Here is a 113,417-nt window from a genome sequence, read left to right on the forward strand (position 1 = left end):
GCGTCAACGTTCTGTGGGCCCTGATCCGTGACCGACGGTGCTATCAAGTCGCACCTCCAGCGACTGCAGCTGCTTGACAACGGCATTAGGAAGCGCTGTCCTCGAACCGGAACTCGGGGCTGGTACGCGGATCGATGTGCGCGCCGGCGTCCATGGCGGTCGCCAGCCGTTCGATCAGCTCGAGGGTCGGATCGACACCGCTCTCCTCGATGGACTCGATGTCCGCTTCGGACAAGCCAGCCCGACGGGCCAGCTCGGCGGTAGTCCAGCCGAGAACGGACCGCCGTTCGTAGACAGCCTGCGCGAAGTCCATACGGCGCCCGGCGGCGCGGTACGCGGGGTCCTCGCGGTGCTCGGCCGGGACCTTCCAGCCGGTGTGGTATCCGCTGCTCATCGGGCCTCCTCGTCCCTACTGTAAACGTCGTGCTCACTGGCCGGAGGGTGTTCGGCCTCGCACAGCTTCCGCGCCCGCTGCGCCCTCAGCACTTCGTCCGTCTCTCACATACGAGTCTTGCGGAAGACCGTGAGCAGAACCGCTCGCCGCCCTGGAGCGAGCCAGTAGGTGACGCGGAAGGCCCCGATACGCAGCTCCCGCAGCCCGTCGCCGAGGTGACTCGCCAAGGGAAAGGGCAAAGCAGGCCCGTCGGTGGCGAGCCGGTCGGCGAAGCGCTCGACAGCTCTGTACTCGGGCAACGGAAGCGTTTCGAGCCAGGCGCGCACCTCGGGTTCGAGTTCGATCGTGTACAGGCCGGGTGGTTCGGGCACGGGTGATCCATTCGTGTGAGGTTGTCGGTCCCCACTCAAGTGAGCTGGTCGGCGCGCTCTGGATCGGTTCCTGGAATTTCATCCGATCGGGGATCGCGCCCGACAAGTGATCTACGAGATCAGGCAGCGCTGCCCTGATCGGCTGGCTCTAGTACCACTGGCATCAGTCGGTTGTCGAGGCGCGGCAGGCGCGGGAGCGTGAGCGGCTGCGGAAGCTGCGTAAGAAGGGGAAGGACAAGAGCCGGGCGGCGACGCGACAGCGGTAGCGCCCGCCCGACCCGAGACGGGCGTGTCAGCGGGCGGTGAGCATGGCCTCCCGCACCCTTCGGACGAGCTGCGGCACCCCGTCCCGTACGGCGGCCAGTGGGCCCCCGGCCTCGTAGTACGGCACGCGTCCGTTGTCCCCGCCGGACGGGGCCGGGAGCGTCAGCAGCAGGGCCGGGACGGAACTCGGCTCGGCGATGGCCGCGTTCAGGCACCGCGTGCAGACGGGCAGCCAGCGTCGGCGGTTGCGTTCGGTGGCTGACACTCGGACGTCGCGGCGCGTCTCGGCGGGGCCGTGCAGGGGGTTTACGCCGCAGACCCGGTCCTCCACGTCACCGGCGAGCGCGGCCCGGCCCGCGCGGGCGAGGACGATCAGGGCGACCAGGGTCGCGGGGTCCGTCGTGGCTGTTGCCGTGTCTGCGAAGCGGTCCGTATCGCCGTTCACGCCCGCCAGCAGCATCGCCGCTTCCCGGCAGTCCGCCGCGCGCGTGTGGGCGGCGGAGGCGGAATCGGGCGGGTGCATCGTGAAGGACCGTTCCAGAGCGCGGAGTTCGGTGCGGGCCGTGCGTCGCAGGAACCGTGTGGACGGGGCGGACGGCTGGCTGAGGGGCAGGGACTGCGCCGGTTCCGGACTGCGCCGACGCAGTGTCCTGGCGATCATCCCCAGGGCACCGGACATGACCACGAACAGCATCATCGCCACCACGGCGCCCATGAACAGGCCGGGCCAGACCTCGCCGGAGTACAGCCGGGGCAGGGTCGTGGCCGTGCGAGGGTTCGGCGCGGGCGCCGGGTCGGAGAGGGCCTCCGGCTCCTCTGTGCGCGGGGACTTGTCGAGGTGGGTCATGAGCCGGTCGAGGCGTTCGGCCATGAGGTGGTCGTCGGCCTCTGCCGCCGCCTCGTTCCCGTACGCGATGGACTCCGGCAGGTCGAAGTAGAGGTCGATGCTGTCCAGACGTAGCCCGTGGTTGAAGACGTCGATCGTGCCGTTGAACGGGTCGGCGACGACGTACACGCCGTCCTTGCCCACACGGTGGTGCACTGCCGCCGCGAACAGTTCGGAATCGCCGGCGGATTCGTCCTCGGGCAGCTGCGGTACGAGGGCGGCGTAGACCGGGCCGCCGCCGTCCGAACGGGCGAAGGCGCGGATGCGGTCGTGCAGGCGCGCCCGCTGTCGGGCGTCCAGCAGTTGAGGGCTCTCCGGGTCGGCGTACACCGGGTCCTGCTTCAGTCCCGCCGCGACGCGGTCGGCGCGGGCGGTCAGGTCGTCCGGGGTGGGCGTCGGGGCGGCGCTCGACCTCTTCTGGTCGAAGACGGTGGGAGCGGTGGCGGCTATTGCGGCGGCCGAGACGAGGGCCACGGCAGGGACGATCCAGGCGCGTGCGCGGCGGACGGGCCGTTGCCGCGACTGCGCGCCGGGCAGGCGGCGGCGCCAACGCCGTACGTATGGGACCAGGATCAGGATCGACAGAGGTACGGCGGTCAGCGCGATACCGGTCAGGAACGACTGGTTCTCGCGGTCGCTCGGGCCGATGTACATGTCCGCCGGTTCGTTCCCGGCGTCGTACTTCTCACGTGCCGCCTCCGCCCGATCGGCGGCCCTCTCGGGGCCCTGCGCGACGACTTCCGCAAAGCGTTGGAAGCTGCGCAAAGGGCCTGCGTCGTAAGGCAGTTCATAGAGAGAGACGGTCACCGCGTCGTCGGTCGGCGCGCGCACGCCGTAGGCGGCGGCATCCGTGACGCCCGACTCGTCGATCAGTACGTACAGTCCGTCCCGCCCGAGGCGGTCGTGCACCGCGTCCAGCAGTGTTCGGCCGCCTGTGCTCCAGAGGGGGAGTACGAGGACGTACGTGGGAACTCCGGTGCGCTCGGCGAGTCCGGCGAACGCGGGAGCCGTGGATCGGGGTATCTCGCGCGGCAGTTGGTCGGTGACGTAGACCGGATCTTCGCGCAGATGTGATGCCAGATGGGTGGCCTGCGTATTGACGGAAGGGTCTGCGGCGTGGGCTGGGGCGGCCGCGGCGACCAGGAGGGTGAGGACAGCGACGGCGAGAGTGGCTCGTACGGCTGCCTGGAGTCTTCGCATCGTGGCCCAGCCGGGGGTCGGGTCCTTGTCCAGGTCGAGTATGTGCCAGTCCGTCGGCCTGTGGGACACGCGTTAACCCCGTACGTGCGTTCCTATAGTTGGTCGGCCTTGAGGGTATCGAGGAACGCCGTGAAGGTTGCGGCAGGGAAGGTGAGGGTGCCGTGGGTGGGGTGCTTGGAGTCGCGTATGGCTACTTGGGTGTGCAGGTTCGCGACTTCCACGCAGGTGTTGCCATCGCCTCCCTCGGAGTAGGAGGACTTCTTCCAGTGGCGGGGGTCTGTCACGCCTGGTGCCTCACAGTTCCTTCGTCAAACGGTGGATGAAGTCCCGCGACTGGGCGGGACTAAGTGCTGCCTTCTCCACCTTACGGAAGAGCGTTCGGAAGCGGTCCAGTTGGGATTCGGCATCCAGGAATGCGGTTCCGCTAGGTGAGTCGCGAAGCACCGTGTCCAGTCGAGGCAGTGGGCCGCCCACATGCAACATGGCTGCGCTTGCGCCGGCGAATCCGTCTGTGTCGAAGGGGATGACGCGCACCGTGACGTGCCCCCGCTCCATCTCACGCAGGATCTCGTGGAGTTGGGCCAAGGTCACCTTGCGACCAGCCACGCGGATACGCAGGGCGGCTTCGTGGACGATGGTTTCGTACGGGGCAGGGGAGTCCCCTTCGACCACAGCCCTCCGTTTCATCCGGTGCTCGATCCGCGGAGTCAGCTCGCTCTCGGGCAGCTCCGGGACCATGTAGCCGAAGACCGCGCGGGCGTAGTCCGGCGTTTGCAACAGCCCCGGTACGTGCGTGATCACGACCTCGCGCAGGAACGTCGCGTGATGCTCCAACTCGGCGACATCCAGGAACACCGGAGGCAGGATGCCCCGGAACTCCTCCCACCACCCCGCCGTACGGTCGGTGGCCATCGCCACCAGGGCGTCGATCAGGGGTTCGTCGGCGCAGGCGTAGTGGGCGGCCAAGCGGCGCACCCGCTCCTCGCTGACTCCGGCGAAGCCCGCTTCTACTTGGCTCATTTGGGCCGACGTCGAGCTGAGCAGCCCCGCCACTTCGCGGGCCTTCAGTCCGGCGGCCTCCCGAAGTCTGCGCAGTTCGGTGCCCAGGCGTACCTGTCGTGCGGTTGGTTGGCTCCTTGGTGCCATGCGCCCTCCGGACTGAACTCGCCTGTTTCTGCGCCACTTTCGAGTGTCAGGTTACGACAACGGCTTGCGTGAGGAAAAATTTTTGCTCTACGGTCGGTGATGTAACGCACACGCAGCGGAAGTGCACCGCTCCGCCCTGCCATGACGGGTGCGGCAATGACACCGCCTGCGTCGCAACTTCCCTGCGCCGAACGGAGCTCACCCATGCCCGACAACGAAACCGCCGCCCCTTGGGAGTACACCCTGTACATCCCTCACGATCCCCGCGCCGTCACCGTCTGTCGCCGTACCCTCCGGCTGATCCTCACCATGCACGGCCTCATCCGCCTCACCGACACGGCCGAGTTGCTCGCGACGGAGCTGGTCGCCAACGCCGTACTGCGCACCAAGGGGCCCGCCGCTCTGCGTGTGCGGTGGGCGGCGGGGGTGTTGCGGATCGGGGCGTGGGACGCGGATCCTGCGCCGCCCGATCCGCCGGCGCCGGTGGAATCCCTCGCCGAAGCGGAGCGCGGCCGCGGGCTGGCTCTCGTCCGCGCCTGCGCCGACCTGTGGGGGTGGCAGCCGCTGGCCAGGGAGGGCAGTCGCGGCAAGTACGTGTGGTGCGACCTCGTCGCGGCGTAGTTCGTTGATCGTCCCCGGCGATGACGCATGGTTAGGGACCAGGCGCCGCTGCCATACTTCGGCTGTGGAACGAGTTGCTGCGCGCCACCCACGCCACCGACGACCTCGCACGGCTCCAGGCCCTCGCCGCCGACCTGGTCGGCCGCAGCGGGGCGCGCGGACTGCCGGCGCGCACCGAGGCGCTCCTCGACGAGCTGCTCCCGACCTGGCGCAACGGCGTCGCCGCGGCGGGATGAGCGGGGCGTGAGCGGGTCCGTGCTGGTCGCCTGCGCGGCCGTGTGGGGAGCGGCGGCCGGCGTGCTGCTGCCGCGGGCCGCGTATCGGTTCTCCGTGCCGTCCGAGGAGGACTGGCGGGAGCGGTGCCCGGGCGGGCATGCCATCCGGGGGTGGATCGGGTGGGCGCGGTGCGCGGAATGTACGGCGGACCCGTCCTCCACCGGTCCCAGCGCTCACCTCATGGAGTCGTACAGCTCCAGTGCCCCTCTCCCGGCGACCCCACCACCTTCGTACGGCCCCAACACCCCCCTCCTCGCCACAGTCACCGCCCTCCTCTGCGCCGCCCTCGCCGCCGTCACCGGCTCCCGGCCCGAACTCGGCGTCTGGCTGCTGATCGTGCCCGTCGGTGTGCTGCTCGCGGTCGTCGACCTGCGGGTGCAGCGGCTGCCCGATGTGCTCACCCTGCCCCTCGCGGCCACCGCCCTCGTCCTGCTCGGCCTGGTCGCGCTGCTGCCCGGGCACGCCGGCGACTGGACGACCGCCCTGCTCGGTGCCCTCGCGCTCGGCGCCGGATACTTCGTCCTCTTCCTGATCAACCCCAGCGGCATGGGCTTCGGCGATGTGAAGCTGGCGCTCGGGGCGGGGGCGGTGCTCGGGTGGTACGGGTGGCAGGCCGTGCTGCTCGGGACCTTCGCGGGGTTCGTGTTCGGGGCGCTGTACGGGGGTGCCCTCGTCGTCGTACGGAAGGCGGGGCGCAAGACGGCGATTCCGTTCGGGCCGTTTCTGCTCGCCGGGGCGTATACCGGCCTGCTCGTGGGCGCGGCCTGACGGCAACGCGGGAAAACGGCTGGCGTAGGCTGGTTCAGTCCGTCCACAACCCTTGACGAAAGGGACGCTTCGGTGACCGAGAAGGCCGACCTCCAGTCTGTGCTCGACCGTGCCGCGGCCGGCGGACGGATCACCCCCGAAGAAGCCCTCGACCTCTACCGCGACGCGCCCCTGCACGCACTGGGTTCCGCCGCCGACGCCGTACGCCGCCGCCGTTACGCCGGCGTCGAGCACATCGCGACGTACATCATCGAGCGGAACATCAACTACACGAACGTCTGCGTCACGGCGTGCAAGTTCTGCGCCTTCTACGCGCCGCCGAAGGACACGGCGAAGGGCTGGACGCGCGACCTGGACGACATCCTGCGCCGGTGCGCGGAGACCGTCGAGCTCGGCGGTACGCAGATCATGTTCCAGGGCGGTCACCACCCGGACTACGGCGTGGAGTACTACGAGAAGCATTTCTCGGCCATCAAGAAGGAGTTCCCGCAGCTCGTCATCCACAGCCTGGGGGCGAGCGAGGTCGAGCACATGGCGAAGATCTCGGGCGTGTCCGTGGAGGAGGCCATCCGGCGGATCAACGCCGCCGGCCTCGACTCCTTCGCCGGCGCCGGTGCCGAGCTGCTCCCCGAGCGGCCGCGCAAGGCCATCGCCCCGCTGAAGGAGAGCGGCGAGCGCTGGCTGGAGATCATGGAGACGGCGCACAACCTCGGTGTCGAGTCCACGTCGACGATGCTCATGGGCACCGGCGAGACCAACGCCGAGCGGATCGAGCACCTGCGGATGATCCGTGACGTACAGGACCGCACGGGCGGCTTCCGCGCCTTCATCCCGTACCTCTACCAGCCGCAGAACAACCACCTGAAGGGCCGCACGCAGGCCACCATCTTCGAGTACCTGCGGATGATCGCGATCGCCCGTCTCTTCCTCGACAACGTCGCCCACATCCAGGGCTCCTGGCTGACCACCGGCAAGGACGCCGGCCAGCTGACGCTGCACTACGGCGCGGACGACCTCGGCTCGATCATGCTGGAGGAGAACGTCGTCTCGGCGGCCGGTGCCAAGCACCGCTCCAACCTGCTGGAAATGATCGAGATGATCCGTACGGCGGACCGCGTCCCGGCCCAGCGCTCCACGACGTACGAGCACCTCGTCGTCCACGACGACCCGGCGAACGACCCCGTCGACGACCGCGTCATGTCCCACATCTCGTCCACGGCGATCGAGGGCGGCACGGCTCATCCCGAGTTGAAGCTGCTCGCTTCCAACTGAGTTGCTGACACTGCACGCCGACTCCAGGGGCCAATGCCTGGCCGTGCGCGGTGAGTGGATCGCCGCCGTCGGCACCCTGGAGGAACTCCTCGCCGCGCATCCGCAGGCGCGGGTGCGGCAGTGGCCCGGCATTCTCACCCCGGGGCTGGTCAACCTGCACGGGCCCGAGCTGCTGGAGCAGGCCTACCACCCGGACCCGCGCGAGGCCGACACCCTCGGCACCGAACCGCTGACCGGGGACGCGCTCGCCGCGCTCCCCATGGACGAGGCCCGCTGGGGGGCCAGCGCCCGGCGCGGGGTGCAGCGGATGCTGGCGAACGGGACGGTCGCGGTGGCGGGGGAGCTGCGCAACCGGGTCGTGGTGGCTGCCGTACGGCGGTCCGGGATCGGGGTGGTGGGGCGGCTCGGGGTGCCTGGGGGAGTGCCCGCGCTCGATCCGTTCGCCTCCGGGGTGCCGGTGGAGTTTCCGCCGGAGCGGGAGAGCGGGTCCGCCGCACGGTTCGCCGTGTTCGACGTACGGGACGAGGACGAGCTGGCCGAGCGCGGGGGCGGGAGCTGTGTGGCCACGGTGGTGGCGGGGCGGATCGTCTACCGCCGCCGATAGCGGTCAGCCGGCGAATGCCTCCCCGAAGGCCCCCGAACTCTGTTCCACCCCGCTGCAGTTGGTCGACGCGTCGTCCTGCGCCGCGTCCTCGTCCGCACACTGCCGGTCGCGGAACGTCGACCACATCGACACCCAGGCGATCCCCTTCTCCTCCGCGAACTCCCGTACCTGGACGGCGTCTTGGAGCGTGAACGTCTCATTGTCGACGTCGTTCACGCCGATCATCGAGGTGAGCGCCATGCCCTGCCAGGCGGCGGAGTCGGACAGGCCGAAGATGTCGGCCAGTTGGTCGTGGGCGGCCGTGGCGGACTGTTCGGCGTAGCCGCCCATGTCGCCGGTGTAGGAGCTGCCGTAGTTCATGGTCATGAGGTTGACCGTGGAGACCTGGACTTGGTGGTCGTTGGCCGATTCGAGCAGGGCGACGCTGTCGTCGTCCAGGCCGGACGGCATCACCGGGAGCGTGAACGACACCTCCAGGTCCGGCCGTTCCTCCTGCAGCGCCGCGATCGCCTCCGACCGCAGGGCGACCGAGTCGGAGTCGGTCAGCTCGTCGCCCTCGATGTCGAAGTCGGCCCGGGTGGCACCGGCCGCGTCCAGTGCATCGGCGTATGCCTGCGCCAGCTCCTGCGCGCTGTCACAACTCGCCGCCAGTTCCTTGCCGGAGGCGCCGCCGAAGGAGACGCGTACGTCGGCGCCGGACTCCGTCAGCCGGGAGATGCGGGACGTCACCGTCGAGTCGTCGATGGCGTGGGTGCCGTTCCACTCGGGTGTGCAGTCGCTGCCGTCCGAGATCACGAAGGCCAGGTTGTACGTCGCCGGGGAGCCGGCCGCGTCGTTGTCGGAGGCGGTCGTGGCACTGACGTACGGGGCGTACGAGGTGGTGGAGGCGGCCGACTGCGACGGCGACGTGGGTGCCGCCGGGGCCGCGTCGGAGGAGCTGCTGGAGCCCGCCGAGCATCCTGCCGTTGCCAGGGCAAACAGACAGGTGAGCCCGGCGACCGGCTTCAGGAAACTCCTCATGGCGCATGTACCCGCTCTCGTGGTGTCCGATTTCCGAATCCGAAATCTCTCACACGGGATTGGCGTTTTGTGGTGGTATATCCGGGCGTCCGGGAATTCTCTCAGGGAACGGACAGGCTGGGGCCTTTCTCATGGCTGTCTCACATGCAGACCAGAGAGAAGCGCACATAAAGGCTCCCTACTCTCCGGGGAATGCATTCCGAGCCTGCCATCGAAAACCGCGCCGCTCCGCGCGGTCGCCGTCGCAAACGCGGCAACGGGTCCGCCTCCGCCCCCGGCTCCGCAGCGGGACCCGTGTTCGTTGACAACTCCGGGCGCCGGGCCAGGCTGCTGCGCCGGATCGGACTCCTTCTCGGCGTCGCCTGCCTCGGCTACGCGGTCGTGCTCGGCGCGGCCTTCATGGGCTGGGGCACCTCGCTGAACCCGTCCTCGCTGCTGCCCTTCGCGGGCGGGGCGAACGGCCAGGGTGATCCCGCCCCGCAGGGCGGTCCCGGCAACGGAGCGGTCCCGCCCGGCGGCACTCCGTCCGCGCCGCCCTCGGGCGCCGCAGTCCCGTCCCCGCCCCCGACCTCGTCCGCGTCGGCCGTCGCCGCCGCCAACTGACCGGAACGCACCCACCCTCATGACGACGACTTCCCCACGCGGGCGCCGGCGCGCCCCCACCCGTATCGAGCGGGCGGCCGGCCGGGCCGCGGCCCTGCAGAAACCGCGTGTCATCCTCGCCCTGCTGCTCCTGCTCGCGCTGACCAGCATCATGCTGCTCGACGGCTATCTGCGCGCCGAGGTCGGCGGCGACCAGCGCGTGCGCACCGGGGCCAGCTCGAGCGAGGTCCCCGACGACGTCCTGAACGGCGGGCCGATCCTCACCTTCCGGGGCGGTCAGGCGACCACCGTCTCCGTCCCGGACAAGACGATCGCGCTGACCTTCGACGACGGCCCGAACCCGACCTGGACGCCCCAGGTCCTGGAAATCCTTCAGGAGTACGACGTCCCGGCCACGTTCTTCGTGGTCGGCTCGATGGTGTCGCGCTACCCGGGCATCGTCGAGGACATGGTCGAGCAGGGCAACGAGGTGGGCATCCACACCTTCACCCACGTCGACCTCTCCTACCAGAGCGACGCCCGAGTCGAGCGCGAGATGCAGCAGACGCAGCTCGCCCTGGCGGGTGCGGCCGGCATCACGACCACGCTGTTCCGTGCCCCGTACTCCTCGGAGACGGACGCCGTCGACAACTACAGCTGGCCCGTCTACCGGAAGCTCGGCGAGGACGGTTACACCAGCGTCTTCATCGACACCGACAGCGACGACTGGAAGCGGCCGGGCGTCTCGCAGATCATCAAGGGCGCCACGCCGGAGAGCGGTGAGGGTGCGTCGGTGCTGTTCCACGACGCGGGCGGTGAGCGCTCGCAGACGATCAAGGCGCTGCCGGCGTACATCAAGAAGATGAAGGCGAAGGGGTACACCTTCACCACGATCAGCGGCGTCATGCAGGAGCAGGACGCCGCTGGTCAGGCGGCGAACCAGCCGGCCGGCGGACAGCCTTCGGGTGCCCCGGGCGTGGCCGGTGCCCAGGCCGGTGCCGCACCCGGCGGTCTCCAGGCCGCCCACCGCACCGCCACCGGCGCCACCCTCTACGAGGGCAAGGCCCTCGTCGCGGCCGTCGCCGTCGCCGAGTGGACGGTCCCGGGCCTTGCGGTCGGGCTGGCCGTGGTCGGCTGCGCGGTCATGGGCCGGTTCGGCATGATGCTGCTGCTCGCCCGGCGCCACTACCGGCAGCGCAACAGACGCCGGTTCAGCTGGGGACCGCCGGTCACCGAACCGGTGAGCGTGATCGTCCCGGCGTACAACGAGAAGGAGTGCATCGCCAACACCCTCAGGTCGCTGGCGCAGAGCACGCATCCCATCGAGATCATCGTCGTCGACGACGGTTCGACGGACGGTACGTCCGAGATCGCGCGCAGTGCGGCCCACGAGCTCGGCATGACGAACGTCCGGGTCATCCGGCAGGAGAACGCGGGCAAGCCGGCGGCGTTGAACAACGGTGTCCGCAGCGCCAGTCACGACATCGTCGTGATGATGGACGGCGACACCGTCTTCGAAGCCGACACCGTACGGCAGCTGGTGCAGCCCTTCGCCGACCCCGGCGTCGGCGCCGTCGCGGGCAACGCCAAGGTCGGCAACCGCAACACCGTCATCGGCGCCTGGCAGCACATCGAGTACGTGATGGGCTTCAACCTCGACCGGCGGATGTACGACCTGCTGCGCTGCATGCCGACCATCCCCGGCGCGATCGGCGCGTTCCGCCGGGGCGCGGTGCTCGAGGTCGGGGGGATGAGCGAGGACACCCTCGCCGAGGACACCGACATCACCATCGCCATGCACCGCGCGGGCTGGCGGGTCGTCTACCAGGAGCACGCCAAGGCCTGGACGGAGGCGCCGGGTTCGCTGAAGCAGCTGTGGTCGCAGCGGTACCGGTGGTCGTACGGCACGATGCAAGCCCTCTGGAAGCACCGCAGGTCCCTCACGGACACGGGCCCTTCGGGCCGCTTCGGCCGCGTGGGCATGCCGCTCGTGGTCGTCTTCCAGATCATCACGCCCGTCTTCGCCCCACTGATCGACGTCTTCACCGTCTACTCGATGATCTTCATCGACTTCAGGGCGGCACTGCTCGCATGGCTGGCAGTGCTGGGCATCCAGCTGCTCTGTGCGGCGTACGCCTTCCGCCTGGACCGTGAGAAGTACCGCTACCTGCTGATGATGCCGCTGCAACAACTGGCCTACCGCCAGATGATGTACCTCGTCCTCATCCACTCCTGCATCACCGCCCTCACCGGCGGCCGCCTGCGCTGGCAGAAGCTGAAGCGGACGGGCGAGGTGGGGACACCGGCGGGGGCGGGCTGAGGTGGGCTCGCATCGCAAGGGCCGTCCGATTGCTGCGGCTGCCGCTGTGGGCAGCGGTGCCAGGGACCGCTACTTCGACACCCTCCGTGCCGCCGCCCTCATCCGCGTCGTCACCTACCACGCCTTCGGCTGGCCCTGGGCGGGCATGGTCTTCCCCTCGATGGGGGTCATGTTCGCCCTGGCCGGCACCCTGATGGCGAAGTCCCTGGAACGCCCCGCCCTGACGGTCATCAGGAGCCGCGTCCGAAGACTGCTCCCGCCCTTCTGGTTCTGGGGCTTCTTCGTGGTCGTCGCGATGCTGATCCACGACTGGATGCCGGGATGGCAGATCGTCTACTGGATCGTTCCGCTCGGAGACCCGCCGGGCAACACGTGGGGCATGCAGGCGTACGAGATCCTCTGGTACCTGCGGACGTACCTCTGGTTCGTCCTCCTCTCCCCGTTTCTGCTGCGGGTGTTCCGGCTCGCGCCGGTGCCCGTGCTGCTGCTGTCCCTCGTCCCCGTCGCGGTGTTCGAGTTCGCTTGGCAGCCGCCCGACGACCGGCTGGGCAGCGCGCTCACCGACCTGGCGACGTACCTCTTCTGCTGGCTCCTCGGTTTCGCGCACCGCGACGGCGTCCTGCAGCGGATGAAACCGGCCGTGGTGGTCGTCCTGTCGCTCGCCGCGCTCGGCTACGGCGGCTGGTACGCCGTCACGCACCAGGCCGACTACGGCACCTACGACCTGGACGAGATCCCGCTCGCGCAGGCCTTCTGGTCGGCGGGATTCGTGACGCTGCTGATGTGGGCGAAAGCCCGCTTCCGGATCGACTTCGCCGGGCTCCCCCGGTTCCGCCGGCTCGACCGGATCGTGACGGTCTTCAACGCGCGCGCGGTGACCGTCTACCTGTGGCACGAGATCGCCCTGATCCTCGCCGTCCCGCTGATCGACCAGTTCTGGAAGGTGCCCGCGTTCGAGGCGTACCTGCCGCTGGAGAGCCAGTGGTTCCTGTTCGGCGTGGGATGGGTGCTGATCGCCGGCTTCGTGCTGCTGTGCGGGTGGGTGGAGGACGTGGCGGCGCGGAAGAAGCCCAGACTCCTCCCGTGAACGCGGGCTGCAAGAATGGGGCCCGTGACCCGCGCATCCCTGAACAAGCAGCCGCACGAAGTCGCCTCGATGTTCGACGACGTCGCGGAACGGTACGACCTGACGAACGACGTGCTGTCGCTCGGCCAGGACCGGGTGTGGCGCAGGGAGGTCGCGAAGGCGGTCGACGCCCGGCCCGCACAGAAGGTCCTGGACCTGGCCGCTGGTACGGCGACCTCCTCGCTGCCCTTCACGCGGGCGGGCGCGTATGTCGTCCCCTGCGACTTCTCCCTCGGCATGCTCCAGGTCGGCAAGCAGAAACACCCCTGGCTGCCGCTGACGGCGGGCGACGCGACGCGGCTGCCCTTCAGGGACGACGTGTTCGACGCCGTCACCATCTCCTTCGGGCTGCGCAACGTACAGGACACGGACGCCGCGCTGCGCGAGATGTACCGGGTGACCCGGCCGGGCGGGCGTGTCGTGATCTGCGAGTTCTCGCATCCGACCTGGGAGCCGTTCCGCAAGGTGTACACCGAGTACCTGATGCGGGCGTTGCCGCCGGTCGCCCGGGCGGTGTCGTCGAACCCGGAGGCGTACGTCTACCTCGCCGAGTCCATCCGCGCCTGGCCCGACCAGCCCGCGCTGGCCGAACGGCTGCGCAAGGCCGGCTGGTCGAGGGTGGCGTGGCGGAACCTCACGGGTGGAGTCGTGGCGCTGCACCGGGGGTTCAAGGCCTGAAACCACCTTCGGGGCGGGCGCTCACCGGATCACCTCGAACGCATGCCCCGGTGCGTCCAGCTCGCGTTGCAGCCCGCCCCCGGGCGGCTTCGGCAGGCGCGGTTCGCGGACGCCCGCGCCACCGCCGCCCCCGCCCTCGCCGAAGTCGAACCACACGGTGACGACGGCACCGCGGGGCACCTCGACGCCGGGCAGCGGGTACTGCCGTACGACGTAGTCGACGACGGTGAGATGGAAGTCGGGCCGGTCGGGCGCGGCGAGCAGCACTCCGTGTGTCTCGGCCGTCTCGCGGGCGTCCACGGCCATCAGTCCGACGAACTTGGGCACGCGCACTTCGGGCGTCTTGGGTGTGATGCGCACAGATGTCACCCCCCAGCGGTACTGGAAGGGTAACCGCCCGGGGTGCGGTCCGGAAGCGTCAAGTGGCTTTCTGTAGCTGGCCGTTACAGTCTGTCACATCTGCCGCAGCTCAAGTCGGTAGCAGTGCCCCAGCAGATCCGACTCGGGGCTGGTGAAGGTCTCGGCGAGGTGCATGCCCAGCCGCTGGGTGACCGCGATCGACCGGGTGTTGCGCGCGTTGACCATCGCCACCACGCTGCCCACGCCCGTCGCGCGCACCCGCTCCAGCGTCATCTGCGCGGCTGCGGTGACGTACCCCCGGCCCCAGTGCTCCCGCCCCAGCCGCCAGCCGATCTCGATCTCACCCTTCGGGCCCCACTCCCGCGGCCACGGCTGCGCGCCGGTGAAGCCGATGACCCGGTCCTCCGCGTCGAGCATCGTCCACAGACAGAAGCCCAGCTCGGCATCGTGCTTGCGCTGACGGGCGGTGAGCTCCTCGTAGACGGACAGGTCGGCGGACTTGCCGCCGTGGAACTCCATGACGTCCGGGTGGTCGAAAACCCGGTGCCACGCCACGGCGTCCTCGTCGGTGGGGACACGCAGCCGTACCACGGGGAGAGCTCGGTTCACTGGGTATCCCTTCAGCCGGTTGATCAATTCTGCTGCATAGACTGCCCATGTCCAGTGCCGGTCGGCACACAGTTTCCGAACTTGGGGAGATCCAGCCGTGACCGCCGTGACCGAGCCCCACTCCCAGCCCGTCTCCGAGCCCTTCTCCGAGAACACCGCCGATGTGATCGTCGTGGGCGCGGGACCGGCCGGCTCCACGACGGCGTACTACCTCGCCAAGGCCGGACTCGACGTACTGCTCCTGGAGAAGACCGAGTTCCCGCGGGAGAAGGTCTGCGGCGACGGCCTCACCCCACGCGCCACCAAGCAGCTCGTGGCGATGGGCATCGACATCTCCGAGGAGGCCGGCTGGCTGCGCAACAAGGGGCTCAGGATCATCGGCGGCGGTGTGCGGCTGCAGCTGGACTGGCCGGATCTCGCCTCCTTCCCCGACTACGGCCTCGTCCGCAAGCGCGACGACTTCGACGAGCAGCTCGCCCGGCAGGCCCAGAAGGCGGGGGCGCGCCTGTACGAGCGCTGCAACGTCGGCGCTCCGGTCATCGACGACCGCACCGGCCGCATCACCGGCGTGCACGCCAAGCTCGGTGAGGAGAAGCGCGAGGTCACCTTCCATGCGCCGCTCGTGGTGGCCGCCGACGGCAACTCCACCCGCCTCTCCCTCGCGATGGGCCTGCACCGCCGCGAGGACCGGCCGATGGGCGTCGCGGTCCGTACGTACTTCACCTCCCCGCGCCACGAGGACGACTACCTGGAGTCCTGGCTGGAGCTGTGGGACCGCCGCGGTCCCGGCGAGGACCGGCTGCTCCCCGGCTACGGCTGGATCTTCGGCATGGGCGACGGCACGTCCAATGTGGGCCTCGGCGTGTTGAACACCTCCGACTCCTTCAAGGAGCTGGACTGGCGGGAGGTGCTGAAGGCGTGGTGCGCGTCCATGCCCGAGGAATGGGGCTACACGCCCGACAACATGACCGGGCCCATTCGCGGGGCGGCGTTGCCGATGGCTTTCAACCGCCAGCCCCACTACACGAAGGGGCTGCTGCTGGTCGGCGACGCCGGCGGCCTGGTGAACCCCTTCAACGGTGAGGGCATCGCCTACGCCATGGAGTCCGGTCAGATCGCCGCCGACGTCATCGTCCAGGCGCACGCGCGGGCCACGCCGGCCCAGCGGGAGGCCGCGCTCCAGCGCTACCCGCGCGTGCTCAAGGACACCTACGGCGGCTACTACACCCTCGGCCGCGCCTTCGTGAAGCTCATCGGCAACCCGAAGGTCATGAAGATCGCGGCCCAGCGCGGCCTCACGCACCCCATGCTCATGAGGTTCACCCTGAAGCTGCTCGCCAACCTCACCGACCCGACGGGCGGCGACGCGATGGACCGGATCATCAACGGGCTGAGCAAGGTCGCCCCGAAGGCCTGATCAGCCGCTCAACGCGGCCGCCTTGGCGACCCGGCGGGCAAACACCTCCTCCCGCCGGTCCGCCACCTGCCGCAGCGCCGCTTTCCGCTCCCGGCTGGAGAGCCGGTCCAGGTACACGTGCCCGTTGACGTGATCGGTCTCGTGCGCGAGGCAGCGGGCGAAGTACCCGGTCCCCTCGATCACCAGCGGCCGGCCCTCCTGGTCGTACCCGCGGACGACGGCCCGGTCCGGACGCGCTACGTCCATCACCGCGCCCGGCACCGACAGACATCCCTCGCTCTCGTCGAGCAGCCGTCGCCCGGCCGGGTCGAGCGGTTCCAGCACCGGGTTGACGATGTGTCCGACATGTCGGACACCTTCGTCGTCCGGGCAGTCGTACACGAACAGGCGCAAATCGACACCGGCTTGGTTCGCGGCGAGCCCCGCCCCGTCGGCGATGTACATGGTGAGGAACATGTCGTCGATGAGGGCGGCGAGGTCGGGTCCGAACTCGGTGACGTCCCGGCACGGCTTGTGCAGGACCTCCTCACCGACCTCGGTGATCCGCCGCACCTTGCCGCGCCGGGCCTCGGGCGCGAGCGGGGGATACGAGTCGACGGGCCGTCCCTGCACGAAGACGCTCGGCATCGCTGTCTCTCCTTCTGTTGACCGGTGTGTGAGGTGCTGCAGGTGGCCGGCAATCGGCCTTCCGGCCGTTGCCGCCCGTCCCTGCCCTCCCGCACCCATGACAACAGAACAGGCAGACGGAAGGGCCGCTGCCCCCGAGCGGCTGCGGCCCTTCCGTACGTCGATGTGCCCTGCGTCAGAGCACGCGCACCGCGCCCGACGCCGGGTAGCCGGAGAGGTCCTGGATGACGACGCCCTTGGAGGGGTTGGCCGCGTCCAGGTACTGGCCGTTCCCGATGTACACACCCGTGTGGTACGCCGAACCCTTGCCGCCCCAGTACAGGATGTCGCCGACCTGGATGTCGGACAGGGGGATGTCGGTGCCCACCATCGACTGGTCCTGCGACACGCGGGGGAGGTCCACGCCGACCTGCTTGAAGGCGGCCTGGACGAGGCTGGAGCAGTCCCAGGCGTTGGGGCCGGTGGCGCCCATGACGTAGGCGTCGCCCACCTGTGCCTGGAGGAAGGAGATGACCGTCGCGACGCTGCCGCTGGCCGGCGCGGACGCCGTCGTGGACGTGGAGGCCTCGGCGGTCGTGGAGAGGGTGGCCCGCTCGGCGTCGCGCGCGGCACGCTCGGCGGCGGCCTGCCGTGCTTCCTCCGCGGCCTTCTTGCGGGCCTCGGCCTTCTTCTTGGCCTCCGCGAGGTCGGCCTTGGCCTCCTTGGCGGCCTGGGCGGCGGCCGCGTCACGCTCGGCCTGCAGCTCATAGTTCGCGGCCGCCTGCTGGGTGACGTCCGCGGACTGGGCGACCTGGACGGACAGGTCGGCCGTCAGAGTGGGCAGTTCGAGCGTCTGCGTCACCGGCTCGGCGGCATTCGCCGAAGCCGACGCACCCGCCACTGCCACGGTGCTGAGGATGCCACCGGCAACTCCGGCCCGCATCGCGAGCGTCGAGGCGCTGCGCGGGCGGGGTTTTCGGTGGCTTCGTATGTGAGCGGTGTGGGACATGGGAACAACCGGTATCAGGGGCTCCTCCATACCTTCAAGGAACGTGTGGTGCGCCACAGTTGTTCAACCGGCACCCGAAACCCTGGCGTTACTTTCCTTATTGACGCCGTAACGGACATTGCGGACGCGGCCCATCAAGCCTGTGATCATGGGCTTTCTTCGTTTGGTCCGAATTGCCCCCCGCTTACCACTCGTTGGGGTGGTTGGCCAAGCCTCCTTCTTGGGCGCCTCTCATGGATGTGACGGAGGTCACGGAACGGTCACCGCGGCCGCGGCGTCTGCCGCGCGCATCCGCCCGTGGCGCTCGTGAACGCGTGCACGCGTCCACACCGCGGCGCCCTCCTCCCTCTGATGTGTGAACGCCGCCCACTATCAGGACGCAACGTCCATCGCCAATTTGCATGCAGCGGAAGTCTCTTGATATTGAGACGACCCCTCCGAGCTGCGCAGACGAGCAGAAATGTCACGTCTGGTGATCACTTGAACGCTTCATGTACGAAGATCGCCGCTCATCCGACTTCATGATCCTTCATCAGGTGGTGGAGATCACAAAGCTTGTGGAATACCCCGTGTCGCAGATCACAGAGCGGCGGGCATAAGATGCGAGGCAGTTGGGCTTGTGACCTGCTTCACATGTTCTCGATCTTCGCCGGGACGAGCGGGGTTCGTGGGGCCGGTGAGGCAGGCGTGAAGCCCGATGCAAACCGCCAGCAGTCAGTGCCGACTGAGAGGAGCGAGGAGCGGTGAACGCGTATGCGCCCATCCTCGTACTGGGAGCCCTCGGGGCAGGCTTTGCGATCTTCTCCGTGGTCATGGCCACGCTGATCGGTCCGAAGCGGTACAACCGGGCCAAGCTCGAGGCTTATGAGTGCGGTATCGAGCCGACCCCCACGCCGGCCGGTGGCGGGCGCTTCCCCATCAAGTACTACCTGACGGCGATGCTCTTCATCGTCTTCGACATCGAGATCGTCTTCCTCTACCCCTGGGCCGTCACGTTCGACGCCCTGGGGGTGTTCGGGCTCGTGGAGATGCTGCTCTTCGTGCTCACCGTCTTCGTCGCGTACGCGTACGTGTGGCGGCGCGGCGGCCTGGAATGGGACTGAGGGGCCTTTAAGTCATGGGACTCGAAGAAAAGCTGCCGAGCGGTTTCCTGCTGACCACCGTCGAGCAGGCCGCGGGCTGGGTGCGCAAGGCGTCGGTCTTCCCCGCCACGTTCGGCCTCGCCTGCTGTGCCATCGAGATGATGACCACCGGCGCAGGCCGCTACGACCTGGCGCGCTTCGGCATGGAGGTCTTCCGCGGTTCACCCCGGCAGGCGGACCTGATGATCGTCGCCGGCCGGGTCAGCCAGAAGATGGCGCCCGTGCTGCGGCAGGTCTACGACCAGATGCCGAACCCCAAGTGGGTGATCTCCATGGGCGTGTGCGCGTCCTCGGGCGGCATGTTCAACAACTACGCCATCGTCCAGGGCGTCGACCACATCGTCCCGGTCGACATCTATCTCCCCGGCTGCCCGCCCCGGCCGGAGATGCTGATGGACGCGATCCTCAAGCTCCACCACAAGATCCAGACCTCCAAGCTCGGCGTGAACGCCGAGGAGGCGGCCCGGGAGGCGGAGGAAGCGGCGCTCAAGGCCCTGCCGACGATCGAGATGAAGGGGCTGCTGCGATGAGCGACGCGAACGGCACCAACGGGGCGTCGAACGGGGTCAACCCCGAGAAGGACCTCGGCGCCTCCAACCTCCCCGGACAGCGCGGCGAGCACGGCGAGGAGATCCGCGTCCAGCGCGGCATGTTCGGCGCCAACAACGGCGGCGACACCTCCGGCTACGGCGGCCTGGTCCGCTCGGTCCGGCTCCCGGGACCGGCGGCCCGCCCCTACGGCGGCTGGTTCGACGAGGTCGCCGACGAGCTCGAGGGCGCCCTGGAGGAGCAGGGCCTGCTCCCCGAGAACGCCATCGAGAAGACGGTCGTCGACCGCGGCGAACTCACCTTCCACATCGAACGCGAGCACCTGGTCCGCGTCGCCCGCACCCTGCGCGACGACCCGGCCCTGCGCTTCGAACTGTGCACCGGCGTCAGCGGCGTCCACTACCCGAACGACAAGGGCCGCGAGCTGCACGCCGTCTACCACCTGCGCTCGATCACCCACAACCGGCTGATCCGCCTCGAAGTCAGCGCCCCCGACAGCGACCGGCACATCCCGTCGCTGGTCTCCGTGTATCCGACCAACGACTGGCACGAGCGCGAGACCTATGACTTCTTCGGCATCGTCTTCGACGGTCACCCGGCCCTGACGCGGATCATGATGCCGGACGACTGGCAGGGCCATCCGCAGCGCAAGGACTACCCCCTCGGCGGCATCCCCGTCGAGTACAAGGGCGCCCAGATCCCGGCTCCGGACCAGCGGAGGTCGTACTCGTGAGCACGCACTCAACAGCCGCCGCGTCGGCACGCGAGACCACCGAGGGCACCGTATATACGGTCACCGGTGGCGACTGGGACGAGGTCGTCCAGTCCGCGGCCCGCGCCGACGACGAACGCATCGTCGTCAACATGGGCCCCCAGCACCCGTCCACCCACGGTGTGCTCCGCCTCATCCTGGAGATCGAGGGCGAGACGGTCACCGAGGCCCGCTGCGGCATCGGCTACCTCCACACCGGCATCGAGAAGAACCTCGAGTTCCGCACGTGGACGCAGGGCACCACGTTCGTGACGCGCATGGACTACCTGACGTCCTTCTTCAACGAGACCGGCTACTGCCTCGCCGTCGAGAAACTCCTCGGCATCGAGGACCAGATCCCCGACCGGGCCACGATCATCCGGGTGCTCCTGATGGAGCTGAACCGGCTCTCCTCGCACCTGGTGTGCATCGCCACCGGCGGCATGGAGCTGGGCGCCACCACGATCATGATCTACGGATTCCGTGATCGTGAAATGATTCTCGACATCTACGAGCTCATCACGGGCCTCAGGATGAACCACGCGTACATCCGGCCCGGCGGACTCGCCCAGGACCTGCCGCCCGGTGCGGTGGACCAGATCCGCGAGTTCGTGAAGAAGATGAAGAAGAACCTCCCGGAGTACGACAAGCTCGCCACCGGGAACCCCATCTTCAAGGCCCGCATGCAGGACATCGGCTATCTCGACCTGGCCGGCTGCATGGCCCTCGGCGCCACCGGACCGATCCTGCGCGCCACCGGCCTGCCGCACGACCTGCGCAAGGCCCAGCCGTACTGCGGCTACGAGACGTACGACTTCGACATCCCGACCGCAGACACCTGCGACGCATACGGCCGCTTCCTGATCCGCCTCGAGGAGATGCGCCAGTCGCTCAGGATCGTCGAGCAGTGCCTGGACCGGCTGCAGCCGGGACCGGTCATGGTCGCCGACAAGAAGATCGCCTGGCCGGCCCAGCTCGCCCTCGGACCGGACGGACTGGGCAACTCCCTCGACCACATCAAGAAGATCATGGGCACCTCCATGGAGGCCCTGATCCACCACTTCAAGCTGGTGACCGAGGGCTTCCGCGTCCCGCCGGGACAGGCGTACACGGCGGTCGAGTCGCCCAAGGGCGAGCTCGGGGTGCACGCCGTGTCCGACGGCGGCACCCGCCCCTACCGGGTCCACTTCCGCGACCCGTCCTTCACCAATCTGCAGGCCATGGCGGCGATGTGCGAGGGCGGCCAGGTCGCCGACGTCATCGTCGCCGTCGCGTCCATCGACCCCGTGATGGGAGGCGTCGACCGGTGACCACCAGTTCCTCGGAGCGGGGCGTCAGCCTGGGCATGCCCGAACTGCCCGCGCCCGACTACCCGGACGACGTTCGAGCCCGGCTCGAGCGGGACGCGCGCGAGATCATCGCCCGCTACCCCGACTCCCGGTCCGCCCTCCTGCCGTTGCTGCACCTGGTGCAGTCGGAGGAGGGCCATGTCACGCGCACCGGAATGCGGTTCTGCGCGGACATGCTGCACCTGACCACGGCGGAGGTCACCGCGGTCGCCACCTTCTACACCATGTACCGGCGCAGGCCCTCCGGTGACTACCAGGTCGGGGTGTGCACCAACACGCTGTGCGCGGTGATGGGCGGTGACGCGATCTTCGAGGCGCTCCAGGAGCACCTGGGCGTCGGCAACGGCGAGACCACCGACGACGGCAAGGTGACCCTGGAGCACATCGAGTGCAACGCGGCCTGCGACTTCGCGCCGGTCGTGATGGTCAACTGGGAGTTCTTCGACAACCAGACCGTGGACAGTGCGAAGCGCCTGGTGGACGACTTGCGCGCGGGAGCACAGGTCGCGCCGACCCGCGGGGCCCCGCTGTGCACGTTCAAGGAGACCGCCCGGATCCTGGCGGGCTTCCCCGACGAGCGGGCCGGGGCCGTCGAGGCGACCGGCAGCGCGGGACCCGCTTCGCTGGTGGGCCTCCGCCTGGCCAGGGGAGAGGCCGCACCCGCGCGCGTGGTCCACCCGCGGGAGGGGGGACCGCACGACGCGCCGCAGGACAGGGCCGTTCACGAGCCGTCGCCCGCCGAACACCTCAGCTCGCACGACGCGCCGCAGGACACATCGGCATCCGACCCCGCGCACCCCGCCGGGCCTGTCGCAGAGGAGGGGGAGTGATGACGTTGGCACCCGAGCTCAAGGACCCGAGCCCCGAGAAGCTGCTCGCACCCGTGCTGTCGGCCTTCTGGGACGAGGACAGGTCCTGGACGCTGGACGTGTACCGAAGGCACGAGGGATACGAGGGGCTCCGCAAGGCGCTCGCGATGTCGCCGGACGACCTCATCGCGTACGTCAAGGACTCCGGGCTGCGCGGCCGCGGCGGCGCGGGATTCCCGACGGGAATGAAATGGCAGTTCATTCCCCAAGGTGATGGAAAACCGCACTATCTAGTTGTCAACGCCGACGAATCGGAGCCCGGAACCTGCAAGGACATTCCGCTCCTCTTCGCGAACCCGCACAGCCTCATCGAGGGCATGATCATGGCGTGTTATGCCATCAGGTCGTCGCATGCCTTCATCTATCTGCGTGGTGAGGTCGTCCCCGTATTGCGGCGGCTGCACTCAGCTGTCGCTGAGGCCTACGCGGCCGGCTACCTCGGCAAGAACATCCTGGGCAGCGGACTCGACCTCGACATCACCGTGCACGCGGGCGCGGGCGCGTACATCTGCGGTGAGGAGACCGCACTGCTGGACTCGCTCGAGGGCCGCCGTGGTCAACCGCGGCTCCGTCCCCCCTTCCCTGCTGTCGCGGGCCTCTATGCGTGCCCGACTGTGGTGAACAACGTCGAGTCGATCGCGTCGGTTCCCGCCATCCTGAAAAACGGCAAGGAATGGTTCAGGTCGATGGGCAGCGAGAAGTCCCCGGGCTTCACGCTCTACTCGCTCAGCGGCCATGTCGCGAGCCCCGGCCAGTACGAGGCCCCGCTCGGTATCACGCTGCGCCAACTCCTCGACATGAGCGGCGGGATGCGACCCGGCCACCGACTGAAGTTCTGGACGCCGGGCGGCTCCTCGACACCGATGTTCACCGACGAGCATCTCGATGTCCCTCTTGACTACGAAGGAGTGGGCGCCGCGGGTTCCATGCTCGGCACGAAAGCCCTGCAGTGCTTCGACGAGACGACCTGCGTCGTCCGCGCCGTCACCCGCTGGACCGAGTTCTACGCCCATGAGTCCTGCGGCAAGTGCACACCCTGCCGCGAAGGCACGTACTGGCTCGTGCAGTTGCTGCGTGACATCGAGGCCGGCAAGGGCGTGATGAGTGACCTCGACAAGCTGAACGACATCGCCGACAACATCAACGGCAAGTCCTTCTGTGCCCTCGGCGACGGTGCCGCCTCGCCGATCTTCTCCTCGCTGAAGTACTTCCGCGAGGAGTACGAGCAGCACATCACGGGCCGCGGCTGCCCCTTCGACCCGGCCAAGTCGACGGCCTGGGCCGACCACCGCACGGAGGTGAACGCATGACTGTGACCACGAGCGCTCCCTCCGGAGGGGGAGAGGCGGCGGTCCCGCCGGAAGATCTGGTGACGCTGACGATCGACGGCATCGAGATCAGCGTGCCCAAGGGCACTCTGGTCATCCGGGCTGCCGAGCAACTCGGCATCGAGATCCCCCGGTTCTGCGACCATCCCCTCCTCGACCCGGCCGGCGCCTGCCGCCAGTGCATCGTCGAGGTCGAGGGTCAGCGCAAGCCCATGGCGTCCTGCACCATCACCTGCACCGACGGGATGGTGGTGAAGACCCACCTCACCTCGCCGGTCGCCGAGAAGGCCCAGAAGGGTGTGATGGAGCTGCTGCTCATCAACCACCCGCTGGACTGCCCGGTCTGCGACAAGGGCGGCGAGTGCCCGCTGCAGAACCAGGCCATGTCGCACGGCAACGCCGAGTCCCGCTTCGAGGGCAGGAAGCGGACCTTCGAGAAGCCGGTCCCGATCTCCTCGCAGGTGCTGCTCGACCGCGAGCGGTGCGTGCTGTGCGCGCGCTGCACCCGGTTCTCCAACCAGGTCGCCGGTGACCCGATGATCGAGCTGCTCGAGCGCGGCGCGCTCCAGCAGGTCGGGACCGGTGAGGGCGACCCCTTCGAGTCGTACTTCTCCGGGAACACCATCCAGATCTGCCCGGTCGGCGCACTCACCTCGGCGGCGTACCGCTTCCGCTCCCGCCCCTTCGACCTCGTCTCCTCACCCTCCGTGTGCGAGCACTGCTCCGGCGGCTGCGCCACGCGCACCGACCACCGGCGCGGCAAGGTCATGCGGCGGCTCGCCGCCAACGACCCCGAGGTCAACGAGGAGTGGATCTGCGACAAGGGGCGCTTCGCGTTCCGGTACGCGCAGCTGCGGGACCGGCTGGAGACGCCTCTGGTACGCAACCCCGAGGGCGATCTGGTGCCCGCCTCCTGGCCGGAAGCGCTGCAGATCGCCGCTCAGGGACTCCTCGCCTCGCGCGGGCGCACCGGTGTCCTCACGGGCGGCCGTCTCACCATCGAGGACGCCTACGCCTACAGCAAGTTCGCGCGCGTGGCGCTCGACACCAACGACATCGACTTCCGCGCGCGTCCGCACAGCAGCGAGGAGGCCGACTTCCTCGCCGCGCGGATCGCCGGACGCGGGCGCGACCTCGACGGTGAGGGTGTCACGTACACCTCCCTGGAGAAGGCGCCCGCCGTCCTGCTGGCCGGGTTCGAGTCGGAGGAGGAGGCCCCCGGCGTCTTCCTGCGGCTGCGCAAGGCCTGGCGGGGGCACGGACAGAAGGTGTTCTCGCTGGCCACGCACACCACGCGTGGTCTGGAGAAGGCCGGCGGCACGCTGCTGCCGGCGGCTCCGGGTACCGAGACCGAGTGGCTGGACGCGCTCGCGAGCGGGGTCGGCCTGGAGGAGGACGGCGCCAGGGCCGCTCAGGCGCTGCGCGCCGAGGGCGCGGTGATCGTCGTCGGCGAGCGGCTGGCCGGGGTCGCCGGTGGCCTCACCGCCGCCGTACGGGCCGCCTCCGCGACCGGCGCGCAGCTGGTGTGGATCCCGCGTCGCGCAGGGGAGCGGGGCGCCATCGAAGCGGGCGCGTTGCCGTCGCTGCTGCCGGGCGGACGTCCGGCCACCGACCCACGCGCGCGTGAGGAGGTCGCCGCCGCCTGGGGTGTCGCCGACCTCCCGCACCGCTACGGCCGTGACACCGGCCGGATCATCCAGGCCGCCGCAAACGGCGACCTCCAGGCACTGCTGGTCGCGGGCGTGGAGATCACCGACCTGCCCGACCCGGCACGCGCGCGTGAAGCACTCGCCGAAGTCGGCTTCGTGGTGTCGCTCGAACTGCGGCCCAGCGAGGTCACGGAACTCGCGGACGTGGTCCTCCCGGTCGCCGCGGTCGCCGAGAAGGCGGGCGCCTTCCTCAACTGGGAGGGCCGGGTCCGCTTCTTCGAGGCCGCGCTCAAGCCCGACCAGATGAGCCGCCGACTGGCACCCACCGACGCACGCGTGCTGCAGATGCTGGCCGACGCCATGGACGTACACCTGGGTCTGCCGGATCTGCGGACCGCGCGCGCGGAGCTGGACCGACTCGGGGTCTGGGACGGACCGCGGGCCACCGACCCCCTCGAGACGGCGAGCGTGCTGCCGCGTCCGGCGGCCGGGGAAGCCGTCCTGGCCGGGCACCGGCTGCTGCTCGACCGGGGTGTGTTCCAGGAGGGCGACGAGGCGCTCGCCGGGACCCGGCACGCCGCACGCGCGCGCGTGTCGCCCGCCACGGCCGCCGAGGCGGGCGTCAAGGACGGCGACGCGCTTGCCGTGACCGGCCCCGCCGGCACCGTCGAGCTCCCGTTGCAGATCACCGAGATGCCCGACCGTGTGGTCTGGCTCCCGCTGAACTCGGTCGGCGGGGGCGTCGCCTCCGGCACCGGGGCTCTGCCCGGCTCCCTCGTCCGCATCGGCCCGGCGACCCTCGCCAGCGAGGCCCCCAAGGAGGTGGAGGCATGAGCCCGTACCTCGCCGTTGAAGACCTCTCGATGTTCGGCCGCGACCCGTGGTGGCTGGTCGCCGTCAAGGCGGTCTTCTGCTTCGCCTTCCTGATGGTGACCGTGCTGTTCTCCATCGTCTGGGAGCGCAAGGTCGTCGCCTGGATGCAACTGCGCATCGGCCCCAACCGGCACGGCCCCTGGGGCATGCTCCAGTCGCTCGCCGACGGCATCAAGCTGATGCTCAAGGAAGACGTCATCGTCAAACGCGCGGACAAGGTGGTCTACGTCCTCGCGCCGATCGTCGCGGCCATCCCGGCGTTCATGGCGATCGCGGTGATCCCCTTCGGCCCGGCCGGCAACGAGATCTCGATCTTCGGCCAGCGCACCACGATGCAGCTCACCGACCTGCCGATCGCGATGCTCTACATCCTCGCGGTCGCCTCGGTGGGCATCTACGGCATCGTGCTGGCGGGTTGGAGCTCCGGATCCACCTATCCGCTGCTCGGCGGTCTGCGCGCCTGCGCGCAGATGATCTCCTACGAGATCGCCATGGGCGCCGCGTTCGCCTCCGTCTTCCTCTACTCGGGGTCGATGTCGACATCGGCGATCGTCGAGGCGCAGGCGGACCGCTGGTACATCATCCTGCTGCCGGTCTCGTTCCTGATCTACATCGTGACCATGGTCGGCGAGACCAACCGCGCCCCGTTCGACATGCCGGAGTCCGAGGGCGACCTGGTCGGCGGTTTCAACACCGAGTACTCGTCGATCAAGTTCGCGATGTTCATGCTCGCCGAGTACGTGAACATGGTGACGGTCTCGGCCGTGTCCGTGACGCTCTTCCTGGGCGGCTGGCGGGCACCCTGGCCGGTCTCCACCTTCTGGGAGGGCGCGAACCACGGCTGGTGGCCGATGCTCTGGTTCGTCCTCAAGGTGCAGCTGCTGCTGTTCTTCTTCATCTGGCTGCGCGGCACGCTCCCGCGGATCCGCTACGACATGCTGATGAAGCTCGGCTGGAAGGTCCTCATCCCGGTCTCCGTGGTCTGGCTGATGCTCGTCGCGACCGTGCGGACCCTGCGCAACGAGAACTACGACTTCGCCGACATCGCCCTCTACGTCGGCGGCGGAGTCCTCGCCCTGCTCCTGCTCTCCTTCGTCGCGGACTTCTTCCGCGAGCGCGGCAAACCCGCGCCCGAACCGCCCGCCCAGGCCGCCGGCTTCGACCCGATGGCGGGCGGATTCCCCGTACCGCCGCTGCCCGGACAGGAGTTGCCGCCGGTGCCGCGACGCAGGTCGCGGCGTGAGCGGGAGCTGATTGTCAGTGGTGGGCCTGATACTCAGAGTGACGAATCTCTGGATGGAAAGGAGGCGTCCGATGGCTGAGGAGCCCAAGGAGACCAAGCCCGGTTTCCTGAACCCCGTGGCCGGCTTCGGCGTGACCTTCAAGGCCATGTTCAAGAAGCGGCTGACCGAGCAGTACCCGGAGCAGCAGAAGACCACCGCCCCCCGGTTCCACGGACGGCACCAGCTCAACCGCCATCCGGACGGCCTGGAGAAGTGCGTCGGCTGCGAGCTGTGCGCCTGGGCCTGCCCCGCCGACGCCATCTATGTGGAGGGCGCGGACAACACCGACGAGGAGCGCTACTCGCCCGGCGAGCGGTACGGGCGCGTGTACCAGATCAACTACGCCCGCTGCATCCTGTGCGGCCTGTGCATCGAGGCGTGCCCCACGCGCGCGCTCACGATGACGAACGATTTCGAGCTGGCCGACTCCACCCGCGCCAACCTCATCTACACCAAGGAGCAGCTGCTCGCCGGCCTCGAAGAGGGCATGGTCGACTCGCCCCACGCGATCTACCCGGGGATGGACGAGCAGGACTACTACCGGGGGCTGGTCACCGAGGCCGCGCCCGGCACGGTCCAGCAAGTCGCCGTCTCCAAGGGAGAGAAGCCTTCCGAAGAGGAGGTGGACGCATGAGCATGCAGCTCGCCGCCTACACCACCTCCACCGGAGAGGCCGTCCAGTTCTGGATCCTCGGCACCGTCGCGGTGATCGGCGCCCTGTGCACCGTCTTCATGAAGAAGGCCGTGCACAGTGCGCTCTGCCTGGCCGGCACCATGATCGTCCTGGCGGTGTTCTACCTCGCCAACGGCGCCTACTTCCTGGGCATCGTGCAGATCGTCGTCTACACCGGCGCGATCATGATGCTGTTCCTGTTCGTGGTGATGCTCGTCGGCGTCACCGCGGCGGACTCCCTGAAGGAGGCCATCAAGGGCCAGCGCTGGCTGGCCCTGCTGTGCGGGCTCGGCTTCGGCATCCTGCTGGTCGGCGGCATCGGCAACGCCTCCCTGAAGGAGTTCAACGGCCTCGGCCAGGCGAACGCGGGCGGCAACGTGGAGGGCCTGGCGGCCCTCATCTTCACCAAGTACGTCTTCGCCTTCGAACTCACCGGCGTCCTGCTGATCACGGCCGCCGTCGGTGCCATGGTGCTCACCCACCGCGAGCGCACCGAGCGCGCCAAGACCCAGCGCGAACTGTCCGAGCAGCGCGTGCGCGAGGGCAAGTACGTACCGCCGCTGCCGGCGCCCGGTGTGTACGCCCGGCACAACGCCGTGGACATCGCGGGGCTGCTGCCCGACGGCACCCCGTCCGATCTGACCGTCAGCAAGACGCTGCGCGAACGGGGCCAGATCAGGGACGTGTCGACCGAGGCGATCAACGACCTGCGGGCGCTGGAACAGCGCGCGGAGGAACGCCTGGAGCGGAACGCGATCGAGCCGCCGCCGTTCAAGCGGACCGAGGAGGCGTCGAAGTGAACCCCGTCTACTACCTCTATCTCGCCGCCCTGCTGTTCACGATCGGCGCGACCGGCGTGCTGATCCGGCGGAACGCGATCGTGCTGTTCATGTGCATCGAGCTGATGCTCAACGCCTGCAACCTCGCGTTCGTCGCCTTCTCCCGGATGCACGGCAATCTCGACGGCCAGATCATCGCCTTCTTCACGATGGTCGTCGCCGCCGCCGAGGTCGTGGTCGGGCTCGCGATCATCGTGTCGCTGTTCCGTGCCCGTCACTCGGCCTCGGTCGACGACGCCAGCCTGATGAAGCTGTAAGGGGTCGGAAGAATCGTGGAGAACCTGATTGCGCTGCTGATCGCGGCGCCCCTGCTCGGAGCGGCCGTCCTGCTGTGCGGCGGCCGGCGGCTCGATGCCGTCGGCCACTGGATCGGCACGGTGCTCGCGGCCGTCTCCTTCATCCTCGGCGTCGTCCTCTTCGCCGACCTGCTGGGCAAGGACGCCGAGCACCGGACGCTCACGCAGCACCTGTTCAGCTGGATCCCGGTCGAGGGCTTCCAGGCCGACGTGGCCTTCCAGCTCGACCAGCTGTCCATGACGTTCGTACTGCTGATCACCGGCGTCGGCTCGCTGATCCACCTCTACTCGGTCGGGTACATGGAGCACGACGAGCGGCGCCGCCGCTTCTTCGGCTACCTGAACCTGTTCCTGGCGGCGATGCTGCTGCTCGTCCTCGCCGACAACTACCTGCTGCTGTACGTCGGCTGGGAGGGCGTCGGCCTCGCCTCCTACCTGCTGATCGGCTTCTGGCAGCACAAGCCCAGCGCCGCGACCGCCGCGAAGAAGGCCTTCCTGGTCAACCGTGTCGGCGACATGGGCCTGTCGATCGCGATCATGATCATGTTCGCGACCTTCGGGACCTTCGCCTTCGGCCCGGTGCTCGGCAGCCACGAGGAGCCGGGTCTCGTCGGCGACACCTCCGAGGGCACGCTCACCGCCATCGGCCTGATGCTGCTGCTCGCCGCCTGCGGCAAGTCCGCCCAGGTACCGCTCCAGTCCTGGCTCGGGGACGCGATGGAGGGCCCGACCCCGGTCTCGGCCCTCATCCACGCCGCGACGATGGTGACGGCGGGCGTGTACCTGATCGTCCGTTCCGGAGCGATCTTCAACGCCGCGCCCGACGCCCAGCTCGTGGTCACCATCGTGGGTGCGGTCACGCTCCTGTTCGGTGCGATCGTCGGTTGCGCGAAGGACGACATCAAGAAGGCGCTGGCCGGCTCGACCATGTCGCAGATCGGCTACATGATCCTCGCCGCGGGCCTCGGCCCCATCGGCTACATCTTCGCGATCATGCACCTGGTGACGCACGGCTTCTTCAAGGCCGGGCTGTTCCTCGGCGCCGGTTCGGTGATGCACGGCATGAACGACGAGGTCGACATGCGCAAGTACGGCGGCCTGCGCAAGTACATGCCGATCACCTTCGTCACCTTCGGCCTCGGCTACCTCGCGATCATCGGCTTCCCCGGTCTGTCCGGCTTCTTCTCCAAGGACAAGATCATCGAGGCGGCGTTCGCCAAGGGCGGTACCGAAGGCTGGATCCTCGGCGGTGCGGCCCTCCTCGGCGCGGCCATCACGGCGTACTACATGACGCGCGTGATGCTGCTGACGTTCTTCGGCGAGGAGCGCTGGCGGCACGCCCCGACACCGTCCCCGGCCGAGCCAAGCGTGGAGCCCGCCGCCGAAACGCGCGGCGAGCACGCGGAGCCGCACCCGCACGAGTCGCCCAAGGTCATGACGATCCCCATGATCCTGCTGGCCGTCGGGTCGGTCTTCGGCGGCGCGTTCTTCAGCATCGGTGACCGCTTCGTGCACTGGCTGGAGCCGGTCACCGGCCATGAGCACGGGCACCCGCCGGTCAGCGCCCTCACGGTCACGCTGGCCACCGTGGCCGTGATGGTGATCGGCGTCGGCATCGCGTACGCGCAGTACGGCCGCCGCCCGGTCCCGGTCGTCGCCCCGCGCGGGTCGCTGCTCACCCGGGCCGCCCGGCGCGACCTGCTCCAGGACGACTTCAACCACGTCGTCCTGGTCCGCGGCGGCGAGCACCTCACGCGCTCCCTGGTGTACGTCGACCACACCCTGGTCGACGGAGTCGTCAACGGCACGGCCGCCTCGGTCGGCGGCCTGTCCGGACGGATGCGCCGACTGCAGAACGGCTACGCGCGCAGTTACGCGGTCTCGATGTTCGGCGGCGCGGCGCTCATCGTCGCCGCGACCCTGCTGATGAGGGCGGTCTGATACCGATGTCCTTTCCTCTGCTGACAGCGACGGCGGCGCTCCCGGCACTCGGGGCGATCGCCACGGCCGCGGTACCGGCCGCGCGGCGCAACGCCGCCAAGTGGCTGGCGCTGCTCGTCTCGCTCGCCACCCTCGCCCTCGCCATCACGGTCCTGATCCGCTTCGACCCGGACGGCGACCGCTACCAGCTCACCGAATCCCACGCCTGGATCGCGGACTTCGGGGTGAGATACGAGCTGGGCGTGGACGGCATCGCGGTGGCGCTCATCGCGCTCACGGCGCTGCTGATCCCGTTCATCATCCTCGCGGGCTGGCACGACGCCGACCCACTGGAGACCGGAAGCAGGCGGTGGCGGCCGACACAGGGCTTCTTCGCCCTGATCCTGGCCGTCGAGGCGATGGTGATCCTCTCCTTCGAGGCCACCGACGTCTTCCTCTTCTACATCTTCTTCGAAGCCATGCTCATCCCGATGTACTTCCTCATCGGCGGCTTCGGGGACCGTGCCCACGAGCACGGCGAGGAGGCGGCGTCCACGCAACGGTCGTACGCGGCCGTGAAGTTCCTCCTCTACAACCTGGCCGGCGGTCTGATCATGCTGGCCGCGGTGATCGGCCTCTATGTGGTCGCCGGGAACTTCTCGCTCCAGGAGATCGCCGAGGCACGGGCCAACGGCTCGCTGGACATGGCGACCAGCACCGAACGCTGGCTGTTCCTGGGCTTCTTCTTCGCCTTCGCGGTGAAGGCCCCACTGTGGCCGCTGCACACCTGGCTGCCGAACGCGATGGGGGAGGCCACCGCCCCGGTCGCGGTGCTGATCACCGCGGTCGTCGACAAGGTGGGCACCTTCGCGATGCTCCGCTTCTGCCTCCAGCTGTTCCCGGAGGCGTCGAAGTGGGCGACGCCGGTCATCCTCGTCCTCGCCCTGATCAGCATCATCTACGGGGCGCTGCTCGCGGTCGGCCAGCGGGACATCAAGCGACTGGTGGCGTACGCGTCGATCTCCCACTTCGGCTTCATCATCATGGGCATCTTCGCGATGACCAGCCAGGGCCAGTCGGGCGCGACGCTGTACATGGTCAACCACGGCATCTCGACGGCCGCGCTGATGCTGGTGGCCGGATTCCTGATCTCGCGGCGCGGCTCGCGGCTCATCGCCGACTACGGAGGAGTGCAGAAGGTCGCCCCGGTGCTCGCCGGCACCTTCCTGATCGGCGCCCTCGCGACGCTGTCGTTGCCCGGACTCGCTCCGTTCGTGAGTGAATTCCTGGTCCTCGTCGGTACGTTCACGCGCTACCCGGCGATCGGCATCATCGCCACCTTCGGCATCGTCCTCGCCGCGCTCTACACCCTCGTCCTCTACCAGCGGACGATGACGGGGCCGGTGAAGCCGGAGGTCTCCGCGATGCCGGACCTCAGAGTGCGTGAGCTCGTGGTGGTCGCCCCGCTGGTCGCACTGTTGATCTTCCTGGGTGTCTACCCGAAGCCCGTCACGGACATCGTCAACCCGGCGGTGCAGCAGACCATGTCCGACGTACAGAAGACAGACCCTCAGCCCGAGGTGGAGGCGGCCAAGTGAGCGCAACAGCCGTCCACAGCCTGTGGACAACCGCGGCCGATCCCATCGGCAAGATCGACGCGCCGAAGATCGAGTACGCACAACTGTCGCCCATGCTGATCGTCATCGGCGCGGCGATCGTCGGGGTGCTGGTCGAGGCGTTCGTACCGCGCAAATCCCGTTATTACGCCCAGATGTTCGTGTCCGTCGTCGGCCTCGCCGCCGCGTTCGCCGCGGCCGTCGCCCTGGCGGCGGACGGATACGGCACCACCAAGGCGCGTATCGCGGCGATGGGCGCCATCGCGGTCGACGGGCCGGCCCTGTTCCTGCAGGGCACGATCCTGCTGGCCGCGCTGGTCGCCCTGTTCACCTTCGCCGAACGGCGACTGGACCCGGCCGCCCACGGCAACCGGGTCGACTCCTTCGCCGCGCAGGCGGCCTCCGTGCCCGGCAGCGACAGCGAGAAGGCCGCGGTGAAGGCCGGTTTCACCACGACCGAGGTCTTCCCGCTGCTGCTCTTCGCGGTCGCCGGCATGCTGCTCTTCCCCGCGGCCAACGACCTGCTGACGCTGTTCGTGGCCCTGGAGGTCTTCTCGCTGCCGCTGTACCTGATGTGCGCGCTGGCCCGTCGCAAACGGCTGATGTCGCAGGAGGCCGCGGTCAAGTACTTCCTGCTCGGTGCGTTCGCCTCCGCGTTCACGCTGTTCGGCATCGCGATGCTGTACGGCTACTCCGGCTCGATGTCGTACGCGACGATCGCCCGGGTCGTCGACGGCACGGTCACCGACGTCACGCCGGCGCTCGCGGACACCATGGGCAACGACGCGCTGCTCCTGCTCGGCGCCGCGCTGATCGTCATGGGGCTGCTGTTCAAGGTGGGCGCTGTCCCGTTCCACATGTGGACGCCGGATGTGTACCAGGGGGCGCCGACGCCGGTGACCGGCTTCATGGCAGCGGCGACCAAGGTGGCCGCGTTCGGCGCGCTGCTGCGCATCCTGTACGTCGTGCTGCCGGGGCTGCGCTGGGACTGGCGGCCGGTGATGTGGGGCGTCGCGATCGTCACCATGCTGGGCGGTGCGATCGTCGCGATCACGCAGACCGACATCAAGCGGCTGCTGGCGTACTCGTCGATCGCGCACGCCGGCTTCATCCTGGCCGGTGTCATCGCGACGAGTCCGGACGGCGTCTCGTCGGTCCTCTTCTACCTGGCGGCGTACTCGTTCGTGACGATCGGCGCGTTCGCGGTGGTGACGCTGGTGCGTGACGCCGGCGGTGAGGCGACGCACCTGTCCAAGTGGGCCGGTCTGGGCCGCCGTTCGCCGCTGGTCGCGGCCGTGTTCGCGGTGTTCCTGCTCGCTTTCGCGGGCATTCCGCTGACCTCCGGGTTCGCCGGGAAGTTCGCCGTGTTCAAGGCGGCGGCGGAGGGCGGGGCGGCGCCGCTGGTGGTGGTCGGCGTGATCTCCTCGGCGATCGCCGCGTTCTTCTACATCCGGGTCATCGTGCTGATGTTCTTCAGCGAGCCGCGCCCCGAGGGGCCGACGGTCGCGGTGCCGTCGCCGCTGACGATGACGGCGATCGGGGTGGGGGTTGCGGTGACGCTGGTGTTGGGTGTGGCGCCGCAGTACTTCCTGGATCTGGCGGGGGATGCGGGGGTGTTTGTGCGCTGAGCCGATCCGGACGTGCGGCCGCCCGGCATCCCTGGTCCTGGGGTGCCGGGCGGCCGTGTGTCGGGGCGCTCAGCGCTTGGCGGGGTGCGTCTTGATCTCTGCGAGATTCAGGTCAACAGGGAAGGACACGTCCACCTTCATACGGTCGCGGAAGATGCCCACGCTGGTGTACGCGCCGGTGGTCGGCTCAAGCTCGAAGGCGTGCACCGCGGCGCGGCCGTTCTCGTCCTCGACCCGCCAGTAGTGGGGGATCTTGGCTCGGGCGTACTTCACAGGCTTGGTCTCGCGGTCCCGTGACACGGAGTCGTCGGAGACGACCTCGACGGCCAAGGCGAGCGCCGCTGCCGGCAGTCGAGTCTGATCGAGGCTGGTCAGGGCCTCTTCTCTTACGACGATCACGTCCGGCTCCGGTCTGTTCTGCCGATCGATGTCGATGGTGAACCGGCAGAGGACTTCGAGCCCCGGTGGGGCGGCATCGTCGAGCTGCCTGCCGAAGAAGCTCATGGCACGCTCGTGGAAGACCGACTGCCGACAGGGGAAAACCAGGCTTGCGTCGATCAACTGCGTATGCATCGGCAGGTCTGGGAGGCGGTCCAGGTCGTCGGCGGTCCAGCCGCCTTCGGGCGGGACCGGCCAGTTGGGCGACGAGATGTCGAGGGGTGCCCCGGTCATAGATGCTCTCCGGCTGGGCGTCACGGTTGCGTCAGGTTATCGGAAGGACACGGAGAGGAGTGAGGGCAAGCCTGTGGATAACTCCGACGGTGTCAGTCCGGGCGCCTATCGTGGACGCAGTGGTCGAGATGCGACGTACGGGGGCACGGCGATGGGTGGGACAGGCGGGATCGGTGGAATGGCGGCGGTAGCCGAGAGCGAGGCGTTGGCAGCGCTCCACAGGGTTTTCGGGTACGAGGCCTTCCGCGGTGAGCAGGAAGCGGTCATCGAGCATGTCGTGGCCGGCGGTGACGCCGTCGTGCTTATGCCGACCGGTGGCGGCAAGTCGCTCTGCTATCAGATCCCGGCCCTGGTCAGACCGGGTACGGGCATCATCGTCTCCCCGTTGATCGCGTTGATGCAGGACCAGGTGGACGCGCTGCGGGCGCTGGGCGTGCGAGCCGGGTTCATGAACTCCACGCAGGACTTCGACGAGCGCCGGGTGGTGGAGGCCGAGTTCCTGGCCGGTGAGCTCGATCTGCTCTACCTGGCGCCGGAGCGACTGCGTCTTGAGTCCACGCTGGATCTGCTCTCGCGCGGCAAGATCTCCGTCTTCGCGATCGACGAGGCGCACTGCGTGTCGCAGTGGGGCCACGACTTCCGCCCCGACTATCTGGCGCTGTCGCTGCTCGGCGAGCGCTGGCCCGACGTGCCGCGCCTCGCGCTCACGGCGACGGCCACGCATGCGACGCATCAGGAGATCACCCAGCGGCTGAACATGCCGACGGCCCGGCACTTCGTGGCGAGCTTCGACCGGCCCAACATCCAGTACCGGATCGTGCCGAAGGCGGACCCCAAGAAGCAGCTGCTGAGCCTCCTGCGTGAGGAGCACGCCGGCGATGCGGGCATCGTCTACTGCCTTTCGCGCAACTCGGTGGAGAAGACGGCCGAGTTCCTCACCCGAAACGGCATCGAGGCGGTGCCGTACCACGCGGGCCTGGACGCGGGCACGCGCGCGGCGCACCAGTCCCGCTTCCTGCGGGAGGAGGGCCTCGTCGTGGTGGCGACCATTGCCTTCGGGATGGGCATCGACAAGCCGGACGTGCGGTTCGTCGCCCACCTGGATCTGCCCAAGTCGGTCGAGGGGTACTACCAGGAGACCGGCCGCGCGGGGCGTGACGGTCTGCCGTCGACGGCATGGATGGCGTACGGACTCAACGACGTCATACAGCAGCGCAAGCTGATCCAGTCGGGCGAGGGCGACGAGGCGTTCCGGCGCCGGGCCGCCGCGCACCTGGACGCGATGCTCGCGCTGTGCGAGACCGCCCAGTGCCGCCGCGGCCAGCTGCTCGCCTACTTCGGCCAGGACCCGGATCCGGCGGGCTGCGGCAACTGCGACACCTGCCTCACTCCGCCCGAGACCTGGGACGGCACCATCGCGGCGCAGAAGGTGCTGTCGACGGTGGTGCGGCTGCAGCGGGAGCGGGGGCAGAAGTTCGGCGCGGTGCAGATTGTCGACATCCTGCTGGGGAAGCGCACCGGCAAGGTCATCCAGTTCGACCACGATCAGCTCTCCGTGTTCGGCATCGGCGAGGAGCTGACCGAGGGCGAGTGGCGGGGCGTCATCCGGCAGTTGCTGGCGCAGGGGCTGCTCGCGGTCGAGGGGGAGTACGGCACGCTGGTGCTGACCGAGGCCAGCGGTTCGGTGCTGCGGCGGGAGCGGGAGGTGCCGCTGCGCAAGGAGCCGAAGAAGCCGGTGACCTCGCGGTCGGCGTCGGCGTCTTCGGCGGGGCGCGGCGCGGGCAAGCCCAAGGTTGCGGCCGCCGAGCTGCCCGAGGCACTGCTGCCGGCCTTCGAGGCCCTGCGCGCCTGGCGCGCAGAACAGGCCCGGGAGCAGGGCGTCCCGGCGTACGTCATCTTCCACGACGCCACGCTTCGGGAGATCACCACGGCGTGGCCGACGTCGATCGCGGAGCTCGGAGGCATCAGCGGGGTCGGTGAGAAGAAGCTGGCGACGTACGGGGAGGGCGTTCTCGGGGTGCTCGCGTCCCTGGAGGGGCCGCCCGGTGCCCCGGCCGGGCAGGCCGACGCAGGTGCACTGCCGGTTCCGGGAACCGCGGCCGATCAGGGCGGGCCGGACGACTGGCCGGAGCCGCCCGAGGGGCCGGAGCCGGACGACTGGATATAGGCGGACCGCTGGACAGGGCTTGGGGTGCCGTCCACCATCCCTCTGCGCCTTTACCCCAACGCCGTCAGGCCCGGGGCGAACGTGATCAGGAGCGGCACCAGGGGGACCAGGGCGGCCACCGTGGTCGTCAGGGCACGGTGGCGGCGGCCAAGGCGGGGCGGGGGTTGCAAGAGGCGGTCCACGCGTTCGCCGAGGAGGCGGTGGCTGGAGGCGCAGGACAGGACTCCGCGGTGCTGGTTCAGCTCGATCAGCGCCAGGGCGGTGGTGAGGTGGCCGCAGCGGCGGGAGGCGGTGTCGTCGGCGGCGAGTTCGACCAGACGGCGGGTCTGGTCGCAGAAGTGGGCGAACAGTGGAACGCGGGGGAAGCCGGTGGCAAGGGCGGTCGACAGGTGCAGCAGCCAGTCGTGGTGAGCGCGGGCGTGTCCGCGTTCGTGGGTGAGGACGGCGTCCAGCTGGTGGTCGGTGAGGCGGTGCAGGGCGCCGGTGGTGACGACCAGCTGGGGCGGGTGGCCCGGCAGCCACCAGGCATCGGGGTACTCGTCCTCCAGGACGAGCAGCGGGCCGCGGGCGGCTGGGAGGCCGGCGGGCAGGTCGGGGGCGCGTTCGCGCAGGTGGGTGCGGGCCTGGGTGCGGCGCCGCCGGGCCTCGACCAGCTCCCGGGCGAGCATCGCGGTGGTCCAGGCGGCACCGCAGGCCAGCAGCAGGGTGAGCGCAGCGGCCCAGGGAGGCGCGGCGGAGAGGTCGTACGCCGCGGTGACATGGGGCGGTGCGGGGGCGAAGACCTGGTCGCGGACGGTCTGGAAGACGGCGGCCGTGCCCAGCAGAAGGGCGGCCAGACAGCACAGCAGGACGGTGGCGACCAGGCACTGCCATACCCACAGCCCGACCACGGGCTCCCGTTCGGGCCACGCGGCCCGGGTCAGCGCACGGGGGGCCGGTACGGCGGCCGTCAGGGCGACGACGCTCAGCAGGAGCAGGCAGACGGTCATGCCACGGGCTCCGGATCCTGGTCGGGAGTGAGGGCGGCTCGGGTCGTGCGGTGGGGGCAGCGGCCGCGCCTGCCGACCGCGTCCCGCGTCCCGCCTCGCGCACACCACCCACCGCCAGTATGACGGCGCCGGGCATCCCGCGTCAGCGCCCGACCGGCGCTTGCCCGAAAAGCTCGCCTCGCACCACCCGGCAGCTCAGCCCGCGACGACCCTCCCGCTCACCTCCCCCAACCCCACCCGGACCCTGCCCGCGCCCGGTGCCCAGGCCGACAGTGTCACGACATCCCCGTCCTCCAGGAACGTCCGCTTGCCGTCGGGGAGTTCGAGCGGGTTCCGGCCGTTCCAGGTCAGTTCGAGGAGGGAGCCGCGTTCGCGTTCGGTCGGGCCGCTCACCGTGCCCGAGCCGTACAGGTCGCCGGTGCGCAGGGATGCGCCGTTGACGGTCATGTGGGCGAGTTGCTGGGCGGCCGTCCAGTACATGGTGGAGAAAGGGGGTTCCGAGATGACGTGACCGTTGAGAGCGACGGAGATGCGCAGGTCGTAGCCGCCGGGTTCGTCGTCCGTGTCGTCCAGGTACGGAAGGAGGGGATGGGTGCGCTGCGGTGGGGCCACCCGTGCCTCGTCCAGCGCGTCCAGCGGGGTGATCCAGGCCGACACCGACGTGGCGAAGGACTTGCCGAGGAAGGGGCCGAGGGGGACGTACTCCCAGGCCTGGATGTCGCGCGCGGACCAGTCGTTGAGGAGGCACAGACCGAAGACGTGGTCGCGGAAGCCGGCCAGCGGAACGGGTCGGCCCAGCGGGGACGGGGTGCCGACGACGAAGCCGACTTCCGCCTCGATGTCCAGGCGGGCGGACGGCCCGAAGACGGGCGTGGGGTCGGTCGGGGCCTTGCGCTGGCCGGAGGGGCGGATGACATCCGTGCCGGAGACGACGACCGTGCCGGAGCGGCCGTGGTAACCGATCGGCAGATGCTTCCAGTTGGGGGTGAGTGAGTCGGCCGCGTCGGGGCGGAAGATCTGGCCGACGTTCCGGGCGTGGTTCTCGGAGGCGTAGAAGTCGACGTAGTCCGCGACCTCGAAGGGCAGGTGCAGGGTCACCGAGGAGAGGGGGTGCATCAGGGGCGCGAGGGTTTCGCGGTGGGACGGCACCGTCACCCAGGCGGTCAGCGCGCGCCGGACGTCCGACCAGGCGGTGCGGCCGGCGGCGAGCAGTGTGTTCAGGGTGGGCCGGGCCAGCAGGGTGGCATACGGGGAGCCGAGTGCCAGTGCTGCCGCGCCGGCGTCCAGGACGTGGTCGCCGAGACGGACGCCGACGGTGCGTTCGGTGGACCCGGCGGGTGAGAAGACGCCGTACGGAAGGTTGTGCGGACCGAAGGGGTCGCCCTCGGGGACATCGAAGGGGGGCATCGGGGTGCTGCCTCACTTTCGTACGTACGGTCCATGCGGTCGCGGCACACGTTACGGCTGCGGCGGCCGTCTTGGGCAGTGACTTAAGCACGCAAAGGGTCCGCAATGTTCGGAATGGGGGAGTCGTGCATACCCGTGACCTCGTCACGCTGTCCGTGACCCGCCATCCGCAACGCGCCTTCGTCCGCCCGACGGCCGGCGCGAGGGGCCGGACCGCTGAAATGTGGGGGCGTGGAAGGGAGTTGGGGATGAACGGCGTGGGCGCGGTGTCCGTATTCTCTGATCATGGCCGCACCCATCGCATATGCCGAGCGCACCTCGTACGCCCTCATCGCCACCGACCTGGACGGAACGCTGCTGCGCGGCGACGACACGGTCTCCGACCGGTCGCTCACCGCGCTCGCGCGGGTCTCGGCGGCCGGTGCCCGGCATCTGGTGGTGACGGGACGGCCGGCGCCCAGGGTGCGGCCGCTGCTGAAGTTCCTGGGTGGCGGGGGACTCGCGGTGTGCGGGCAGGGCGCGCAGCTGTACGACGCCGGCGTGGACCGTCTGCTGTGGTCGGTCACCCTGGACCGGGAACTGGCCGAGACCGCGCTCGGCAAGATCGAGGCGGAGGTCGGCACGGTGTATGCGGCCGTCGACCAGGACGGCGTCGACGGCCTGACGCTCATCGAGCCGGGGTATCGGATGCCGCACCCGACGTTGCCGGCGGTACGGGTCGGCCGGCGTGCCGACCTGTGGTGCGAGCCCATCAGCAAGGTGCTGCTGCGCCATCCCGCCCTGTCCGACGACGAGTTGGCGTCGGTGGCCCGCTCGGTGGTGGGTTCGCTCGCGACGGTCACCATGTCGGGGCCCGGGACGGTCGAGCTTCAGCCGTCCGGCATCACCAAGGCGACGGGGTTGGCGCTGGCGGCCCGGCATCTGGGGCTGCGCCCCGAGGACACCATCGCCTTCGGAGACATGCCCAACGACATCCCGATGTTCGACTGGGCCGCCCACGGCGTCGCCATGGCCAACGCGCACCCCGAACTGAAGGCGGTGGCCGACGAGATCACCCTCTCGAACGAGGACGACGGCATCGCCGTCGTCCTCGAACAGCTCCTCACCGAGGACCGGCGCCCGCAGCGGCTCGGCGGGCGCAGGCCCTCGGTGGGTACGAAGGTTCAGTAGGCGCGAAGGGCTCAGTAGGCGCCGAAGACGTTGTCGATCGAGCCGTAGCGGTCGGCCGCGTAGTTGCAGGCGGCGGTGATGTTGGCGACCGGGTCGAACGGGTCGTAGGCCGTGCCGGGCACGTGGTAAGCGGCGAAGGTCGGGTCGATGACCTGGAGCAGGCCCTTGGACGGGGTGCCCTTGGCCGCGTTGGAGTCCCAGTTGTTGATGGCGGCCGGGTTGCCGGACGACTCGCGCATGACGTTGCGGTAGATGCCGTTGTAGGAGCCCGGGATTCCGTGCTGCGCCATGATGGCGAGCGACTCGCGGATCCAGCCGTCGAGGTTGTCGGAGTACGCCGTGGTGGCGGTCTTCGCGGTCACCGCGGCGGGGGTGGCGGCCGATGCGGTGCTCGCACCGATGAGCGGCAGGGCGAGCACGGCCGCGCCGGTGCCGGCGACCGCGAGCTTGCGGGCTATGCGGGCGGTACGGGTGCGGCAGAGCTGACCGTTTGCAGGCATGGGCTTGTTCCTCTCCTTCGCCTGCGAGGTGAGCTGTCGGGTTCGGGCTGGGAGGTGCCCGGCCGCGCCCTTGCGAGCGCAACTTCACCCCAAGCCGTTCCGGTGCGTCGTACGACGTCCGGCCCGGCGACTTACCTGGGTCCCCCGCTCCTGCCGTGCGTGAGTGGTCTCGTCATCGGTGGTATCGGGCGGCGGCAGGATTCGGCGTCCGCCCGACTGGCCCGGAACGTATGCGAGAGCACATGTCGGAAACAAGTAGCGGGTTCACGCAACATGCTGTTTGATCTTCATCTGGGGTGTTTTGTCAGCTTGATCCTTTGCGTGTGCCAAGGCTCAACTCGCCAGCCTGGAAAGCCGGATGGTCGCTGACTGTGTGAAACCTGTGGACAGGTGAAGGTGAGTCACATCACGCGCGGGTGCAAGAGTGGCAAATCGGGCAATGAGCTCAAGTGCCTATCAATCGGCTGTGCGTGGGATGCGCTTCTCCCGAATGCGATGGAAGAGAACCTCTCCACCTTCTGTGCAAATCACCCCATTGGGGGTCAGGGTCGCCTCGTAGGGGAAGGGTGCGGGGGTGTACGGGTGTGTGTCGAGGTCACCCGAATGGCCGGAGTGAGACGGTGCGGCGAGGGTGATACGGGACAAAGCTCACCTATTCGACTTAAGTCGATAAATAACTGCTCGTATCAACTGATCGAAAACATACCGCTCGTGATCCGATACAGCCCGGCCTGTAACCCCGGGCGCCCTCGGTGATCGAAACGTGACCGGATACGCTGACTTGAGTGAAGGCAGCGACGTATCGACAAACCGCGTAACCGCCGGTAGACACCAGCAGACAGGAGACCCCTCGTGACCGTCGTCGGGCCGTTCGGGCTGAGCGTGCGGGACCAGGCTCTGGAAGCCGATGTCCAGGCCGGATTGGCGGCTGTCGAGGAAGGGTTGCTCGAAGCAACCAAGAGTGAGGTCCCGTTCATCACGGAGGCCGCGCAGCACCTGGTGCGGGCCGGAGGCAAGCGGTTCCGCCCGCTGCTGGTGATGCTCGCCGCGCAGTTCGGTGACCCCTACGCGCCCGGGGTCGTGCCCTCGGCCGTGGTCGTGGAGCTGACCCACCTCGCGACGCTGTACCACGACGACGTGATGGACGAGGCGGAGGTACGGCGCGGGGTAGCGAGCGCGAACGCCCGCTGGGGCAACTCGGTCGCGGTCCTCACCGGCGACTTCCTCTTCGCCCGTGCCTCGCACATCCTGGCCGACCTCGGGCCGGAGGCGGTGCGGGTGCAGGCGGAGGCGTTCGAACGGCTGGTCACCGGTCAGATCCTGGAGACGGCGGGGCCGTCGGACGGGCGCGACCCGGTCGAGCACTACCTGGACGTACTGGCCGGCAAGACGGGGTCGCTGGTGGCGGTCTCGTGCCGCTTCGGCGCGATGATGTCGGGCGCCGACGAGTCGCTCGTGAACGTCCTGACGCAGTACGGCGAACGGCTGGGCGTCGCCTTCCAGCTCGCCGACGACGTGCTGGACATCGCGTCCGACTCCCACGAGTCCGGGAAGACGCCGGGGACGGATCTGCGGGAGGGCATCGCGACCCTGCCCGTGCTGCGGCTGCGCGAGCGCGCGGCCCGGCTGGGGCTGGCCGAGGACATCGCCCTGTGCGAGCTGCTGGACTCCGACCTGACGGACGACGCCCGGCATGCGCAGGCGCTGGCCGCGCTGCGCGCGCACCCCGCGCTGGAGCAGGCGCGACGGGACACCGTGCGGTACGCGGAGGATGCGCGGTCGGCGCTTGCGCCGCTGCGGGAGTGCGATGCCAAGGCGGCGCTCATCGAACTGTGCGACGCGGTGGTGCACCGCGCGGGATAGGACCCGACCGGCGGATCATGCCGGAATCGCGGGGCCTGTTCGGCGGATCGCCGGAACCCGGTATCGAGGTGGCGCCTCCCCTACGACCCCTACGGGTCGGGGGAGGCGCCGCTCGCTTGTGTCATACCGCAGCAGTACACGGAGTTGAGCCCGCGGTCTGACGCTTCTTCGCATCCGGTTTGGTCAGATGGAGACCACGGAACACACCACTCCTCACCGATTCGGGTGAGAATGGCGGCTCAGGGTGGACGAGTGCGAGGACGCGAAGTGACGGACAGCCGCCGCCGACGACGGAGGTAAGGCACACATGGCACCGTACGAATCCGACGACAGCACGACCGCGGCGCAGGCCGAAGAGCTGCGCGCGGCGCGGCGGCGCAAGGCCGCGCGGTACGTCGTCCCGGCGGCGGTCCTGGGGGTGGCTGCGGGGACCATCGGGCTCGTTCCCGCGATCGCCGACTCCGGCAGCCCCGACCTGCCGGAGATCAGCGCACAGCAACTCATCGAGAAGATCGCCGAGTCGGACGTACAGCAGCTGTCCGGCACGGTGAAGATCAGCACCGATCTGGGACTGCCCGACCTGGGCGGCCTGGAGAGCGGGCTGACGTCCGGCGCAACCCCCTCGGACGGTGAGGGCTCCGCGGCCGACCCGTCGGCCAAGCTGACCGAGCTGGCGTCCGGCACGCACACGCTGCGCGTCGCCGCCGACGGCCCGGACAAGCAGAAGCTGTCGCTGCTGGAGAACGCCGCCGAGTACAGCCTGATCCACAACGGCAAGGACGTGTGGGGCTACGACAGCGCGTCCAACGAGGTCTACCACGGCACTGCCACCGAGGCCGCGGACGGCAAGGCGTCGGAGGAGGTGCCGGCCACGCCCAAGGACCTCACCGATCAGGCCCTGAAGGCGGTGGACGACACGACGTCCGTGACCGTCGACGGCACCGCGCAGGTGGCCGGCCGCGACGCGTACAAGCTGCTCATCAAGCCGAAGCAGTCCGGTTCCACGGTGGGCGCGATCAGCGTGGCGGTGGACGCGGAGACCGGGCTGCCGCTGAAGTTCACGCTGACTCCGGCGAGCGGCGGTGCCGCCGTGGTGGACGCGGGCTTCACGCAGGTCAGCTTCGCCAGGCCGGCCGCGTCGACCTTCGACTTCACCCCGCCCAAGGGTGCGAAGGTGACCGAGGGCGACAGCCTGGAGGCGGCGCCGGAGCACGAGCGGAAGTCCGAGGAGGACCTCGGCAAGGGCCTCGACGGGCTGAACGTCATCGGCGAGGGCTGGAACTCCGTCGCCGTCCTCGACACCGGCGCCGAGGGCGGCATGCCCTCCGACGCCGCCGGCGGCGACATGGGCAGCTTCCTGGGCTCGCTCGGCGACGAGGTGAAGGGCAAGTTCGGCTCGGGCACGGTCTTCAAGACCCGTCTGGTCAACGCCCTGATCACGGACGACGGCAAGGTCTACGTCGGTGCGGTCACCAAGGACGCGCTGGTGAAGGCGGCCGACTCCGGGCAGTGAGTACCGTACGGAAGGGGCAGTAAGTACCGTACGCGCACGACGAATCGGGGAGACGATGGGCGAATCGTCCGCCACGGCAGAGCAGGGCGCGGGTGACAGCGTCATCCACACCCGCGCCCTGACCAAGCGCTACCGCGGCGGACAGCTCGCCGTCGACGGGCTCGATCTGACCGTCCCGGCGGGCAGCGTCTTCGGCTTCCTCGGCCCCAACGGCTCCGGCAAGACCACCACCATCCGCATGCTGATGGGCCTGATCGAGCCCACGTCGGGCACGGCGCACGTGCTGGGGCGGCCCATGCCCCGGGCCACGCGCGCCGTGCTCCCGCACGTGGGCGCCCTCATCGAGGGCCCCGCCCTGTACGGCTTCCTCTCCGGCCGCGACAACCTCCTGCGCTACGACTCCGCCGACCCCGCCGCCGATCCGCGCACCCGGCGGACCCGCGTCGCCGCGGCGCTGGACCGGGTCGGGCTCGCGGCGGCCGCCGGCAAGAAGGCGAAGGCGTACTCCCTGGGCATGAAGCAGCGGCTCGGACTCGCAGCCGCGCTGCTCCAGCCCCGCCGCCTGCTCGTCCTCGACGAACCGACCAACGGGCTCGACCCGCAGGGCATGCGCGAGATCCGCGCCCTGATACGGGAGCTGGCCTCCGAGGGCACCACCGTGTTCCTGTCCTCCCATCTCCTCGACGAGATCGAGCAGGTGTGCACGCACGCCGCGGTGATGGCGCAGGGCCGGCTGATCACCCAGGGCGCGGTGACGGACCTGGCGGCGGGCATCCGGGGCCGGCTGGTGGTGACCACGCCGGACACCGGCGACGCGGCGCGGGTGCTGAAGGAACGCGGGGTCGCGGACGTCATCGTCGAGGAGGACCGGGTGACCGGTGAACCTCCGGACGGGGAACTCGCCGACCTGAACGCCGCGTTGGTGGCGGCCGGGGTGCGGGTACGCGGTTTCGGGGTGGAACGGGCCTCCCTGGAGGACGCGTTCGTGGCGCTGACGGGGGAGGGCTTCGATGTCGCAGGTTGAGGCCATCGGCTCCCGCCGCAGCCCGCTGTGGACCTTCGGTCTGCTGCGCAGCGAACTCGTCATCACCTTCCGGCGCTGGCGCACGCTCGCGCTGCTCGGTGTGCTCGCCGCCGTCCCGGTCCTGGTCGGCATCGCCGTGAAGATCGAGACGAGCGACGGCTCGACGCTGGGCGGCTCAGGCGGCCCGGAGGGCGGCGGGGGCCCGGCGTTCATCACGCAGATCACCAACAACGGACTGTTCCTCGTCTTCACCGCCCTCGCCGCGACCCTCCCGTTCTTCCTGCCGATGGCCGTCGGCGTCGTCGCGGGCGACGCGATCGCCGGCGAGGCGAACGCCGGAACCCTGCGCTACCTCCTGGTCGCCCCCGCCGGCCGTACCCGCCTGCTGCTCACCAAGTACGCGACCACGATGGCCTTCTGCCTGGCGGCCACCCTCGTCGTCGCCGTCTCGGCACTGACGGTCGGCGCGCTGCTCTTCCCGCTCGGCGACCTGACGACCATCTCCGGTACGCGGATCAGCTTCGCCGAGGGACTGGGCCGGGCACTGCTGATCGCCCTGGTCGTCGCCGTGTCACTGATCGGGATCGCGGCGCTCGGGCTGTTCGTCTCGACGCTGACCAACAGCGGCATCGCGGCGATGGCGACGACGGTCGGGCTGCTGATCACCGTCCAGATCCTCGACCAGATCCCCCAACTGCATGCGATCCACCCGTATTTCTTCTCCCACTACTGGCTGTCCTTCGCCGACCTGATGCGCGAACCGGTCTACTGGGACGACCTGGTGCGCAACCTCGGCCTCCAGGGCCTGTACGCGGCCGTGTTCGGCTCGGCGGCCTGGGCACGGTTCACGACGAAGGACGTCACCGCGTAGCAACCCACGGGGGATCAGCGAGCCGCCCCCGTCAGCCGGGCCAGCGCCTCGGTCTCACGGGGCGGGCGCCCGCTCAGATCGCCCAGACGCCAGGACTGCACCCAGGGCACGCGGTACACGTCGACGACCGACTCGATGAGCTTGACCTGCTGTGCCAGCGGTCGCGGCAGCCGCCCCGGCGCGTCCGCGACCAGCACGACGGCGTCCAGGTCCAGCCCGGCCGGAGCCTCGCCGCGCCGGAAGATCTCCAGGGTGTGCAGGACGGCCGCCAGCCCCGTCGCGTGCGTCCGGGCGACGAGCAGCACCGAGGGCGGATCACCGGGGCCGGGCCAGTCACGCCCGCAGTCCTGCCCGCCGTAGACCGCGGCCAGCGTGGTGACTCCCGACCCGCCGTGCGTGCCGACCCAGGAGAAACGCCGGACCGTACCGGAGGTGCGGGCGGGTTCCGGTTCGGCCACCGGTCCCCGGATCCAGATCTCCGGCCCCTGCTGCGCGCCCGTCCGCATGCCCGCTCCTCTCCGTCGTCACCTCATCGATCTTCGCCGCTCGGTGGACGGCTGAGTGACGGGGGTACCCGTTCTTGGGACGAGCCTGTGACGCGCCGGTGACGCGAGCGCCGTGGGGGAGCGGCGAGACTCGGAAGTACGGGTTCGCCGACGTGCGGACGCCAGCGAGTGAGGGAACGGATGTCTCGACTCAGCCGCGAGAAGAAGCGGGAACAGCAGCACCAGGCCGCCTCTGCGGTGTCGGCGATCGACGTTCACGTGCCGGGCGCCGGCAACGCCTCGATCGGCGGTGTCCCGGTCGTCGCCGTGCCGGGTGAGGAACTCCAGCACGCCGTCCTGAACCACCTCCACCGCGTCGCCCTCGCCACCGGGCGACCCGTCCTCGCCAGAGTCCACGACGAACGCATCGGCTACGTCGTCCCCCTCCAGGTCCACCCGGACGGCTCCAGCCGGTACACAGGGGAGCCGGTGCGGACGGGGGCGGCGGAGCCGCAGCCCTCGCAGGAGCCCGCACCCGTGCCGCCGCACCCCTCACCGGACCCGGCACCGACGGCCCCACCGCACCCCCCGCAGCCCCCCGCCTCCGACCGCCCCACGCAGGTGTTCCGCACCCCCGCCGAGCCGCAGGCCGGCTCCGCGCCGACGTTCCGGATGCGGGCCGTGCCGGAGTCGTCGCCGTCGGGGGAGGCGGCGCCGACGTTCCCGCAGCGAGCGGTGACGGAGCCTCAGCCCTTGGGTGATGCGGTGCCCACCTTTCCGCTGCGGGCGATGCCCGAGGGCGCCGTCCCCGGTTCGGCGGTCGCCGCGCCGACGGGCGAGTTCGGTCCGCCGCCGGTGATGGATGCCAAGCCGCACCCGGAGTCGTTTGCATCGTCGGCGTCGGACCCCGACCCGAAGCCGACCCCGCCCCGGGGCTTCGACGCCGTCGCCGAGGCCATCCTCGGTGACGCACCCGGGAACCCTGGGAACGCCGAGAACGCCGAGGAGCACAACGACCCCGCTCCCGCCGTCCTCGTCGAGCCGATCGCCCGGATCGGCGAGGCCGTGAAGGCGGGCCGGATCGACGCCGCGGCGGAGCTGGCCGAGCAGACCCTGGCGGAGGCGTCGGCGACGCTGGCGCCGGACCACCCCGAGCTGCTCCGGCTGCGCGAACTCACCGCGTACGTCGCCTACTTGGCGGCCGAACCGGTCCGGTCCTTCCGCCTCTCCCTCGACGTGGTGCACATCCACCGCCGCCTGCGGGACGCGGAGGCCGCCTACGGCAACATCCAGAGCGCGGACACCGCCTGGCGGGCCGTACGCGACCCCGCGCTCGGGCTGGAGCTGGGGCGGGACCTGATCGGCCTGTGGACCGAGCTGGTCACCGAGGGCGGCCCGGCCGCCGACGACATCGAGGAACTGGAGTCCGCCCGAGCCCGCATGGGCCGCCTGGCGAACCGGGCGGGACGGGCAACCGGAGCGTGATGCAGAGGGACACCAGTTCCTAGTGCACGCAGAACTCGTTCCCCTCCGGGTCCTGCATCACGACCCACTCCCCGCTGGGTTCCTTCACCTCGCGCAGCACACTGGCCCCCAGCCCGCGCAGCCGCTCCACCTCGTCGGCCCGCTGCCCCTGAGCGGGGTGCAGGTCCAGGTGGAGCCGGTTCTTGCCGGACTTGGGCTCGGCGACGCGCTGGAACAGCAGCCGCCGTCCCAGCCCGGTGCCGTTCTCCTCTTCGACCGGGTCCTCCGGATGCCGTACGGCGACCAGGTCCCGGAAGGCGGGGCGGCCGTGGAAGTCGACGGTGGCGGCGACGGGCAGGGCGCCCAGCTGCAGCAGCCGCTCGATCAGGGCGCTGTTGTCCTCGACCTCGTAACCGATCGCGGCGGCCCAGAAGTCGGCCTGGGCGTGCGGGTCGTGGCAGTCGATGACGAGCTTCCAGTGCATGGGTGCCGGCGCTGATGGCGTGTCGGTCATGAAACCCTGAGCTCCTTCTCGGTCTCGGCCCCGGCCTCTCGTGCGTCGTATGCCGCCCGTGCCGCGGCGATCTCCCGCTGGTGGTCCTCGGTCCATCTGACCAGCGACTGGATCGTGGCGTGCAGTGTGCCGCCCAGTGGGGTGAGTTCGTAGTCGACCCGGGGCGGTACGACCGGGTGCACGGTGCGGCGGACCAGGCCGTCGCGTTCCAGCTGGCGCAGGGTGACCGTCAGCATCCGCTGGCTGACACCGTCGATCTCCCGGCGCAGCTCGGTGAAGCGCAGCCGGCGGTTCTCCAGCAGGGCGATCACCAGCAGGGACCACTTGTCGGCGACGCGGTCGAGGATCTGCCGTACCTCGCAGCCCTCCCGGGCGTCCCACTGGAAGGGGTCGGCGTCGCCGTAGTCCACGGTGCTCGCGCAGTTACTCGGTGACTTCGAAGTGCCTACTTCCATGTCTGTCGATGCTGCCGCAGGCTGGCTGTGGTTACAAGAGGGAACCGACCCACAGTTCCGTAACCGACCCTGTCTGCGCCTACCTGAGGAGTCCCCCATGGGCACCCGCGCCTGGGCCCTGCTGCTCGTGCTGTGCGGAACGATCTTCCTGGAGGGCATCGACGTCGCCATGATGGCGGTCGCGATCCCCACCATCCGGTCCGAACTGGGCCTGTCGACGGGAACGGCGGCCTGGGTGATGAGCGCCTACGTCCTCGGCTACGCCGGCTTCACCCTGCTCGGCGGTCGGGCCGCCGACCTGCTCGGCCGCCGCCGGATGTTCCTGACCTGGCTGACCGTCTTCCTCCTCTTCTCCGGGCTCGGCGGATTCGCGACCGACGGCTGGATGCTGGTCGTCGCCCGCTTCGTCACCGGTGTCGCCGCGGCGTTCATGACCCCGGCCGCGCTGTCGCTGATCACCACGTCGTACGAGGAGGGCCCGCAGCGCAACAAGGCCCTGCTGGTCTTCGCGGGCACGGCGGCCGGCGGCTTCTCGCTGGGCCTGGTCATCGGCGGACTGCTCACCCAGCTCGGCTGGCGGTGGGTGTTCTTCGCGCCGGTGCTGCTGGCGGGGGCGCTGCTGGTCGCGGCGGTGCGGCTGGTGCCCGCGGCGGACGGTGCCCCGCGGGTGCGCGGCGGCTTCGATCTGCTCGGCGCGGTCACCGCCGCCGGCGCCATGCTGCTGGCCGCCTACGCCGTCGTACGCCTGGAACACGGTCTGCACGACTGGCCGCTGACCGCCCTCGCTGTGCTCGCCGCGGCGGCGCTGGGCGGCGCCTTCGTCGCCGTCGAGCGGCGGGCCGCCGCCCCGCTGGTCCGGCTGGGCATCCTGCGCAAGGGGTCCGTGGTGCGGGCCGACCTCGGGGCGCTGCTCTTCGTCGGGGCCTTCTTCGGCTTCCAGTTCGTCGTCACGCTGTATCTGCAGGAGCTGCGCGGCTGGTCGTCCCTCCAGACCGCGGTCGCGCTGGTCGTCCTCGGCTGCGACGCCGTGCTCGCCCCGACGCTCACCCCGAAGCTGGTCGCCCGCTACGGCAACGTCCGCGTGATCCTCGGCGGCTTCGTGCTGGCGGTCGTCGCCTACGGGCTGTTCCTGCCGCTCGGCCTGGACTGGTCGTACGCCGCGATGTTCCCGACGCTGATCCTGGCGGGCACGGCGTTCGCCCTGGCGTACGGGCCGCTGACCATCGCGGCGACGGACGGGGTCGCGGAGGAGGAGCAGGGGCTGGCCGGTGGGCTGCTGAACACCGCCACCCAGTTCGGGTCCGCGATCGGGATCTCCGCGGTGACCGCGGTCTACGGCTTGGCGTCCAGCGGTTCTGGCCCGGAGGCGACGCTCTCCGCGTTCCGTACGGCGCTGACAGTGCCCGTCGCGATGGTGGTGCTGGGCACCCTGGTCTCGGCCATGAGCGTCCGGGCCGTCCGGCGCGCGGTGCGCAGCGCGTCCCAGGTGAGCAGCGTGAGCGCCAGCCAGACCAGCGCGAACCCGGCCCAGCGCTCGGGCGGCATGGCCTCGCGGAAGTAGAGGACGCCGAGCAGGAACTGGAACACGGGGGCCAGATACTGCAACAGCCCCAGCGTGGACAGGGGCACGCGGATCGCGGCCGCGCCGAAGCAGACCAGCGGGAGTGCGGTGACGACACCGGTCGCGGCGAGCAGCGCCGCGTGCCCCGCGCCCTCGGCGGCGAACGTGGAGCCGCCGTCGGCCGTCAGCCACAGCAGATAGGCCAGCGCCGGCAGGAACTGGATCGCGGTCTCGGCGGCCAGCGACTCCAGGCCGCCGAGGTTGACCTTCTTCTTCACCAGGCCGTACGTGGCGAAGGAGAAGGCGAGGATGAGGGAGATCCACGGCGGCCGGCCGTAGCCGACGGTGAGGACGAGGACCGCCGCGAAGCCGATCCCGACCGCCGCCCACTGCACGGGCCGCAGCCGCTCCTTCAGGAGCAGCACGCCCATCGCGATGGTGACGAGGGGGTTGATGAAGTACCCGAGGGAGGCCTCGACGACCCGGTCGTTGTTCACGGCCCAGATGTAGACGCCCCAGTTGACGGCGATGACTGCCGCGGCGACCGCGATGAGCCCGAGGCGGCGTGGCTGCTGCAGCAGTTCGCCGGCCCACCTCCACCGTCGTACGACGACAAGCGCCGCGGCGACGACGACGAAGGACCACACCATCCGGTGGGCGAGGACCTCGAACGGCCCGGCGGGCTTCAGCAGGGGGAAGAAGAGGGGGAACAGCCCCCACATCCCGTATGCCGCGAAGCCGTTCAGCAGACCTATGCGCTGCTCGCCCCTGGACTTCCCGGCCACCTGCTCCTCCTTCGTGCGTCAGCCTCGCCTGAACGAAGGTAGCGCCGAGCAACCCCGCCTGTCATGCCCGTATCGCTATACGGTCATGACGGACGGGGTCTGCTGTGCCGGTTCAGCCCTTGAGTGCGGCGGCGACGGCCTCGGAGAGCGGGGTGGTCGGACGGCCGGCCAGGCGGGACAGGTCGCCGGTCGACACGACCAACTCGCCCTTCTCGATGGAGGCGTCCACGCCCGCGAGGATCGCGGCCAGCGGCTCGGGCAGGCCGGCGCCGGTCAGGATGCCGGTGAGCGCCTCGGTCGTGACCGCGTTGTAGACGATCTCCTTGCCGGTCTGCCGGCTCAGCTCGGCCGCGTACTCGGCGAAGCTCCACGCCTCGTCGCCGCCCAGCTCGTACGTCTTGTTCTCGTGCTCCTCGCCGGTCAGCACGGCAACCGCGGCGGCCGCGTAGTCGGCGCGGGAGGCGGAGGAGACCCGGCCCGCACCGGCGGCGGCGACGACCGCGTTGTGCTCCAGTACCGGGGCGAGGTTCTCCGTGTAGTTCTCGTGGTACCAGCCGTTGCGCAGCAGCGCGTACGGCACGCCGGACGCCAGTACCGCCTCCTCCGTGCCGCGGTGGTCGTCGGCAAGGGCGGCGGTGAGGCTGCTGGGGGCGCTGGTGTAGGCGAGCAGCGCGACACCGGCGGCCTTGGCGGCGTCGATGACGACCTTGTGTTGGCCGACGCGGCCCTTGTCGAACTCGTTGCCGGAGATCAGCAGCACCTTGTCGTCGGCGGAGAACAGCCCGTCGAAGGTCTCGGGTGCGTTGTAGTCCGCGACCGCCAGCCGTACGCCACGGGCCGCGAAGTCGGCGGCCTTGGCCTCGTCACGGACGACGGCGACGACCTGGTCGGCCGGAACCTTCTCCAGCAACTGCTCGATGACGTGCCGGCCGAGCTTTCCGGTGGCTCCGGTGACGACGATGCTCATGAGGTAACTCCTGTGTACGGATGAGTACGGGTTGGTATGGCACTCACCCTAGGAACTGCGCTAACTATTGGAAAGTACCCACTTTGAAGTAAGGTACCTGCATGGTGGAGAGTGGAACGGCAAGCGACTGGAAGCCCGACGGCGAGACGATGTGCCCGTATCGCCTGGTCCTGGAGCACGTCACCAGCCGCTGGGGCGTGCTGGTGCTGATACGTCTCCTGGAGCGCCCGCACCGGTTCAGCGAGCTGCGCCGGGCGATCAGCGTGGTTCGCCCGGTCAGCGAGAAGATGCTCACCCAGACGCTGCAGACCCTGGAGCGGGACGGCATGGTGCACCGGGACGCCAAGCCGGTGATCCCGCCGCGCGTCGACTACTCCCTGACCGAGATCGGCCGCGAGGCGGCGGAGCAGGTGCAGGGACTGGCGCTGTGGACACAGAAGCGGATGGACGACGTGGCGAAGGCGCGGCAGGCATACGACGAGGCCCGGGTCTGAGACCCGGGCCCCTGCGCTCATACGGTGCTCAGCCGACGACCGTCCAGGTGTCGCCGCCGGCCAGCAGTGCGGCCAGGTCGCCCTTGCCGTTCTGCTCGATGGCCGTGTCGAGCTGGTCGGCCATCTGCGTGTCGTAGACCGGCCGGTCGACGGCGCGGAAGACGCCGATGGGTGTGTTGTGCAGGGTGTCGGGGTCGGCGAGCCTGCTCAGCGCGAAGGCGGTGGTCGGGGAGTCGGAACGGGCGTCGTGCACGAGCACCTGGTCCTCGTTCTCCGGCGTCACCGTGACGACCTTGAGGTCGCCGGTCTGCTGGTCCCGTACGACACCACGCGCGTTGTCCCGGCCGAAACGGATCGGCTGCCCATGCTCAAGCCGGATCACCGCCTCCTCGGCCTGCTGCTTGTCCTTCAGGGCGTCGAACGCGCCGTCGTTGAAGATGTTGCAGTTCTGGTAGATCTCGATCAGGGCCGTGCCCGGGTGGGCCGCGGCCTGGCGCAGTACCTCGGTGAGGTGCTTGCGGTCGGAGTCGACGGTCCGCGCCACGAACGACGCCTCCGCGCCGAGGGCCAGCGACACCGGGTTGAAGGGCGCGTCCAGCGACCCCATCGGCGTCGACTTGGTGATCTTGCCGACCTCGGAGGTGGGGGAGTACTGGCCCTTGGTCAGGCCGTAGATCCGGTTGTTGAACAGCAGGATCTTGAGGTTGACGTTGCGGCGCAGGGCGTGGATCAGGTGGTTTCCGCCGATCGACAGCGCGTCGCCGTCACCGGTGACGACCCACACGCTCAGATCGCGCCGGGAGGAGGCGAGTCCGGTGGCGATCGCGGGGGCGCGGCCGTGGATGGAGTGCATCCCGTAGGTGTTCATGTAGTACGGGAAGCGGGAGGAGCAGCCGATGCCCGAGACGAAGACGATGTTCTCCTTCGCCAGGCCCAGCTCGGGCATGAAGCCCTGCACGGCGGCGAGGATCGCGTAGTCACCGCAGCCGGGGCACCAGCGCACTTCCTGATCGGACTTGAAGTCCTTCATGGACTGCCTGGCCTCGGCCTTGGGCACGAGCGAAAGCGCCTCGATCGTGCCCGTGCCTTCCGTGGACGTCTCAGCCATCGATGGCCTCCTTGAGCGCCGTGGCGAGCTGTTCTGCCTTGAACGGCATCCCGTTGACCTGGTTGTACGAGTGGGCGTCGACCAGGTACTTCGCCCGGATCAGCGTGGCGAGCTGACCGAGGTTCATCTCGGGGATCACCACCTTGTCGTAACGCTGCAGCACCGCCCCGAGATTCCGGGGGAAGGGGTTGAGGTGGCGCAGATGGGCCTGCGCGACCGACTTGCCGGCGGTGCGCAGACGGCGGACCGCGGCCGTGATCGGCCCGTACGTCGACCCCCAGCCCAGCACCAGCGTGTCCGCCTCGTGCGGGTCGTCGACCTCGAGGTCCGGCACGTCGATGCCGTCGACCTTGGCCTGACGGGTGCGGACCATGAAGTCGTGGTTGGCGGGGTCGTAGGAGATGTTGCCGGTGCCGTCCTGCTTCTCGATGCCGCCGATGCGGTGCTCCAGACCCGGCGTGCCCGGGATCGCCCACGGGCGGGCCAGGGTCTGCGGGTCCCGCTTGTACGGCCAGAAGACCTCGCTGCCGTCGTCCAGGGTGTGGTTCGGGCCCTGCGCGAACTGGACCCCGAGGTCGGGCAGCTCGTCCAGCTCCGGGATGCGCCAGGGTTCGGAGCCGTTGGCGAGGTAGCCGTCGCTCAGCAGGAACACCGGGGTGCGGTACGTCAGGGCGATCCGGGCCGCTTCGAGGGCGGCGTCGAAGCAGTCGGCGGGGGTGCGGGGCGCGATCACCGGCACCGGCGCCTCGCCGTTGCGTCCGAACATCGCCTGCAGCAGGTCGGCCTGCTCGGTCTTCGTCGGCAGTCCGGTCGACGGCCCGCCGCGCTGGATGTCGACGACCAGCAGCGGCAGCTCCAGCGAGACCGCGAGCCCGATGGTCTCGCTCTTGAGTGCCACACCCGGACCCGACGTCGTGGTCACGGCGAGCGAACCGCCGAAGGCCGCGCCCAGCGCCGCGCCGATGCCCGCGATCTCGTCCTCGGCCTGGAAGGTCCGCACCCCGAAGTTCTTGTGCTTGCTGAGCTCGTGCAGGATGTCCGAGGCCGGGGTGATCGGGTACGAGCCGAGGAAGAGCGGCAGATCGGCCTGCTTGCTCGCGGCGATCAGACCGTAGGACAGGGCCAGGTTCCCGGAGATGTTGCGGTACGTGCCGACCGGGAACGCCTTGACGGCCGGTGCGACCTCGTAGGAGACGGCGAAGTCCTCGGTCGTCTCACCGAAGTTCCAGCCCGCGCGGAACGCGGCGATGTTGGCGCTCGCGATGTCGGGCTTCTTCGCGAACTTGGACCGCAGGAACTTCTCGGTGCCCTCGGTGGGCCGGTGGTACATCCAGGACAGCAGGCCGAGGGCGAACATGTTCTTGCTGCGCTCGGCCTCCTTCCGGGTGAGGTCGAACTCCTTCAGCGCCTCGACGGTGAGCGTGGTCAACGGCACCGGATGCAGGTTGTACCCGTCGAGCGAGCCGTCCTCGAGCGGGCTGGTCGCATACCCGACCTTCTGCATCGCCCGTTTGGTGAACTCGTCCGTGTTGACGATGATCTCCGCGCCGCGCGGCAGGTCGTCGACGTTGGCCTTCAGGGCCGCCGGGTTCATCGCCACCAGCACGTTCGGCGCGTCACCGGGGGTGAGGATGTCGTGGTCGGCGAAGTGGAGCTGGAAGGACGACACCCCCGGCAGGGTCCCGGCGGGCGCCCGGATCTCGGCAGGGAAGTTCGGCAGGGTCGACAGGTCGTTGCCGAAGGACGCCGTCTCCGAGGTGAAGCGGTCACCGGTGAGCTGCATACCGTCACCCGAGTCCCCCGCGAACCTGATGATCACCCGGTCGAGACGGCGGACGTCCTTGACGCCGGCCGCTTTGCGCTGCTCTCCCACGACGGCTCCGTCGGCCTGTTCCGCTTGGCTACTGACCTGGCTCGTCACTGAACTGGACCTCCTTCGAGGCGGCTGTCGGGGAGTGGCCCTCCCGTGAGCTCTCCCAGGATCAACCCTACGTCGGCACGGGTCGCCTTCCCTCGGTCATTCGCATGAAGAACACCGCTTAAGACGTGGCTCGAGCCCTATTGGATGCGCGGCTCGAACCGTACTCGTCAGGAATTCAAGTACGTCAGGACAGCCAGAACCCGCCGGTGATCCCCCTCGCTCGGGGACAGGCCCAGTTTCAGGAAGATGTTGCTGACGTGCTTCTCGACGGCGCCGTCGCTCACCACCAGCTGCTTGGCGATGGCCGAGTTGGTCCGCCCCTCGGCCATCAGCCCCAGCACCTCACGCTCCCTCGGGGTGAGCCCGGCGAGCACATCCTGCTTACGACTGCGCCCGAGCAGCTGCGCCACGACCTCCGGGTCGAGGGCGGTGCCCCCCTCGGCGACCCGCACCACCGCGTCCACGAACTCCCGCACCTCGGCCACCCGGTCCTTCAGCAGGTACCCGACCCCCCGGCTGGATCCGGCCAGCAGTTCGGTGGCGTAGCGCTCCTCCACGTACTGCGACAGCACGAGCACACCGAGCCCGGGATGCTCCTTCCGCAGCTGCACCGCGGCCCGGACGCCCTCGTCGGTGTGCGTCGGCGGCATCCGCACATCGGCCACCACGACATCCGGCAGGGTCCCCTCGGCGTTCAGATCCGTGATGGTCTTGATCAACGCCTCCGCGTCCCCGACTCCGGCGACGACCTGGTGCCCACGGTCGGTCAGCAACCGGGTCAGGCCCTCCCTGAGCAGCACCGAGTCCTCGGCGATGACCACCCGCACCCTGTCCTCCACGATCCTCGGCCCCCCATTGCCCGACTCGGCCCGCACGACCAGTCAAGCATTCCAGCTTTTGGACGGGGGCGGGATCGCACCGGGGAGGGAGGTCGGGCGCTCACCCCCGCCAAGGGAGTTCCGCGGTGATCCGGGTGGGCCCGCCGGGCGGCGAGTCCACCACGAGGATCCCGTCCACGGCGTCCAGCCGCTCCGCCAGCCCGGCCAGCCCGGACCCCCCGCCCGCACCGGCATCGGCTCCGCCCATGCCGTTGTCCATGACCTGCAGCATCAGCCGGTCCTCCGACCGCCACACATCCACCGCCGCCCAGGTCGCCCGCGCATGCCTGCTGATGTTCTGCAGCAGTTCCGACACCGTGAAGTACGCGATCCCCTCGATCGCCGGCGCTGGCCGTGACGCCAGGTCCACCTCCACCTGCACCGGTACCGTGCACCGCGAGGCGACCGCGGAGAGCGCCGCGTCCAGGCCGCGGTCGGTGAGGACCGCCGGATGAATCCCGCGCGCCAGGTCCCGCAGCTCCTGCAGCGCCATCTTCACCTCACCGTGCGCCTCGTCCACCATCTGGGCCGCCGCCTGCGGATCCTGGCTCAGCTTCTCCTTCGCCAACCCCAGATCCATCGCCAGCGCCACCAGCCGGGCCTGCGCCCCGTCATGCAGATCGCGCTCGATGCGCCGCAGATCCGCCGCCGCCGTGTCGACGACGACGCCCCGGTCGGACTCCAGCTCCACCACCCGCGTCGCCAGCCGCGACGGCCCGAGCAGCCCGTGCACCAGCAGCCGGTCCACCAGGGTCAACGCCCGCACGATCCACGGCGTGGCCAGCGTGAACAGCAGCCCCACCAACGCCGTCACCGTGATCTCGAACGGGTTGTCGAGATAGACGTGATGCGTCTCGTCGCCGTACAGCTGGAGACCGTCCTGCCCGCCGTACACGGGGAACAGCCAGAACCACAGCGGATACGTCAGCAGCGCCCAGCCGTACGCCCAGAAGTTCACCGCGACGACGAAGGAGAACACCGCCCACGGGAAGTGCAGCACCGCGTACAGCAGATGCCGCCACGACGTGCCGCTCTTCAGGACGGCGCCGATCCACCCCATCAGGCCGTTCTTGCGCACCCGCAGCGGCTCCGGGTCGGCCACCTCCAGCCCGAGCAGTCCGCGCGCCCGCGCCCGCTCCAGCGCCCCGAGCCCCCGGCACCCCGCGAGCCCCGCCGCCAGCACCGGAATGCCGAGGAACGTCACCAGCAGCCCCGCACCGAGCGCGAGCATCGTGACGGCATACGTGAACATCAGCACGCCCATCGGCAGGCTCAGCAGCACATACGCGAACTCACGCCAGCTGCGCGCCTCGAACGGCGCCCGCAACCCGGCCGGCAGCCGATGCCGCCGCTCGACGTCGCCCCCCAAGCCCAGGCCGGACCGCCCGCTGTGGGATCCGTACCCCTGTCCGTACTCCGTGGCCATCGGCCTGCTCCCCGTCTCCTCGTCCTGCTCGTTGTGCCTCTGCGGCGGTCGTGCCGTCGTATCTCCACCCTGCTGGGCGGCGGGCGAGCGGACCATGGAGTCCGTCGGCGTCTCGAAGGGGGGGTTTTCCCTACCTTCCGCGCCCGCGCCTACGCGCGCCGCGGCTGCCGGTCGCGCCAGGGCAGCTCGGCCGTGATCAGCGTCGGCCCGCCCCGCGGCGACTCGATGACGAACAGACCGTCGACGGCGTCCAGCCGCTCGGCGAGCCCCCGCATCCCCGTACCGCCGTCGAGGCGTGCACCCCCGCGGCCGTTGTCCCCCACCTGTATGAGCAGCCGTTCCTCCGTCCGCCACACGTCGACGGAGGCGGACGTGGCCCCGCTGTGCTTGCTGACGTTCTGCAACAGCTCCGAGACGGTGAAGTAGGCGATGCCCTCGATGGCCTCGGCCGGCCGCGCCTCCAGGTCGACGGTCACCTTCACCGGCACCGTGCAGCGCGAGGCGACCGCGGAGAGCGCCGCGTCCAGGCCGCGGTCGGTGAGGACCGCCGGATGGATCCCGCGCGCCAGGTCCCGCAGCTCCTGCAGCGCCAGCTTCACCTCGCCGTGCGCCTCCTCGACCATGGCCGCCACCAGTTCGTCGGCCTGGCCCTCCAGCAGCTTCTCCTTGGCCAGACCGAGCCCCATCGCCAGGTTCACCAGGCGGGCCTGCGCACCGTCGTGCAGGTCACGCTCGATGCGGCGCAGATCGGCGGCGGCCGTGTCGACCACGACCCCCCGGTCCGACTCCAGCTCGGCGATCCGCCGCTCCAGCTCGTCGGAGGGCGACAGCAGCCCGCGCACCATCGCCCGGTCCGCGTTGGCCAGCCCGCGGGCTATGAACGGCAGCACCGGCCACAGCACGAACAGCGAGGTCAGCGTGATGACGAAGGTGAGAATGCCCCAGGGCAGCCGCATGAAGTCGTACAGGACGGTCCGCCAGCCCACCGGGTCCTTCAGCATCATCCACAGCCGGGGGAGGAACCCTCCGCCGCCCCGCAACGACAGCGGACTCGGCTCGTCCACCCGCACCCCGAGCAGCTTCCTGGCCCGTGCCCGCTCCAGCTTGCCCAGCTGCCGCGCGCCCATCAGTGCCGCCGCGAGCAGCGGGAACCCGATCACCGTGACGGTCAGGAAGGCGCTGGTGAACAGCGCCGTCGCCACATAGACGAAGCCCAGCAGCGACATCGGCAGATTGGCCAGGAGATGCGCGATCTCCTTCCAGGTGTGCACGTCGTAGGCGAAGCGGGGCGGCGGCACGCGGTGGTCGTCGCGGTCGGCGGGCGCCGGGCTCGACGCGGGGAAATTCTCGGTCACATGGGCCAGCGTGCCCGGCGGCGCGCGGCCGCGCCATGAGGTGGACCGCCAGGTTCTGCTGAGGAAAACCCCACCCCGGCCGCTCAAGGCGATGATGAGCTGCTTACCGCCGCTTTAACAGGCCCTAGACTCACGTTGCGTACAGATACTGCAAGGTCATCGCAAGATCATCGGGTCGAGGTCAGGGGAGCGAGGGACGGACGTGCGGGAACCGACCGTCGAACGGACCGCAGTCGTCGCGGCCGACTACTTCCAGTCCTATTCGGTCGTCGGACTGCTCGCCGCCATCGGCGTGCTGTTCGTCGCCATCGCGTTCGGCGCCGGCCGACTGCTGCGCCCTGTCGTCCCCACCCCCGAGAAGCTCCTGACGTACGAGTGCGGCGTCGACCCCGTGGGCGAGGGCTGGGCCCACACCCAGGTCCGCTACTACGTCTACGCCTTCCTGTACGTGATCTTCGCGGTCGACTCGATCTTCCTCTTCCCGTGGGCAACGGTCTTCGCCGCCCCCGGCTACGGGGCGACGACCCTCGTGGAGATGTTCCTCTTCCTCGGCTTCCTGGCCGTGGGACTGCTGTACGCCTACAAGAAGGGTGTCCTGGCATGGACGTGACGCCAGAAGCGACCCCCTCGGCGACTCCTCCCGAGCCGGTACTGCTCCCGGAGCCGAAGCGTCTCGGGGCCCTCGCGCGCCTCGCCCCCGAGCCCATGAAGGTCGTCCTGAACTGGGGCCGCCGCTACTCGCTCTGGGTCTTCAACTTCGGACTCGCCTGCTGCGCCATCGAGTTCATCGCCGCGTCGATGGCCCGCCACGACTTCATCCGCCTCGGCGTCATCCCGTTCGCGCCGGGCCCGCGCCAGGCCGACCTGATGGTCGTGTCGGGCACGGTCACCGACAAGATGGCGCCCGCTGTCAAACGCCTGTACGAGCAGATGCCCGAGCCGAAGTACGTCATCTCCTTCGGCGCCTGCTCCAACTGCGGCGGCCCTTACTGGGACTCGTACTCCGTCACCAAGGGCGTCGACCAGATCATCCCCGTCGACGTCTACGTCCCCGGTTGCCCGCCCCGTCCCGAGGCACTGCTCCAGGGCATCCTCAAGCTCCAGGAGAAGATCGCCCGCGAGTCGCTGGGCGAGCGCTACGGTACGGCGCGCCCGTCTGCGGCCGCGCTGCAGAGCGGCCTGGTACAACCGTCGGCCGCGGCCGGCACCGGTGCGGGGGAGGCCTGATGAGCAGCACGGTCGGCTGGCTGCCCGCCCCCGCCGAGGAGCTGTTCGGTGCGGAGGCCACAGCCGAGGAGTCGTACGAGGTCCTGACGGTCGACGTACCCCCGGCCACCTGGACCGCGGCGCTGCGCACCGCCCGCGACGAGCTGGGCTGCACCTACTTCGACTGGCTGAGCGCGGTCGACGAGCCGGGCACGGGCTTCCGCATCTCGGCGCACGTCGTCGCGCTCTCCCCGGTACGCCGCCTTCTGCTGCGCACCACCATCCCGCACGAAACCCCCGTCCTCGCCTCCGCCGTGGACGTCTACGCGGGCGCGGCGTGGCACGAGCGCGAGACCCACGAAATGTTCGGCGTCACCTTCGAGGGCCATCCGTCCCTGGACCACCTCCTCCTTCCGGAGACCTTCGAAGGCCACCCGCTCCGCAAGGACTTCATCCTCGCCTCCCGCGTCGCCAAGGCATGGCCGGGGGCGAAGGAACCGGGAGAGGCCGCGGGCCACGGTGCCCCCAAGCGCCGCCAGATGCTGCCCCCGGGCGTCCCCGACCCGAACGAATGGGGCCCGCTCAAGGGCCAGCTCCCCCCGGCCCCCGCCCGTCCGGCGCGCGGCGCCGCCGGCCCCGCAGGCGAACGCCCCGCACGCCGCACCCGCACGGCCACGGAGGGCTCGACGAGCCAGCGCCCGACGCCCGCCTCCACGCCCGCCGAATCCCCACGCCGCGCGCGGAGCGCGAGCGAGGGGTCGGCTTCGCAGCGGGCGACGGGCGCAGCTGCTGGGCCCCGGCGTGCGCGGAGTGCCAGTGAGGGCTCGGCTTCACAGCGGGCGGAGGGCGCGGACGCCGAGCAGGCCCGGCCCGACACCGCCACCCCGCGCAGCTCCGACGCGCCGTGGCACCACGCACGTCCGGCCTTCGACGAGCACGAGGAGAAGGACACGGAGCAGACCCCCAACCCCGAGGACCCCGCAGGAGGCCGACAGTGAACGACGCGCTCGACGTCGCCCTGCGACTCCTGATCGTCTTCGGTGTGTTCCTCACCTTCCCTCTGATCGTCGGCCAGACCGAGCACAAGGTGATGGCACACATGCAGGGCCGCCTCGGTCCCATGTACGCCGGCGGCTTCCATGGCTGGGCCCAACTCGTCGCCGACGGCGTGAAGTTCGCGCAGAAGGAGGACGTGGTCCCGACCGGCGCGGACCGCCGTATCTTCCAGCTCGCGCCCGCCGTGGCCCTCCTGCCGTACCTCCTGGTCCTGCTCGCCATCCCGATCGGCCCCGGCGAGGGCGCGGTCGGCGAGGTCATCGACGCGGGCATCTTCTTCGTGCTCGCCGTGATGGGCGTCGGTGTCCTCGGCTCGCTCATGGCCGGCTGGGCCTCCGCCAACAAGTTCTCCCTCCTCGGCGGCCTGCGCACCGCCGCTCAGCTCCTCGCCTACGAACTCCCGATGCTCCTCGCCGCCGCCTCCGTCGCCATGGCGGCCGGCACGGTCTCCCTCCCCGGCATCCTGGACGCCTTCGAGTGGTGGTGGCTGCCCTGGCAGATCGTCGGCGCGATCGTCTTCTTCGTGGCAGGGCTGGCCGAGCTGCAGCGCCCCCCGTTCGACATGCCCGTCGCCGACTCGGAGATCATCTTCGGCGCGTACACCGAGTACACCGGACTGCGCTTCGCTCTCTTCCTCCTCGCCGAGTACGCCGGAATCATCGTCCTGTGCGGCCTGACCACCGTCCTCTTCCTGGGCGGCTGGCACGGCCCCTGGGGCGCCGACGGCCTCGGCTGGGTCTGGACCCTGCTGAAGACCGCCGTCCTCGCGTTCCTGGTGATCTGGCTGCGCGTGACCTACCCCCGCCTGCGCGAGGACCAGCTCCAGAAGCTGTCCTGGACCCTCCTCGTCCCCCTCTCCCTTGCCCAGATCGCCCTCACCGGCATCGTGAAGGTGGTGATCCAGTAACCATGGCTCCGATCCCTGGCAGTGGCCTCGCCAAGGGCCTGGCCGTCACCCTCCGCACGATGACGAAGAAGACCGTCACCGAGCAGTACCCGGACGTCCAGCCCGACCTCCCGCCCCGCACCCGCGGTGTGATCGGCCTGTTCGAGGAGAACTGCACGGTCTGCATGCTGTGCGCCCGGGAGTGCCCGGACTGGTGCATCTACATCGACTCCCACAAGGAGACGATCCCGGCGGCGACGCCCGGCGGCCGCGAGCGCAGCCGCAACGTCCTCGACCGGTTCGCCATCGACTTCTCGCTGTGCATGTACTGCGGTATCTGCATCGAGGTTTGTCCTTTCGACGCGCTGTTCTGGTCCCCGGAGTTCGAGTACGCCGAGACCGACATCCGTGACCTCACCCACGAACGCGACAAGCTCCGCGAGTGGATGTGGACGGTCCCGGCCCCGCCTGCTCTCGACCCCGGCGCGGAGGAACCGAAGGAGATCGCCGCCGCCCGCAAGACCGCCGAGAAGCTGGCGGCCGCGCAGGCCGCGCCGGCGACGCCGACCGAGCCGGCCGAACCCGCCGATCCGCAGGGAGGTGAGTCATGACTCTCGCCGCAGCCGCCACGACGGCGCACGCCACGGCCACCACCACGGCCGCGGAAGCGCACGGCTTCCTCTCCCCGACCGGCGTCGAGATCGCCTTCCTCCTCGTCGGCCTGGTCACCTTCGGCGCCGCGATCGTCACCGTCACCACCAGACAGCTGGTGCATGCCGCCCTGTGGCTGGTGGTGACCCTCGGCGGTCTCGCCGTCGAATACCTGCTGCTCACCGCCGAGTTCATCGCCTGGGTGCAGGTCCTCATCTACGTGGGTTCCGTGGTCGTCCTCCTCCTGTTCGGCCTGATGCTCACCAAGGCCCCCATCGGCCGCTCCCCGGACGCCGACTCCGGCAACCGCTGGGCCGCCCTCACCGTGGCCGTCGCCTCGGCCGCCGCCCTGATCTGGGTCGTCGTCGACGCGTTCCGTACGACCTGGATCGACCTGGACGGTGCCCCCGCCGGCTCCACCGAGGTCACCGGAAAGGCCCTCTTCCAGAACTGGGTGCTTCCCTTCGAGGCCCTCTCCGTCCTCCTCCTCGCCGCCCTCGTCGGTGCGATCGTCCTGTCCCGCAAGGCGAAGGCAGCCGAGTCCGGCACCGAGAGCTCCCCGCCCGTCCCGAGCACCCGAAGCGCCCAGGGCAGTGACAAGGGTGGTGTCCGCTGATGCACCTCGCCTATCCCGCCGTTCTCTCCGTCCTCTTGTTCTGCACCGGCCTGTACGGCGTCCTGGCCCGCCGCAACGCGATCCTGGTCCTGATGTCGGTCGAGCTGATGCTGAACGCCGTCAACCTGAACCTGGTCGCCTTCGACGTCTGGCTCAGCAGGACAGCCGAGGAGACCCTGCACTCCGGTCAGGCGCTGACCCTGTTCACCATCGCCATCGCGGCCGCCGAGATCGGCATCGGCCTGGCGATCGTCCTCGCCGTCTACCGCAACCGCGGCACCTCGGACATCGACAAGCTCCGCGACACCGCCGAGGGCCACGAGGCCGACGCATCCGCCGGCGACGCTGCCGCGGCCGAGCCGGCCGCCGAGAAGGCTGAGGCCACCGCGTGACCACGACCACCCTCGCCGTCCTCGTCCCCCTCCTTCCGTTCCTGGGAGCAGCCGCGGGCCTGGTCCTCGGCCGCACGGCTCCCGGCTTCGTCCGTCCGATCGCCGTCCTGCCGACGCTCGCGTCGCTCGTGCTCGCGGTGCTGGTCGCCGTGCGCCAGGGCGGCGACGAGGCGGTCGACGCCGCGACCGAACTCACTCCCACCGGCTCGATCCCGATCGAGCTGGCCCTGCACATCGACGGCTTCGCCGCCCTCGTCGCCGTCCTGGTCGCGTTCGTGGCGACCTGCGTGCAGATCTACTCGACCGGCTACCTGCGCGACGACCCGCGCTACCCCTCGTACGCCGCGCTCGTGTCCCTGTTCACCTCCGCGATGCTGCTCGTCGTCTACTCGGGCGACCTGATGGTGCTGCTGGTCGGCTGGGAAGTCATGGGCATCTGCTCCTACTTCCTGGTCGGCCACTACTGGGAGACCCCGGAGGCCCGCGCCGCCTCCCTCAAGGCCTTCCTGGTGACCAAGCTCGGTGACGTCCCCTTCCTGATCGGTCTGTTCGCGCTGGCCGTCGACGCCGGGTCGTTCCGCATCACGCGGGTGCTCGGCACCGTCGCTGCCGGCGGCATCGACAACCCGACACTGATCGCCCTGCTGCTCCTGGCCGGCGTGGCGGGCAAGTCGGCACAGTTCCCGCTGCACACCTGGCTACCTGACGCGATGGCGGGCCCCACCCCCGTCTCCGCACTGATCCACGCCGCGACGATGGTCGCCGCCGGTGTCTACTTCATCGCCCGTCTCCTCCCGGTGTTCGAGGCCTCCCAGGCCGCGATGGTCGTCCTCGCCGTCATGGCCGCCGTCACCATGGCCGGCTCGGCCCTCGCCGCGCTGGCCCAGGACGACATCAAGCGCGTCCTCGCCTATTCGACGGTCGGCCAGCTCGGCTACATGACCGGCGCCCTGGCCGTCGGCGACCGCGGAGCCGCCGTCTTCCACCTCCTCTCGCACGGCGCCTTCAAGGCGCTGCTGTTCCTCGCGGCGGGCGTGATCATCCACGCCGCCGGCACCAACTCCCTGGCCGCCATGTCCCGCATGCACGGCCTGCGCGACCGCGTTCCCGACGCCTACTGGACGATGACCGTGGCGCTCCTCGCACTCGCCGCGATCCCGCCCTTCAGCGGCTTCTTCTCCAAGGAGTCCGTCCTCGGTGCCGCCGAACACGTCACTACCGGCCACAGCGAGCACGCCCCCGCTGCCGCGGGCTGGATCGTCCTCGTCGTCGGCCTGCTCACGGCCCTGCTCACCGCCGCGTACGCCGTCCGCCTGTGGCTGCTCGCCTTCCGCGGCCACGGCACCGAGGCTCCGGACCACGGCAGGCAGCCCCTGACGATGACCGTGGTCCTGTGGGTGCTCGCCGCCCCGTCCCTCGCCCTCGGCGGACTGGCGTACCAGTCGCTGCCCGGCTGGTTCGACGGCGGTGAGCTGACCCCGACCCTCACCACGTCCGTCCTGGGCACGGGCCTGGCCCTGGTCGGGGGCATCGTCACCTACGCCGCCTGGCGGCACACCACCGAGCTGGCGGCCCGCGTGCCTCTGGGTGCGGTCGCGGCCCACCCCGAGGGCGACGCCGCGCAGGTCGAGGCCGAGGCCATCGCGAGCCACGAACCCGTGTACGGAGGCGTGGCCCACGCGCCCGACCCGGCGGACCCGGCACGCCTGCTGCTCGGCCCGCTGCACCGCCACGCGGCCGTCGGCTTCCACGTGGACGCCGTGTACTCGGCGCTGTTCGTCCGCCCCGTCCGGGCCGGCGCCGGCCTCGTCCGCTTCCTCGACCGCGAGGTCGTCGACACCTACGTACGGGGCGCGGGTGCCCTGCCCCGCTGGCTCGGTGCCGCCGTACGGCGTGCCCAGACCGGCAATGTGCAGACCTATGTGAGCGCGCTGCTCGCCGGCACCGTCGTCCTGGTGGTCGCCGCCGTCCTCGTCGCCACGGGAGCGTGAGCAGGCGTGATCGATATCAGCGAGTCCGTGATGCAGTTCCTTCTGGCATTCATCGTCGTCGGCCCGCTCCTCGGTGCCGCCGCCGCTCTCCTGCCTGCCCCGCCCGGGCTGAAGGGGAAGTCGCCCGAGCAGGCCGTGCTACGGCATGGCGTCACCGTGACCGGCGCGGTCCTCATCGCCGCGATCGTCCTCGCGCTCGGCTTCGACCACGACCAGCCGTCGAAGATGCAGGCCAGCACAGACATCAGCTGGATCCCCGCCCTCGACGTGCGCATCCACCTCGGCGTCGACGGCATTTCCCTCCCCCTTCTCGTGCTGACCGCGCTGCTGACCTTCCTCTGCGCGCTCTACTCGTACTTCAAGATGCCCGCGGGCCCGACCCCGAAGGCGTTCGTCGCTCTCCTGCTCGTCCTCGAGTCCGGCACCCTCGCCACCTTCGCCGTGCTCGACCTGCTGCTGTTCTTCCTCGCCTTCGAGATCGTGCTGATCCCGATGTACTTCCTCATCGCCCGCTGGGGCGGCGAGGGACGGACCCAGGCCGCCTGGAAGTTCATCCTCTTCACACTGCTCGGTTCCGTGGTCATGCTGCTCGGCCTGCTCCTGATCGGAATCACGGCGGGCACATTCGACATGGTGGCACTCGCCACTGACAACGGCCGGTCGCTGACCACATCCGTGCAGGTCATTGCCGTTCTGGCGATCGGAATCGGGCTCGCGGTCAAGACGCCGATGTGGCCGCTGCACAGCTGGCTCCCCGACGCCCACACCGCTGCGCCGACCGTCGGCTCGGTCCTGCTGGCCGGCGTCCTGCTGAAGATGGGCACGTACGGGTTCGTTCGAATTCTGCTGCCGGTCGCGCCGGACGGCTTCCGCACGTTCGCGCCCTACCTCGCCGCCTTCGCCGTCGTCGGCATCATCTACGGGTCCCTGGCCTGCCTGGCCCTCGCCAAGCAGGGCGCGAAGGGCGATCTGAAGCGCCTCATCGCCTACTCCTCCGTCGGCCACATGGGCTTCGTCCTGCTCGGCATCGCGACCATGACGCCGACCGGCGTGAACGGCGCGCTGTTCGCCAACATCGCCCACGGCCTCATCACAGGCCTGCTCTTCTTCCTGGTCGGCGCGCTGAAGGACCGCACCGGAACCACCGACCTCGACGCCCTGGCCGAACAGACCGGCGCCGCGCTGTACGGCAAGGCCCCGCGCTTCGGCGGTCTGCTCGCCTTCGGCGCGGTCGCCTCACTCGGCCTGCCGGGCCTCGCCGGATTCTGGGGCGAGATGCTGGCGCTGTTCGGCGCGTTCCGGCCCGCCGCCGACCTCAGCCGCCCCGCCTTCCTGACCTTCATGGCGATCGCCGCGTTCGGCACGCTGCTGACGGCCGCGTACCTGCTCGTCGTGGTCCGCCGGGTCTGCATGGGCGCCGTACCGCAGGACGCGCCCGAACTCGCCGATGTGCAGACCTACGAGTTCGCGGCCTGGACCCCGCTCGTCGCCCTCACCGTCGTCGCCGGACTCTGGCCGAAGGCCCTCCTCGGCCTGACCGACCCGGCCGTGCAGCAGCTCCTTGCAGGAGGCACCCGATGAGCTCCCTGGCACAGCCGATGGCCCAGTCCATGGTCCAGTCCGTCGACTGGCTCGCCATCGCGCCGCCCACCATCGCGGCCGTGGTCGGACTCGGTGTGCTCGTCGCCGACCTGTTCGTCGACGACGCCAAGAAGGCGCTCCTGGGCTGGATCTCCGTCGCCGGACTCGCCGTGTCCTCACTGATGCTGCTGCCGCTCCTGGACGGCGACCGCTCTACCTTCTGCCTCACCGGTGACGCCGACGTCTGCAGCTACACGGCGGACCGCTTCACGCTCGTCATCCAGTTCCTGGTCCTCGGCGGCGCCCTCCTGGCGGCCCTCCTGTCCGTCACCGCCCTGAAGGACGCGCGCAGAGGACTCCCCGAAGGGGAGTTCTGGTTCCTGCTGCTCTCCTCGGCGGCCGGCGCAGCCCTCCTGCCTGCCTCCCGCGATCTCGCGACCCTGATCGTCGCCCTGGAGGTCGCCTCCCTGCCCGCCTTCGCCCTGGTCGGCATCCGCCACGGCGACAAGAGGTCCTCCGAAGCCGCCCTGAAGTTCTTCCTGTCCTCGGTCACCGCGACCGCGGTCAGCCTCATGGGCATCAGCTTCGTCTACGCCTCCACCGGCACCCTCTACCTCACTCAGATCGCCGACCGCATCCAGGACGTCGACGGACAGCTCGACACCCTCGCGCAGACCGGAGTCGTCCTCACCCTCATCGGCTTCGCGTTCAAGACGGCCGCCGTGCCCTTCCACTTCTGGGTGCCCGACACGTATGTGGGTGCCCCGCTCCCCGTTGCGGCGTATCTGTCGGTCGTCGGCAAGGCGGTCGGCTTCTCCGGCCTGATCCTCGTCACGGTGATCGCCTTCCCGTCGTACGCCGACGCCTGGGGCCCGGCACTCACCGTGCTGGCCGCCCTCACCATGACCGTCGGCAATGTCGGCGCCCTCCGTCAGCAGGGCACGCGCGCGTACAGCGCGGTTCGCCTGCTCGCCTGGTCGTCCGTGGGCCAGGCCGGCTACCTCCTGGTGCCGATCGCCGCCGCCGCGTACTCCGACGACGCCGAGCAGTCGATCGGCTCCACGGTCGCCTACGCGCTCATGTACGCCGCCGTGAACCTCGGCGCCTTCGCGGTGGCCGCACTGGTGGGCCGTACGAATACCCTCAACCGCATCACCGACTACCGGGGCCTGTACGCCTCGAACCCCGTGACCGCGCTGCTCCTGGCCTTCTTCCTGCTGTGCCTGGCGGGACTGCCGCCGGGCATCATCGGCCTCTTCGCGAAGGTCACCGTCTTCTCCGCCGCCGTCGACGCGGGTCTCGGCTGGCTGGCCGTGGTCATGGCCGCCAACGTGGTGATCGCGCTGTTCTACTACCTCCAGTGGACGGCCCTGCTGTTCCGCGCTCCCGAGGGCGAGCCCGCCAAGCACCTCGTCCCGGCCCCCCTCACGGCCGCGATCGCCCTGACCGCCGCCCTGGGCATCGGCCTGTCCGGCGCACCCCAGCTGGTGCTGCGCTTCACGGACACCGGGCTCTTCTAGTACGCCGAACAGGCCGCCGTCACCCGCGCGGCCCACGCGCGGGTGACGGCCGCGCAAGGGAACTCGTGGCTCCCGCCTGGCGTTGTCCGAATCGGGAGGTTCCACTGGTCGTGTCACCACGGACCAGCGGGATCAGAGATCAGCAAGCAAAGGGTTCCCCTGCTGCACCACTTGGAGGGCGTACCGTGCACCGCCGGCACAACGGGCTCAGGACCGCCGTACTCCTCGGGGGACTGTCCGCACTCATCATCGTCATCGGCAGCTTCTTCGGGCGTGCCGGGCTCGTCGTCGCCGTCCTGATCGCGCTGGGCACGAACGCGTACGCGTACTGGAACAGCGACAAGCTCGCGCTCCGCGCGATGCGTGCCCGCCCGGTGAGCGAGTTCGAGGCGCCCGCCCTGTACCGCATGGTCCGCGACCTCTCCACGCAGGCCCGCCAGCCGATGCCCCGCCTGTACATCTCCCCGACGGACGCGCCGAACGCCTTCGCGACCGGCCGCAACCCACGCAACGCCGCCGTGTGCTGCACCGAAGGCATCCTGCGCATCCTGGACGAGCGTGAACTGCGCGGCGTCATCGGCCACGAGCTGAGCCATGTCTACAACCGCGACATCCTCATCTCGTCCGTCGCCGGAGCCCTCGCCTCCGTGATCATGTTCCTGGTCCACTTCGCCTGGCTGATCCCGATCGGCCGCTCCGATGACGACGACGGTCCCGGCATCTTCGGCATGCTGCTGATCATGATCCTGGGCCCCCTCGCGGCCAGCGTGATCCAGCTGGCCATCAGCCGCTCCCGGGAGTACGAGGCCGACGCGTCCGGCGCCCAGCTGACCGGCGACCCGCTCGCCCTGGCCAGTGCCCTGCGCAAGCTCGAGGTCGGCACCAAACAGCTTCCGCTGCCTCCCGAGCCCCGGATCGAGACCGCCAGCCACATGATGATCGCGAACCCGTTCCGTCCGGGCCAGGGACTGTCCAGGATGTTCTCCACGCACCCGCCCATGGCGGAGCGCATCACCCGGCTCGAGCAGATGGCAGGCCGCCGCCCGTGAGGACGGCCCCGACCGCTATGGGCTGACCGGCGGAGGTCAGCGACCGCCGAACCTCTGGTCCGTCGGAACGACCTCACGACCCAACGGCATGAGCGAGACCGGGATCAGCTTCAGATTGGCCCACCCGAACGGGATCCCGATGATCGACAGGAACAGCGGGATGCTGGTGATCAGGTGCCCCAGGGCCAGCCACCAGCCCGCGAAGATCACCCAGATCACGTTCCCGACGAACGACGGCGCCCCCGCATCCCGCCGCTCCACGGTCGTCCTGCCGAACGGCCACAGCACGAAGCCCGCGATACGCAGCGACGCAATGCCGAACGGGATGGTGACGATCAGGATGAAGCACACCAGGGCGGCGACGGTATAGCCGATCGCCATCCAGATCCCGCAGAAGATCAGCCACAGGATGTTCAACAGCAGGTTGAACAACTTCATGATCGGCACCTTCCAGGTCGCTGCCGGAACTGCCTGCCGAGACAAGTATCAGCCGGTCACGCCGTTCAGGCAGGGCCGCAGCTTCCTTGTAGCGCGATCGGGAACGTTTCGGGACGAGCTCGCAGTTCGTCCTGATGGGGAGGGACGATCCGACGCGCCGGCCGATGCACGGTCATGCGACGCCGAGGCGCCCTTACCGCTCAGCCGTCCGGCGCCGTATGCCATACGCGACCACTCCCACCGTCAGCACACCCGCGCCGGCCACCACCGATGTCCCCGGCAGTGAGAACGCCAGCACGACACAGCCGAGCAACCCCACCGCAGGCACCACGCGCCTCGCGGGAGCCGTGTCGAGCGTCCAGGCCGAGGCATTGGCCACCGCGTAGTAGGCCAGCACACCGAAGGAGGAGAAACCGATGGCGCCCCGCACATCCACCGTGGCGGCCAGGGCGGCAACCACCACGCCGACGGCCAGCTCAGCCCGATGCGGCACCTGGAAACGTGGATGCACGGCGGACAGCGCGCCCGGCAGATGCCGGTCCCTCGCCATGGCCAGCGTGGTCCGGGAGACGCCGAGGATCAGGGCGAGCAGCGAGCCCAGCGCGGCCACCGCGGCACCCACCCGCACCACGGGCACCAACTCCGGCACGCCGGCTGACCGCACCGCGTCGGCCAGCGGCGCGCCCGCCTGCCCCAGGCCCTCCGACCCGAGCACGGAAAGGACGGCCACCGCCACACACGCGTAGACCGCCAGTGCGATGCCGAGGGCCAGCGGGATCGCGCGGGGAATCGTGCGCGCGGGATCCCGTACCTCCTCACCGAGGGTCGCGATACGCGCGTATCCGGCGAACGCGAAGAAGAGCAGACCAGCCGCCTGCAGCACGCCCCCCGCGCCACCCGAGGCGCCGATGTCGAGGCGTCCCGCGTCCGACGCCTCGGAGCCCAGACACGTCACCACCACGAGAGCGAGGACGGCCAGGACCACGGCCACGATCGACCGCGTCAGCCAGGCGGACTTCTGGACACCGCCGTAGTTCACCGCGGTCAGCGCCACCACGGCCGCGACCGCCACCGCATGCGCCTGCTCCGGCCAGACGTACGTGCCCACAGTGAGTGCCATCGCCGCGCAGGAAGCCGTCTTCCCGACCACGAACGACCAGCCCGCGAGATACCCCCAGAACTCCCCGAGCCGCTCGCGACCGTACACATACGTTCCACCCGAGGCCGGGTACCGAGCCGCCAGCCGCGCGGACGACATGGCGTTGCAGTACGCGACCACCGCGGCGACAGCGAGCCCGACCAGCAGCCCGGAACCGGCCGCGGCGGCCGCGGGGCCCAGGGCGGCGAAGATCCCGGCCCCGACCATGGAGCCCAAGCCGATGATCACGGCGTCGCCCACGCCGAGGGTGCGCCGCAGTTCCGAATCGGGCTGTGTCATGCGCCGCACCCTACTGACCAGTGCAACCGACCCGTGCACACAGCCCGTCCTGGCCGACAACAGATCACGAACACGCGTGCGCGCAGCGCGCAAGGGCGGGCATCGGATGTCCGCCCTTGCGCGCTGCACACACGGCGCCGCGATGCCGGACGGCGACCGACTAGCGGTAGTTCACGAACTGCAGCGCGAAGTCGAAGTCCTGGCCCTTCAGAAGGGCGATCACAGCCTGCAGGTCGTCCCGGCTCTTGGAGCTGACCCGCAGCTCTTCACCCTGTACCTGGGCCTTGACGCCCTTGGGGCCCTCGTCGCGGATGATCTTCGCCACCTTCTTCGCGTTCTCCTGAGAGATGCCCTCCTGGATCGACGCGAAGATCTTGTACTCCTTGCCGGAGAGCTGGGGCTCGCCCGCGTCCAGGGCCTTCAGCGAGATACCGCGCTTGATCAGCTTGGACTGGAAGACGTCGAGGACGGCCTTCACGCGGTCCTCGGAGTTCGCCTCCATCAGGATCTTGTCGCCGGACCACGAGATCGAGGCACCCACGCCCTTGAAGTCGTAGCGCTGCGAGATCTCCTTGGCGGCCTGGTTGAGGGCGTTGTCGACCTCCTGCCGCTCGACCTTCGAGACGATGTCGAAACTGGAGTCGGCCATGTGCTGTGGCTCCTTGTATCCGGGTGCGTATCGGTGCGGGGCGGCATACGCAGGGCGACAGCCGAGCCCGGCTCGGCCCCGGGCCGCATCCGGACAAGCCTAGCCACCTGTCGTCGCGCGAGCGCCGAATAGTCGGGTGCGAAGCACCCCTGCCTATCGGGTATTGTTTACGTCGTTGCCAGCGAGCTCCGCCGAAAGCGGGTTCGAATGGCGGCAAACCCGGCGGTGTGCCCGAGCGGCCAAAGGGAGCAGACTGTAAATCTGCCGGCTCAGCCTTCCCAGGTTCGAATCCTGGCGCCGCCACGCTGAGGAAGACCCTCTCCCCACCTGCGGAAACGCGGTGCGGAGGGGGTTTTCTCGTTGCGGCAGGTTCCCGGTTCGTCTCCTGCTCCGGGTCCTCAGTTACCGGCCACCGACTTCACCGCCACCGACACCGGAGCGGACCCGCTGATCAGCTCCAGGGTCAGGCCGGCCGTCGCCGGGGTCTCCAGCAGTTCGGCCAGTACCGTGGCCACGTCGTCGCGTGGGACCGTACCGCGGCCCGTGTGCGCCTCCAGGCGTACGAGGCCGGTGCCGGGATCGTCCGTCAGCGAGCCGGGGCGCAGGATCGTCGAGTCCAGGGCGTCCAGACCGCGGATGTACTTGTCCGCCTCGCCCTTGGCGCGCAGGTAGACGTCGAAGACCTCGTTGCCCTCGTGCTTCGCGTCCGCGCCGATGGACGACACGACCAGGAAGCGCCGTACGCCCGCCCGGACCGCGGCGTCCGCGAACAGGATCGCCGCACCCTTGTCCACGGTGTCCTTGCGTGCCGCCCCGCTCCCCGGGCCGGCGCCGGCCGCGAACACGGCTGCGTCCGCACCTTGAAGGTGCGCCGCTACCTCTTCGACCGTGGCCGACTCCAGGTCCAGCAGGACGGGCTCGGCACCCGCCTCCCGCAGATCGTCGCCCTGTTCCGAGCGGCGGATGATGCCCGCCACCTCGTAACCGCGCGCGGTGAGCAGCCGCTCCAGCCGCAACGCGATCTGACCATGACCACCAGCGATGACAATGCGCATGTTTCCGACCGTACGCCCGGACGGCCGTATGCGCCCCACGACCCGAGCTCCACCCGACGGCGCGCCTTCCGGAAGCGCATACAGGGGAGTGCATGTGCGGGCGCGTGCGCCGGGGCGCATACGCCCCCATGCATACGCGCCCCCGAACGCGCTCCTGCACCACCGACGCGCCCCGCGCCTACCCCCTCACACCTCCCCTGACCCCCTCACACCTCCCCTGACTCCCTCACGACAACTCCTTCCGCCCCTGCCGAGGCAACCCCAGCTCCGCCGCAGCCGCCCCGGCCTCCGTGGCCTCCCAGTTGCAGTACTCCCGCACGGAGCTCGTCCGTGCCACCACGCGCCCCCGGTGCACCACGATCCGGCTGTACGCCAGCGACAGCGCACCCGTGAGCTGATCCCCGCGCACCGCCAGCAGTTCGGCCGGGAAGCCCGCCTCCACGCGCACCTCGGGCAGGCCCAGGACGGCCCGTGCCGAGGTGCTCACCGCGTCGTAGGCGTCCTCGGGGCGCAGCCCGTAGCGGGAGGCCAGCAGATAGGCGGCCTCCAGTGGGTCGCCTCGGCCCACCGGGTTGGACACGTCCCGCAGGGCGCCACTGCCGGCGGCGACGCGAACGCCGGCGGCGCGCAGCAGTCGTACGGGAGCCGTGTCGCGTCGGTCGACGGCCCCGCAGCCGCCCTGTGGCAGACACACGACGGTCACTCCGGCCGCCGCCAACTGGTCGGCGGTGCGCGCGGCCACGTCGGCGGACAGTCGGCCGAGGCCGCCGCACGGGCCGATCGTCACGCCCGGGCGCAGCCCGCCGGCCATCGCGGCGAGGCGGGCGAGGCGCGCCGGATCGGTGGCGTCGGTGTGCAGGTCGACAGGGCAGCCGTGTTCGGAGGCGAGCTCCAGAACCGTCTCGACGTAGCCCGTCGGATCGGGATCGAGATCCGGACAACCCCCCACCACAGAGGCCCCCATCTTCACCGCGTCCCGCATCATGGCGAGCCCGTCGGCCCCGGCCACCCCGGTCAGCACCCGCGGCACCGCGACCGCCGCCAGCGCGGTGAGCCCGCACAGTGAGCGACGTGCCTGAAGAACGGCGGTCAGCGCGCCGAGCCCCTGAACGTCGCCCACGCGCACATGCGCCCGCAGCGCGGTCGCCCCGTGCCCGAGTTGCAGCAGGGCGGCCTCCGTGGCCCGGCGCTGGATGTCCTCGGGTTCGTACGAGACCGGGCCGCCGTCGGCGGACAGTGCGGTGTCCGCGTGAGCGTGGGGTTCGGCCGGGGCCGGCAGGAGGAGATAACCGTCGAGGTCCACGCGCGTACAGCGGCCGCGGGCACTGCCCAGGCTGCCGGCCGTACCGACCGCCTCGATCCGCCCGCCGCCCACCCGGACGTCCACGGTCCGGCCGTCGGTGAGCCGCGCCCCGCACAGCAGCAGGGAGGCCGCGGCGTGCTGCCCCGGGGAGTCCGACGGGGACGACGAGGGGTCGGGCGGCTGCGGCTGGCTGTCGGGCATCGCGTTCCAGGGGCTCGGGGGGCTCGGGGGGCTCGGGGGGCTCGGGGGGCTCGGGGGCTCAGGGCTCGTGATGTGCGGCACGGGGTGCGTAGGCGGCCAAGATCACACAGAGTGAGTCGAGCCTAGGACGGCGGTCGGCCCCCGGCGGGGAGGAGCGTAAAAGTCGTACTGGTGTGGCCCGCCGAACCCGAGCAGTGCGGGAGAGGGCTCGCGGGGCTGCTGAGAGATCCGTTTTCGCGGTGGGGCTCGGGCCGGGAAACGGATTTGGGTGAACGGCGGCCGAGCGTGTAATGTCTTCATCGCTCGCCCCAATAGCTCAGTCGGCAGAGCGTCTCCATGGTAAGGAGAAGGTCAACGGTTCGATTCCGTTTTGGGGCTCTGGTGTGGGGGGTTCCCGTCGTAAGACGGGGCCTGATCACACCGCAGCGGTGTAGCTCAGTCGGTAGAGCAAGCGGCTCATAATCGCTGTGTCACCGGTTCAAGTCCGGTCACCGCTACTGACAGTAGCCGATTGCGGGGTCGGTCCTTCGATCGGCTACTCTTTCTTGCGTTGAACTAACCTACCCGTTCGTCAAGGAGCACTCACGTGGCTGCCACCGACGTCCGCCCGAAGATCACGCTGGCCTGCGTGGAGTGCAAGGAGCGGAACTACATCACCAAGAAGAACCGGCGTAACAACCCGGACCGTCTCGAGATGAAGAAGCACTGCCCGCGCTGCAACGCGCACACGGCGCACCGCGAGACGCGCTGACCCAGGCTCGTACATCTCAAAGATTCAGATCTTTCAGATCGCTGCCACGAGGCCACCCCGCAGTTCGAGGGGGTGGCCTCGCGGCATTTCGGTCACCCTTTCGGCCAGCGTGGCGTCGAGCGCAATCGGGCACAGCCCTCTTTTATACGGTTGACCGGGCACGGCGCCCGCAAGCGGACGCCGTACGAAGGCCGTCGTCCACCGGTCAACCACAGCAGACACCAGGAGGTGCCGAGCCATGGCGCTCGACCAGTCCTTCGTGGGGCGGACCTACCCGCCCACCGACCCCTATGAGGTGGGCCGGGAGAAGATCCGTGAGTTCGCGGAGGCGGTGGGTGACGCCAACCCGGCCTACACGGACCCGGAGGCCGCCAAGGCCCTCGGTTACCCCGATGTGATCGCCCCGCCGACCTTTGTGTTCGCGATCAGCTTCAAGGCCGCGGGCCAGGTCGTCGCCGACCCGCAGCTCGGCCTGGACTACAGCCGGGTCGTGCACGGCGACCAGAAGTTCGCCTACAGTCGTCCGGTGCAGGCCGGTGACCGGCTGACGGTCACCTCGACCATCGAATCGATCAAGTCCCTCGCGGGCAACGACGTCCTGGAGATCCGCGGCGAGGTGCACGACGAGGCCGGCGAGCACGTCGTCACCGCCTGGACCAAGCTGGTGGCCCGCGCGGCCGAGGAGGCGTGAGCAGATGACTGCCAAGATCGCGTACGCCGATGTCGAGGTCGGCACCGAGCTGCCCGCGCAGAGCTTCCCCGTGACGCGCGCCACCCTCGTCCAGTACGCGGGAGCCTCCGGGGACTTCAACCCGATCCACTGGAACGAGAAGTTCGCCAAGGAGGTCGGACTGCCGGACGTCATCGCGCACGGCATGTTCACCATGGCCGAGGCGATCCGCGTGGTCACCGACTGGACCGGTGATCCGGGGACGGTCGTGGAGTACGGCGTCCGCTTCACCAAGCCCGTCGTCGTCCCGAACGACGACAAGGGGGCCGTGATCGAGGTCTCCGGCAAGGTCGCGGCCAAGCTCGACGACAGCACCGTACGGGTGGACCTGACGGCCACCAGCGACGGGCAGAAGGTGCTCGGGATGTCGCGGGCGGTCGTACGGCTGGCCTGAGCGGGGCGGCGAGGCGAGAGGCAGGGGCGCCGGGCTGTCAGTGCCGTCTCGTAGTCTTGAGCGCGTGCAGGAACTCCACGACGCCCCTCTCGCCCCGCTGACCACCCTCCGGCTGGGCGGCCCCGCGACCCGGCTGGTCACCGCGACGACGGACGCCGAAGTGATCGACGCCGTCCGCGAGGCCGACTCCGCCGGTACGCCGCTGCTGCTCATCGGCGGCGGTTCGAACCTGGTCATCTCGGACAAGGGGTTCGACGGCACCGCCCTGCGCATCGCCACGCGCGGCTTCGAACTCACCGGCACGCGGCTGGAGCTCGCCGCCGGCGAGGTGTGGACCGACGCCGTCGCCCGCACGGTCGAGGCCGGGCTCGCGGGCATCGAGTGCCTGGCCGGCATCCCCGGCTCGGCGGGCGCGACGCCGATCCAGAACGTCGGGGCGTACGGCCAGGAGGTCTCCTCGACGATCACCGAGGTCATCGCCTACGACCGCCGGGCGGGCGAGACGGTCACCCTGACCAACGCCGAGTGCGCCTTCTCCTACCGGCACAGCCGCTTCAAGGCCGATCCCGAGCGGTACGTCGTCCTGCGCGTCCGCTTCGAGCTGGAGGACGCGGGCGGGCTGTCGGCGCCGCTGAAGTACGCCGAGACCGCACGCGCCCTGGGCGTCGAGCCCGGCGACCGCGTCCCGCTCGGCGACGCCCGCGAGGCCGTGCTGAAGCTGCGCGCCGGAAAGGGCATGGTCCTGGACCCCGAGGACCACGACACCTGGTCGGCCGGCTCCTTCTTCACCAACCCGATCCTGACCGACGCGGGGTTCGCCGCGTTCCACGCGCGCGTGCGGGAGCGGCTCGGCGACGGCATCGAGCCGCCCGCCTACCCGGCGGGGGAGGGGCACACCAAGACCTCCGCGGCCTGGCTGATCGACAAGGCGGGCTTCACCAAGGGCTACGGCACGGGCCCGGCCCGTATCTCCACCAAGCACACCCTCGCCCTCACCAACCGAGGCGACGCGACCACGGAGGATCTGCTGGCGCTGGCCCGCGAGGTCGTCGCCGGAGTCCATGAGGCGTTCGGCATCACGCTGGTCAACGAACCGGTGACGGTCGGCGTCAGCCTCTAGAGGCCGGGCGACTCCCGAGTCCGGGGCGGCTCGGACCCGCGGAACACTCAGGCGGTCAGCCAGTCGTCCACGCCCGCCAGCAGCTTCGCCTGCACGTCCTCCGGTGCCGCCGAAGCCCGTACCGACTGGCGTGCCAGTTCCGCCAGCTCCGCGTCGCTGAAGCCGTGATGCTCCCGGGCGAGCTCGTACTGCGCCGCCAGACGGGAGCCGAAGAGCAGGGGGTCGTCGGCGCCCAGCGCCATGGGCACGCCCGCCTCGAAAAGGGTGCGCAGCGGGACGTCCTCCGGCTTGTCGTACACGCCGAGCGCCACGTTCGACGCCGGACACACCTCACAGGTGACGCCCCGGTCGGCCAGGCGCTTCAGGAGCCGTGGATCCTCGGCCGCCCGCACGCCGTGACCCACCCGGTTGGCGTGCAGGTCGTCCAGGCAGTCGCGGACCGAGGCCGGGCCCGTCAGCTCGCCACCGTGCGGAGCCGAGAGCAGACCGCCGTCCCGGGCGATGGCGAAGGCCCGGTCGAAGTCCCGTGCCATGCCCCGCCGTTCGTCGTTCGAGAGGCCGAAGCCGACCACGCCCCGATCGGCATAGCGGACCGCCAGCCGGGCCAGCGTGCGTGCGTCCAGCGGGTGCTTCATACGGTTCGCGGCCACCAGGACCCGCATGCCGAGCCCGGTCTCCCGCACCGCCGTGTCCACCGCGTCCAGGATGACCTCCAGCGCGGGGATCAGACCACCCAGACGGGGGGCGTACGACGTCGGATCCACCTGGATCTCCAGCCAGCCCGAGCCGTCCTTCAGGTCCTCCTCCGCCGCCTCCCGCACCAGCCGCTGGATGTCCTCCGGCTCCCTGAGGCACGAGCGGGCCGCGTCGTACAACCGCTGGAAGCGGAACCAGCCCCGCTCGTCCGTCGCCCGCAGCTTCGGCGGCTCCCCGCTGACCAGGGCCTCGGTCAGCACGTCGGGCAGTCGCACCCCGTGCTTGTCGGCGAGTTCCAGCAGAGTGGCGGATCGCATCGACCCGGTGAAGTGCAGATGCAGATGGGCCTTCGGGAGGGCGGAGACATCACGTACACGTTCCATCCCAGGATCCTGCCGTACGGCCCTGCCGTCCCGGTAGCGCTTTCCCCTTGAGTGGTCTTGCTCGCACGAAGAAACGGGCCGCCTCCCCACAGGGAAACGGCCCGCCATGCGCGCGTGAAGCCCGGAAACGTCAGTCGTGCGCCTCTGCCAGCAGCTTCTGGATCCGGCTCACGCCCTCGACGAGGTCCTCGTCACCCAGGGCGTACGACAGCCGCAGATAGCCCGGCGTGCCGAAGGCCTCGCCCGGAACCACCGCGACCTCGGCCTCCTCCAGGATCAGCGCGGCCAGCTCGACCGTGTCCTGCGGACGCTTGCCGCGGATCTCCTTGCCGAGCAGCGCCTTCACCGACGGGTAGACGTAGAAGGCGCCCTCGGGCTCCGGGCACACCACGCCGTCGATCTCGTTCAGCATCCGCACGATGGTCCTGCGGCGTCGGTCGAAGGCCTCGCGCATCTTCGCCACGGCGTCCAGATCGCCGGAGACGGCGGCCAGCGCGGCCACCTGCGCCACGTTCGAGACGTTCGACGTGGCGTGCGACTGGAGGTTCGTCGCGGCCTTGACCACGTCCTTCGGGCCGATGATCCAGCCCACGCGCCAGCCCGTCATCGCGTACGTCTTCGCGACGCCGTTGACCACGATGCACTTGTCGCGCAGCTCCGGCAGGACCGCCGGCAGCGACGCGGAGGCCGCGTCGCCGTAGACCAGGTGCTCGTAGATCTCGTCGGTCAGCACCCACAGACCGTGCTCGACGGCCCAGCGGCCGATCGCCTCGGTCTCGGCCTCGCTGTACACGGCGCCCGTCGGGTTCGACGGGGAGACGAACAGCACGACCTTGGTCTTCTCGGTGCGGGCCGCCTCCAGCTGCTCCACGCTGACGCGGTAGCCCGTCGTCTCGTCGGCGACGACCTCGACCGGGACACCGCCGGCCAGCCGGATCGACTCCGGGTACGTCGTCCAGTACGGCGCCGGGACGATGACCTCGTCATCCGGGTCGAGGATCGCGGCGAACGCCTCGTAGATGGCCTGCTTGCCGCCGTTGGTGACGAGGATCTGCGAGGCGTCGACCTCGTAGCCCGAGTCGCGCAGCGTCTTCACGGCGATCGCGGCCTTCAGCTCGGGCAGGCCGCCGGCCGGTGTGTAGCGGTGGTACTTGGGGTTCTTGCAGGCCTCGATCGCGGCCTCGACGATGTAGTCCGGGGTGGGGAAGTCGGGCTCGCCGGCGCCGAAGCCGATCACCGGACGCCCGGCGGCCTTCAGGGCCTTGGCCTTGGCGTCCACGGCGAGGGTGGCGGACTCGGAGATCGCGCCGATGCGGGCGGAGACCCGGCGCTCGGTGGGAGGGGTTGCAGCGCTCATGGACCTCATCGTTCCAGACCGGAAACGAGCCCGGCACACGGGTTTCACGGACTGAACGGCAGGGGGTCAACACCTGAACAACAGTGCGGACGGGTGGGATGGCCTGGGCGATCTTCCGGAGCCCGGCCGGCCCGGGGCGCCTGACCTTGGAGGATCCACCAGCGATCTCCGGCCGATCCCGCCGGAGATCTTCCGGCCGTGCACCACCCTTCTGCCACCCCTCTTCCATCCGCCAAGCCCCCTACGGGCACTTTCTGTTCGACGACCGGCTCAGGAACACGTACACTCTCACCTCGTTGGCCCACAGCAGCCCGCACACACCAGGTGCACACCGAGCACCCGGTCGTATGCGGTAAGTTGGTGGGCAGACAAAGGGTCGTAGCTCAATTGGTAGAGCACTGGTCTCCAAAACCAGCGGTTGGGGGTTCAAGTCCCTCCGGCCCTGCTACACACACCGCCAGGATGTGTGCGCAGGTACGTACAGCAATGCACCGCCGTGCGGCTCAGACCGGGCGCGGCACGGCCACGACCCGGGATCAGGTGAGGACGAATGACGGACGCCGTGGGCTCCCTCGACACGCCTGATGCCCAGGACGAGGCGCCGGAGTCCCAGAAGAAGACCCGCAAGGGCGGCAAGCGCGCCAAGAAGGGTCCGCTGAAGCGCCTTGCGCTCTTCTACCGGCAGATCGTCGCGGAGCTCCGCAAGGTCGTCTGGCCCTCGCGCAACCAGCTGACGACGTACACGACCGTCGTGATCATCTTCGTCGTCATCATGATCGGCCTGGTGACCGTGATTGACTATGGGCTCGACCACGCCGCCAAGTACGTCTTCGGCTGAGCCAAGAGCGAAGGGCGCCGTCACCGGCGCCCCTTTCGCGCGTTCCACCCCTATGTATCCAGGAAGAAGCAGCCACCGTGTCTGACCCGAACGTGAACGACGCCATCGAGCCGGTCGAGTCCGTGGAAGACGAGCTCGACATCGTCGAGGGTGCGGACGAGGACCTGGATGAGGCTGAGGCTGCCGAGGCCGCCGCGGACGAGCCCGCGGAGGAAGCCGCCGTGCACGTCGAGGAGGAGCCCTCCGAGGAGGGCGAGGGGGAGCCCGAGTCCGAGCTCGACCCCGTGGAGAAGCTCCGCGAGGAACTGCGCACCCTGCCCGGCGAGTGGTACGTCATCCACACCTACGCCGGCTACGAGAACCGCGTGAAGACCAACCTGGAGCAGCGCGCCGTCTCGCTGAACGTCGAGGACTACATCTTCCAGGCCGAGGTGCCGCAGGAAGAGGTCGTTCAGATCAAGAACGGCGACCGCAAGACCATCCGCCAGAACAAGCTCCCCGGATATGTCCTGGTGCGCATGGACCTGACGAACGAGTCCTGGGGCGTCGTCCGCAACACGCCGGGCGTCACCGGCTTCGTCGGCAACGCCTACGACCCGTACCCGCTGACCCTGGACGAGATCGTCAAGATGCTCGCCCCGGAGGCGGAGGAGAAGGCCGCCCGCGAGGCCGCCGAGGCCGAGGGCAAGCCGGCGCCGCAGCGCAAGGTCGAGGTCCAGGTGCTGGACTTCGAGGTCGGCGACTCGGTCACCGTCACCGACGGCCCGTTCGCCACGCTCCAGGCCACGATCAACGAGATCAACGCCGACTCCAAGAAGGTCAAGGGCCTGGTGGAGATCTTCGGCCGGGAGACCCCGGTCGAGCTCTCCTTCGACCAGATCCAGAAGAACTGACCTCAGTGCCGGCCATACCGTCCGGCGCGGAATGGCTGGCGGGCAACCCGGAACCCATGCGGCCTACCACTCAGGCCCGTGTGTTCCGGGTTGTGTGTCTGCTGTTCGCGCTGGTCTTCGGCGCGGTGACCGTGTTCGTGATGCTGCCCATGAGCCGGCTGGTCGCCGACATGGCGGCGAACGGGACGCAGACCGTCGGCACGTTCCACACCGGTTCGGGCTCGTGCAGGCTGGGCAACTGCCGGGTGGAGTTCCAGGCGGGCGGGGAGCGGGTCGTGGCCTCGCTGCCGGTCGGTACGAGTGCCAAGCGCCGACTCGACGGCGAGCGCGTGGACATCGTCTACCGGGCCGACGATCCGCAGCGCGTCGTGCTCGCGCACCAGGTGAGCGTCCGTGGGACCCGCTACCAGGCCGTCTTCACCGGCCTCCTGGCGTTGACGTCGCTGTCCGGCGCCGTCGCCTGGACGGTCAAACTGCGTCGCGCGAGGGCCGCCGAACCCCGTGTGACCTGATCGATTTCAGAACCTGCACACCGACCCGTTATCGTTGTGCGGTATGCCTCCATCCGGATGATCCGGACCGGACGGCTGAAAAACTCTCACTAAGGACCCGGAGAGAGCATGCCTCCCAAGAAGAAGAAGGTCACGGGGCTCATCAAGCTCCAGATCCAGGCCGGTGCCGCCAACCCGGCTCCGCCGGTCGGCCCCGCGCTGGGTCAGCACGGCGTCAACATCATGGAGTTCTGCAAGGCCTACAACGCCGCGACCGAGTCGCAGCGTGGCTGGGTCATCCCGGTGGAGATCACGGTCTACGAGGACCGTTCCTTCACCTTCGTGACCAAGACCCCGCCGGCCGCCAAGATGATCCTCAAGGCCGCGGGCGTGGAGAAGGGCTCCGGCGAGCCGCACAAGACCAAGGTTGCGAAGATCACCCGCGACCAGGTCCGCGAGATCGCCACCACCAAGATGCCCGACCTCAACGCCAACGACCTGGACGCCGCCGAGAAGATCATCGCCGGCACCGCCCGTTCCATGGGCGTCACGGTCGAGGGCTGAGCCCCAACCTCCCCGAAGCAGAAGTGGCAGGGCCTGCTCGGCCCGGACCACGACTCCTAAGAATCCCCAGGAGCAGTAGTGAGCAAGCGCAGCAAGTCTCTCCGCGCTGCGGACGCCAAGGTCGACCGGGAAAAGCTGTACGCCCCGCTCGAGGCCGTCCGTCTCGCCAAGGAGACCTCCACGACCAAGTTCGACGGCACCGTCGAGGTCGCCTTCCGTCTGGGTGTCGACCCGCGCAAGGCCGACCAGATGGTCCGTGGCACCGTGAACCTCCCGCACGGCACCGGTAAGACCGCCCGGGTCCTGGTCTTCGCGACCGGTGACCGTGCCGAGGCCGCTCGTGCCGCGGGCGCCGACATCGTCGGCGCCGACGAGCTGATCGACGAGGTGTCGAAGGGCCGTCTGGACTTCGACGCCGTCGTCGCCACCCCGGACCTCATGGGCAAGGTCGGCCGCCTCGGCCGCGTCCTCGGCCCGCGTGGTCTGATGCCGAACCCGAAGACGGGCACGGTGACCCCCGACGTCGCCAAGGCTGTCAACGACATCAAGGGCGGCAAGATCGAGTTCCGCGTCGACAAGCACTCGAACCTGCACTTCATCATCGGCAAGACGTCGTTCGACGACACCAAGCTGGTGGAGAACTACGGCGCCGCGCTGGAGGAGATCCTCCGTCTGAAGCCGTCCGCCGCCAAGGGTCGCTACATCAAGAAGGCCGCCATCACCACCACGATGGGCCCCGGCATCCCGGTCGACCCGAACCGCACCCGCAACCTCCTCGTCGAGGAGGACCCGGCCGCGGTCTGAGCCCTCAGGCTCACCCCAACCGGTCACGGGCCCCGCACCTTCCGAGGTGCGGGGCCCGTTCCCTTTCCGCTACCGGGCACGACTGTCAGTGCCCTGGGTTAGCGTTCTTGCACGGGACTCGCATCTCGCACAGGGGGACGAATGACGAGCACCAGCCTGCGCACCGGCGTGCGCCGCGTGGCCCTCGCGATCGCAGCGGCGACCGCGCTGACCGGCATGGCTGCCTGCACCTCCACGAACCCCTCCGGCCACCCCGCCCCGGACGACAGCCCGACCCGCGACAGCGCGACCGACGCCGCCCAGACCCGCCCGATGGCCGAGCTGCGCTCCGCCGAGCGGTCCACCGACCGGGCCGACTCCGCCCGCGTCGAGTCCACCACGACCATGGGCACGATGATGTCCATGACCGCCGACGGCGTCCTCGGCTGGGGCGACGACATCACCGGCACCCTGACGATCACCTACACCGGCGGCACGATGGCCGACACGATGCGCCGCCTCGGCAGCACATCGATGGAGGCCCGCTATCTGCCCGACGCCTACTACGCCCGCATGGGCGACGAGTTCGCCGCACAGGCGGGCGGCAGGCACTGGCTGAAGTACGCGTACGACGACCTGGAGCAGCTGGCCGGCAGCTCCGGCGCGTACCTCGAGAAGCAGCTGCGGCAGACCACCCCCGACGAATCAGTACGGCTGCTGCTGGAATCGGACGACGTGCGCAGGGTCGGCGAGGAACTGATACGCGGCGAGCGCACCACGCACTACTCCGGCACGGTCGACGTCGGCGACGCCGGTGTCACCACGCAGACCGTCGACATATGGGTCAACGACCGGGACCTGCTGGTCAAGAAGGTCGAGAAGGGCCGCACGACGAGCGGCGAGCTCACCCAGACCGCCTACTACAGCGACTACGGCGCCGAGGTCACCGCCGAGGAACCCCCGGCCGCCGACACCCAGGACGTCAAGGAGCTGCTGAAGCCCGGGTGAGCCCTCCTGTGGCCCAGGGAATTCGGGGGACCCCTCGGGGCCCCTCGGATAGGCTCCAGCCCTGTTGCTTTGAATCGGCCATGTGTTCCTTGGGGGGAATCGATGGGTCTTTCTGTACGTACGCGGGGCGGGGTGGCGGGAGCCGGGCTCGCGGCACTGGTCCTCGGCGGTGCGGTCGGCTGCGGTACCGAGCAGGCGCCGGCCATGACGCCCGCCGCGGCCGTCGCCAGGGCGGCGGAGAAGACGGAGGACATCACCTCCCTCAGCTACCGGATGAAGGGCGAGGTCCCGGGCGACGGCCGGATCGAGGCCGAGGCGGCGATGAGCATGAAGCCGCAGGCCATGAGCATGAAGATCACCATGCCCGACGACCCGGAGATGACCGGCCCGGTGGAGATGCGGCTGGTCGGCAAGGCGGTGTACATCGGCGGTGAGGCGATGGCCGATGGGATGGACGGCAAGAGCTGGATGAAGATCGACGCCTCCGAGCTGGGTGGCGAGCACAGCCTGGGCTCCGGGGCGAGCGGCCTCGACCAGGCCGACAAGAACCCGGCCGCCGAGTCCGCCTTCCTCACCGGCTCCGACGACGTCGAGGAGGTCGGCACCGAGACGGTCGACGGTGTGGAGACCACCCACTACAAGGGCACCATCACCCTCGAGGACATGCGGGACAGCCTCAAGAACGAGGACAAGAAGACCCGCGAGCTGCGCGAGAAGAGCCTCGAGCAGTACGAGGACATGGGCGTCGACGAGCTGACCATGGACATGTGGGTCGACGGCGACGACCACACCAAGCAGTTCCGTATGCAGGGCGACGCCGACAAGGGCAGGCTCGACATGACGGTGACGTTCCTCGACTACAACGAGCCGGTGACCGTCCAGGCCCCGCCCGCCAAGGAGACGCTCGACCTCGCCGAGATGATGAAGGAACTCGGGGAGAGCTGACCGGCCCCGGAGCCGAGCACCGTCGTACGACCGGATTTGCTTGACAGCGATCCGGTCCCGTACTCTGCTGCAGAAGCCAAAGACCGCTGGTCGTTGCCGCGTGCTCGTAGGAGGGCGCGGTGGCCGAAGGATCCGCTGAACTGCGGACGACCCGCGTAGGTGACAGTGGAAGTGTTCCCGGATCGGTTCCGCCCGTACGGAATCCGTCTGGTCGAGCTACGCCCCGTGCGCCTGCGCCGGGGCGTTTCGTTTTCCCCAGTCCTCCTTCGGGTCCGCGCGGTCCGAATCACCCGGAAGGAGGCCGAGGCTCTATGGCGAGGCCCGACAAGGCTGCCGCGGTTGCCGAGCTGACGGACAAGTTCCGCAGCTCCAACGCCGCCGTGCTGACCGAGTACCGCGGTCTCACCGTGGCCCAGCTCAAGCAGCTGCGCCGTTCGCTCGGTGAGAACGCCCAGTACGCCGTGGTGAAGAACACGCTGACCAAGATTGCGGCCAACGAGGCCGGGATCACGACGCTGGACGACCAGTTCGCTGGTCCGACGGCTGTCGCCTTCATCACCGGCGACCCGGTGGAGTCGGCGAAGGGTCTTCGTGACTTCGCCAAGGACAACCCGAATCTCGTCATCAAGGGCGGTGTCCTCGAGGGCAAGGCCCTCTCCGCCGACGAGATCAAGAAGCTTGCGGACCTCGAGTCCCGCGAGGTTCTGCTCGCCAAGCTGGCGGGCGCTCTGAAGGGCAAGCAGACGCAGGCTGCTCAGGTCTTCCAGGCGCTCCCGTCGAAGCTCGTCCGCACCGTGGACGCGCTTCGTGCCAAGCAGGACGAGCAGGGCGGTGCCGAGTAATTCGGCTCGCATCATGATCGCTGCCTGCAGGCGGCGGTCGTAGCGGGCCAACGTACGCCCGCCAGTCATGTACATCCGGCACCAGCCGAATTAGTGGAAGGAAAGCCATCGTGGCTCTCACCCAGGAAGAACTGCTCGCCGAGTTCGAGAACATGACCCTCATCCAGCTTTCCGAGTTCGTGAAGGCGTTCGAGGAGAAGTTCGACGTCACCGCCGCCGCTGCCGCGGTCGCCGTTGCCGCTCCGGGTGCCCCGGGCGCCCCGGCCGAGGCCGCTGAGGAGAAGGACGAGTTCGACGTCATCCTCACCGGTGCCGGTGACAAGAAGATCCAGGTCATCAAGGTCGTGCGCGAGCTGACCTCCCTCGGCCTGAAGGAGGCCAAGGACCTGGTGGACGGCGCCCCGAAGCCCGTCCTGGAGAAGGTTGCCAAGGACGCCGCCGACAAGGCCAAGGAGGCCCTCGAGGGCGCCGGCGCCTCCGTCGAGGTCAAGTAAGACCTTTCGGAGTACCTCCGCACCTCTCAGCGCGCCGAGTGCAGTCCGGTAGGGCTGTAACGCGAACGCACCGAAGAGCGATCATCCATCCGGGTGGTCGCTCTTCGGCGTTCAGGGGGCTTGGGTGGCGGCTACCTTGCACGCCCGGACGGGAGGGGTAAGGTGATCTTCGTCCTGCCTCCGAGCGCGCAAGTGACGAGCGCAGCACCCGGTTTGAGCCAGGGGGGCCTTGACGAACTGCACGCAGCGCGCAATTCTCAGGACGCGTCGTCACAAGGATCCGAATCCGAGGCATGGATCGACGACGAAGAGGGCAGTATCAACGTGCGTTGAGGGTGTCGCCTTGTCGCAGGGGTTGAGAACAACGAGGGCAACGAGGGTTCGGAAAAACCCGCGCTGGACATCAGTGTGCCGAGTGGCTACACTGACCCTTTGCGCTGCCTGTTAGCTGTCCCCTGCCCGTCACCAGGGGCATGCCCTCGCTTGAGCACCGACGACCGGACCGTCCCTGACCTGGCCATTCGGCCAATCAGGGAACCTGTCTCTGTGTATCGGTGAGGGGCCGGTACGCGCGTAGTGAGTCCGAGCCCTCGGAAGGACCCCCTCTTGGCCGCCTCGCGCACTGCCTCGACCGCGAATACGAACAACGGCGCCAGCACCGCCCCGCTGCGCATCTCCTTTGCAAAGATCAAGGAGCCTCTCGAGGTTCCCAACCTGCTCGCGCTGCAGACCGAGAGCTTTGACTGGCTGCTCGGGAACACCGCCTGGCAGAGTCGGGTCGAGGAGGCTCTGGAGTCCGGTCAGGACGTCCCCACCAAGTCCGGGCTCGAGGAGATCTTCGAGGAGATCTCCCCGATCGAGGACTTCAGCGGGTCGATGTCGCTGACCTTCCGCGACCACCGCTTCGAGCCGCCGAAGAACTCGATCGACGAGTGCAAGGAGCGTGACTTCACCTACGCGGCTCCGCTCTTCGTCACCGCCGAATTCACCAACAACGAGACCGGCGAGATCAAGTCCCAGACGGTCTTCATGGGCGACTTCCCGCTCATGACGAACAAGGGCACCTTCGTCATCAACGGCACCGAGCGTGTCGTGGTGTCGCAGCTGGTCCGTTCGCCCGGTGTCTACTTCGACTCCAGCATCGACAAGACGTCCGACAAGGACATCTTCTCCGCCAAGATCATCCCGTCCCGGGGTGCCTGGCTGGAGATGGAGATCGACAAGCGCGACATGGTCGGTGTGCGTATCGACCGCAAGCGCAAGCAGTCCGTCACCGTCCTGCTCAAGGCGCTCGGCTGGACGACCGAGCAGATCCTCGAGGAGTTCGGCGAGTACGAGTCCATGCGCGCCACCCTGGAGAAGGACCACACCCAGGGCCAGGACGACGCGCTGCTCGACATCTACCGCAAGCTGCGCCCGGGCGAGCCCCCCACGCGTGAGGCCGCGCAGACGCTGCTCGAGAACCTCTACTTCAACCCCAAGCGCTACGACCTCGCCAAGGTCGGCCGCTACAAGGTCAACAAGAAGCTGGGTACGGACACCCCGCTGGACGCGGGCATCCTGACCGTCGAGGACATCATCGCGACGATCAAGTACCTGGTGCAGCTGCACGCCGGTGAGACCGAGACGACCGGCGACAGCGGTCAGACGATCGTCGTCGAGACCGACGACATCGACCACTTCGGCAACCGTCGTCTGCGCAACGTCGGCGAGCTCATCCAGAACCAGGTCCGTACGGGTCTGGCGCGTATGGAGCGCGTCGTGCGGGAGCGCATGACCACGCAGGACGTCGAGGCGATCACGCCGCAGACCCTGATCAACATCCGGCCGGTCGTCGCCTCCATCAAGGAGTTCTTCGGCACCAGCCAGCTGTCGCAGTTCATGGACCAGAACAACCCGCTGTCCGGGCTGACGCACAAGCGTCGTCTGTCCGCGCTCGGCCCGGGTGGTCTGTCCCGTGAGCGGGCCGGCTTCGAGGTCCGTGACGTGCACCCCTCGCACTACGGTCGCATGTGCCCGATCGAGACCCCTGAAGGCCCGAACATCGGTCTGATCGGCTCGCTCGCCACCTACGGCCGGGTCAACGCGTTCGGTTTCGTCGAGACCCCGTACCGCAAGGTCGTCGACGGCCAGGTCACCGACGAGGTGAACTACCTGACCGCCGACGAGGAGGACCGCTTCGTCATCGCGCAGGCCAACGCGCCGCTCACCGACGAGCTCCGGTTCGCCGAGGCCCGCGTGCTGGTCCGCCGCCGTGGCGGCGAGGTCGACTACGTCGCTCCCGAGGACGTGGACTACATGGACGTCTCGCCGCGCCAGATGGTGTCGGTCGCGACCGCCATGATCCCCTTCCTCGAGCACGACGACGCCAACCGTGCCCTCATGGGCGCGAACATGATGCGCCAGGCCGTTCCGCTGATCCAGGCGGAGTCCCCGCTCGTCGGCACCGGCATGGAGTACCGCTCCGCGGTCGACGCCGGCGACGTCGTCAAGGCCGAGAAGGCCGGTGTGGTCCAGGAGGTCTCCGCGGACTACATCACCACCGCCAACGACGACGGCACGTACATCACGTACCGCCTGGCCAAGTTCGCCCGCTCCAACCAGGGCACCTCGGTCAACCAGAAGGTCATCGTCAACGAGGGCGACCACGTCATCGAGGGCCAGGTCCTCGCCGACGGTCCGGCCACCCAGAACGGCGAGATGGCCCTCGGCAAGAACCTGCTCGTGGCGTTCATGCCGTGGGAGGGTCACAACTACGAGGACGCGATCATCCTGTCGCAGCGCCTCGTGCAGGACGACGTCCTCTCCTCGATCCACATCGAGGAGCATGAGGTCGACGCCCGTGACACCAAGCTCGGCCCGGAGGAGATCACCCGGGACATCCCGAACGTCTCCGAGGAGGTCCTCGCCGACCTCGACGAGCGCGGCATCATCCGTATCGGTGCCGAGGTCATCGCCGGTGACATCCTCGTCGGCAAGGTCACGCCCAAGGGTGAGACCGAGCTGACGCCCGAGGAGCGCCTGCTGCGCGCGATCTTCGGTGAGAAGGCCCGTGAGGTCCGTGACACCTCGCTGAAGGTGCCGCACGGCGAGACCGGCAAGGTCATCGGCGTCCGCGTCTTCGACCGCGAGGAGGGCGACGAGCTGCCGCCGGGCGTGAACCAGCTGGTCCGCGTCTACGTCGCGCAGAAGCGCAAGATCACCGACGGTGACAAGCTCGCCGGCCGCCACGGCAACAAGGGCGTCATCTCGAAGATCCTGCCGATCGAGGACATGCCGTTCCTGGAGGACGGCACCCCGGTCGACATCATCCTCAACCCGCTGGGTGTCCCGTCCCGAATGAACCCGGGACAGGTCCTGGAGATCCACCTCGGTTGGCTCGCCAGCCGCGGCTGGGACGTCTCCGGTCTTGCCGACGAGTGGGCCCAGCGCCTGCAGGCCATCGGCGCCGACAGCGTCGAGCCCGGCACCAACGTCGCCACCCCGGTCTTCGACGGTGCGCGTGAGGACGAGCTCGCGGGTCTGCTGCAGCACACCATCCCGAACCGCGACGGCGAGCGCATGGTGCTCCCGTCCGGCAAGGCGCGGCTGTTCGACGGCCGTAGCGGTGAGCCGTTCCCGGACCCGATCTCGGTCGGCTACATGTACATCCTGAAGCTGCACCACCTGGTCGACGACAAGCTGCACGCCCGTTCGACCGGTCCGTACTCGATGATCACCCAGCAGCCGCTGGGTGGTAAGGCCCAGTTCGGTGGCCAGCGGTTCGGCGAGATGGAGGTGTGGGCACTCGAGGCGTACGGCGCCGCCTACGCCCTCCAGGAGCTGCTGACCATCAAGTCCGACGACGTGACCGGTCGCGTGAAGGTCTACGAGGCCATCGTCAAGGGCGAGAACATCCCCGAGCCCGGCATCCCCGAGTCCTTCAAGGTGCTCATCAAGGAGATGCAGTCTCTCTGCCTGAACGTGGAGGTGCTGTCCAGCGACGGTATGTCCATCGAGATGCGTGACACCGACGAGGACGTCTTCCGCGCTGCGGAGGAGCTCGGCATCGACCTGTCCCGGCGTGAGCCGAGCAGCGTCGAAGAGGTCTGACGGGAGTCCGGCCGGGGCTCACAAAGCCCCGGCCGGCCCCAGGACCCCCGTATCAGACCCAATGACTTACGACCCTGAGAGGGATTGACGCATAGTGCTCGACGTCAACTTCTTCGACGAGCTCCGGATCGGCCTGGCCACCGCTGATGACATCCGTCAGTGGAGCCACGGCGAGGTCAAGAAGCCCGAGACCATCAACTACCGCACCCTCAAGCCCGAAAAGGACGGACTCTTCTGCGAGAAGATCTTCGGTCCGACCCGGGACTGGGAGTGCTACTGCGGCAAGTACAAGCGCGTGCGCTTCAAGGGCATCATCTGTGAGCGCTGTGGCGTCGAGGTCACGCGCGCCAAGGTGCGCCGTGAGCGGATGGGCCACATCGAGCTGGCCGCTCCCGTCACGCACATCTGGTACTTCAAGGGCGTTCCGTCGCGGCTGGGCTACCTGCTCGACCTCGCCCCGAAGGACCTGGAGAAGGTCATCTACTTCGCGGCGTACATGATCACGTACGTCGACGAGGAGCGCCGCACCCGCGACCTGCCCTCGCTGGAGGCCCATGTCTCCGTCGAGCGCCAGCAGATCGAGCAGCGCCGCGACGCCGACCTGGAGGCCCGCGCCAAGAAGCTCGAGGCCGACCTGGCCGAGCTGGAGGCCGAGGGTGCCAAGGCCGATGTGCGCCGCAAGGTGCGCGAGGGTGCCGAGCGTGAGATGAAGCAGCTGCGCGACCGTGCGCAGCGCGAGATCGACCGGCTCGACGAGGTGTGGAACCGGTTCAAGAACCTCAAGGTCCAGGACCTCGAGGGCGACGAGCTGCTCTACCGCGAGCTGCGTGACCGCTTCGGCACGTACTTCGACGGTTCGATGGGTGCTGCGGCGCTGCAGAAGCGCCTGGAGTCCTTCGACCTGGACGAGGAGGCCGAGCGCCTCCGCGAGATCATCCGCACCGGCAAGGGCCAGAAGAAGACCCGTGCGCTGAAGCGGCTGAAGGTCGTGTCCGCGTTCCTGCAGACCTCCAACAGCCCCAAGGGCATGGTCCTGGACTGCGTCCCGGTCATCCCGCCGGACCTCCGCCCGATGGTGCAGCTGGACGGTGGCCGCTTCGCGACCTCCGACCTGAACGACCTGTACCGCCGTGTGATCAACCGGAACAACCGACTGAAGCGGCTTCTCGACCTCGGCGCGCCCGAGATCATCGTGAACAACGAGAAGCGCATGCTCCAGGAGGCCGTCGACGCGCTGTTCGACAACGGCCGTCGTGGCCGTCCGGTCACCGGTCCGGGCAACCGCCCGCTGAAGTCCCTCAGCGACATGCTGAAGGGTAAGCAGGGTCGCTTCCGTCAGAACCTGCTCGGTAAGCGTGTGGACTACTCCGCGCGTTCCGTGATCGTCGTCGGTCCGCAGCTGAAGCTGCACCAGTGCGGTCTGCCGAAGGCGATGGCGCTGGAGCTCTTCAAGCCGTTCGTGATGAAGCGCCTGGTCGACCTGAACCACGCGCAGAACATCAAGAGCGCCAAGCGCATGGTCGAGCGCGGCCGCACGGTCGTGTACGACGTGCTGGAAGAGGTCATCGCGGAGCACCCGGTTCTGCTGAACCGTGCGCCCACGCTGCACCGCCTCGGCATCCAGGCCTTCGAGCCGCAGCTGGTCGAGGGCAAGGCCATCCAGATTCACCCGCTCGTCTGCACCGCGTTCAACGCGGACTTCGACGGTGACCAGATGGCCGTGCACCTGCCGCTGTCCGCGGAGGCGCAGGCCGAGGCCCGCATCCTGATGCTGTCCTCGAACAACATCCTCAAGCCCGCCGACGGCCGTCCGGTGACGATGCCGACCCAGGACATGGTGCTGGGTCTGTACTTCCTCACCACGGACGCCGAGGGCCGCGACATCAAGGGCGCCGACCGTCCGTTCTCCTCGGTCGCCGAGGCGATCATGGCGTTCGACGCCGGCGAGCTGTCGCTGCAGGCGCCGGTCGACATCCGCTTCCCGGTGGGCACCATCCCGCCGCGTGGCTGGGAGCCGCCGGTGCGCGAGGAGGGTGAGCCGGAGTGGCAGCAGGGTGACAGCTTCACGCTGAAGACCACGCTGGGCCGTGCGCTCTTCAACGAGCTGCTGCCCGAGGACTACCCGTTCGTCGACTACGAGGTCGGCAAGAAGCAGCTCTCCCAGATCGTCAACGACCTGGCCGAGCGCTACCCGAAGGTCATCGTGGCGGCGACGCTCGACAACCTGAAGGCGGCCGGCTTCTACTGGGCCACCCGTTCCGGCGTCACCGTCGCCATCTCCGACGTTGTCGTTCCCGAGGCGAAGAAGGAGATCGTCCGCGGTTACGAGTCGCAGGACGAGAAGGTCCAGAAGCAGTACGAGCGCGGTCTGATCACCAAGGACGAGCGCACGCAGGAGCTCATCGCGATCTGGACCAAGGCGACCAACGAGGTCGCCGAGGCGATGAACGACAACTTCCCGAAGACCAACCCGATCTTCATGATGGTGAACTCGGGTGCACGAGGCAACATGATGCAGATGCGTCAGATTGCCGGTATGCGTGGTCTGGTGTCGAACGCGAAGAACGAGACGATCCCGCGGCCCATCAAGGCCTCGTTCCGTGAGGGTCTGTCCGTGCTGGAGTACTTCATCTCCACGCACGGTGCCCGTAAGGGTCTGGCGGACACCGCTCTGCGTACCGCCGACTCGGGTTACCTCACCCGTCGTCTGGTCGACGTCTCGCAGGACGTCATCATCCGCGAGGAGGACTGCGGCACCGACCGCGGTCTGCGTCTGGCGATCGCCGAGCGCGGCGCCGACGGCTCGCTGATCAAGGCGGACAACGTCGAGACGTCCGTGTACGCGCGCTGCCTCGCCGAGGACATCGTCGTGGACGGCAAGGTGCTGGCCCCGGCCGGCACCGACCTGGGCGACGTGCTCATCGACGAGCTGATCCGGCACGGCGTCTCCGAGGTCAAGACCCGCTCGGTCCTGACCTGTGAGTCCGCCGTCGGCACCTGCGCGATGTGCTACGGCCGTTCGCTGGCCACCGGCAAGCTGGTCGACATCGGTGAGGCGGTCGGCATCATCGCCGCCCAGTCCATCGGTGAGCCCGGTACCCAGCTGACGATGCGTACCTTCCACACCGGTGGTGTGGCCGGTGACGACATCACCCAGGGTCTGCCCCGTGTCGTCGAGCTCTTCGAGGCCCGTACCCCGAAGGGTGTCGCCCCGATCTCCGAGGCCACCGGCCGCGTGCGGATCGAGGAGACCGAGAAGACCAAGAAGATCGTCGTCACCCCGGACGACGGCAGCGACGAGACGGCGTACCCGATCTCGAAGCGTGCCCGACTCCTGGTCAGCGAGGGTGAGCACGTCGAGGTGGGCCAGAAGCTCACCGTGGGTGCCACCAACCCGCACGACGTGCTGCGCATCCTGGGCCAGCGTGCCGTCCAGGTCCACCTGGTCGGCGAGGTCCAGCGGGTGTACAACTCGCAGGGTGTGTCGATCCACGACAAGCACATCGAGATCATCATCCGGCAGATGCTGCGCCGTGTGACGATCATCGAGTCCGGCGACGCCGAGCTGCTGCCCGGCGAGCTGGTCGAGCGCTCGAAGTTCGAGACCGAGAACCGTCGTGTGGTCCAGGAGGGTGGTCACCCGGCCTCCGGTCGTCCGCAGCTGATGGGTATCACCAAGGCCTCGCTGGCGACCGAGTCGTGGCTGTCGGCGGCGTCCTTCCAGGAGACGACCAGGGTCCTCACGGACGCGGCGATCAACGCCAAGTCCGACTCCCTGATCGGCCTCAAGGAGAACGTCATCATCGGTAAGCTCATCCCGGCCGGTACGGGCCTGTCCCGCTACCGCAACATCCGGGTGGAGCCGACCGAGGAGGCCAAGGCCGCGATGTACTCGGCCGTCGGCTACGACGACATCGACTACTCGCCGTTCGGCACCGGCTCCGGCCAGGCCGTGCCGCTGGAGGACTACGACTACGGTCCGTACAACCAGTAAGCGAGCGTCCGCTTGACGCACTGAAGGGCGGTCTCCCCGTTACGCGGGAGGCCGCCCTTCGGCGCATCATGGAGGAGACCCCCGCCGTCCCGGGAGGTGGTTGGTGGTGTCGTACCCCGCATGGCAACCCTGGGGGCAGCCCAGCACTCCGTCGATGCTCGCCTCGCACGCCGACCGTGAGCGCGCCGTGGACGTGCTCAGAGCCGGCTTCGGGGAGGGGCGGCTGGAGCATGCCGAGTTCGAGAAGCGGGTTGAGCGGGCGTATGCGGCCCGTACGGTGGGGGAGCTGGCGCTGCTGGTCGCCGACCTGCCGCAGGGACCCGTACCGCATCCCGCGGTCGGCCCGCCCGTGCCGCGGACGTTCGCGCCCGTGTCGCCGACGCGGACGAACGTGAAGGCGGTCGGGTCCGCGATCTGCGGGGCCCTGTGTCTGGTGACCGTCGGTCTCACCGGCATCCCCGCGGTGATTCTGGGGCACTCGGCGCGTGCCGAGATCCGGCGCACCGGGGAGGGCGGTGACTGGCTGGCGCTGACCGGTCTGGTGTTCGGCTGGCTGTCCACGGCGGGCTGGGCGCTCGTCCTGGCGCTGGTGCTGGCGGTGACGCTCGCCGCGTGGTGACATAGCCGGACGACGTCCGGCCGAAGATCACGAGAGGGTGCCCGGAGATGCGGGAGTCGTCGATTCGAAGATCACCGAGGGTACCGGGGCTTGACATACCTCGCATGGTGAGGCGGTCGACGCCCATTTGTTTTGACCACAGCGAATGAGGTAGGTACGCTCAGACCTTGTGCCTGGGGTGTGCCCTGGCTCTCGTGCGTGCCTTCAGACCGCACCGGGGGCCGAGACCGGCCACCGTAATCTGCGCCTCTTTCTGCCTAGCGGCGGGAGTGCCGCGGGATTCGACACACCCGACCGCGTGGGTCGGCGACGTTCCAGGTTAGCTGTACCCATCGGCACACAGAAACCGGAGAAGTAGTGCCTACGATCCAGCAGCTGGTCCGTAAGGGCCGGCAGGACAAGGTCGAGAAGAACAAGACGCCCGCACTCGAGGGTTCCCCTCAGCGTCGCGGCGTCTGCACGCGTGTGTTCACGACCACCCCGAAGAAGCCGAACTCGGCCCTGCGTAAGGTCGCGCGTGTGCGTCTGACCAGCGGGATCGAGGTCACCGCTTACATTCCGGGTGAGGGACACAACCTGCAGGAGCACTCCATCGTGCTCGTGCGTGGTGGCCGTGTGAAGGACCTGCCGGGTGTTCGCTACAAGATCATCCGCGGTTCGCTCGACACCCAGGGTGTCAAGAACCGCAAGCAGGCCCGCAGCCGCTACGGCGCCAAGAAGGAGAAGTAAGAATGCCTCGTAAGGGCCCCGCCCCGAAGCGCCCGGTCATCATCGACCCGGTCTACGGCTCCCCTCTGGTGACCTCCCTGATCAACAAGGTGCTGCTGAACGGAAAGCGCTCGACTGCCGAGCGCATCGTTTACGGCGCCATGGAGGGCCTGCGCGAGAAGACCGGCAACGACCCGGTCATCACGCTCAAGCGCGCTCTCGAGAACATCAAGCCGACCCTCGAGGTCAAGTCCCGCCGTGTCGGTGGCGCCACCTACCAGGTCCCGGTCGAGGTCAAGCCCGGCCGTGCCAACACCCTGGCGCTGCGCTGGCTGGTCGGTTACTCCCGCGCCCGTCGCGAGAAGACCATGACCGAGCGTCTGCTCAACGAACTCCTCGACGCCAGCAACGGCCTCGGTGCCGCTGTGAAGAAGCGCGAGGACACGCACAAGATGGCCGAGTCCAACAAGGCCTTCGCGCACTACCGCTGGTAGTCGCAGTCCACATCGAGACCGAGAGAAGACGAAAGCCTTATGGCTACCACTTCGCTTGACCTGGCCAAGGTGCGCAACATCGGCATCATGGCCCACATCGACGCGGGCAAGACGACCACCACCGAGCGGATCCTGTTCTACACCGGCGTCTCGTACAAGATCGGTGAGGTCCACGACGGCGCTGCCACCATGGACTGGATGGAGCAGGAGCAGGAGCGTGGTATCACGATCACCTCTGCTGCCACCACCTGCCACTGGCCGCTGGAAGACGTCGACCACACCATCAACATCATCGACACGCCGGGCCACGTCGACTTCACCGTCGAGGTGGAGCGTTCGCTGCGCGTGCTCGACGGTGCCGTGACGGTGTTCGACGGCGTCGCCGGCGTCGAGCCCCAGTCCGAGACGGTGTGGCGTCAGGCGGACCGCTACGGCGTTCCGCGTATCTGCTTCGTGAACAAGCTCGACCGCACCGGTGCGGAGTTCCACCGCTGCGTCGACATGATCACCGACCGTCTGGGCGCGCAGCCGCTGGTCATGCAGCTGCCGATCGGTGCCGAGGCCGACTTCAAGGGCGTCATCGACCTCGTGACGATGAAGGCCCTGGTCTGGTCCGCCGAGGCCACCAAGGGCGAGATGTACGACACCGTCGACATCCCGGACACCCACCAGGAGGCTGCCGAGGAGTACCGCGGCAAGCTGCTGGAGGCCGTGGCCGAGAACGACGAGGAGCTGATGGAGCTGTACCTGGAGGGCGAGGAGCCCTCCGTGGAGCAGCTGTACGCGGCGATCCGCCGTATCACCATCGCCTCCGGCAAGGGCGGCGGCACCACCGTCACCCCGGTGTTCTGCGGTACCGCGTTCAAGAACAAGGGTGTCCAGCCCCTGCTCGACGCGGTCGTGCGCTACCTGCCCTCTCCGCTGGACGTCGAGGCCATCGAGGGCCACGACGTCAAGGACCCGGAGACGGTCATCAAGCGCAAGCCGTCCGACGACGAGCCGCTGTCGGCGCTGGCGTTCAAGATCATGAGCGACCCGCACCTCGGCAAGCTCACCTTCGTCCGCGTGTACTCCGGCCGCCTGGAGTCCGGCACCGCCGTGCTGAACTCCGTCAAGGGCCGCAAGGAGCGCATCGGCAAGATCTACCGTATGCACGCCAACAAGCGTGAGGAGATCGAGTCGGTGGGCGCCGGTGACATCGTCGCCGTCATGGGCCTGAAGCAGACCACCACCGGTGAGACGCTGTCCGACGACAAGAACCCGGTGATCCTGGAGTCCATGGACTTCCCGGCGCCGGTCATCCAGGTCGCCATCGAGCCCAAGTCGAAGGGCGACCAGGAGAAGCTGGGCGTCGCGATCCAGCGTCTGGCCGAGGAGGACCCGTCCTTCCAGGTCCACTCGGACGAGGAGACCGGCCAGACCATCATCGGTGGCATGGGCGAGCTGCACCTCGAGGTGCTGGTCGACCGTATGCGCCGTGAGTTCAAGGTCGAGGCCAACGTCGGCAAGCCGCAGGTCGCGTACCGCGAGACCATCCGCAAGTCGGTCGAGAAGGTCGAGTTCACCCACAAGAAGCAGACGGGTGGTACCGGCCAGTTCGCTCGCGTCATCATCGCGATCGAGCCGATCGAGGGCGGGGACGCCTCGTACGAGTTCGTCAACAAGGTCACCGGTGGTCGTATCCCGAAGGAGTACATCCCCTCGGTCGACGCCGGCTGCCAGGAGGCCATGCAGTTCGGCATCCTCGCCGGTTACGAGATGACCGGCGTCCGCGTGACGCTGCTCGACGGTGCCTACCACGAGGTGGACTCCTCCGAGCTGGCCTTCAAGATCGCTGGTTCGCAGGCGTTCAAGGAGGCCGCGCGCAAGGCGGCCCCCGTGCTCCTTGAGCCGATGATGGCCGTCGAGGTCACCACGCCCGAGGACTACATGGGTGACGTCATCGGCGACATCAACTCCCGCCGTGGCCAGATCCAGGCCATGGAGGAGCGGGCCGGTGCCCGCGTCGTGAAGGGCCTCGTGCCCCTGTCGGAGATGTTCGGCTACGTCGGAGACCTCCGTAGCAAGACGTCGGGTCGCGCAAGCTACTCGATGCAGTTCGACTCCTACGCCGAGGTTCCGCGGAACGTCGCCGAGGAGATCATCGCGAAGGCCAAGGGCGAGTAACGCACCGCGTTCACACGCCGTAGGCTTGACTCCGGAGCCTCACGGGGCATTCACCCGCATTCTCGGGTGAATGCCCCGGGGCCCGGGATTTAACAGCAAAGATCACCTGGCGCCGATGAAGTAAGGCGTACAGAACCACTCCACAGGAGGACCCCAGTGGCGAAGGCGAAGTTCGAGCGGACTAAGCCGCACGTCAACATCGGCACCATCGGTCACATCGACCACGGTAAGACGACCCTCACGGCCGCCATTACCAAGGTGCTGCACGACGCGTACCCGGACCTGAACGAGGCCACCCCGTTCGACAACATCGACAAGGCGCCGGAAGAGCGTCAGCGTGGTATCACCATCTCCATCGCGCACGTCGAGTACCAGACCGAGGCGCGTCACTACGCCCACGTCGACTGCCCGGGGCACGCGGACTACATCAAGAACATGATCACCGGTGCCGCGCAGATGGACGGCGCGATCCTGGTGGTCGCCGCCACCGACGGCCCGATGCCGCAGACCAAGGAGCACGTGCTCCTGGCCCGCCAGGTCGGCGTTCCGTACATCGTCGTCGCCCTGAACAAGGCCGACATGGTGGACGACGAGGAGATCATGGAGCTCGTCGAGCTCGAGGTCCGCGAGCTCCTCTCCGAGTACGAGTTCCCGGGCGACGACCTTCCGGTCGTCCGCGTCTCCGCTCTGAAGGCCCTTGAGGGCGAGAAGGAGTGGGTCGACTCCGTTCTCAACCTGATGAACGCCGTCGACGAGTCCATCCCGCAGCCCGAGCGCGACGTCGACAAGCCGTTCCTCATGCCGATCGAGGACGTCTTCACGATCACCGGTCGCGGTACGGTCGTCACCGGCCGTATCGAGCGTGGTGTCCTCAAGGTCAACGAGAACGTCGACATCATCGGCATCAAGACCGAGAAGACCTCGACCACGGTCACCGGCATCGAGATGTTCCGCAAGCTGCTCGACGAGGGCCAGGCCGGTGAGAACGTCGGTCTGCTGCTCCGTGGCATCAAGCGCGAGGACGTCGAGCGCGGCCAGTGCATCATCAAGCCGGGCTCTGTCACCCCGCACACCGAGTTCGAGGCCCAGGCCTACATCCTGTCGAAGGACGAGGGTGGCCGCCACACCCCGTTCTTCAACAACTACCGCCCGCAGTTCTACTTCCGTACGACTGACGTGACCGGTGTCGTGCACCTCCCCGAGGGCACCGAGATGGTCATGCCGGGCGACAACACCGAGATGAAGGTCGAGCTCATCCAGCCGGTCGCCATGGAGGAGGGCCTGAAGTTCGCCATCCGTGAGGGTGGCCGGACCGTGGGCGCCGGCCAGGTCACCAAGATCGTCAAGTAAGTTCCGCTTGCTTGAGGGTCGCCTGACCTGAAAAGGCCTGAAGGGGCCCGTACGACTTCGGTCGTACGGGCCCCTTTTGCTGTTCTGGTGCCCCCTCGAACATTCAGAGGGTTGTGCAGGCGGTGGGTGAAACCTAATCGAACCTTGTGCGGCGGATTGGCGAGAGTTCCGGCAACTCCCGGTGGCAGCGGGGGGATTGTTCTTTTCTGTCCCCGTGGGGCGGAACGAGCGGCCGTAGCGTGAACCGTGGTCCAGTGGCCGTCGGGCCCCGAGTCTCTCCCGAGGATGGCTAGGTCTCTTGATGCAGGGTGTGCGCAGCGGATTGTCGATACCGATGCCGGTCGCGGTGGCCGACCGTCCGCCGCAGCCGCCGGCGCAGCCGCTGGGTACACCGAAGCCGGGCCCCTCTCGCGGCGCCCGGTCCCGCCCGCGGCTGTACGTCATCGACGGCATCCGCCTGGCCGCCGCCCTGATGGTCGTCCTGCACCACTTCGTCGGTACGCGCCGGGCCAATGAGCCGGGCAACATCATCTGGGACCGGTCGGTGTCGGACATCATGCCGACGGTGTTCCGGGTCGCCTCCTTCGGCTGGATCGGCGTCGAGATCTTCTTCGTGATCAGCGGCTTCGTGATCTGTATGTCGTGCTGGGGCCGCACGCCGCGGGACTTCTTCGTGTCGCGGGTGATCCGCCTCTACCCGGCGTACTGGTTCGGCGTCCTCTTCACCACGGCCGTGCTGGTGCTGCTGCCGGGGGTGATGGAGCGGTTGCCGCTACGGGAGGTCCTGTTCAACCTGACGATGCTGCAGGCGGGTTCCGACGTACCGAACGTCGACCCCGTGTACTGGACCCTCTGGTCGGAGCTCCGTTTCTACCTGCTGTTCCTCGTCGTCGTGGCCATGGGCCTGACGTACCGCCGGGTCGTGGTCTTCTGCTGCATCTGGGGCGCGGCGGCGATGCTCGCGCCGATCTCCAAGTTCCCGCTGATGGTGCTGGTCGCCGACCCGAGTGCCGCCTGGTACTTCATCGCCGGCCTCGCCCTCTACCTCATGTACCGCTTCGGCCAGGACCTCCTGCTGTGGGGCATCCTCGCGATGGCCTGGCTCATGGGCCAGCTGGAGCTGGGGGAGCGGGTGGAGTACGAGCAGGTGAGCAGCTGGCGGGGCGCGGTCGTCATCTTCACGGTCTTCATGCTGGTCATGGTGGCCGTGGCTCTGGGATACACCGACCGCATCCGCTGGAAGTGGCTGGTGACCGCGGGCTACCTGACGTACCCCCTCTATCTCACCCACTACGTCGCCGGTGCGGTCCTCATCAACCGATTCCGGGACACGATGGATCCCCGGCTCCTGGTCGTGGTCCTGATCGCCGGGTTCCTGGTGCTGAGCTGGCTGGTGCACCGGTTCGTGGAACGGCCGGTGGCGCGGATGGTGAAGCGGGGGCTGGACTCGTCGTTCGTGCGGTTGCGGAGTTTCCAACGGGCGGCGTAGTCGGTCGTACTCCGTGCGTGAGGTGTAGTTCGGCCCAGACCGTCTTGCGCGGGGCTGGGCCCTCGGCCACTCCCCAGCGGTCGGCGAGTGCGTCGACGAGGAGGAGGCCGCGGCCGGACTCGGAGTTCGACGGGGCCTGCCCCGGCCGGGGGAGACGGTCACCGCGGGTGTCGGTGACCTCGATGCGAAGTGTGTCGCCGACGACGTAGAGCGTGAGCCGGAAGTCCCTGCCGGGGACGCGTCCGTGAGTCACGGCGTTCGACGCCAGCTCGGCGACGATGTGCGCCGGTGCGTCCAACGGGAGTCCCCAGCTGCGGAGTTGTTCGACGGCCAGGAGACGGGCGAGGCGGGCGCCGCGTGGGGTGGGGGACAGGGTGACGCTGAAGTTGCGTACGGCGACGCCGAGTTCAGGGGATTTCTGGATCACGTCACTCAGCGTGGCGTCGGGCGTCTACCGTGAACAGTGACTACGCCGTTGCGTACGGTGACTGTCCGGTGGATGTCCAGTGGTGTCCGGGCTGTCGAGGCGGTGCGTACGGGTAGGGGCGGGGCGGTACGACGCGGTACGACGGAGGGGCGCCGGGATGACGACGGTGGATGAGGACGCGGGGCGGCTCAAGACCGAGGCGGACGAGCCGGGTTGGGAGGTGGACCCGGACGACGAGTGGGGCGTGGCGGTCATCGCCACGGTGGGGCGGCAGCTGAAGCTGCGGCGGGAGGCCGTGGGGATGCGGGCCGGCGAGTTCGGAAAAGCCGTCGGGTACGGCGAGGACATGGTCTACAAGATCGAGGGTGGGAAGCGGATTCCCCGGCAGGAGTACCTGGACAAGGCCGACGACGTGTTGAAGGCAGGTGGGCTCATTGCCGCGACGTGGGAGGACGTGAAGAAGGTCCGGTACCCGAAGAAGGTGCGGGAGCTTGGGAAGCTGGAGGCCAACGCGGTCGAGATCGGCGTGTACGAGTGCAACATCATCGCCGGGCTGCTGCAGACGCCGGAGCACGCGCGAGCTGTCATCGGAGCGGCGCAGCCGCCGTACTCGCCGGACGACGTGGAACGCATGGTGGCGGCGCGCCTGGCCCGGCAGTCGGTCTTCGAACGCGACCCGGCGCCGGCGCTCAGCTTCGTCCTGGAAGAAGGGGTCCTGCGGCGTCCTATCGGGGGCACAATGGCGTGGCGTCGACAGCTCGAACGGCTGCTGGAGGTGGGGTGGTTGCACAACGTCGTCCTGCAGGTGATGCCGATGAACTGCGACACCCACTCCGGACTGGACGGACGTATCGAGTTGCTCAAGTTCTCGGACGGTACCGCGGTGGGCCGTTCCGACGGCGCGTTCAACGGCCGGCCAACGCACGATCCCAAACAGCTGCGCATTCTTGAGCTGCGGTATGGCACCATCCGAGCGCAGGCGCTCTCACCCCGGGAGTCGCTGGCCCTCATCGAGCAACTGCTGGGAGAAACATGATCCGCAAGACCACTGCCGGGGACGCCTCCGAGCTGGCGTGGTTCAAGAGCAGCTACAGCGGCGGCAACGACGGCAACTCCTGCGTCGAGGTCGCCCATGCTCCCGGCACCATCCACGTCCGCGACTCCAAGCACACCGAAGGCCCCCGCCTCGCCCTCACGCCGGAGGCCTGGGCGGACTTCGTGTCGTACGCGTCCCAGCCGTAAGGCGGCCTGATCAGCGGAGGGTCGGGACCTCTCCGCCCTCGGTCCTCGTCAGCGTGACCCCCGTCAGGTCGCGCAGCCGGTGTGCCGCGACGGCTGTGAGGCGGTCGGCGGACGGTGGAGTGGTGCCCAGGCCGATGGCGTAGCGGGTGGGGTTCGTGGTGAAGGGGCGGGGCCAGGCGTGGCAGTCGGGGGCCGTTGCCGACAGGTCGGTGATGATGGCCCGCATTCTGCCTCGTACCCGGCCTTCGTCCGCGACCGAGTCGACCGTCACGACCGCCCAGGCCGCGTGGCGGCGGTGGAGCGGGGGAGGAGCGAGGAGCTCGGCCCAGGGGTACGGGTCCGTGGTCGCGTCCAGCAACTCCCAGGCGCGGAACAGCTCTTGGGTGATGAGGTCGCGCATGCCCGCCGTGACCTGCTCCGTGCAGGGGCGTACGGGGGCCGAGGGGGTCGTGATGGTGAGGGGGAGGGCAGGATGTTCGGCCCGTTCGCCCGCCGGTTCCACCGGATCGCGCCAGTCCCACGCGGCCCACGTCGCGAAGAAGCGCCGGAGGAGTTCGGCCGGTGGCAGGTCGCCGGCCTCGCTCGCGGTGCGGGCCGCCAGGACGGACCAGGCCAGGCCCGGCAGGCCCCCGAACGGTGCCGAGTCCAGACCTCGGGCCTTCGCCCAGGCCTTGACCTGTACCGCCAGTCGGGCGAAGGCCGGTCCGTGAGCGCCTGCCGAGGTGAGCACCGCGTCGGCGTCGCTCACGGCGCTGAGCGCGATCGCCGCCGCCTCGCCCAACTCGGCCCGGCGATCCACCGCCTCGGCGGGATCCATCGCACCGGTGGCGACGACGACCAGGTCCACGTCCAGTCCGCCGACCCGCAACCGCAGGCCGGGCACGCGAGCCCCGACCACCTCGCGCACGTCGGTCGCCTCGGGGATCGCGGTGGCCAACTGTGCCTGTACGCCGGTGAGTTCGGCGGTGCCCGGCAGTGCTGCCACCAGGTCCAGGTCGGCGCCGAGCAGCGCGCAGCGCATACGCCGGGAGCCGACGACGTGCACGACGCCGTCGGAGAGAGCTTCCCGGATGCGGTGGGTGATCCCGTCGGCCGTGGAGGTGTCGTCGGACACGGCGGCCTCGGATGCGAACTCGGCCCCGTACTCCGCCTCGTACGGCCCGGTCTCCTCCGTCCAGCGGACCTCGCCCGTCCCCAGCGCCACCGTCCCCCGCGCCCGCATCGGCTCCTCCCCGCGTCGTGACAGCAGCGCCAGCTCGCCGACCCTGACCGGCATCGGGGTGAGCCGGGTTTGGCAGGCGGCGGCCAGGGCGTTCGGGTCGGTGGTGCGGCCCAGGCTCAGGTGCGGGGTGAAGCCCGCGTGCCGGCCGCGGCAGCGGGGGAAGTGGCGCAGGAGGGTGCGGTGCAGCTCGGCCCACGGTTCCTCGCCGGCGGCCGCGGGGTCGAGCCAGACCGTCGCGTAGTCCCGGTGGCCGAACCAGTGCACGCCCTCCAGCCGGGCGTCGAAGGGGGCCGTGGTGGCCGCCGCGAGGACGGATGCCGCCTGCTCGAAGGCGTGTTCCGGTACGAATCCGAAGAGCACGTTCACGTGGGGAGGCCAGCGGTGGATCTGCGGGTCGTGGTCCCGGCGGATGTCCTGCAGCGGTGGCCACAGCTCCCGGGGAGGGATCCACGCCAGTGCCGTACGGGGGGTCGGTCGTACGTCGAGACGGTCGAGGGCGCCGGCCTCCGAGGCCTCCGGCACGTCCGTCGTCACCTCGGCCCGGACCCCGTAGTGGTCGGAGATGTACAACCCCTCCGCCGTGGGCGTGTCCCCGTACAGCTCGGCCCGCCGTACCCGCAGGCCCTCCCCGCGCAGCAGCACCCGGTCCAGTCGGGAGGCCCGGCCGGTCAGGGACGAGACCGCGGCCAGCGGGTTGGTGCCCGGATCGAAGGTCGGGGTCGTGTCGTGGGCGCCGTGCGCCTCGTTCCACGCGTCCCGCAGACCCAGCGTCAGCTGCGGGGTGTCACCGCCGTCGTTGAAGTCGCCCAGCAGGAGCAGGTCGGCGTCCAGGCCCGCCAACCCCTCAGCGAGACGGGCCAGTTCGGCGTCGCGCCGGCCGGCGCCGTTCTCGGAGTGGTCGCTGCTCAGATGGGTCGCCGCGACGACGACAGGCCGCGGGCCCGCCTCCACGACAAGGGCGGTCACCGCCTTGTGCGGGCCCAGATCGTGGTGCGCTGCCTCCCGGACGGGCAACCGGCTCAGGAGCAGCAGACCGCACTCGGCCACGTCCCGCCCCCACGGGTCGGTTCCCAGTGTCCAGCCCGTCCGCACCCACGGCTCGCGCAGCAGCAGGGCGAGGAGTTCCGCCTCGACCTCCTGCAGCGCGATCACGTCCACGTCGGCGTCGCGCAGGGCCCGCAGCAGCAGCGGCCTGCGCCGGCCACTGTCGATGCGGTCGGCGTCGTACCGGTCCCAGAGGGTGTTCCAGGTCAGCACCCGCACACCGTCGACGCCGGAGGTGACCCCGCGCGCCGAGCGTGCGGGCACCCACTCCTCGCCGTCCCACGCGTGCGGCGTACGGGCCGTGAAGAACGGCGCCCTGAGCAGCCGGGCCTCCCGCACCCGCCCCGCCTCGGTCGCGTCGATCCGGTCCACCCCTGTGGCCCGGTCCCACACCACCTCGCCGTCGGCCTCGAAGAACAGCACCCGGTGCCAGGGGATCTCACCGCCGGGCACGAACGCGGGCAACGGAACCCGCTTGGGCGGGGCACCGCGCTGCAGGACGCCCAGCACGAAGCGGGCCGGGTCGAAACGCGCGTCCCAGCGCACCCGGTGATAGATCTTCTCGCTCGTACGCACCGTTCCTCAGACCTCTTCCTCTATGGTCCCGCTCGCCCCGACGTACCAGGTGCGATGCGCGTCGCCGGGATACGGCGGGCCGAAGCGGCGCAGCTGGGCCTTGAGCACCTCGGGCGGCACCGGGTGCTCGCGCCGCGCGTTGCGCCGTATCAGCTCTTCCTCGTCGACCAGGACCACGGCGTGGGTGATCAGGGCGTCGCGACGACGGGCGACCGCGTGCACGAGCGAGCGCTGCTGCTTGTTGAGGGACGTGGCGTCCCACACCACGGTCCCTCCGGCGGCCAGGGCGCTGTCCAGCCGGTCGAGCCCCTCGCGCAGGACGTCCGCGTTGGCCCGCTGGTCGGCGCGTGCACCGCGCGCCTCGCGCAGGTCGTCCAGGGAGACGTACGCATCCACGCCCGGCAGCCCCCGGGCGAAGGTGCTCTTGCCGCTGCCGGCCGGGCCGACCATGTGGATCAGTTTGGGGAAGGCGCCGGACCGCCAGCGCCAGGTCGCGGCGACGGCCTCCTCGACGCCGCCGATCCGCCCCCGTGCGTACGCCTCCCGCGCCTCGGCCCGGCACCGGACGGCAGCGTCGGCCGGCAACCCGGCGAACGCCTCCCGCAACGCGCTCTGGTCCAGGCCGCCGACGTCCTCGGCGTGCAGCGCCGACCACTCCACCTGCTCGCGTGCCTCGTCCGTGTCCGCCGTGGCCCGGGCGACCTGGTGCAGCAGACCGAGGTCGGTGGCGTAGGACAGTCGCACCAGGCCGGCCCGCCGGTCCTCGTCCGGATACGGCCGGTGCAGCGCCGGGTGCAGCCCGACCAGATCGGCGGCCCGGCGCGCGAGCGGCATGCCGATCGCCCCGGCGAGCCGCGCCGCGAGCCGGCCTCGCCTGCCCGAGTGCAGCAGCGCGGCCAGGATGCCGACCAGCCGGTCGTCCCCGGTCCGACCTCCCGCATCGAACCGGGCGACGGCCCGCGGATCCCCCTCGCCGGGCAGCCCCACGGCCTCCTCCAGAGCCGCCGTGTCGACAGCCCCGCCGGAACGCACCGCCCACAACGCGGTCCCGGGCCCGAGCCCGTTCTCGACGACCGCCGCGTGCATCCAGTGCGTATCCGTCCGCACATGCCCGGCCCGCACCCACTTGGCCACGCGCTCCGCGAACTCCTCCGCGCCGAACCCGTCCACGGCCCGGACGACGTACCCCTCCTGCCGCCCGAGATCCAGCCGCAGAGCGCGCAGCGCCCGCTCGTCGAACACGCCTCGCCACAGCACCCGCGGTACGGGGATGCCGAGCCCGCGCAGAAAGTGCACCGTCCGGTCCCAGTCGAGGCAGCGGCCGTTCCCGTCCCACACCGAGAACCCGTAGAACCAGCTCTCCAGGTCGTCGTACGCGATCGAGTGCCGGGCGTACATGTTCTCCCCGCACACCCGCCAGCCCTCGGGGATCGCGTGGCCGATCCGCGCCTGGAGCGCCTTGACCCAGGTGCGGGAGGGATGGTGGGCCGAGTCGAGCGAACGGGCGTGCAGGCCGTCGGCGTAGAGGGTGGTGTTCTCGCCGTCGAGCTTCTCGGTGACGACGACCTCGCGGCCGCGCAGACCGGACAGGTCGGTGACCCGGAGGTCATCGGCGGTCGCGCCGGGGGACCAGGGCAGATGCCGGGTCCGCGGATAGTGCGTACGCATGATGAACGTTCCCCCGTGACAGCCGACGTACCTGATCAGGGTAGGAATGCGGGGTGGCGGCGGGCGAGCGGATTACGATCGGCGCCGCGCTCGCGCCCGGTCGTCCCCGCTGATCGCGGCCGTCGTCGTCAGCGCGATCAAGCCGGAAAGAAGCACTTTGCTGCCAACTGCAGGTATCCGAGCCACGCGTCGCGTAGCTGCCGCTACACAGGAATGCAGGAACGTTCTCGCCTGACGGACCTGACGGGAGGACTGGCCGAATGGTGCTGACGCTCGACGTGGCGGTTCTGCTGGCTGTGATCATCTACCTGCGTGTACGTCGACGTGTGCAGGCAAGAAGCCGGTCCGACCAGTGGCTGACCGTGGCCATCGTGGTGGTGTTCGGGGTGCTGATCGCCCCGACGGCCTTGGGACAGGGAATTCTGGACGCCGTGGGCCAGGTCGCGGAAGGCGTCTCACAGTCGGCGAGCCCGTGAGCGACCTGGCTTCGGGGGACCTCCGGACGCTGCGTCGGGACGGCTCCCTGATCGACCTCAAGCGCTGGCAGTTCCAGGACGAAGGCGCGGAGCGGCCCGGTGCATGTCAGACGGAATGGACGAAGTGGGTGTAGGCGGCTTCCGCGAGGCGTCCGGTGGGGGTGCCGTGCGGTGCCTGGGAGAGGAAGCCGGTGGTGCCGCCGTCGTATTGGATGCGGCCGTCGGCGAGCACGGTGACGTGGTCGGCGTCCTCGGCGAGGTCGGCGACGTCGTGAGTGGACATCAGGACCCGTATCCCCTTCGTGGCGGCTGCCGCGGCGATGACGTTGCGGAAGACGCGGCGCTGGGTGGGGTCCATGCCGGCGGTGGGCTCGTCCAGGAGCAGGACGCGGCAGTCGTGGACGAGCGCCGCGGCGACGCCGAGCCGGCGGAGCTGCCCGCCGGAGAGCCTGGTGGCCTTCTTACCGGCGTTCTCGGCCATGTTCACCAGGGCCAGGGCCTCGCGCGCCCGGGTCCAGGCGTCGGTGCGGTTCATGCCCTTCAGCCAGCCGGTGTAGGCGACCTGCTCACGGCAGGTCAGGCCGGGGGCCGCGGTGATGTGCTGCGGCATCCAGGAGACATGGCGGCGGTACGCGCGCTCGCCGGAGTCGATGCCCTCGTAGGTGACGCGGCCGCTCTGAGGTGTGAGGACGGAGGTGGCCAGCTTGAGGGTGGTGGACTTCCCCGCTCCGTTGGGGCCGAGGAGGATGGTCACCCCTTCGGGGATCTGATAAGTGAAGCGGTCCAGCACAGGCCGGTTGCGGCGCTTGTAGCGGTAGGTGCAGTCGCTGAAGCGGACGGTCATGGAAGTCTCCTCGCGGTGATGTAGGTGGCTGCGAGGCCGGCGGTGATCGACAGGGCAGCCGTCGCCGTGGCGTGTCCGGTGCCGGGTGGCAGAGCAGTGACGGCCCACGAGTAGAAGCTGCTGCTGGTGCGGCGGCCGAGCAGGATGACGGCGAAGACCCAGCCCAGCGGAACGACGATTCCGGCCCGTCCGAGCACCGCGCGAGCGATGAGCATGAGCCCGGTCAGAAAGAGGGTGTTGCGCCCCGCCTGCAGCGTGGCCTCCGCCTCGGTGACGAGGGAGACCAGGCCCGTCGCGGCCAGCACTGCCGCCATCGAGGCGGCCGCCAGCAGGGTGTCCAGCCAGGCGGTGCGGCGGATCCCGGTGAGCTCGGCGTACGGCTGCCGGGAGTCCAGGCAGTGGGCAAGGGGACCCGCGACGATCAGTGGCAGGAAGAACGCCAGCGGCACCGTGTTGCCCGCGTTCACGCTGATCGCCGGGAGGATCACCTCCCCGTCCCGCACGGTGAGCAGGAGGAGCGTGTAGCCGGCCAGCGCGGCCGCGAGCACGGTCGGGGCGAGGCGTACCTTGAGCCACCAGATCACGCCGGGCGCCCCTCACAGGCCGAGGTCCTGGTCTTGGCGAACCACTGCTTCTGCTCGTCCGCAGACAGCGTCGAGACCCGCTCGGCGGTGGTGACGGCCTGGTCGTACTGGGCGCGCGTGTAATAGGGGTCCTCGGCCGTGATGCGCTCGTACGGGGTGATGTCGCCCAGCTTCTTCTCCAGCCAAAAGTGGATCGTGCGGGCGCGGTGAGGGTCCGCGTCGCATCCGAACCGCACGGCGCCGGTGACGATCGAGCGGGCGAGTACGCCCTTGTGGTGAGCGATGCCGAGCTGCATGTAGACCGTCTGCTCGGTGTTCCGCTGGGTGAAGCGACCGTAGGCCATCTGGTCCTCCACCCGGCTGGGCAGGGAGTCCGTGAGGCCGTAGGTGGTGAGCACGCGGAACGCCTTGGCGACCTGGGCGTGCACCTCGGGCAGGTCATGCGCCCCTGCCTCGGGCAGGCACACCTCGGGCTTGGTGCCGTGGCACGCGAGGGCGACGTGGGTGGTGAGGCTGGGGTTGTAGTCCCAGTCCTTGACGATGCTGTAGCCGGCCAGGGTGGGGGCGACCAGCAGCGCGGCGGCGGCCAGGACGCGCAGCACCGGCTTCCAGCGGGCCCACGCCAGGGCCACAGCGCAGGCTACGCCGAGCGTCGGCATCATCTGGGCGGCGATGGACTCGAAGGTCGCGGACTCGCCGACGCCCAGGTGGGCGAAGTACTCGCCGGAGAGGTGCCGCAGGGAGAAGGGCTGCATGGCGTGCGGATAGGCCACGAGGACGAACACCCCGCAGGCGAGCACAGGGGCGGCGATCAGAGGCCTTACGTGATGGCCGACGGTGAAGCCGATCACCGCCCAGGCGACGGTGAGGACGCAGGTGAGCAGCAGCGGGGCCAGGCTGGCCGGGGTGGGCCAGGTCGGGCGTTCGATGAAAGCCCAGGCGACTGACGCGATGAACATCAGCCAGCCCACGGTGACCACGGGAGCCAGAGCCTGGGCGATCACCTGCCAGGTGGGCCGGTGGGCGGCGAGCTGCCAGGTACCCGCTTCACGTACGCGGGCCGCGGACCATGCTGCGAGCGCGGCGACCATGGCGTAGGTGGGAGCGGCCATGTACTCGATCGGACGCTGGACGAGCAGCGGAGCCCACGGGTAGGGGAAGTAGTGGATCTGGTCGGCCGCTTCCTGTGTGTAGTACAGGACAGTGACGCCGAGAGCGATCGGCAGGCACATGAACGCGGGAGACGTGCGGAAGACGGTCCGTATTCTCAAGTAGTGCTCTCCGGCAAAAGCAGGTGGTGCATGGAACCAGTCCTTCCATGCACCACCGCGGAACAGGGCGTGTGGCCGTTCGTCAGTCGGCCATCGAGGTGTCGACGTAGACCTCGGCGACGTTCAGCAGGCAGCAGGAGCCGCCCTGAGCGATCTTGTCGGCCTCGAACTGCAGCGTGTGCTCACCGGTGGGCACATTGGTCCACTCGCCGTTGGACCAGGAGGTGGAACCGTTGAAGCAGTTGGTGAAGGTCTTGTTGCCGAGGTCGTCGTTGGGCGTCCAGGTGTCGATCTTCCACATCTTGACGACGACCTGATCCGTCGTGCCGTACTGGGCGAAGCAGCTGCGGAACTGGACCTGGCTGTAGGTGCCGGAGTCGGTCCACTCGCGGGAACGGTCACCGTCGGTCCAGCTGGAGATGTAGCTCGACCAGTTCGCCGAGGCATTGGTGGCCGTGAAGCCGACGAGCGCCGCGGCGGCGGTGATGGTGACGGCGGCCTTTCTTCGGACGGCCTTGGTGGCACGGAGGCGCATGGGGACCCTTTCGTTCGAAGGATGATCATGAATGGCCGACTCAAGGTAAAGAGAAAGTGGTCACCCGTCAACGACTATGTGTATGAGGCCTGTTGGGGTGGTGGACAAAGTGGGGCAGAGCTGAACGAGCCTTTCCGCAAGCGCGTCCGCCGCGGGACGGAGCGCGCCGCCCGTCCACTGCATGACGGCGGGCATCTCGCCGCGTGCTCGGCTGTCCCGTGCCCGTCGTCGTCCTCGGCAGGGGCCGGCCGGGGTGGGAGGCGGAGGCCGTCACCGCGGCAGGAGCGGCACGGGTGCGGCGGACGCTCCCCGCCGCGGGTGACCCCCGGGATGCAAGTTTGATCTCCGTCATCCCCGGGGTAATCTCTTCCGCTCGATTGGCGCCCCCGATGCCCCGTATGGCAGACTAGCG

Annotated in this window: 104 protein-coding genes, 4 tRNA genes, 2 pseudogenes and 1 riboswitch; of the genes and pseudogenes, 72 read left to right on the forward strand and 38 right to left on the reverse strand. The window is 69.3% G+C overall.

Annotated features, from left to right (window positions below; genetic code table 11):
* Positions 1-85: 85 nt before the first annotated feature.
* From ACFVJQ_RS00005 to ACFVJQ_RS00025, 5 genes are all read right to left on the reverse strand, one after another.
* On the reverse strand, positions 86-394 hold the full coding sequence (locus ACFVJQ_RS00005) for a helix-turn-helix domain-containing protein (protein WP_385779710.1): 309 nt from the start codon (positions 392-394) through the stop codon (positions 86-88).
* A 104-nt stretch (positions 395-498) separates the two neighbouring features.
* On the reverse strand, positions 499-765 hold the full coding sequence (locus tag ACFVJQ_RS00010; protein ID WP_385779713.1) for a type II toxin-antitoxin system RelE/ParE family toxin: 267 nt from the start codon (positions 763-765) through the stop codon (positions 499-501).
* Between the two features lie 292 nt (positions 766-1,057).
* Complete coding sequence (locus ACFVJQ_RS00015; protein ID WP_385779716.1) at positions 1,058-3,184, reverse strand: hypothetical protein; 2,127 nt, start codon at positions 3,182-3,184, stop codon at positions 1,058-1,060.
* Between the two features lie 23 nt (positions 3,185-3,207).
* Positions 3,208-3,399 carry a DUF397 domain-containing protein gene (locus ACFVJQ_RS00020; RefSeq protein WP_385779718.1) on the reverse strand — a complete coding sequence of 64 codons (192 nt, stop codon included), beginning with the start codon at positions 3,397-3,399 and terminating at the stop codon, positions 3,208-3,210.
* Positions 3,400-3,409: 10 nt separating this feature from the next.
* A complete protein-coding gene (locus ACFVJQ_RS00025) occupies positions 3,410-4,261 on the reverse strand; it encodes a helix-turn-helix domain-containing protein (RefSeq protein ID WP_385512532.1) in 852 nt (283 codons plus the stop codon).
* A gap of 204 nt (positions 4,262-4,465) precedes the next feature.
* Between ACFVJQ_RS00025 and ACFVJQ_RS00030 the strand changes: the two genes are divergently transcribed.
* The 5 genes from ACFVJQ_RS00030 (at position 4,466) to ACFVJQ_RS00050 (ending at position 7,802) form a co-directional block, all read left to right on the forward strand.
* The gene (locus tag ACFVJQ_RS00030; RefSeq protein ID WP_385779722.1) at positions 4,466-4,882 is read left to right on the forward strand and encodes an ATP-binding protein; all 417 of its coding nucleotides are present in this window, start codon (positions 4,466-4,468) and stop codon (positions 4,880-4,882) included.
* A gap of 74 nt (positions 4,883-4,956) precedes the next feature.
* Entirely contained in the window at positions 4,957-5,118 is a 162-nt protein-coding gene (locus tag ACFVJQ_RS00035; RefSeq protein ID WP_385512530.1) for a hypothetical protein, read from the forward strand.
* A gap of 7 nt (positions 5,119-5,125) precedes the next feature.
* Positions 5,126-5,926, forward strand: coding sequence for a prepilin peptidase (locus tag ACFVJQ_RS00040; protein WP_385512529.1), 801 nt, complete (start codon positions 5,126-5,128; stop codon positions 5,924-5,926).
* 72 nt (positions 5,927-5,998) lie between these two features.
* Positions 5,999-7,198, forward strand: coding sequence for a cyclic dehypoxanthinyl futalosine synthase (gene mqnC, locus ACFVJQ_RS00045; RefSeq protein ID WP_385779727.1), 1,200 nt, complete (start codon positions 5,999-6,001; stop codon positions 7,196-7,198).
* 1 nt (position 7,199) lies between these two features.
* Positions 7,200-7,802 carry a hypothetical protein gene (locus ACFVJQ_RS00050; protein WP_385779730.1) on the forward strand — a complete coding sequence of 201 codons (603 nt, stop codon included), beginning with the start codon at positions 7,200-7,202 and terminating at the stop codon, positions 7,800-7,802.
* 3 nt (positions 7,803-7,805) lie between these two features.
* Here ACFVJQ_RS00050 and ACFVJQ_RS00055 read toward each other — a convergent pair whose 3' ends face one another.
* Positions 7,806-8,822: a chitinase gene (locus tag ACFVJQ_RS00055; protein ID WP_385779733.1), complete on the reverse strand. Its 1,017-nt coding sequence runs from the start codon at positions 8,820-8,822 to the stop codon at positions 7,806-7,808.
* A 192-nt stretch (positions 8,823-9,014) separates the two neighbouring features.
* Between ACFVJQ_RS00055 and ACFVJQ_RS00060 the strand changes: the two genes are divergently transcribed.
* Genes ACFVJQ_RS00060 through ACFVJQ_RS00075 form a run of 4 tightly spaced genes read left to right on the forward strand, consistent with a single transcriptional unit; the run spans position 9,015 to position 13,528 of the window.
* Positions 9,015-9,425: a hypothetical protein gene (locus ACFVJQ_RS00060; RefSeq protein ID WP_385512525.1), complete on the forward strand. Its 411-nt coding sequence runs from the start codon at positions 9,015-9,017 to the stop codon at positions 9,423-9,425.
* Between the two features lie 19 nt (positions 9,426-9,444).
* The gene (locus ACFVJQ_RS00065) at positions 9,445-11,724 is read left to right on the forward strand and encodes a bifunctional polysaccharide deacetylase/glycosyltransferase family 2 protein (protein WP_385512524.1); all 2,280 of its coding nucleotides are present in this window, start codon (positions 9,445-9,447) and stop codon (positions 11,722-11,724) included.
* 46 nt (positions 11,725-11,770) lie between these two features.
* Positions 11,771-12,811, forward strand: a complete 1,041-nt coding sequence (locus ACFVJQ_RS00070) for an acyltransferase (protein WP_385779737.1) — start codon at positions 11,771-11,773, stop codon at positions 12,809-12,811.
* Positions 12,812-12,835: 24 nt separating this feature from the next.
* Complete coding sequence (locus tag ACFVJQ_RS00075) at positions 12,836-13,528, forward strand: demethylmenaquinone methyltransferase (protein WP_385512522.1); 693 nt, start codon at positions 12,836-12,838, stop codon at positions 13,526-13,528.
* Positions 13,529-13,549: 21 nt separating this feature from the next.
* On the opposite strand, the gene ACFVJQ_RS00080 is transcribed toward ACFVJQ_RS00075, so the two are convergent.
* Entirely contained in the window at positions 13,550-13,888 is a 339-nt protein-coding gene (locus tag ACFVJQ_RS00080) for a PASTA domain-containing protein (RefSeq protein ID WP_385779740.1), read from the reverse strand.
* A 93-nt stretch (positions 13,889-13,981) separates the two neighbouring features.
* A complete protein-coding gene (locus ACFVJQ_RS00085; RefSeq protein ID WP_385512520.1) occupies positions 13,982-14,497 on the reverse strand; it encodes a GNAT family N-acetyltransferase in 516 nt (171 codons plus the stop codon).
* Between the two features lie 97 nt (positions 14,498-14,594).
* Here ACFVJQ_RS00085 and ACFVJQ_RS00090 point away from each other — a divergent pair, with 97 nt between their 5' ends.
* On the forward strand, positions 14,595-15,914 hold the full coding sequence (locus ACFVJQ_RS00090) for a geranylgeranyl reductase family protein (protein ID WP_385512519.1): 1,320 nt from the start codon (positions 14,595-14,597) through the stop codon (positions 15,912-15,914).
* Here ACFVJQ_RS00090 and def read toward each other — a convergent pair whose 3' ends face one another.
* Together def and ACFVJQ_RS00100 are read right to left on the reverse strand one after the other, a co-directional pair.
* A complete protein-coding gene (def, locus tag ACFVJQ_RS00095; RefSeq protein ID WP_385512518.1) occupies positions 15,915-16,541 on the reverse strand; it encodes a peptide deformylase in 627 nt (208 codons plus the stop codon).
* A gap of 175 nt (positions 16,542-16,716) precedes the next feature.
* A complete protein-coding gene (locus tag ACFVJQ_RS00100) occupies positions 16,717-17,559 on the reverse strand; it encodes a C40 family peptidase (RefSeq protein WP_385512517.1) in 843 nt (280 codons plus the stop codon).
* A 713-nt stretch (positions 17,560-18,272) separates the two neighbouring features.
* On the opposite strand from ACFVJQ_RS00100, the gene ACFVJQ_RS00105 reads away from it, so the two are divergent.
* Genes ACFVJQ_RS00105 through nuoN form a run of 14 tightly spaced genes read left to right on the forward strand, consistent with a single transcriptional unit; the run spans position 18,273 to position 34,294 of the window.
* Positions 18,273-18,632, forward strand: a complete 360-nt coding sequence (locus tag ACFVJQ_RS00105; RefSeq protein WP_007383963.1) for an NADH-quinone oxidoreductase subunit A — start codon at positions 18,273-18,275, stop codon at positions 18,630-18,632.
* Positions 18,633-18,646: 14 nt separating this feature from the next.
* On the forward strand, positions 18,647-19,201 hold the full coding sequence (locus ACFVJQ_RS00110) for an NADH-quinone oxidoreductase subunit B family protein (protein WP_023547484.1): 555 nt from the start codon (positions 18,647-18,649) through the stop codon (positions 19,199-19,201).
* On the forward strand, positions 19,198-19,953 hold the full coding sequence (locus ACFVJQ_RS00115) for an NADH-quinone oxidoreductase subunit C (RefSeq protein ID WP_385512516.1): 756 nt from the start codon (positions 19,198-19,200) through the stop codon (positions 19,951-19,953). Before ACFVJQ_RS00110 ends, ACFVJQ_RS00115 begins: the two co-directional genes overlap by 4 nt.
* Positions 19,950-21,281 (forward strand): NADH-quinone oxidoreductase subunit D, encoded by a 1,332-nt coding sequence (locus ACFVJQ_RS00120; protein ID WP_385266463.1) that lies wholly within the window; start codon positions 19,950-19,952, stop codon positions 21,279-21,281. The genes ACFVJQ_RS00115 and ACFVJQ_RS00120 overlap by 4 nt, the downstream gene beginning before the upstream one ends.
* Positions 21,278-22,150, forward strand: a complete 873-nt coding sequence (gene nuoE, locus ACFVJQ_RS00125) for an NADH-quinone oxidoreductase subunit NuoE (protein ID WP_385512515.1) — start codon at positions 21,278-21,280, stop codon at positions 22,148-22,150. The genes ACFVJQ_RS00120 and nuoE overlap by 4 nt, the downstream gene beginning before the upstream one ends.
* Positions 22,150-23,499, forward strand: a complete 1,350-nt coding sequence (gene nuoF, locus ACFVJQ_RS00130; protein WP_385779746.1) for an NADH-quinone oxidoreductase subunit NuoF — start codon at positions 22,150-22,152, stop codon at positions 23,497-23,499. The genes nuoE and nuoF overlap by 1 nt, the downstream gene beginning before the upstream one ends.
* Positions 23,496-26,000 carry an NADH-quinone oxidoreductase subunit G gene (locus tag ACFVJQ_RS00135; protein ID WP_385779749.1) on the forward strand — a complete coding sequence of 835 codons (2,505 nt, stop codon included), beginning with the start codon at positions 23,496-23,498 and terminating at the stop codon, positions 25,998-26,000. Before nuoF ends, ACFVJQ_RS00135 begins: the two co-directional genes overlap by 4 nt.
* On the forward strand, positions 25,997-27,361 hold the full coding sequence (gene nuoH / locus ACFVJQ_RS00140) for an NADH-quinone oxidoreductase subunit NuoH (RefSeq protein WP_385779752.1): 1,365 nt from the start codon (positions 25,997-25,999) through the stop codon (positions 27,359-27,361). Before ACFVJQ_RS00135 ends, nuoH begins: the two co-directional genes overlap by 4 nt.
* Complete coding sequence (nuoI, locus tag ACFVJQ_RS00145; RefSeq protein ID WP_385779755.1) at positions 27,354-27,956, forward strand: NADH-quinone oxidoreductase subunit NuoI; 603 nt, start codon at positions 27,354-27,356, stop codon at positions 27,954-27,956. The genes nuoH and nuoI overlap by 8 nt, the downstream gene beginning before the upstream one ends.
* Entirely contained in the window at positions 27,953-28,795 is an 843-nt protein-coding gene (locus ACFVJQ_RS00150; protein ID WP_385779758.1) for an NADH-quinone oxidoreductase subunit J, read from the forward strand. Before nuoI ends, ACFVJQ_RS00150 begins: the two co-directional genes overlap by 4 nt.
* A complete protein-coding gene (nuoK, locus tag ACFVJQ_RS00155) occupies positions 28,792-29,091 on the forward strand; it encodes an NADH-quinone oxidoreductase subunit NuoK (RefSeq protein ID WP_129799341.1) in 300 nt (99 codons plus the stop codon). Before ACFVJQ_RS00150 ends, nuoK (ACFVJQ_RS00155) begins: the two co-directional genes overlap by 4 nt.
* 15 nt (positions 29,092-29,106) lie before the next feature.
* Positions 29,107-31,071 carry an NADH-quinone oxidoreductase subunit L gene (gene nuoL / locus ACFVJQ_RS00160; protein ID WP_385512509.1) on the forward strand — a complete coding sequence of 655 codons (1,965 nt, stop codon included), beginning with the start codon at positions 29,107-29,109 and terminating at the stop codon, positions 31,069-31,071.
* 5 nt (positions 31,072-31,076) lie between these two features.
* Complete coding sequence (locus ACFVJQ_RS00165) at positions 31,077-32,648, forward strand: NADH-quinone oxidoreductase subunit M (protein ID WP_385512508.1); 1,572 nt, start codon at positions 31,077-31,079, stop codon at positions 32,646-32,648.
* Entirely contained in the window at positions 32,645-34,294 is a 1,650-nt protein-coding gene (nuoN, locus tag ACFVJQ_RS00170; RefSeq protein WP_385512507.1) for an NADH-quinone oxidoreductase subunit NuoN, read from the forward strand. The genes ACFVJQ_RS00165 and nuoN overlap by 4 nt, the downstream gene beginning before the upstream one ends.
* A gap of 69 nt (positions 34,295-34,363) precedes the next feature.
* Here the strand turns inward: nuoN and ACFVJQ_RS00175 are convergent, their stop codons facing one another.
* Positions 34,364-34,966 (reverse strand): Uma2 family endonuclease, encoded by a 603-nt coding sequence (locus ACFVJQ_RS00175; protein ID WP_385779762.1) that lies wholly within the window; start codon positions 34,964-34,966, stop codon positions 34,364-34,366.
* A gap of 151 nt (positions 34,967-35,117) precedes the next feature.
* Here ACFVJQ_RS00175 and recQ point away from each other — a divergent pair, with 151 nt between their 5' ends.
* Positions 35,118-37,133: a DNA helicase RecQ gene (gene recQ, locus ACFVJQ_RS00180; protein ID WP_385512505.1), complete on the forward strand. Its 2,016-nt coding sequence runs from the start codon at positions 35,118-35,120 to the stop codon at positions 37,131-37,133.
* A 50-nt stretch (positions 37,134-37,183) separates the two neighbouring features.
* Here the strand turns inward: recQ and ACFVJQ_RS00185 are convergent, their stop codons facing one another.
* Together ACFVJQ_RS00185 and fahA are read right to left on the reverse strand one after the other, a co-directional pair.
* Complete coding sequence (locus ACFVJQ_RS00185; protein WP_385512504.1) at positions 37,184-38,122, reverse strand: M56 family metallopeptidase; 939 nt, start codon at positions 38,120-38,122, stop codon at positions 37,184-37,186.
* 195 nt (positions 38,123-38,317) lie between these two features.
* On the reverse strand, positions 38,318-39,529 hold the full coding sequence (gene fahA, locus ACFVJQ_RS00190) for a fumarylacetoacetase (protein WP_385779765.1): 1,212 nt from the start codon (positions 39,527-39,529) through the stop codon (positions 38,318-38,320).
* Between the two features lie 285 nt (positions 39,530-39,814).
* Here fahA and ACFVJQ_RS00195 point away from each other — a divergent pair, with 285 nt between their 5' ends.
* Positions 39,815-40,699 (forward strand): HAD family hydrolase, encoded by an 885-nt coding sequence (locus ACFVJQ_RS00195; RefSeq protein WP_385779768.1) that lies wholly within the window; start codon positions 39,815-39,817, stop codon positions 40,697-40,699.
* 11 nt (positions 40,700-40,710) lie between these two features.
* On the opposite strand, the gene ACFVJQ_RS00200 is transcribed toward ACFVJQ_RS00195, so the two are convergent.
* Entirely contained in the window at positions 40,711-41,199 is a 489-nt protein-coding gene (locus ACFVJQ_RS00200; protein WP_385512499.1) for a transglycosylase SLT domain-containing protein, read from the reverse strand.
* 5 nt (positions 41,200-41,204) lie between these two features.
* Positions 41,205-41,384: riboswitch (cyclic di-AMP (ydaO/yuaA leader) on the reverse strand.
* A 667-nt stretch (positions 41,385-42,051) separates the two neighbouring features.
* Here ACFVJQ_RS00200 and ACFVJQ_RS00205 point away from each other — a divergent pair.
* From ACFVJQ_RS00205 to ACFVJQ_RS00220, 4 genes are all read left to right on the forward strand, one after another.
* Positions 42,052-43,062, forward strand: coding sequence for a polyprenyl synthetase family protein (locus ACFVJQ_RS00205; protein WP_385512497.1), 1,011 nt, complete (start codon positions 42,052-42,054; stop codon positions 43,060-43,062).
* 307 nt (positions 43,063-43,369) lie between these two features.
* Positions 43,370-44,575, forward strand: a complete 1,206-nt coding sequence (locus tag ACFVJQ_RS00210) for an outer membrane lipoprotein carrier protein LolA (protein ID WP_385512496.1) — start codon at positions 43,370-43,372, stop codon at positions 44,573-44,575.
* Positions 44,576-44,630: 55 nt separating this feature from the next.
* The gene (locus ACFVJQ_RS00215; RefSeq protein WP_385512494.1) at positions 44,631-45,599 is read left to right on the forward strand and encodes an ABC transporter ATP-binding protein; all 969 of its coding nucleotides are present in this window, start codon (positions 44,631-44,633) and stop codon (positions 45,597-45,599) included.
* Positions 45,586-46,470, forward strand: a complete 885-nt coding sequence (locus ACFVJQ_RS00220; protein WP_385512492.1) for an ABC transporter permease — start codon at positions 45,586-45,588, stop codon at positions 46,468-46,470. Before ACFVJQ_RS00215 ends, ACFVJQ_RS00220 begins: the two co-directional genes overlap by 14 nt.
* Before the next feature lie 14 nt (positions 46,471-46,484).
* Here the strand turns inward: ACFVJQ_RS00220 and ACFVJQ_RS00225 are convergent, their stop codons facing one another.
* The gene (locus ACFVJQ_RS00225; RefSeq protein WP_385512491.1) at positions 46,485-46,976 is read right to left on the reverse strand and encodes a DUF6668 family protein; all 492 of its coding nucleotides are present in this window, start codon (positions 46,974-46,976) and stop codon (positions 46,485-46,487) included.
* Between the two features lie 180 nt (positions 46,977-47,156).
* Between ACFVJQ_RS00225 and ACFVJQ_RS00230 the strand changes: the two genes are divergently transcribed.
* Positions 47,157-48,440 carry a tetratricopeptide repeat protein gene (locus tag ACFVJQ_RS00230; protein ID WP_385779774.1) on the forward strand — a complete coding sequence of 428 codons (1,284 nt, stop codon included), beginning with the start codon at positions 47,157-47,159 and terminating at the stop codon, positions 48,438-48,440.
* A gap of 19 nt (positions 48,441-48,459) precedes the next feature.
* Here ACFVJQ_RS00230 and ACFVJQ_RS00235 read toward each other — a convergent pair whose 3' ends face one another.
* Entirely contained in the window at positions 48,460-48,933 is a 474-nt protein-coding gene (locus ACFVJQ_RS00235; RefSeq protein ID WP_385779777.1) for a VOC family protein, read from the reverse strand.
* The gene (locus ACFVJQ_RS00240; protein ID WP_385512486.1) at positions 48,930-49,388 is read right to left on the reverse strand and encodes a winged helix-turn-helix transcriptional regulator; all 459 of its coding nucleotides are present in this window, start codon (positions 49,386-49,388) and stop codon (positions 48,930-48,932) included. The genes ACFVJQ_RS00235 and ACFVJQ_RS00240 overlap by 4 nt, the downstream gene beginning before the upstream one ends.
* 172 nt (positions 49,389-49,560) lie before the next feature.
* Here ACFVJQ_RS00240 and ACFVJQ_RS00245 point away from each other — a divergent pair.
* Positions 49,561-50,640 (forward strand): annotated as a pseudogene (locus tag ACFVJQ_RS00245) (MFS transporter); the annotation flags it as partial.
* 80 nt (positions 50,641-50,720) lie between these two features.
* Here the strand turns inward: ACFVJQ_RS00245 and rarD are convergent.
* The gene (gene rarD / locus ACFVJQ_RS00250; protein ID WP_385779780.1) at positions 50,721-51,734 is read right to left on the reverse strand and encodes an EamA family transporter RarD; all 1,014 of its coding nucleotides are present in this window, start codon (positions 51,732-51,734) and stop codon (positions 50,721-50,723) included.
* Positions 51,735-51,846: 112 nt separating this feature from the next.
* The gene (locus tag ACFVJQ_RS00255; RefSeq protein WP_385779783.1) at positions 51,847-52,701 is read right to left on the reverse strand and encodes an NAD(P)H-binding protein; all 855 of its coding nucleotides are present in this window, start codon (positions 52,699-52,701) and stop codon (positions 51,847-51,849) included.
* 101 nt (positions 52,702-52,802) lie between these two features.
* Between ACFVJQ_RS00255 and ACFVJQ_RS00260 the strand changes: the two genes are divergently transcribed.
* Positions 52,803-53,195 (forward strand): winged helix-turn-helix transcriptional regulator, encoded by a 393-nt coding sequence (locus tag ACFVJQ_RS00260; protein WP_385512481.1) that lies wholly within the window; start codon positions 52,803-52,805, stop codon positions 53,193-53,195.
* A 28-nt stretch (positions 53,196-53,223) separates the two neighbouring features.
* Here ACFVJQ_RS00260 and ACFVJQ_RS00265 read toward each other — a convergent pair whose 3' ends face one another.
* The 5 genes from ACFVJQ_RS00265 to ACFVJQ_RS00285 all read right to left on the reverse strand — a co-directional run bounded on the left by ACFVJQ_RS00265 (position 53,224) and on the right by ACFVJQ_RS00285 (position 59,883).
* Positions 53,224-54,303 carry a 2-oxoacid:ferredoxin oxidoreductase subunit beta gene (locus ACFVJQ_RS00265; protein WP_385512479.1) on the reverse strand — a complete coding sequence of 360 codons (1,080 nt, stop codon included), beginning with the start codon at positions 54,301-54,303 and terminating at the stop codon, positions 53,224-53,226.
* Positions 54,296-56,224, reverse strand: coding sequence for a 2-oxoacid:acceptor oxidoreductase subunit alpha (locus tag ACFVJQ_RS00270; protein WP_385512477.1), 1,929 nt, complete (start codon positions 56,222-56,224; stop codon positions 54,296-54,298). Before ACFVJQ_RS00270 ends, ACFVJQ_RS00265 begins: the two co-directional genes overlap by 8 nt.
* 167 nt (positions 56,225-56,391) lie before the next feature.
* Positions 56,392-57,051: a response regulator transcription factor gene (locus ACFVJQ_RS00275; RefSeq protein ID WP_276322832.1), complete on the reverse strand. Its 660-nt coding sequence runs from the start codon at positions 57,049-57,051 to the stop codon at positions 56,392-56,394.
* A 112-nt stretch (positions 57,052-57,163) separates the two neighbouring features.
* Positions 57,164-58,528: a sensor histidine kinase gene (locus ACFVJQ_RS00280; RefSeq protein ID WP_385779786.1), complete on the reverse strand. Its 1,365-nt coding sequence runs from the start codon at positions 58,526-58,528 to the stop codon at positions 57,164-57,166.
* Positions 58,529-58,677: 149 nt separating this feature from the next.
* Positions 58,678-59,883 (reverse strand): sensor histidine kinase, encoded by a 1,206-nt coding sequence (locus ACFVJQ_RS00285; RefSeq protein ID WP_385779789.1) that lies wholly within the window; start codon positions 59,881-59,883, stop codon positions 58,678-58,680.
* A gap of 202 nt (positions 59,884-60,085) precedes the next feature.
* Between ACFVJQ_RS00285 and ACFVJQ_RS00290 the strand changes: the two genes are divergently transcribed.
* The 11 genes from ACFVJQ_RS00290 to htpX all read left to right on the forward strand — a co-directional run bounded on the left by ACFVJQ_RS00290 (position 60,086) and on the right by htpX (position 70,831).
* The gene (locus ACFVJQ_RS00290; RefSeq protein ID WP_129799316.1) at positions 60,086-60,493 is read left to right on the forward strand and encodes an NADH-quinone oxidoreductase subunit A; all 408 of its coding nucleotides are present in this window, start codon (positions 60,086-60,088) and stop codon (positions 60,491-60,493) included.
* The gene (locus ACFVJQ_RS00295; RefSeq protein ID WP_385779792.1) at positions 60,484-61,110 is read left to right on the forward strand and encodes an NADH-quinone oxidoreductase subunit B; all 627 of its coding nucleotides are present in this window, start codon (positions 60,484-60,486) and stop codon (positions 61,108-61,110) included. Before ACFVJQ_RS00290 ends, ACFVJQ_RS00295 begins: the two co-directional genes overlap by 10 nt.
* Entirely contained in the window at positions 61,110-62,087 is a 978-nt protein-coding gene (locus tag ACFVJQ_RS00300) for an NADH-quinone oxidoreductase subunit C (protein ID WP_385779795.1), read from the forward strand. Before ACFVJQ_RS00295 ends, ACFVJQ_RS00300 begins: the two co-directional genes overlap by 1 nt.
* On the forward strand, positions 62,084-63,052 hold the full coding sequence (locus ACFVJQ_RS00305; protein WP_129799314.1) for a complex I subunit 1 family protein: 969 nt from the start codon (positions 62,084-62,086) through the stop codon (positions 63,050-63,052). Before ACFVJQ_RS00300 ends, ACFVJQ_RS00305 begins: the two co-directional genes overlap by 4 nt.
* 2 nt (positions 63,053-63,054) lie before the next feature.
* Positions 63,055-63,642, forward strand: a complete 588-nt coding sequence (locus ACFVJQ_RS00310) for a NuoI/complex I 23 kDa subunit family protein (RefSeq protein ID WP_385779798.1) — start codon at positions 63,055-63,057, stop codon at positions 63,640-63,642.
* Complete coding sequence (locus ACFVJQ_RS00315) at positions 63,639-64,298, forward strand: NADH-quinone oxidoreductase subunit J (protein WP_385512466.1); 660 nt, start codon at positions 63,639-63,641, stop codon at positions 64,296-64,298. The genes ACFVJQ_RS00310 and ACFVJQ_RS00315 overlap by 4 nt, the downstream gene beginning before the upstream one ends.
* Positions 64,298-64,690: an NADH-quinone oxidoreductase subunit NuoK gene (nuoK, locus tag ACFVJQ_RS00320; protein WP_224738322.1), complete on the forward strand. Its 393-nt coding sequence runs from the start codon at positions 64,298-64,300 to the stop codon at positions 64,688-64,690. Before ACFVJQ_RS00315 ends, nuoK (ACFVJQ_RS00320) begins: the two co-directional genes overlap by 1 nt.
* Positions 64,687-66,681, forward strand: coding sequence for an NADH-quinone oxidoreductase subunit L (locus ACFVJQ_RS00325; protein ID WP_385512465.1), 1,995 nt, complete (start codon positions 64,687-64,689; stop codon positions 66,679-66,681). The genes nuoK (ACFVJQ_RS00320) and ACFVJQ_RS00325 overlap by 4 nt, the downstream gene beginning before the upstream one ends.
* Positions 66,682-66,687: 6 nt before the next feature.
* Positions 66,688-68,262 carry an NADH-quinone oxidoreductase subunit M gene (locus ACFVJQ_RS00330; protein WP_385512463.1) on the forward strand — a complete coding sequence of 525 codons (1,575 nt, stop codon included), beginning with the start codon at positions 66,688-66,690 and terminating at the stop codon, positions 68,260-68,262.
* On the forward strand, positions 68,259-69,782 hold the full coding sequence (locus tag ACFVJQ_RS00335) for an NADH-quinone oxidoreductase subunit N (RefSeq protein ID WP_385779801.1): 1,524 nt from the start codon (positions 68,259-68,261) through the stop codon (positions 69,780-69,782). Before ACFVJQ_RS00330 ends, ACFVJQ_RS00335 begins: the two co-directional genes overlap by 4 nt.
* Before the next feature lie 185 nt (positions 69,783-69,967).
* Positions 69,968-70,831 carry a zinc metalloprotease HtpX gene (gene htpX / locus ACFVJQ_RS00340; RefSeq protein ID WP_385512460.1) on the forward strand — a complete coding sequence of 288 codons (864 nt, stop codon included), beginning with the start codon at positions 69,968-69,970 and terminating at the stop codon, positions 70,829-70,831.
* A gap of 36 nt (positions 70,832-70,867) precedes the next feature.
* Here the strand turns inward: htpX and ACFVJQ_RS00345 are convergent, their stop codons facing one another.
* From ACFVJQ_RS00345 to ACFVJQ_RS00355, 3 genes are all read right to left on the reverse strand, one after another.
* A complete protein-coding gene (locus tag ACFVJQ_RS00345; RefSeq protein ID WP_224735775.1) occupies positions 70,868-71,269 on the reverse strand; it encodes a YccF domain-containing protein in 402 nt (133 codons plus the stop codon).
* Between the two features lie 193 nt (positions 71,270-71,462).
* Positions 71,463-72,707: an APC family permease gene (locus ACFVJQ_RS00350; RefSeq protein ID WP_385779805.1), complete on the reverse strand. Its 1,245-nt coding sequence runs from the start codon at positions 72,705-72,707 to the stop codon at positions 71,463-71,465.
* Positions 72,708-72,867: 160 nt separating this feature from the next.
* Complete coding sequence (locus ACFVJQ_RS00355) at positions 72,868-73,356, reverse strand: YajQ family cyclic di-GMP-binding protein (protein WP_129799305.1); 489 nt, start codon at positions 73,354-73,356, stop codon at positions 72,868-72,870.
* A gap of 221 nt (positions 73,357-73,577) precedes the next feature.
* On the opposite strand from ACFVJQ_RS00355, the gene ACFVJQ_RS00360 reads away from it, so the two are divergent.
* Positions 73,578-73,659, forward strand: a tRNA-Tyr gene (locus ACFVJQ_RS00360).
* A 95-nt stretch (positions 73,660-73,754) separates the two neighbouring features.
* Here the strand turns inward: ACFVJQ_RS00360 and ACFVJQ_RS00365 are convergent.
* Both ACFVJQ_RS00365 and ACFVJQ_RS00370 read right to left on the reverse strand, forming a co-directional pair.
* Entirely contained in the window at positions 73,755-74,411 is a 657-nt protein-coding gene (locus ACFVJQ_RS00365; RefSeq protein WP_385512457.1) for an SDR family oxidoreductase, read from the reverse strand.
* Positions 74,412-74,637: 226 nt separating this feature from the next.
* Positions 74,638-75,915: an amidohydrolase family protein gene (locus ACFVJQ_RS00370; protein WP_385779808.1), complete on the reverse strand. Its 1,278-nt coding sequence runs from the start codon at positions 75,913-75,915 to the stop codon at positions 74,638-74,640.
* Positions 75,916-76,220: 305 nt separating this feature from the next.
* Here ACFVJQ_RS00370 and ACFVJQ_RS00375 point away from each other — a divergent pair.
* The 6 genes from ACFVJQ_RS00375 to ACFVJQ_RS00400 all read left to right on the forward strand — a co-directional run bounded on the left by ACFVJQ_RS00375 (position 76,221) and on the right by ACFVJQ_RS00400 (position 78,910).
* Positions 76,221-76,293: transfer RNA gene (locus ACFVJQ_RS00375), tRNA-Thr, on the forward strand.
* Positions 76,294-76,339: 46 nt separating this feature from the next.
* Positions 76,340-76,412 (forward strand) — tRNA-Met (locus ACFVJQ_RS00380).
* A gap of 89 nt (positions 76,413-76,501) precedes the next feature.
* A complete protein-coding gene (rpmG, locus tag ACFVJQ_RS00385; RefSeq protein ID WP_003948671.1) occupies positions 76,502-76,666 on the forward strand; it encodes a 50S ribosomal protein L33 in 165 nt (54 codons plus the stop codon).
* 238 nt (positions 76,667-76,904) lie between these two features.
* On the forward strand, positions 76,905-77,357 hold the full coding sequence (locus ACFVJQ_RS00390; protein ID WP_129799302.1) for a MaoC family dehydratase N-terminal domain-containing protein: 453 nt from the start codon (positions 76,905-76,907) through the stop codon (positions 77,355-77,357).
* Positions 77,358-77,361: 4 nt separating this feature from the next.
* A complete protein-coding gene (locus ACFVJQ_RS00395) occupies positions 77,362-77,790 on the forward strand; it encodes a MaoC family dehydratase (RefSeq protein WP_385779811.1) in 429 nt (142 codons plus the stop codon).
* A 64-nt stretch (positions 77,791-77,854) separates the two neighbouring features.
* On the forward strand, positions 77,855-78,910 hold the full coding sequence (locus ACFVJQ_RS00400; RefSeq protein WP_385779813.1) for a UDP-N-acetylmuramate dehydrogenase: 1,056 nt from the start codon (positions 77,855-77,857) through the stop codon (positions 78,908-78,910).
* Positions 78,911-78,957: 47 nt separating this feature from the next.
* Here the strand turns inward: ACFVJQ_RS00400 and ACFVJQ_RS00405 are convergent, their stop codons facing one another.
* The gene (locus tag ACFVJQ_RS00405) at positions 78,958-79,989 is read right to left on the reverse strand and encodes an adenosine deaminase (RefSeq protein ID WP_224738976.1); all 1,032 of its coding nucleotides are present in this window, start codon (positions 79,987-79,989) and stop codon (positions 78,958-78,960) included.
* Between the two features lie 130 nt (positions 79,990-80,119).
* Positions 80,120-81,346: a pyridoxal phosphate-dependent aminotransferase gene (locus ACFVJQ_RS00410; protein ID WP_385779816.1), complete on the reverse strand. Its 1,227-nt coding sequence runs from the start codon at positions 81,344-81,346 to the stop codon at positions 80,120-80,122.
* A gap of 372 nt (positions 81,347-81,718) precedes the next feature.
* Between ACFVJQ_RS00410 and ACFVJQ_RS00415 the strand changes: the two genes are divergently transcribed.
* The 18 genes from ACFVJQ_RS00415 (at position 81,719) to ACFVJQ_RS00500 (ending at position 103,116) form a co-directional block, all read left to right on the forward strand.
* Positions 81,719-81,791 (forward strand) — tRNA-Trp (locus ACFVJQ_RS00415).
* A 105-nt stretch (positions 81,792-81,896) separates the two neighbouring features.
* A complete protein-coding gene (secE, locus tag ACFVJQ_RS00420) occupies positions 81,897-82,184 on the forward strand; it encodes a preprotein translocase subunit SecE (protein ID WP_224738974.1) in 288 nt (95 codons plus the stop codon).
* 77 nt (positions 82,185-82,261) lie between these two features.
* The gene (nusG, locus tag ACFVJQ_RS00425) at positions 82,262-83,077 is read left to right on the forward strand and encodes a transcription termination/antitermination protein NusG (RefSeq protein WP_224738973.1); all 816 of its coding nucleotides are present in this window, start codon (positions 82,262-82,264) and stop codon (positions 83,075-83,077) included.
* 56 nt (positions 83,078-83,133) lie between these two features.
* On the forward strand, positions 83,134-83,589 hold the full coding sequence (locus tag ACFVJQ_RS00430) for a hypothetical protein (RefSeq protein ID WP_385779818.1): 456 nt from the start codon (positions 83,134-83,136) through the stop codon (positions 83,587-83,589).
* 108 nt (positions 83,590-83,697) lie between these two features.
* Positions 83,698-84,132, forward strand: a complete 435-nt coding sequence (rplK, locus tag ACFVJQ_RS00435; RefSeq protein WP_004927359.1) for a 50S ribosomal protein L11 — start codon at positions 83,698-83,700, stop codon at positions 84,130-84,132.
* A gap of 78 nt (positions 84,133-84,210) precedes the next feature.
* Positions 84,211-84,936 carry a 50S ribosomal protein L1 gene (gene rplA, locus ACFVJQ_RS00440; protein ID WP_189700584.1) on the forward strand — a complete coding sequence of 242 codons (726 nt, stop codon included), beginning with the start codon at positions 84,211-84,213 and terminating at the stop codon, positions 84,934-84,936.
* Between the two features lie 141 nt (positions 84,937-85,077).
* The gene (locus ACFVJQ_RS00445) at positions 85,078-85,923 is read left to right on the forward strand and encodes a hypothetical protein (protein ID WP_385779822.1); all 846 of its coding nucleotides are present in this window, start codon (positions 85,078-85,080) and stop codon (positions 85,921-85,923) included.
* 102 nt (positions 85,924-86,025) lie between these two features.
* On the forward strand, positions 86,026-86,868 hold the full coding sequence (locus tag ACFVJQ_RS00450; protein WP_385779824.1) for a DUF1396 domain-containing protein: 843 nt from the start codon (positions 86,026-86,028) through the stop codon (positions 86,866-86,868).
* Positions 86,869-87,179: 311 nt separating this feature from the next.
* A complete protein-coding gene (gene rplJ, locus ACFVJQ_RS00455; protein ID WP_385512445.1) occupies positions 87,180-87,710 on the forward strand; it encodes a 50S ribosomal protein L10 in 531 nt (176 codons plus the stop codon).
* A 107-nt stretch (positions 87,711-87,817) separates the two neighbouring features.
* Positions 87,818-88,204 carry a 50S ribosomal protein L7/L12 gene (rplL, locus tag ACFVJQ_RS00460; protein ID WP_224738980.1) on the forward strand — a complete coding sequence of 129 codons (387 nt, stop codon included), beginning with the start codon at positions 87,818-87,820 and terminating at the stop codon, positions 88,202-88,204.
* A 606-nt stretch (positions 88,205-88,810) separates the two neighbouring features.
* Entirely contained in the window at positions 88,811-92,296 is a 3,486-nt protein-coding gene (rpoB, locus tag ACFVJQ_RS00465) for a DNA-directed RNA polymerase subunit beta (RefSeq protein ID WP_224738968.1), read from the forward strand.
* Between the two features lie 94 nt (positions 92,297-92,390).
* On the forward strand, positions 92,391-96,290 hold the full coding sequence (locus tag ACFVJQ_RS00470) for a DNA-directed RNA polymerase subunit beta' (protein ID WP_385512443.1): 3,900 nt from the start codon (positions 92,391-92,393) through the stop codon (positions 96,288-96,290).
* 106 nt (positions 96,291-96,396) lie between these two features.
* Positions 96,397-96,909, forward strand: coding sequence for a DUF1707 and DUF4190 domain-containing protein (locus ACFVJQ_RS00475; protein ID WP_385512442.1), 513 nt, complete (start codon positions 96,397-96,399; stop codon positions 96,907-96,909).
* Positions 96,910-97,266: 357 nt separating this feature from the next.
* Positions 97,267-97,638, forward strand: a complete 372-nt coding sequence (rpsL, locus tag ACFVJQ_RS00480) for a 30S ribosomal protein S12 (RefSeq protein WP_003948652.1) — start codon at positions 97,267-97,269, stop codon at positions 97,636-97,638.
* Positions 97,639-97,640: 2 nt separating this feature from the next.
* Complete coding sequence (gene rpsG / locus ACFVJQ_RS00485) at positions 97,641-98,111, forward strand: 30S ribosomal protein S7 (RefSeq protein WP_003998848.1); 471 nt, start codon at positions 97,641-97,643, stop codon at positions 98,109-98,111.
* Positions 98,112-98,150: 39 nt separating this feature from the next.
* Entirely contained in the window at positions 98,151-100,277 is a 2,127-nt protein-coding gene (gene fusA / locus ACFVJQ_RS00490; RefSeq protein WP_385779828.1) for an elongation factor G, read from the forward strand.
* Between the two features lie 156 nt (positions 100,278-100,433).
* Positions 100,434-101,627 carry an elongation factor Tu gene (tuf, locus tag ACFVJQ_RS00495; RefSeq protein ID WP_385512438.1) on the forward strand — a complete coding sequence of 398 codons (1,194 nt, stop codon included), beginning with the start codon at positions 100,434-100,436 and terminating at the stop codon, positions 101,625-101,627.
* Positions 101,628-101,961: 334 nt separating this feature from the next.
* Complete coding sequence (locus ACFVJQ_RS00500) at positions 101,962-103,116, forward strand: acyltransferase family protein (RefSeq protein ID WP_385779831.1); 1,155 nt, start codon at positions 101,962-101,964, stop codon at positions 103,114-103,116.
* A 16-nt stretch (positions 103,117-103,132) separates the two neighbouring features.
* Here the strand turns inward: ACFVJQ_RS00500 and ACFVJQ_RS00505 are convergent.
* Positions 103,133-103,543, reverse strand: a pseudogene (locus ACFVJQ_RS00505) (ATP-binding protein); the annotation flags it as partial.
* Positions 103,544-103,700: 157 nt separating this feature from the next.
* Here ACFVJQ_RS00505 and ACFVJQ_RS00510 point away from each other — a divergent pair.
* Together ACFVJQ_RS00510 and ACFVJQ_RS00515 are read left to right on the forward strand one after the other, a co-directional pair.
* A complete protein-coding gene (locus ACFVJQ_RS00510) occupies positions 103,701-104,579 on the forward strand; it encodes a helix-turn-helix domain-containing protein (RefSeq protein WP_385779833.1) in 879 nt (292 codons plus the stop codon).
* Complete coding sequence (locus ACFVJQ_RS00515; RefSeq protein ID WP_385512434.1) at positions 104,576-104,785, forward strand: DUF397 domain-containing protein; 210 nt, start codon at positions 104,576-104,578, stop codon at positions 104,783-104,785. The genes ACFVJQ_RS00510 and ACFVJQ_RS00515 overlap by 4 nt, the downstream gene beginning before the upstream one ends.
* A 10-nt stretch (positions 104,786-104,795) precedes the next feature.
* On the opposite strand, the gene ACFVJQ_RS00520 is transcribed toward ACFVJQ_RS00515, so the two are convergent.
* Both ACFVJQ_RS00520 and ACFVJQ_RS00525 read right to left on the reverse strand, forming a co-directional pair.
* A complete protein-coding gene (locus tag ACFVJQ_RS00520) occupies positions 104,796-107,627 on the reverse strand; it encodes a poly(A) polymerase (protein WP_385779836.1) in 2,832 nt (943 codons plus the stop codon).
* A 6-nt stretch (positions 107,628-107,633) separates the two neighbouring features.
* Complete coding sequence (locus ACFVJQ_RS00525) at positions 107,634-109,295, reverse strand: RNA ligase family protein (protein ID WP_385779838.1); 1,662 nt, start codon at positions 109,293-109,295, stop codon at positions 107,634-107,636.
* Positions 109,296-109,555: 260 nt separating this feature from the next.
* Between ACFVJQ_RS00525 and ACFVJQ_RS00530 the strand changes: the two genes are divergently transcribed.
* Complete coding sequence (locus ACFVJQ_RS00530; protein WP_385512429.1) at positions 109,556-109,771, forward strand: hypothetical protein; 216 nt, start codon at positions 109,556-109,558, stop codon at positions 109,769-109,771.
* A gap of 106 nt (positions 109,772-109,877) precedes the next feature.
* On the opposite strand, the gene ACFVJQ_RS00535 is transcribed toward ACFVJQ_RS00530, so the two are convergent.
* The 4 genes from ACFVJQ_RS00535 to ACFVJQ_RS00550 form a co-directional block, all read right to left on the reverse strand.
* Positions 109,878-110,615, reverse strand: a complete 738-nt coding sequence (locus ACFVJQ_RS00535) for an ABC transporter ATP-binding protein (protein ID WP_385512427.1) — start codon at positions 110,613-110,615, stop codon at positions 109,878-109,880.
* A complete protein-coding gene (locus ACFVJQ_RS00540; protein ID WP_385512426.1) occupies positions 110,612-111,199 on the reverse strand; it encodes a hypothetical protein in 588 nt (195 codons plus the stop codon). Before ACFVJQ_RS00540 ends, ACFVJQ_RS00535 begins: the two co-directional genes overlap by 4 nt.
* Positions 111,196-112,470, reverse strand: a complete 1,275-nt coding sequence (locus ACFVJQ_RS00545) for a hypothetical protein (protein WP_385512425.1) — start codon at positions 112,468-112,470, stop codon at positions 111,196-111,198. Before ACFVJQ_RS00545 ends, ACFVJQ_RS00540 begins: the two co-directional genes overlap by 4 nt.
* A gap of 82 nt (positions 112,471-112,552) precedes the next feature.
* Positions 112,553-113,005: a hypothetical protein gene (locus tag ACFVJQ_RS00550; RefSeq protein WP_385512423.1), complete on the reverse strand. Its 453-nt coding sequence runs from the start codon at positions 113,003-113,005 to the stop codon at positions 112,553-112,555.
* Positions 113,006-113,417 lie beyond the last annotated feature (412 nt).

The sequence above is a fragment of the Streptomyces sp. NPDC127197 genome, assembly GCF_042672405.1.
GTDB lineage: Bacteria > Actinomycetota > Actinomycetes > Streptomycetales > Streptomycetaceae > Streptomyces > Streptomyces flavusporus.

Coding starts and splice junctions, on each gene's coding strand:
- ACFVJQ_RS00225 (WP_385512491.1), bottom strand. CDS start 46,976: ATGCGGACGGGCGCGCAGCAGGGGCCGGAGATCTGGATCCGGGGACCG.
- nuoI (WP_385779755.1), top strand. CDS start 27,354: ATGGCTGAGGAGCCCAAGGAGACCAAGCCCGGTTTCCTGAACCCCGTG.
- ACFVJQ_RS00260 (WP_385512481.1), top strand. CDS start 52,803: ATGGTGGAGAGTGGAACGGCAAGCGACTGGAAGCCCGACGGCGAGACG.
- ACFVJQ_RS00185 (WP_385512504.1), bottom strand. CDS start 38,122: ATGACCGTCTGCCTGCTCCTGCTGAGCGTCGTCGCCCTGACGGCCGCC.
- ACFVJQ_RS00135 (WP_385779749.1), top strand. CDS start 23,496: ATGACTGTGACCACGAGCGCTCCCTCCGGAGGGGGAGAGGCGGCGGTC.
- ACFVJQ_RS00210 (WP_385512496.1), top strand. CDS start 43,370: ATGGCACCGTACGAATCCGACGACAGCACGACCGCGGCGCAGGCCGAA.
- ACFVJQ_RS00060 (WP_385512525.1), top strand. CDS start 9,015: ATGCATTCCGAGCCTGCCATCGAAAACCGCGCCGCTCCGCGCGGTCGC.
- ACFVJQ_RS00395 (WP_385779811.1), top strand. CDS start 77,362: ATGACTGCCAAGATCGCGTACGCCGATGTCGAGGTCGGCACCGAGCTG.
- ACFVJQ_RS00500 (WP_385779831.1), top strand. CDS start 101,962: ATGCCGGTCGCGGTGGCCGACCGTCCGCCGCAGCCGCCGGCGCAGCCG.
- ACFVJQ_RS00200 (WP_385512499.1), bottom strand. CDS start 41,199: ATGCCTGCAAACGGTCAGCTCTGCCGCACCCGTACCGCCCGCATAGCC.
- secE (WP_224738974.1), top strand. CDS start 81,897: ATGACGGACGCCGTGGGCTCCCTCGACACGCCTGATGCCCAGGACGAG.
- ACFVJQ_RS00055 (WP_385779733.1), bottom strand. CDS start 8,822: ATGAGGAGTTTCCTGAAGCCGGTCGCCGGGCTCACCTGTCTGTTTGCC.
- ACFVJQ_RS00240 (WP_385512486.1), bottom strand. CDS start 49,388: ATGGAAGTAGGCACTTCGAAGTCACCGAGTAACTGCGCGAGCACCGTG.
- ACFVJQ_RS00025 (WP_385512532.1), bottom strand. CDS start 4,261: ATGGCACCAAGGAGCCAACCAACCGCACGACAGGTACGCCTGGGCACC.
- rplJ (WP_385512445.1), top strand. CDS start 87,180: ATGGCGAGGCCCGACAAGGCTGCCGCGGTTGCCGAGCTGACGGACAAG.
- nuoH (WP_385779752.1), top strand. CDS start 25,997: ATGAGCCCGTACCTCGCCGTTGAAGACCTCTCGATGTTCGGCCGCGAC.
- ACFVJQ_RS00235 (WP_385779777.1), bottom strand. CDS start 48,933: ATGACCGACACGCCATCAGCGCCGGCACCCATGCACTGGAAGCTCGTC.
- ACFVJQ_RS00280 (WP_385779786.1), bottom strand. CDS start 58,528: ATGGCCACGGAGTACGGACAGGGGTACGGATCCCACAGCGGGCGGTCC.
- ACFVJQ_RS00450 (WP_385779824.1), top strand. CDS start 86,026: ATGGGTCTTTCTGTACGTACGCGGGGCGGGGTGGCGGGAGCCGGGCTC.
- ACFVJQ_RS00345 (WP_224735775.1), bottom strand. CDS start 71,269: ATGAAGTTGTTCAACCTGCTGTTGAACATCCTGTGGCTGATCTTCTGC.
- ACFVJQ_RS00430 (WP_385779818.1), top strand. CDS start 83,134: ATGCGGCCTACCACTCAGGCCCGTGTGTTCCGGGTTGTGTGTCTGCTG.
- ACFVJQ_RS00525 (WP_385779838.1), bottom strand. CDS start 109,295: ATGCGTACGCACTATCCGCGGACCCGGCATCTGCCCTGGTCCCCCGGC.
- ACFVJQ_RS00165 (WP_385512508.1), top strand. CDS start 31,077: ATGTCCTTTCCTCTGCTGACAGCGACGGCGGCGCTCCCGGCACTCGGG.
- ACFVJQ_RS00530 (WP_385512429.1), top strand. CDS start 109,556: ATGGTGCTGACGCTCGACGTGGCGGTTCTGCTGGCTGTGATCATCTAC.
- ACFVJQ_RS00030 (WP_385779722.1), top strand. CDS start 4,466: ATGCCCGACAACGAAACCGCCGCCCCTTGGGAGTACACCCTGTACATC.
- ACFVJQ_RS00410 (WP_385779816.1), bottom strand. CDS start 81,346: ATGAGCGCTGCAACCCCTCCCACCGAGCGCCGGGTCTCCGCCCGCATC.
- ACFVJQ_RS00115 (WP_385512516.1), top strand. CDS start 19,198: ATGAGCGACGCGAACGGCACCAACGGGGCGTCGAACGGGGTCAACCCC.
- ACFVJQ_RS00445 (WP_385779822.1), top strand. CDS start 85,078: ATGACGAGCACCAGCCTGCGCACCGGCGTGCGCCGCGTGGCCCTCGCG.
- ACFVJQ_RS00550 (WP_385512423.1), bottom strand. CDS start 113,005: ATGCGCCTCCGTGCCACCAAGGCCGTCCGAAGAAAGGCCGCCGTCACC.
- ACFVJQ_RS00295 (WP_385779792.1), top strand. CDS start 60,484: ATGGACGTGACGCCAGAAGCGACCCCCTCGGCGACTCCTCCCGAGCCG.
- ACFVJQ_RS00335 (WP_385779801.1), top strand. CDS start 68,259: ATGAGCTCCCTGGCACAGCCGATGGCCCAGTCCATGGTCCAGTCCGTC.
- nuoF (WP_385779746.1), top strand. CDS start 22,150: ATGACGTTGGCACCCGAGCTCAAGGACCCGAGCCCCGAGAAGCTGCTC.
- ACFVJQ_RS00065 (WP_385512524.1), top strand. CDS start 9,445: ATGACGACGACTTCCCCACGCGGGCGCCGGCGCGCCCCCACCCGTATC.
- nuoK (WP_224738322.1), top strand. CDS start 64,298: ATGCACCTCGCCTATCCCGCCGTTCTCTCCGTCCTCTTGTTCTGCACC.
- ACFVJQ_RS00535 (WP_385512427.1), bottom strand. CDS start 110,615: ATGACCGTCCGCTTCAGCGACTGCACCTACCGCTACAAGCGCCGCAAC.
- ACFVJQ_RS00195 (WP_385779768.1), top strand. CDS start 39,815: ATGGCCGCACCCATCGCATATGCCGAGCGCACCTCGTACGCCCTCATC.
- ACFVJQ_RS00215 (WP_385512494.1), top strand. CDS start 44,631: ATGGGCGAATCGTCCGCCACGGCAGAGCAGGGCGCGGGTGACAGCGTC.
- def (WP_385512518.1), bottom strand. CDS start 16,541: ATGCCGAGCGTCTTCGTGCAGGGACGGCCCGTCGACTCGTATCCCCCG.
- rpsG (WP_003998848.1), top strand. CDS start 97,641: ATGCCTCGTAAGGGCCCCGCCCCGAAGCGCCCGGTCATCATCGACCCG.
- ACFVJQ_RS00150 (WP_385779758.1), top strand. CDS start 27,953: ATGAGCATGCAGCTCGCCGCCTACACCACCTCCACCGGAGAGGCCGTC.
- ACFVJQ_RS00110 (WP_023547484.1), top strand. CDS start 18,647: ATGGGACTCGAAGAAAAGCTGCCGAGCGGTTTCCTGCTGACCACCGTC.
- ACFVJQ_RS00220 (WP_385512492.1), top strand. CDS start 45,586: ATGTCGCAGGTTGAGGCCATCGGCTCCCGCCGCAGCCCGCTGTGGACC.
- ACFVJQ_RS00365 (WP_385512457.1), bottom strand. CDS start 74,411: ATGCGCATTGTCATCGCTGGTGGTCATGGTCAGATCGCGTTGCGGCTG.
- ACFVJQ_RS00175 (WP_385779762.1), bottom strand. CDS start 34,966: ATGACCGGGGCACCCCTCGACATCTCGTCGCCCAACTGGCCGGTCCCG.
- ACFVJQ_RS00255 (WP_385779783.1), bottom strand. CDS start 52,701: ATGAGCATCGTCGTCACCGGAGCCACCGGAAAGCTCGGCCGGCACGTC.
- fahA (WP_385779765.1), bottom strand. CDS start 39,529: ATGCCCCCCTTCGATGTCCCCGAGGGCGACCCCTTCGGTCCGCACAAC.
- ACFVJQ_RS00310 (WP_385779798.1), top strand. CDS start 63,055: ATGGCTCCGATCCCTGGCAGTGGCCTCGCCAAGGGCCTGGCCGTCACC.
- ACFVJQ_RS00230 (WP_385779774.1), top strand. CDS start 47,157: ATGTCTCGACTCAGCCGCGAGAAGAAGCGGGAACAGCAGCACCAGGCC.
- ACFVJQ_RS00315 (WP_385512466.1), top strand. CDS start 63,639: ATGACTCTCGCCGCAGCCGCCACGACGGCGCACGCCACGGCCACCACC.
- ACFVJQ_RS00515 (WP_385512434.1), top strand. CDS start 104,576: ATGATCCGCAAGACCACTGCCGGGGACGCCTCCGAGCTGGCGTGGTTC.
- fusA (WP_385779828.1), top strand. CDS start 98,151: ATGGCTACCACTTCGCTTGACCTGGCCAAGGTGCGCAACATCGGCATC.
- ACFVJQ_RS00265 (WP_385512479.1), bottom strand. CDS start 54,303: ATGGCTGAGACGTCCACGGAAGGCACGGGCACGATCGAGGCGCTTTCG.
- rplK (WP_004927359.1), top strand. CDS start 83,698: ATGCCTCCCAAGAAGAAGAAGGTCACGGGGCTCATCAAGCTCCAGATC.
- ACFVJQ_RS00350 (WP_385779805.1), bottom strand. CDS start 72,707: ATGACACAGCCCGATTCGGAACTGCGGCGCACCCTCGGCGTGGGCGAC.
- recQ (WP_385512505.1), top strand. CDS start 35,118: ATGGGTGGGACAGGCGGGATCGGTGGAATGGCGGCGGTAGCCGAGAGC.
- ACFVJQ_RS00405 (WP_224738976.1), bottom strand. CDS start 79,989: ATGGAACGTGTACGTGATGTCTCCGCCCTCCCGAAGGCCCATCTGCAT.
- ACFVJQ_RS00100 (WP_385512517.1), bottom strand. CDS start 17,559: ATGGAGGAGCCCCTGATACCGGTTGTTCCCATGTCCCACACCGCTCAC.
- ACFVJQ_RS00355 (WP_129799305.1), bottom strand. CDS start 73,356: ATGGCCGACTCCAGTTTCGACATCGTCTCGAAGGTCGAGCGGCAGGAG.
- ACFVJQ_RS00370 (WP_385779808.1), bottom strand. CDS start 75,915: ATGCCCGACAGCCAGCCGCAGCCGCCCGACCCCTCGTCGTCCCCGTCG.
- ACFVJQ_RS00510 (WP_385779833.1), top strand. CDS start 103,701: ATGACGACGGTGGATGAGGACGCGGGGCGGCTCAAGACCGAGGCGGAC.
- ACFVJQ_RS00300 (WP_385779795.1), top strand. CDS start 61,110: ATGAGCAGCACGGTCGGCTGGCTGCCCGCCCCCGCCGAGGAGCTGTTC.
- ACFVJQ_RS00390 (WP_129799302.1), top strand. CDS start 76,905: ATGGCGCTCGACCAGTCCTTCGTGGGGCGGACCTACCCGCCCACCGAC.
- ACFVJQ_RS00005 (WP_385779710.1), bottom strand. CDS start 394: ATGAGCAGCGGATACCACACCGGCTGGAAGGTCCCGGCCGAGCACCGC.